We start from the raw sequence: 115,343 nt of genomic DNA, 5'->3' as shown, positions 1-115,343 counted from the left end.
GGTGCCAGTACAGCTGCCAGACGTACTCGCGCCAGCCCGCCACCTGCCGGACGAAGCCCTCCGCGCTGTTCAGCGGCACCGCACCGGCCCGGTACGCCGCCTCGGCGGCGGCCACGCACTCGCCCGGGTCCAGCAGACCGAGGTTGAGCGGCACGGAGAGCGCGCTGTGCGCCATCCACGGATCGGCGTGCAGCATCGCGTCCTCGTAGCGGCCGAAGTCCGGCAGCCGGTGCTCGACGAAGTGCGCCAGCGCCTCCCGTGCCTCGGCCCTGGTCACGGCGAACCGGCGCGGCCCGTCCCGCCCCACGAAGGCCACCTCGCCGGCCCGCTCCCAGCGGTCCAGGTCGGCCCGCACCTCCTCGTCGATCCCGTCCTCCCGGGGCTCGAACGGGGGTGGCACGGGCAGCGCGGCGACGCCCTTCGGCGGCGGCTCCCGGTTGTCGTGATCGAGGTTCCACCGCCCGCCGGCCGGCCCGCCGTCGGGCTCCAGCAGCAGGTGCTCGGCCCGCCGCACCCGCCGGTAGAAGTCCTCCATCACCAACCGCCGCGACCGCGGCGGCCCGGCCCACCGCCGGAAGTCGGCGAACGGCACCAGGAAGCCGCGCGGCGCCAGTACCGTCACCGAGGGCATCGCCGACACCAACCCCAGCGCGGCCCGCGAGGTCGGATGACACACCGTCACCTCCGTGCCCGCCCCGACGGCCTCGGCGAGCCCCTCCCGGTAGGTCTCCGCCCGCACGTACCGCACCCGGTCACCGAGCTCGGCGGCCGCGTGCCGCATCGCCGACAGCACCAGGTGCGCCTTCGCCCGGTGGAACCTCCGCCGCCGCAGCACCGACCGCGCCTCGACCATCACGATCGGCGCCCCCTCGTCCGGCCCGCCCTCCCCGGGCTCCCGGAAGTGCGGCCCCAGCTGGTCCCCGAACACCCAGTGCGGACGAGCACCTCCGTGCTTCGCTGCCACCGCCACGCTCCCTCCGTCCGCACCACCGTGGCGCCCGTCGGCGGCAGCCGCCCACCCGCAGCGATCGTGCAGCGGCTCGTCCGGCTCAGCCCCCGGGGGCGTAGCGCTCCAGCCGGACCGTCACGGTGCGGTCGCCGGGCCGGATCTGATGGTGGGTCGTGCTCAGCCAGTCGCCGGGGCGCAGCCACTCGCCGTCGGACGGGGCCCAGCCGAGGTTGAGCACCGCGCTCGCGGCGTAGCGCGCACCGGCCTCGGGCTCCGGCAACGCAAGGGCGAAGGCGGTCGGCACCGTGCCGCCGGAGGGGACGGGCACCGTGCGGGAGGCGACCGTGCGGGCGGGGGCGTCCATCAGCGAGACGTCCTGCACCCGGACCGCCAGCACCCCGCCGCCGGCCAGGTCCGGCCATCCGTCCGGCCCGAACTCAAGGTCCACCGTGATCCGCATCATGCCCCGACGCTACCGGCCCGCTGCGGTGACGGCGCGTCACTCCTCGGCGGTCCGGACGGCGCCGTCGGCCGTCCCCGCCGCCGCATCCGGATTTCCTAGGTAGCCCTACGGGGCCCCACCTCGCTTGTTCGCCCGGAGAGCACCCCCAACAGTGAGGCAGCGGTGGCGGTGGCCACCGCCCGCGGCGCGGTCCCGCCCCGCGGTCCCCTGCACGAGCAAGTGGAGCCAGAGCATGCGCAGACTCCTCGTCGCGGCAGCGGCGATACCGGTCCTCCTCGCCCTCGCCGCCCCGGCCGGCGCCGCCCAGCCCGAGGGCACCGTGGTGGCGGCCCGGCAGCACTACGGCGACCAGTACATCGTGGTCCTCAAGGGCGGCGCCGCCCTCGCCGGGGCGTCCGCCCTGGCCGGGCAGTACGGCGGCACGGTCCGCTCGACGTACAGTCAGGCCCTGCACGGCTTCTCGGCCAAGGGCCTGACAGCCCGCCAGGCGCGCCGGCTGGCGGCCGACCCGGCGGTGGCGGCGGTCTACGAGGACGGAACCGCCCGTACGGCGGGCACCCAGGCGAACCCGACCTGGGGGCTGGACCGGATCGACCAGAAGGCGCTGCCCCGGGACAAGTCCTACACCTACCCCAACACCGGGGAGGGCGTCACGGCCTACGTGCTGGACACCGGGATCAAGCCCGACAACCCCGAGTACGAGGGCCGGGCCTCGGTCGGCAAGGACTTCGTCGGCAGCGGCGGCGCCGACTGCTTCGGACACGGCAGCCACGTCGCGGGCACCATCGGCAGCAAGACCTACGGGGTGGCCAAGAAGGTCAAGCTGGTCGCGCTCAAGGTCCTCGGCGGGGACTGCTCCAACACCGGGCCGGACTCCGCCGCGGTGGACGCGATCGAGTGGCTGACGGCGAACGCGGCCAAGCCGGCCGTGGCCAACATGAGCATGACGATGGACCAGGTCGGCGTCGGCGACGAGGCACTCAAGCGCTCGGTGGCCGCCGGGATCACCTACGCCGTGGCGGCGGGCAACAGCAGCACCGACGCCTGCGGCACCAGCCCGGCCCGGGTGCCGGAGGTGATCACCGTCAACGCCTCCGACGAGTCGGACAACCGCGCGTCCTTCTCCAACTACGGCTCCTGCACGGACCTCTTCGCCCCGGGCAACAACGTCGTCTCGCTGGGGCTGAACAACGGCAGCAGCGCGACCATGAGCGGCACCTCGATGGCCTCCCCGCACGTGGCCGGCGCCGCCGCGCTCTACCTGGCCGCCAACCCCGCCGCCACCCCGAAGGCCGTCCGGGACGCGCTGGTGGCCGGGGCCACCGACGGCGTGGTGAAGAACGCCGGCTCGGGCTCGCCGAACAAGCTGCTGAACGTCTCCTCCATCGGCGGCGACACCCCGCCGCCGGCCTGCGCCGCGCGTTCCACCACCACGCCGGTGGCGATCCCGGACGCCGGTGCGGCGGTGAGCAGTTCGGTCACCCAGCAGGGCTGTGACGGCAAGGCACCGGCGGCGCTCGCGGTGAAGGTGGACATCGGCCACACCTACACCGCCGACCTGGTGGTGGACCTGGTCGGACCGAGCGGTGCGGTCTTCTCCCTGCAGAAGGCCGGCGGCGTCGGGTCGGCGGCCGGCATCCACACCACCTACACGGTGAACGCCTCGTCCGAGCAGGCGAACGGCACCTGGTCGCTGCGGGTGCAGGACGTGTACCGCTTCGACACCGGCACCGTCGAGGGCTTCACGCTCACCTTCTGACGCACCGACAACACGGAGGGAGGGCCACCGGCGGGTGGCCCTCCCTCACGCTTCCGCTACTTGACGGTGACGGTGTAGGTCGCGGTCGAGGTCTTGCCCGCCGCATCCTTCGCCGTCACGGTGACCGGGTAGGTCCCGGCCTGGAACGGGGCGACCACCTGCATCTGGGAGGTCCCGGACCCGTTCACCGAGGCGGGGCTGAACGAGGGCGGGATCGGCAGGCCGGGGCCGGTGGCCGAGAGCTTCACGGTGCCGGTGCCGCCGGTGACGGTCACCGTCGCGTTGAGGAAGAAGCCGGGCGAGGAGGTGCCGCCGGTCGGGTTGACGGAGACCTTGAGGTCACCGGGGGTGGGGGTGCCCGTGCCGACGGTCAGGGTGAGCTTGGTGGTGGCGGTGCCGCTCGGGCCGGTGCCGGTGACGGTCACCTGGTAGTCGCCCTGCGGGGTGGTCGACGCCGTCTCGACGGTGAGCTTGGCGTTGGTGCCGGTGCTGATCGAGGAAGGCTGGAAGGTGGCCGTCGCCCCCTGCGGCAGGCCGGAGGCGGTCAGCTCGACCTTCTCGCTGCCGTTCTGGCCGGCGGTGCTCGTCACCGTGGTGGACACGGACCTGCCCGGGTCCACCTTGACGGCGGCGGGGGAGAGGCCGAGGGAGAAGGTCTGCGGCGGCTGGGTGCCGCCGATCTGCTCCTTGACCCAGTCGCCCATGTCGTTGTTGAGCCGCCCGTAGACGCTGTACCACTTGAAGTCGCTGCGGCTCCAGGAGGCGACGCCCACCACCTTGCCGTCCACGATCAGCGGGCCGCCGCTGTCGCCGGGCAGGATCGACACGTGCCCGTCGGAGTAGCCGCTGCAGATCATCGTGGCGTCCTGGAATCCGGCGCCGACGCCGTTGCAGTTGGACCCGGCCACGATCGGCAGGCCGAACTTGGTGAGGGTGACGTCCTTGGAGTCGTCGTTGAAGTCCTTCTTGCCGTAGCCCAGGCCCAGGCCGGTCCGGCCGGGCTTGTGGAGCTCGGTGTCGGCGGAGGTGGCCACCGTGGCGTACTTCCCGCCCGGCACCGGGACGTCCTGGTCGGTGGTGACCACCGCGACGTCGTACCCCTGGTCGAAGTTCACGTACTTGGGGTGGGTGTCGTAGCTGACCACGCCGATCCTGGTCCCGCCGCCGGCGTTCAGGTCGTCCAGGCCGTAGAGGAAGGACTTCTGGCCCTCGGCGGCCTTGCAGTGCGCGGCGATCAGGATCTTGCGGGGGGCCACCACCGAGCCGGTGCAGGTCTGGCCCTGGGGTCGCGAACCCCCTTGCCGCAGACCGGCGATGACGAACGGGTAGTCCTTGACGGAGGCGGGCGTGCCGCCCACCGACTGCGGTGTGACCTCCGCGTGCGGAAGCGGGGTGTCACCGAGCGGTGCGACGGCCGGGGGCGGGGACCCGGCCGCCCCGGCGGCGGCGGTGGAGGCGGTCGGGAGGGCGAACAGCGGCAGGGCTAGCACGGCGGTCAGGACGCCCAGTACGCGGCGGTTGGGTTTCACGGCAGCTCCTTGTCGGGGTGGTGTGCTGCCGGTAACCCTCGGGGCGCGGCCCCGGGGGGAACAATCGGTGGACCGCCCCGTACGGCTACGGAAAGAATGCGGCGCCGACGGGCCGTCAGCCCGCCTCCGCCGCGGGCTCGGGGACGCTGGTCACCTCCGTGCGCGAGCCGACCTTGAGCTTGCGCAGCACGTTCACCACGTGTTGCTCGACCGTTCGGACCGAGAGGAAGAGGGCCTCCGCGATCTCCCGGTTGGTGTGGCCGTCCACGAGCAGCCGGGCGACGTCGTGCTCCCGGGGCGACAGCCGGTCGCCGTAGCCCCGGCGCCCGCGCCGGGACGGTGCGGGGGAACCGGTGGCCCGGAAGGCGTGGCGGCACCGCGCCGCGTCGCGTGGTGCTCCCAACTCCACGAACCGGTCGGCCAGTTCCCCGAGTACGGCGGGTGCGCCCGGATCGCCCAGATCGAGGCGGCAGCGGGCGGCGCGCTCGGCCGCGAGGGCCGCCGGATAGGGCGCGGGCAGCCGCTCGTACAGCGCCCCGGCCCGGTCGAACCAGCGCGCGGCGGTGGCCGGATCGCCGTCGTGGGCGGCGACCACGCCCCGGGCCCGGGCCAGCGCGGCCCGGGACGTCGGGGCGGCCAACGCGGCGCTCTCGCGGTCGAGTTCGGCGATCAGCCGGAGCGCGGAGGCGGCCCGGCCGGTCCGGCAGAACGCCTCGGCCGCGGCCGGGACGAGCTCGCCGGCCCAGGCCCAGACGCCCTTGGCCCGCAGCAGCCGCAGGCCGCGGCCGGCCTCCTCGGCGGCGGCCCGGTCGGCGTCCTGGGCGAGCAGCAGGCCGATCAGACCGGCGTGCGCGGCGATCGCCACCGGGGTGACGGCGTTGTCCGGCTGGAGCACGCCGGTCGCGGCGAAGTGGGCGGCGGCTCGGTCCCAGGCGCCCCGGGACGCCGCGAGCAGTCCGAGGACCAGCTCCAGTTCGCTCGCCACCGGCAGCAACTCCCGGTACTCGGCGAGCAGTTCGTCGGCCCGCTGCTCCAGCCCGGCCCACTGCCCGGTGAGCCAGTCGAGGTGGACGGCGGTGGCCCGGGCGGTGCTCAGCACGTACGGGGCGCCGGCGTCGGCCGCCAGCCGGAGACCGCGCTGGAGCAGGCCGCGGGCCCGGCGGTGGTGGCCGGTCCAGGCGCCGGCGTCGGCGGCGTTGCAGTAGAGCCTGGCCAGTTGGCGCAGCTCCTCGGGCGTCCCCGCCTCGACCGGCAGCCCGTCGGCCACCTCCCAGGCCCCCGGGTCGCCCGTGTGGAGGCGGGAGGCGATGTTGTTGGCCGCCAGGGTGAGCCGCAGCCGGGGGTCGTCGGTGGCCCCGATCAGCGCGTCCACCCGGTGCAGCCACGGCAGGTGCGCGTCCAGCGGGGACGCGCCGAGGTACGGCTGCGCGAGCACCGCCATGCCGAGCCCGACGAGGTCCGGACGGTGCGCCAGACCCGTCAGCGCGAGCTCGATCTCCACCCGGGCCGCCTCCAGGCCGTCGGCCTGACGGATCAGCAGCAGGCCCAGGCTGAGCCGGAGTTCGGCGGCCCGGGGAGCGGACAGCCGGTCCCCGGCGAGCAGTCCGGTCAGCAGCGGGAGCACCTCGCGCTGGGCGACGCCGGTGAAGGCGACGGCGCCGAGCTTCGCCGCCAGGCGGTCCACGTCCTCGGCGCCGAGCCGGTCCGGGCCCGGACCGGCGCCGCCGCCTTCGCCCGTGCCGGCCTCCGGGGAACGGAGGAGGGCCTGGAGCAGGCGGATCGCGGTCGCCGGATCGCCGGTCCCGATCGCCCGGTCGGCGGCCGCCTCGCCGTACCGCAGGTAGCCGGCGTGGTCGCCGGCCAGACGGCTCTGCTCGGCGAGTCCGGTCCACGGCTCGGGCCGCTCTCCGAGCAGGGCGGTCACCGCCCGGCGGTGCAGCTCCTGGCGGCGGGGGCCGGGGACCGTCGCGTAGACCGCCTGCCGGGCCAGCTCGTGGCGGCAGGCGTAGCGGCAGTCCGCGACCTCGACCAGCGCGGCCCGCTCCAGGGCGGTGCTCAAGGCCTGGCGGCCCTGTGCGGGCGCCAGGCCGGCCACGGCGGACAGCAGGTGCGCGGGGGCGGGCTCCGCCAGGACGGCGGCCGCCTCGGTGACCCGGCGGGCGGCGAGCGGAAGCCCCGCCAGCCGCTCCGTCGTCGACTCCAGCAGCACCGGCGGCAGCGGGGTGGTCTCCAGCAGCCTCCGGGCCGTGAGCTCGTCGCTCGGCGGCACGCCGCCCTGGCCCGTACCGCCCTGGACCGGTCCGCCCCGGCCGCCGCCCCGGCCCGGGGTGCTCCGGTGGTGTCCCGCCGGGGCCCCGAGCACCGCCACCACGACCTGCGGCAGCCCCGCCGTCCGGTCGTGCAGCCGGGCCGCGAGGGCGGCGGGCACCTCCGGCAGGCCCAGCAGGCCGGCCGCCAGGCGCCCCACCTCGGCCACCTCCAGCGGGCCGAGCCGGACGCGCAGGCTGGTGCCGCCCGGCCCGGGCCGGAACGCCCGGCCCAGCGGCAGTCCGCCGGGGGAGTCCTCCGGACGGTGCGTCAGCAGCAGGACGGTGCGCGCCGGCAGGTCGTCCAGCAGGAAGCGCAGCAGCCGCCGGGAGTGGTCGTCGGCCCACTGGAGGTCCTCCACCACGAGCACCAGCGGGCCCAGCAGGTCCAGGAGTTCGCGCACCGCGCGGAAGAACCGGTGCGCCTGTGCGCGCGGGTCGCCGAGCGGAGCGGGGGGTGCGGGCAGGTGCGCCGCCAGCTCGGGCAGGTGACCGCCCAGGACCCCGAGCAGGGGACTGTGCCGTGCGGCGGCGGGCAGCCGGGCGGCCGCCCCGAGGAGCGCCTCCAGGACCACGCCGTACGGGAACGGCTCCCGCGAGGCCCGGCAGCGCCCGGTGAGCACCCGGTGCCCGGCCAGCCTCGGCGCGGCCAGCAGCTCCGTGACCAGTCTGGTCTTCCCGACCCCGGCCTCACCCTCCAGGACCAGCACGGCGGGAGGCGACAGCGCGGCGGTGAGCAGCGCGTCCAGCTCCTCGGCCCGGCCGACCAGAGGGGGCGTGCCGGAGCCGGCCACGATCCTGGAACCCATGGACACCCCGATCCGGTCCGCCGGACGCGCGCGGCGCCCGCTCCACCCGGGCCGGGTGAAACGGGGTCAAGTGTCCTGAGCCGCCCGCCCCTCGGCAAGGGAACGGGCGGCGCGGGCGGGACGGCGAACGCGGGCGGACGGACCGTCAGGCCGGGTCGGCGACCCGCCCGAGGGCCTCGACCTGCTGCTCGGGGACGTACGCGGGCGGGATCTCGCGGCCGCGTCCGAGGTGGTTGAAGAGCAGGTTCAGGACGACCGCCAGCAGGCAGCCCACCGAGATGCCGGAGTGCAGGACGGTGGCGATCTGCTCGGGGAAGGCCCGGTAGAAGCCGGGGAAGGCGATCGGGAAGATGCCGAAGGCCAGGCTGACCGCGACGATGACGGCGTTGGAGCCCAGGCTCAGGTCGGCCTTGCCGAGGGTGCGGATGCCGGCCACGGCCACCGAGCCGAAGAGCACCACGCCCGCGCCGCCGAGCACCGGCTGCGGCACCAGCGAGACCAGCCCGCCGACCACCGGCAGCAGGCCCATGACCACCAGGAAGACGCCGGCCAGCGCGACCACGAAGCGGCTGCGGATCCGGGTGAGGGCGACCAGGCCGATGTTCTGGGCGAAGGCCGAGCAGATGAAGCCGTTGAAGACACCGCCGAAGGCGGTCGCCAGCCCGTCCGCCCGCAGGCCGCCGGCGATGGTGCGGTCGTCCGCCGGACGCTCCACCACCTCGCCGAGGGCGATCATGTCGGCGGTGGACTCGGTCATCGAGACCACCATCACCACCAGCATGGAGACGATCGCCGCGAGCTGGAACTGCGGGGCGCCGAAGGCGAAGGGGTGCGGCAGTTCGAAGAGCGGCAGCTCGCCGAGCGCGCCGGCGTCGACCTTGCCGAACGGGATCGCCACCAGGGTGCCGACCAGCATCCCGAGCAGGATCGAGATCCGTTGCAGGAAGCCGCGCAGGAAGCGGTTGAAGAGCAGGACGGCGAGCAGGGTCACCCCGGCCAGGCCGAGGTTGCCGAGCGAACCGTAGCCGGGGGCGAGGGAGTTGCCGCCCTGCGCCCAGTTCCCCGCGACGGGGAGCAGGGAGATGCCGATCAGGGTGATCACGGTGCCGCTGACCACCGGCGGGAAGAACCTGACGAGCCGGCAGAACAGCGGTGCGAGCAGGAAGCAGAAGAGGCCGGCGACCAGGGTCGAGCCGAAGATGAGCGGCAGCGCCGCGCCCTTCTCGGCCTCGATCACCGCCAGGATCGGCGACACGGTGGCGAACGAGACGCCGTTGACGAACGGCAGTCGGGAGCCGATGCCCCAGGGGCCCAGGGTCTGCAGCAGGGTGGCGACGCCGGCGATGAACAGACTGGCGGCCAGCAGGGTGGTCAGCTGAGCGGGGGTCAGGCCGGCCGCCGCGCCGATGATCAGGGGCGGTGCGGCGACCCCCGCGTACATGCTGGCCACGTGCTGGAGGGCGACGGTCGCCATCCGGCCGGGCGGCAGCAGCTCGTCGACGGGGTGCGGTGCCGGGCCGGGCTCGGCGGCGGTCCGAGGTCTCACGTGTGGTTCCTCCACGTCCAAGGATTCTTCGGGTCCGGGAACGGCGACCGCTGGGGGACGCGGCGACGTTGGGACGACCCCGGCGGGCGGCAGGGCAGCCGCTCGCCTGCCGGCTCCTGCGGCGAACAGGACCGGCCCATGGGTGGATCCACGATGCGGAATCGGGATTCCGCGCTTCGAGGTGCAACAGAATGTAGAAACCCTGCGCTCCATGGTCAATAGCTCCGGCCCGATTGCCTGCCCCGGGCGTGAGCTCTGTGCGTTCCGCCAAGGGCCGAGGGATCTGACCGTGTGCTGACAAGGCGTGCGGCGTCCGGCCATGCGGTGGTGGCGGTACGGCCTCGATTCGATCAAAGTCATTGACGTACAGCCGATTTCTGGCGGCATACTGCTGGTCACCCCCACGCCGTCCCGTGCGACACCGATGCAAGGACCACCCGTGACCAGCTCCCCGAGACGACGCTGTCTCGGCGCCCTCGCCGCCCTCATGATGGCCGCGGCGACCGCCTCCTGCTCCAGTCCTGCCGCCGACACCGGCACCACCGTCACCTTCTGGGGATGGGCCCCCGGCTACGCCGAGGCGGCCGCCGCCTACACCGCCGAGCACCCGAAGACCCGGATCGAGTTCCGGCCGACCGACCCCGGCAGCAAGGGCGGCTACGACGCGATGCTGCAGGCGATAGCCGACGGGAAGGGCCCCTGCCTGGTCCAGGTCGGCTACGAGTCCCTCCCGGCCTTCGTCGCGGCGAAGGCCGTCACCCCCGTCGACACCGCCGCCGCCCGGGTGCTCTTCCCCGAATCCGCCTGGTCCCAGGTGACGGTGGACGGCGACGCCTACGGGATGCCCGTCGACGTCGGCCCGATGGCGCTGTTCTACCGGCGCGACGTCTACCAGCGGTACGGCATGCGCCCGCAGTCCACCTGGGAGGAGTTCGCCCGCGACGCCGACCGGCTGCACCGGGTGGCCCCGCGCACCACGCTCACCGCCTTCACCCCCGACGACCCCTGGTGGTTCACGGCCCTCGCCGCCCAGGCCGGGGCCCAGTGGTTCGCCACCCAGGGCGGCAAGTGGCAGGTGGACATCGCCGGCCAGGCCACCGCCGCCACCGCCCAGTACTGGCAAGGGCTGGTGGACAAGGGGCTGGTGGCGGTCCGTCAGGGATTCTCCGCCGAGCTCTACAAGAGCCTGGGCGACGGCACCGTCGCGGCCTTCCCCGCCCCCGTCTGGTACGCCGCCCTGCTGGAGGAGAACGCCCCCGGCGCCTCCGGCGCCTGGGCGGTCGCCCCGCTGCCCGGCTGGGGCAAGGGCAACGACCCGGCCGTCTTCGACGGCGGCTCCGCCACCGCCGTGGCCCGGGGCTGCGCCCAGCCGGGAGCCGCCGCCGACTTCGCGGCCTGGCTCGGCACCGACCGCAAGGCCCTGGACATCCTGGTGGAGAAGGCCCGCATCTACCCGGCGGCCGTGGCCACCGACACCCTCCCCGCCCTCAACGCCCCCAGCCCCTACTTCGGCGGCCAGGTCATCGGCGACGTCTTCCGCCAACTCGGCGCCTCGGGCAGCTCCCGCTGGCGCTGGGGCCCGGCGATGGCCGCCACCTCCAAGTCGCTCACCGCGGAGCTGCCCAAGGCACTCAAGAACCGGACGCCGCTGAGCGGAGCGCTGCGCACGGTCCAGGACGCGACGGTCGAGTCCATGCGGACCCAGGGCCTCCCGCTGGCGGGCGGCTGACGGCGGCTCGGGCGGGTGAGGCCGGGGGCGTTCGAGGGCTGGACACCGCAGGCCGGGGCCCCGCTCACGGGCAAGGGCTGCCACAGGCTGGTCGCCGCGGAGGTGCTTCAGGCGTGTTCCGGACCCCGAACCGCCGAGCGGCCCGCCCCCCTCGCGGGCGGCTGACGGTACGCCAGGCGCGGCAGGGTGACAGGCGGTTGCACTGTCCGCCAGCCGCCAGCCGCCAGCCGCCAGCCGCCAGCCGCCGCATCCCGCCTGCCGCCTGTAGCTGGCGCGTGCCGTTCGGCGCTGGTGCCTGCGGTCGGTCGCTGGCGCGTGCCGCTTCTCGGCTGTTGCCAGTCGCTGGCGCACGCCGCCGCCTGCCGCCCGTCGCTGCCGCAGGCTACGCCGCTCCGAGCGCCGCCGCGAAGCCCTCGAGGTCGTCCGCGCCGACGTGCTCCGCGGCGGCGACCTCGGCGCTGTGGACGAACATCTCCTGCTCGTAGGCGGCCAGCGCGGCCTCCGGCTCGCCCGGGTGGGCGGCGATCGCGAGGCCGAGCTCGGCGCCGTCCAGCAGGGCGAGGTTGGCGCCCTCGCCGTTCGGCGGCTGGAGGTGGGCGGCGTCGCCGAGCAGCGTCACCCCGGGAATGCGCTCCCACCGGTGGTCGCCCGGCAGGCCGAAGTGCGGGCGCAGCACGGGCGCGCTGTCGCCCTCCGCCACCAGCGCGGCCAGGGCGGGGGCCCAGTCCGCGTACTCGGCCGCGATCCGCCGCCGGGCGGCGGCCGGCTCGGCGAAGTCGACCGCCTCGAACCACTCCTGAGGGCGGGTCAGCAGCGCGTAGACGTGCAGCGTGCCGCCCGCCGCCCGGTGGGCGAACAGCTCCTGCCCCTCGCCGGGCACGATCATCGACCCGCCGCCGACCGCCGCCGCGCCGGCCGGGCACCGGGTGTCCGCCTCGTACAGGTGGGTCTCCACCGAGGAGGTCCCGGAGTACTGCGGCACCGCGTCCGAGAGCAGTGGCCGCACCCGCGACCAGGCGCCGTCCGCGCCGACCAGCAGACCGGTGGTGACGCTCGCGCCGTCGGCGAAGGCCACCTCGTGGCGGCCGCCGCCCAGCGCGCGGGCGGTGGCGACCTTGCGGCCCCAGCGGACGGTGCCGGGCGGGAGCGACTCCAGCAGGATCCGGCGCAGCTCGCCGCGCTCCACCTCGGGGCGGCCGCCGCTGCCGTCGTCGGGCTTGTCCAGCAGGACGGTGCCGTCGGTCGCGAGCACGCGCAGCGCCTGCCGGCCGGGGAGCACGATCTTCTCGAACTCCTCCGTCAACCCGGCTGCCCGGATCGCCAGTTGGCCGTTGTAGTCATGGATGTCCAGCAGCCCGCCCTGGGCCCGCTCGGCGGGCGAGGACTCCGCCTCGTAGACGGTGGCGGGGATGCCGTGGACGTGCAGGACGCGGGCCAGCGCGAGGCCGCCGAGTCCGGCGCCGATGATCGTGACGTGGGTGTCGTGCACGGTGACTCCTTCGAGGCCGGGCCGCCCGGTGGATCCGGGCCGCCGTCCCTTCCGAAGGTGCCGGGCCCCACCGGCAGGCCGCTGACATCCCACCGACAGTTGCCGTCATCCCGGTGTCAGGGCGCGGCGCCGCCAGAGGTGCGGCGCCGTCAGACGTGCGGCGTGGTCGGGCCGCCGGCCGTGCGGGTCTGCCCTAGCGGAGCCAGGGCGGTGGCGGCCGCCGCCAGCGACTCCGCGAGCAGCGCGGCGGTACGGCCGGCCTCGTAGAGGTGCTCGCGGGCGTCCCGCGCCAGCCGGACCCCGTCGAAGTCCTCCGCCAGCGGGGTGCCGATCCGGCCGGTGGCCTGCTCGCTGCTGAGGAACGTGCCCACCTGGTCGAGCAGGTCGGGCAGGCGCGCGGTCAGCCCCGCCAAGGCGTTGACCGCGGCGGCGGCGTCGGTGGGGTGGATCAGACCCGGTGCGCCGCCGGGCTGCGCGGCCAGCCCGGCGGCGCGGACCAGGTCGGCCGCCTCGGCGGTGAGTTCGGCGGTGGAGAGCTGTGCGGGGATCGGCCGGTTCATCGGATCGCTCCTTGTCCGTGGGCGCGGGAGTGCCGTCGGTGCCCGCCTGCCCCGGATCCCCGCTGCCATGCGCCCCGCTGACGCTCCGTCAGCCCGACGCGGGCGGGGCTACACGTGGGCGGCTTCCCGCGCGCCCGTCTCCGCGTCGGCGTCCGCGTCCTGCGCGGCCTCGTCCGGTGCGGCGGCACCGGGCAGCTCGTACGGGCTGGGCGCGGGGAAGTAGGTCTGGAGGAAGTCGGCCAGGGCGCGGTCCTGCTGCTCCACGGGCAGGTGGTCGCGGACGGTGTCGGCCAGGCAGATCACGTCGGCCCAGCGGTGCCGGTGCAGTTCCTCCAGCTGCGCGAGGTCCTCGCTGCTGTCGATGCTGAAGTAGCCGTCCACCAACTGGCTCTCGACCGCGCGGCCGGTGGCGTGCGCGTAGTGGGTGGCCAGGGTGATCGGGGCCAGGTCGGAGCCGGAACGGAACGGCGAGGCGGTGGTGGCGGCGAGGGCCTCGGCGAAGCGTTCGCCGGTCTCGGCCAGGACGCTGCGCCGCTGCGGGTAGGGGGCGTGCTTCAGGGTGTGGGGGTAGGTGCGGCCGGTGGCGCGGGCGAGCGCGGTGCGGGTGGTGTACTGGGCGGCCACGTAGACCGCGTCGCCGCGGTCGCCGTCCTCGGAGGCGATCTCCCCGGGCGGGATGATCCGGCTGTCGGGGAAGTAGCGCGGCACGCCGCTGCCGAGGAAGAACTGCTGGGGCGTCAGCGGCCGGCCCAGCAGCATGTCGTCGTTGAGGTAGAGGAAGTGCTCGGCCAGGCCGTCGATCGTATGCAGTCGGGTCTCTATGGCGTGCGAGTTGAAGACCGGGCCGGCACCGGTGCCGGCGAAGAGCTCGCGGTGCGGGACGACGGTCAGACCGGGCGCCGCGGTGTCGAGCCAGGCCGGGACCTGGTCGTCGGTGACCAGGAAGACGTGCCGCACCCAGGGTGCGTGGGCGGCTATCGAGCGCAGGCAGTACCGGAGTTCGTCGCGGCTCCGGTAGCGCTGCTCGCCGTCGTCGGCCATCGGTGCCCGGTGGCCCTGGGCCTGCCGGGCGTGGTCGCGGCGTTCGCGCCAGGCGGGGTCGCTGCCGTCGACCCAGGTGACCACCACGTCGACGGGGAAGTCGATGTCGTCGGGGAAGGTGGCGGCGAAGGCGTCGACCAGCGGGTAGTCGCGGCCGCCGATGGTGGTGGTGGCGTCGGCCGCCAGCGAGGGCAGCCACCAGCCGAACGGCGTCTGGCCGATGGAGGCGATGGCGCCGGGGGAGGGGGCGGCGGAGTCCCAGAACTCCACGTCGCAGCCCAGGTCCGCCCCGTACAGCCGACCGCCGACCACGGCCGGCCGGTAGACCCGGATGCCCTTGACGCGGTCCACCGTCTCCGGCGCGTGCGACGGGGCGTCAGCGCCGTCCTCGGACGCGGGTATGGACGCGGCCGTCTCGAGGGCGGCCACGGCCTCGGGCAGCAGGGCGGCCGGCACCGTGGCCAGGGTCCGGCCGTGCTCCAGGAGATCGGCGTAGACCGCCTGCCCCGCGAACGCCCCGGCCACGGCCGCGAGCACCGCGGTCCGGTCACCGGGGCCGATCGCCAGCCGGTGGTGCTCCGGACCGTCGGGAACGATCCCGTGCGCCACGCCCGCGGCGGCGAGCACGTCGGCGACCTCCGCGAGGTTCCCGTCCCGCCGCACCGTCGGCGGCAATCCCGGTACCGTCTCCGCGAGTTGACCCGTGTGTCGGACAATCCCGGGCAGGGAGCGCAGCAGCCGTTCCTCCTCCGCCGTCCGCGTCGGGGCCAGCACCGCCGCGTAATCCGGAGCGGCGTCCTCGGACCTGGGGGCGGGAACGGTGGCCTGCTGCTCGGCGGTGGGATCCCGGTGGCCGAGGAATCCGGCGAACGGACGTCGGAGCGGGCCGGTGAGGGAACGGCGAACGAACACGAGATGACACTCCGGGGGATGAGTGGATGGCTCACCGTAACACGATCTTCGGGGGGGAGGATTTCCCGAAGGGAACCTGGGAGAATTCTGGGAGCATTTTTTATTTCCTGGTAATTCGTAGGGAATCGTGGTCGATCGACCGTTTTCACCCGCTGTCGACGGTATGTCAGCCCTCGGGGTCCTGGAAGCGGGCGAGCTCGTTGTCGATCATGGTTTGGGCGCGGGCCAGCACGCGGGAGTTGTAGGTGCCGGCGGTGCGGATGGTCAGCAGGGCGTCCTGCTGGGCGGAGGCGGCGGCGAGCAGCAGCGTGCGGTACTGCTCGCGCGGGTCGACGCCCTCGGCGACCGCGCCGAGCGCGGGGCGTTTGTGGCGGGTGGCGGTCCAGGCGCGGGCCTGGTCGAGGACGACCGGGTCGTACGGGGTGCCGTCGGGCATGACGAGGTCGGGGTCGGCGAGGGTCTCGGCCACCCGGGCGGAGAGGTCGGCGTACAGCTCGCCGAAGGCGGCGCGGTCGGCTGCCTCGTCGTCCCCGGGGAGCTTCAGGGCGCGGATCACCCGGGGCAGCGTCAGCCCCTGGAGCAGCAGGGTGGTGCCGGCCACGGTGAAGGCGATCAGCAGCAGCTGCGGCCGGTAGGGGGTGTCGCCCGGCAGGCTCTGGGCGGCGGCGACGGTGACGGCGCCGCGCATGCCGGACCAGGCGATGACCGTCCCACCGCGCCAGCCGAACCTCTCGTTGATCCTGAACTCGGCGTCGTTGCGGCCGTGTTCGATCCGCCCCTCCAGCCGTTCGGGGTCGGTGTTCCGGAACCGCCGGGGCAGCTCCTGCCCGGTGTCGAGCCGGTCGGCCAGGTCGTCCAGCCGGGTCCGGAAGTCCACCGCCTTGTCCGCGTCGCGGCGCAGCGAGGCGACCAGCGGCGCCACGAACAGCATCCGGATCGCGATGGCCAGCAGCGAGGCCAGCAGCCCGATGCCGACCGCGTGCGCGACGTTCTGCCCGGCGTCCTCGGCCTGGTCGACCAGGGTGCGGAGTTGGAGCCCCATCAGCAGGAAGACCGAGCTCTCCAGCAGGAAGGCGATGGTCTGCCAGTTGACGTCCTCCGCGAGGCGGTCGCGGGCGCGCAGGAAGCGGGGGCTCAGGTGTCCGCTGACCAGGCCGGTCACCACGACGGCCAGCACGCCCGAGGCGCCGAGCTCCTCGGCGGGCAGGAAGGCCAGGAACGGCACCACGAAGGAGAGCGCGGTGTTCAGGACGGTGTCGTGCAGCCGCCCGCGCACCAGCACCGTGAGCAGACCGACCAGCACCCCGATCACGCTCGCCACCACCACCGAGAGCACGAAGTCGACCCCGACCTTCCACAGGTGGACGGTCGAGGTCATCGCCGCCACCGCCGAGCCGAGCAGCACCAGCGCGCTGGCGTCGTTGACCAGGCCCTCGCCCTCCAGGATGGTGGTGAGCCGGGTCGGCAGTCCGAGCCGCTTGCCGATCGAGGTCGCGGCCACCGCGTCGGTGGGGCTGACGATCGCCCCGAGCGCGAAGGCGGCGGCCAGCCCGAGCCCGGGCAGCAGCCAGGCGAACAGGTAGCCCGAGCAGAGCGTGGTGACGACCACCAGCAGCACCGCCAGGCGCAGGATCGCCTTGAGGTCCCGCCGGAAGTCGACGGCCGGCATGTGGACGGCGGAGGCGTACAGCAGCGGCGGCAGCACCACGGTCAGCACCAGGTCGGGCTCCACCTCCACGTGCGGCACCGCCGGCAGGAAGCTGAGCGCCGTCCCGACCACCACCAGGGAGAGCGGTGCCGCGACCCCGATCCGCCGCGAGGCGGCCGACACCGCGACGATGCTGATCACGCCGAGTACGGCGACCAGCGTCCATCCCATGGTCCGGCTCCTGTTCCGCGGCCGACGTGGCGACCGTGCCCACCCGGCATTCTGGCCGCCGGGCCGGGCCGCACCCGGTTTCCCGCCGTCCGACGGCGCGCCGTGGGCCGCGGGCCCGGCCGGTGGCAGCGGCCGCTCCGACGGTCCGTCAGAGTGCCGAGCGGGCCAGCCGGAGCGCCGCCGCGCGGATCCGCTCCGGCCCCAGTTCCGGGAGCAGTGCGGAGACCTGGTCGGCCGCCAGCGGGGCGAGCAGGGCGTGGGCGGTGGCCTCCGGGTCGGGCGTGCCGGAGAGCAGGAGCGCGACGTGGCGGTGCCAGAAGCGGTAGGCGCCGATGCGGTAGCGGGCGCCGGGGGAGGCGGTCTCGGACATCCGGACCAGGGCGAGGTGGTCGAGCAGGTAGTCCAGGTAGGCGGAGAGGAAGGCCGTGAGCCGTTCGGCGGCGGGCGCCCCCGGGGTGCCGGGGCCGAGCGGGGGCGGTCCCTGGAGGACGGCCTCCTGGAGGACCCGCTCCCGGGCGTCGAGCAGGGCGGCCGCCAGGCCCGACTTGTCGCCGAAGCGACGGAAGAGCGTCCCCTTGCCGACGCCGGCCGCGGCCGCCACCTGGTCCATCGAGACCGCCTCGACGCCGTGCTCGGCGAACAGCCGGGCGGCGGCCTCCAGTACGGCGGCCCGGTTGCGGGCGGCGTCGGCGCGCTCCTTGGGCGGGGGTGTGCGCAGGAGTTCCAGGGGCGTTGCGGAAGCGGACTGCGGTCCGTTAATGTCGTGAGCCACAAGAGGACTGTAGTCCGATTCTCTGCAGGAGGCACTGCCATGACCGCACTCATCACCCGTGACGAGCTGGCCGCGGCCATCGAGGCCCGCACCGTCACCGTCGTCGACACCCTCGGCGGCCAGTACCACGCCCAGCAGCACCTGCCCGGCGCGCTCGCCCTGACGCCGGGCGAGGTGGACGCCCACGCCGCCACCGTGCTGCCCGACCGCACCGCCGCGATCGTCACCTACTGCTCCAACACCGCCTGCCCCAACAGCGGCCAGGTCGCCGACCGGCTGACCGCCCTCGGCTACACCGACGTCCGCAAGTACCGCGAGGGCATCCAGGACTGGGTGGAGGCGGGCCTGCCCACCGAGTCGGCCTGATTCCCGCGGCGGGCGGGCCCGGGGTCCGCCGGGGACACCCCGGTCCCGCCCGCCGCAATGCTGTCCCGCCCGCCGCAATCCGGTCCGGCCCGCAGCAATCCGGGATCGCGTCGGCTCCGAAACCTAGGCTGCGGACCACCAGTGGCTTCCGCGCACGAACCGTTCGCACCGACCCGGGAACCATCGATGACCGTCTCCATCGCCCTGTTCACCCAGGACCTGCGGCTGCACGACAACCCCGTCCTGCACGCCGCCGCCGAGGCCGGCCGCCAGGTCGTCCCGCTGTTCGTCCTGGACCCGGCCGTCGAGACGGCCGGCTTCGCCGCCCCCAACCGGCAGGCGTTCCTCGCCGACTGCCTCGCCGACCTCGACACCGGACTGCGCAGCCGCGGCTCCCGACTGGTCCTGCGCCACGGCGACCCGGCCGAGCAGGCCGCCCGGGTGGCCGAGGAGACGGGCGCCACCGCCGTCCACGTGGCCGCCGGCGTCAGTGCCTTCGCCCACCGCCGTGAGACCCGCCTGCGCGAACTGCTCGGCGACCGGCTCCGGGTGCACGACGCCTCGCTGACCGTCGTCCCGCCCGGCGAGGTCACCCCGGCGGGCAAGGACCACTACGCCGTCTTCACCCCGTACCACCGCGCCTGGCAGCAGGCCCCCCGCCGCAAGGTCCTCGCCGCACCCCGCGCGCTGCACACCCCGCGCGCCGTCACCGGCGAACGCCTGCCCACCGCTGACGGCACGTCACCCGCCCTGCCCCCCGGCGGCGAGAGCGCCGCCCGCCGCCACTGGAGGCGCTGGGACCCGGACGCCTACGCCGAGCTCCACGACGCCCTCGCCGACGACGGCACCTCCCGGCTCTCCCCGTACCTCCACTTCGGCTGCCTCTCCGCCAACGAGCTCGCCACCCACGCCACCGCCCACGGCGGCGAGGGCGCCGAGGCCTTCGTCCGGCAGCTGGCCTGGCGCGACTTCCACCACCAGGTGCTCGCCGCCCGGCCCGCCGTCGCCCACCAGGACTACCGCAGCCGCAGCGACCACTGGCACCACGACGAGGCCGAGGCCGAGGCCTGGCGGCAGGGCCGCACCGGCTACCCGATCGTCGACGCCGGCATGCGCCAACTCCTCCACGAGGGCTGGATGCACAACCGCGCCCGCCTGCTGACCGCGAGCTTCCTGGCCAAGTCCCTCTACCTGGACTGGCGGACCGGCGCCCGGCACTTCCTCTCCCTGCTGGTCGACGGCGACGTGGCCAACAACCAGCTCAACTGGCAGTGGGTCGCGGGCACCGGCACCGACACCCGCCCCAACCGCCTGCTCAACCCCCTGCGCCAGGCGCTCCGTTACGACCCCGACGGCGCGTACGTCCGCCGCTGGATCCCCGAACTCGCCGACGTCCCCGGCCCGGCCGTCCACCAGCCGTGGAGCCTGGACCGGGACCGGGCCCCCGACTACCCCGCCCCGATCGTCGCCCCGGACTCCCTCGGCGCCCGCTTCCGCCACGCCCGCGCCCTCGACTGACCACGGAGGAGCCACCGATGACTCCCGCCCCCCGCCGCCCCGACGTCGTGGTGATCGGCGCCGGCCTGGCCGGTCTCGCCTGCGCCGCCGACCTGACCGCCGCCGGGCGCAGCGTCCTGCTGCTGGAGGCCTCCGACGCCGTCGGCGGCCGGATGCGCACCGACCGGGTCGACGGCTTCCTCCTCGACCGGGGCTTCCAGGTCTTCAACACCGGCTACCCGCAGGTGCGTTCACGCGTCGACACCCGGGCGCTGGACCTGCGGCCGTTCACCCCCGGCTTCCTGCTGGCCGGCTCCCTCGGACGGCGGCGCTTCGCCCACCCGCTGCGCAGCCCCGCCCGGTGCGGCGACCTGCTCACCGGCCGGCTCGCCCCACGGCGGGACGCCGCCGCCCTCGGACTGCTCAGCGCCCGCGACCTCCTCACCCCGGCCGCCCGCCTGCGCGGCGCCCCCGACCGCACCACGGCCTCGGCCCTGCTCGCGGCCGGGATCTCCGAGCCGGTCATCGACCACGTCCTGCGGCCGTTCCTCGCCGGGATCTTCCTGGAGGACCGACTCACCACCTCCAGCCGGGTGTTCCACCTCTACTGGCGCAGCATGCTGCGCGGCACCCTCGCCCTCCCCGCCGCCGGCATCCAGGCCGTCCCCGAACAGCTCGCCTCCCGCCTCCCGCCCGGCACCCTCCGCCTCGACTCCCCGGTGGCCTCCCTCGCACCCGGCGCCGTCACCCTGACGGACGGTCAGGAGATCCCCTGCACCACGGTCGTGGTCGCCACCGACCCCGTCACGGCCGCCACCCTGCTCCCCGGCCTCCCCGTCCCCGAGGCCCGGTCGGTCACCACCTTCCACCACGCCGCAACCCGCCCGCCGCTCGCCGAACCCACCCTGGTCGTGGACGCCGGCCGGCAGCTCCTCAACTCCGTGGTCCTCTCCCAGGTCGCCCCCGAGTACGCCCCGCGTGGCCGCCACCTCGTCACCACCTCCGTCCTCGGCACCGCCGCCGACGAAGCGGCGGTCCGCCGCCGCCTCGCCGTCCTCTACGCCACCGACACCTCCGACTGGCACCTCCTGGCCGCCCACCGCATCCCCTACGCCCTCCCCGCCATGCCCGCCCCGCACCCCCTGACCCGCCCCACCCGCCACTCCCCGGGCGTCCACCTCTGCGGCGACCACCGCGCCACCGCCTCCGTCCAGGGCGCCCTCGCCTCCGGCGCCCGCGCCGCCCGCGAAGTCCTGGCCGACCTCGGCTGACCGGGGCCCCTGACCGCTACGGTGATCGCACCGATCCACCCGGGGGCGACATGACGAGCTGCTCGATCTCGGTCGGACCGCAGCGCACGACGACGGAGGAGGCCCAGGGGTTGTCTCCTTGGTGGGGTCGGATCAGGCCGCGTCGTTGGGGTGCGTGCCTCGGCGGCGCCGAGGAGGGAGTCCATGCGGAGCATCGGCGACTGACGAGAAGCCGGCGAGGTGCGTGCCCCGGCGGCGCGGACCCGGCCCCACCAAGGAGACAGCCCCTAGGTCTCCGTCCCCGAGCCGACCGTCACCGCCGGGCGCCGGCGCCCAAGGACTCGCGATCGCGCCGGGTCCCGGTGGGCCGGACGGCGTCGGGGCAGGCTAGCTTTACCCGGGTGACTCTTCTTGACGACGTGGCCGAGCGCGACGGCTGGCGGTGCTGGGTGTGCGACGAGCCGGTCGACCCCGACATGTCCGTGAACGACCCCCGCGGTCCCAGCGTCGACAGCCGCACCGCCGACCGCAAGGCCAAGATCCCCGAACGGCTCGCCCACCGCGGCTGCAACACCCGCAAGGGCGCGGTCAAGGTGGAGATCGCCTGGCCCGACCACCTCTACGTCTCCGAACCCGCCGCGCTGATCGCCGTGACCGCCCGGCTGGAACGCAAGGGCGGCCGCGAAGTGGTCGGCCGCTGCCCCACCCGCAAGGACGCCGAGCAGGCCGCCGACTGGCTGGCCGACCGCCTCACCCGCCTCACCCCCGAGCTCCCCTTGACCACCACCGTCGAACCGGGCGGCGGCCAGTTCCTCCTCGTCCTGTCGACCGCCCGCCGCTGACCGCCGACGCCCCGAGCTCACCCTCGTCCGACGGGGTGTCCGTTCAGGCGAGGGTGACGGCCACCCGGTGCTTGGCCATGATCTCGAGGATCACGGCGAAGAGGTCGTACCGCGTTCCGTCCGAGTCCAGCTCCGCCGCCAGGTGCTCGCGGGCGGTCGCGGAGGAGTGCCAGGTCAGGGTGGCGGGAGAGGTGTGCCCGAAGGAGCCGCAGAGGCAGTCGTCGACGGCGGCCGTGTTGGCGCCGAAGTAGCCGCCCGGGCCGTTCACCGCCTCGCCGAGGGCGAGGTACAGCGAGGTCGCGTCGGTGACGTGGCGGCCGTCGAGCTCGTAGGCCCGGCCGGGTGGGCGGGGGTGGTGGTGGATCCGGCAGCCGCGCTCGCGGACGAGGTCGAGCCAGGCCTGCCGCTCCCTGGGGCCGAGGCCGACCCAGGTGCCGGGGGTGGCCGGCGGGCCGGTGAACCAGCGCTCCAGGAGCGGCCGGGCGTGCTCGGGCAGCGGCTCGAAGTCGCCGCCGTCCAGCTCCAGGTCGATGAGCCCCGGCCCGGCGGCGGACGGATGCCACGCGGTGACGGTGGCCCACATCAGACGGTCCGTCAGCAGTTCGCCGCGGTCGTCGCGGATCTCCAGGTACGTCTCGTCCAGGTGGAGCGCCCGCCGGGTCCCCTTCGCCAGGGCGGCCCGCAGCCCTGCACCCGGGGCCAGCCCCCGCAGCACCACGGGGGATCGCGGTTCCTCGGCGGGGACGATCCGGGTGAAGCCCGCGCAGGAGCCGAGCCACCGGTGCCCGTCGGTGAGCCGGACGGGGCCCTCGTGGTCCTCGGGCGGGGTCAGGTACCCGTCCGTGGCGGAGACCGCCAGGGCCCCGGCGCGCCCGCCGAGGCTCAGCACGTCCTCCAGCAGCCACGGGTCGTGGTGCTCGGGGTCCGGGGCGCCGGGGCCCTGTGGCACCAGCCAGACCCGGTCGCCGAGCCAGCCCGCCGCCGTGCCCTGCTCCGGGACCCAGCCGAAGAGCTCGTACGTCTCGCGCCGGTCCTCCCCGGACAGTCCGGTCACCTCCTCGCAGGTGCCCCAGACCTCGCTCCGGTCCCACCCCACCAACGCGTACCGCGCCACCCCACGCCCCTCTCCACGCCCGTTCACGCCGTCATCCTGCCCGACTGGCGGACCCGTTCGATCACGCGTCCGATCCGCGCCGTAGGCTGCGGTCATGTCGACCACGCTCCCCACCACCCCCGCCGACGCCTTCGCGATGCTGATGTCCGGGAACCAACGGTTCGTCACCGGCGAGCCCGAGCACCCCAACCAGGACGCCGCCCGCCGCACCGAGACCGCCCCCGAGCAGAACCCCTTCGCGGTGATGTTCGGCTGCGCCGACTCCCGCCTCGCCGCCGAGATCATCTTCGACCGCGGCCTCGGGGACCTCTTCGTGGTCCGCACGGCCGGCCAGGTGGTCGGCCCCGAGGTGCTGGGCAGCATCGAGTACGGCGTGGCCGTGCTCGGCGCCCCGCTGGTGGTCGTGCTCGGCCACGACTCCTGCGGCGCGGTGGCCGCCACCCGGGCCGCCGTCGAGGCGGGCACCCGGGCCCCGGGCTTCGTCCGCGACGTGATCGAGCGCGTCACGCCCAGCGTGCTCACCGCCCGCGCGGCCGGCCACACCGAGGACGGCGAGTTCATAGCCGAGCACATCCGCCAGACCGTCGACCTGCTGGTCGACCGCTCCCGCATCCTCGCCGACGCCATCGCCGCCGGCCGCCTCGCCGTGGTCGGCCTCTCCTACCGCCTGGTCGACGGCAGCGCCCACCTGATCGCCGCCCACGGCATCGACGCCGCCTGACGCGGCCTCACCGCCACCTCGCTCCTCGGGCCGTTCCCGACGCTTCCGCCACCGGGAGCCGGCCCGAGGAGCGACGGCCCGACCGCGACCGAGGGGCGACCTCCGGCCGGGAGCGGCCGCTACGAGGCGGCGCGGTGCGCCGCCCACTCGTGGTCGAGCAGCCCGAAGAGGACGCTGTCGTACCAGCGCTCGCCCACCCGCACGCTCTCGCGCCGCCGCCCCTCCTCGACGAAGCCGGCCTTGCGGAAGGCCCGGACGGCACGTTCGTTGCCGCTCCAGGTGTCCAGCTCGACCCGCCGCAGCCGGCACGACCCGAACAGGTGCCCCAGCAGCAGGTTCAGCGCCTGGGAGCCGTACCCGCCGCCCCAGCGGTCACGCTCGCCGATGAGGATCCCCACGGTGGCCCGCCCCGCGAACGGGTCGAGGTCGCGGTAGCCGATGCTGCCGATCACACGCTCAGCGGCCAACTCCACCACCGTGAACGTGGCCTCCGTGCGCGGGTCCTGACGGAGCCTGCCGTCGTGGAAGCGCTCCATGGACTCCCGCGTGATCGGCCCGAAATGCGGGTCGCCACCGGTGGCCCAGTGCACCACCTCCGGGTCGTTGCGCCACCGAACGTGGGCGTCCACGTCCTCGGCGCGCGGCGCCCGCAGTCGTACCAACGTGCCTTCGATCATCCGGTGATCATAAGGATCCGGAGAGCTGTCGCCACCGGGTTTTCCGGGCAGTCTGCCGCGCCGGGGCGTCGACGGATCGAACGCGGCGGGAACCCGGGGGGATACGATCGGTGCTGCCCGGGACGCCGAGGGGGACGGACGGACGCATGGTGCTGAACGACCCGGCCTTCTACCGCGACCGGTACCCGTACTACGCCGCGCTGCGCGCGAAGGCGCCGGTCCTCCCGATCCCGTTCGCGGGGGCGCCGGACGGGGCGGTCGTGGTGACGGGGCATCAGGAGGCGCGGCAGGCGCTCGCCGGTACGGCCCTGTCCAAGGACACCGGGGCGTACTTCGCGGACAAGGACTCCGACCGCGCCCTGCACCCCGCCATCGCGCGCAACATGCTCACCACCGACCCGCCCGAGCACACCCGCCTGCGCCGCCTGGTCACCCGGGCGTTCACCACCGCCACCGTCAACCGGCTCCGCCCCGCGATCGAGGCGCTGGCCCGGCAGCTGACCGCCGACTGGGAGCCGGGGCAGGAGGTCGACCTGGTGGAGGGCCTGGCCGCCCCGCTGCCGGTCACCGTCATCTGCGAGCTGCTCGGCGTCCCGCAGCGGGACCGGCGGGCGATCGGCGTCTGGTCGGCGGAGCTGTTCGTCACCGGGGACCACACCCGGATCGACGCCGCCTCGCACGCGCTGTCCGCGTACATGGCCGAGCTGATCGCCGCCAAGCGCACCGCCCCCGACGGCGCGCTGATCTCCGAACTGATCGCCGCCCGCGACGGCGAGGACGCCCCGCTGGACGAGCACGAGCTGCTCTCCCTCGCCGTCCTGCTGCTGGTGGCCGGCCACGAGACCACCACCGCCGCGATCGGCAACGGCGTGCTCGCGCTGCTGCGCCACCCGGAGGCCTGGGCCGAGCTGCTCGCGGACCCGGGCCGCGTCCCCGCCGCCGTCGACGAACTGCTGCGCTACGACGCCCCGGTCTCCATCGCCACCTGGCGCTGGGCCCCGGCCGCCACCACCCTCGGCGCGGACGCGACCCCCGTCCCGGCCGGCACCCCGGTCTTCGTCTGCCCGGGCGCCGCCAACCGCGACCCGGCCCGCTTCGCCGACCCCGACCGGCTGGACCTCGCCCGGCCGGACGCCGCCGCGCATCTGAGCTTCGGCCACGGCGCCCACCGCTGCCTGGGCGCACCGCTGGCCCACGCCGAGGTGGAGATCACCCTGCGGGTCCTGCTGGAGCGCTTCCCCACCCTGCGGCTCGCCGTGCCCACCGAGGACCTGACCTGGCGTCACTCCCGGCTGTTCCGCGGACTGACGGCGCTGCCGGTCCGGCTCTAGCGGGCGTTCCGCGCCCGCCGGGCCCAGTCCGCGAGGACGGGGACGCAGCGTTCGGCGAAGTCCTCGTAGTCGGCGGCGGTGTTGTAGGCGTGGGTGGAGAGCCGGAAGTAGCCGGTGCCGCCGAAGCTGGTGAAGGCGGCCTCGACGCCGAGTTCGGTGGCGACCCGGTCGCGGAGGGCGTCGGCCTGCAGGCGGGTGCCGGCCAGGCCGTCGGGGAGGCGGACCAGGCGTAGGGCGTTCACCGGCATGCCGACCGCGGCGGTGGCGCTCTCGCCGGTCAGATCGGCGAAGGCCCGGCCGATGACGTGTTCGGCGTGGTCGGCCAGGTCGGAGAGGTAGGTGCGGACGGTGGCCCAGCCCCAGGTCCGTTCGACGAAGTCCAGGGCGGCCGGGGCGGCCAGGTAGCTGGTGGCGTCCAGCGTCCCCTGGGTGTCGAAGCGTTCGGGGAAGGGCTCCTGCGCGCCCCAGGAGTCGATCAACGGGTAGAGCTCGTCCCGGAGTTCACTGCGGACCACCAGAGCCGAGGCCCCGCGCGGGGCGCACCCGAACTTGTGCAGGTTGCCCACCCAGGCGTCGAACTCCAGCCCGGCCAGCGGGTCCTCGATCAGACCCGGCACGTGCGCCCCGTCGATGAGCAGCGGGATGCCCGCCGCCCGGGCGGCCGCGCCGATCAGGTCCACCGGCAGGCGCCGGGCGGTGGCGGAGGTGATGTGGTCGAGGACGAGCAGCGCGGTGCGGTCGGTGACCGAGGCCAGGACCGCGGCGGCGGCCTCCTCGGCTCCGGCGTGCAGCGGTACGTGCGCCGTGCGCACGCGCCCGCCCCAACGGCGGGCCAGGCGCTCGGCACCCATGGTCACCGCCCCGTAGCCGTGGTCGGTGACCAGTACCTCGCCGCCCGCCCGGTGCGGGAGACTGCCGAAGACGACGCTGGCACCAGCACTCGCGTTCGGCACCAGGGCCAGGTCCCGCGCCGGGACCCGCAGGAAGCCGGCCACCTCCGCCCGGGCCGCCGCGACCCGCCCCGCCAGCCCGGGGAACCACACCACCGGGGCCCGCTCCATCTCCTCCCGCAGCCGCTGCTGCTCCTGCTGCGCGGCGAGCGGGACGGCGCCGAAGGAGCCGTGGTTGAGGTGACGGAGCGTCGGGTCCAGGGTCCAGGCGTGGGCGGCGGGGCGGCCGTCGGGCAGCAGCAGGGGCTTCGGTGCTTCGGTGGTCATGTCGTACTCGGGTCCTCTGCTGTCGTCGCCGGCGGCCCTCCCGCCGCCCCGGGCCATCCTGTCAGGCCGACACCTCCAGGGAGTAGAGGGAGTAGCCGTAGGTGGTGCCGCGGGTGATGCCCTGGAGACGCAGGTAGCGGGCGGTGGTGGGGGTGAAGGTGAGGGTGTCGGTGCCGGCGGTGGTGCGGCCGCGGCGTTGGGCGAGGGTGGTCCAGGTGGTGCCGTCGGTGGAGGTCTGGAGGTCGTAGTCCTTGCCGTAGGCGGCCTCCCAGGCGAGCCGGACGGTGCCGTAGGCGGTGGGGGTGCCGAGGTCGACCTGGAGCCACTGGCTGTCGCTGTACTGGCTGGCCCAGCGGGTGGTGGCGTTGCCGTCGACGGCGTAGGAGGCCGGGAAGGCGGCCGTCTCGGTGGAGGAGGCGGTCACCGGCCGTTGGAAGGCCAGGTCGGCGGCGAAGACCTCCAGGGAGTAGAGGGAGTAGCCGTAGGTGGTGCCGCGGGTGATGCCCTGCATCCGCACGAAACGGGCGGTGGTGGGTGTGAAGGTGAGCGTGTCGGTGCCGGCGGTGGTGCGGCCGCGGCGTTGGGCGACGGTGGTCCAGGTGGTGCCGTCGGTGGAGGTCTGGAGGTCGTAGTCCCTGCCGTACGCGGCCTCCCAGGCGAGCCGGACGGAGCCGATCCGCTGGGGCGAGCCGAGGTCGACCTGGATCCACTGGTCGTTGCTGTACTGGCTGGCCCAGCGGGTGGTGGCGTTGCCGTCGACGGCGTAGGAGGCCGGGAAGGCAGCGGTCTCGGTGGAGGACGCGGTGACGGGCCGTTGGAAGGCCAGGTCGCCCGGGGTGCCGGTGGGCCTGGTGACGGTGTCGGGGAGGTAGGCGGTGCCGGGGCCCTGGCCGACGGTGGCGACCTTGGTGAGGAAGGCGGTGTAGTCGCTGCCCCCGGCAGTGGGGGACCACATCTTCTGGGCGAGGGCGGCGAAGCTCTTCTCGATCAGGGTGTGGGTCTGGAGTTCGGTGTAGCTCAGCCGGACCTTGTCGTTCCAGACGGCGGGCATGGCGCCGAGCAGGTTCGGGTCCTGGGCCGGCAGGTCCTGGCCGCCGCCGAAGACGCTGGGGGCCCAACTGCTGAAGATGGACTGCCCGTCGAGGCCCTGCGGGTGGTAGTAGTCGGCGAACGGCACGACGTAGAGCAGGCCGTCGTTGGAGTTGATGACCTTGTAGCCGTCGGCGATGGCCGCCTTGGGGCCGTACCAGCCGTTGTTCCAGCTGTTGATGGCCATGCCCTTGTCGTAGCCGGCTCCGCTGCCGCCCATCACGGTGAAGCTGCCCCAGGCGTTGACCTGCTTGCCGAGCGAACGGACGTACGGGGCGATGGCGTTGACGTAGGTCTTGTACTGGGCCGTCAGCTCGCGCGGGTACTCGTCGATGCCGATGTGGACGGCGGGGCCGCGGAACCACGGGGCGAACTCGGCGTAGACGCTCTTCATGAAGTCGGTGGTGGCGGGCTTGGACAGGTCGAGGTGGTCGGAGTTGCCGCCGTTGAGGCCGAGGCCCGGCCGGAACTTGATGAAGGCGCGGGCGTGGGCCGGGGCGTCGATCTCGGGGACCAGGGTGACGGCGTTGGCGGCGGCGGTGGACTCGAAGCCGTCCCAGTCCTGGCGGGTGTAGCCCTGGGCGTCGGCGAGGCCGGCGAAGGCGGGGTTGGTGCTCTTGAGGCGGAAGGCCGAGATCGCCTGGGACCAGTCGCCGTTCGGCGGGCTGATCTCGTTGTCGTTGAGGTGGAGCTGGAGGGTGTTGAGCTTCAGCCAGCCCATCCAGTGCAGGTAGGAGTTGATGAACTCCGGGGTGTAGTACCGGCGTCCGACGTCCAGCATGAAGCCGCGCACCGCGTAGTCGGGGTAGTCGACGGCGGTGCCGACCGGCACGCTGGCCCGGTCGGCCGACCCGAGGACGGCCTGGAGCAGCGTCCGGGTGCCGTAGTAGAGGCCCTTGTCGCCGCCGCCGACGATGCTCACGGAGGCACCGGCGCTCAACCGGTAGGCCTCCGGGCGCAGTTCGGCCTTGGCCGCGCCGAAGTCGGCCGCCGGGTCGACGGACAGGGAGATGTCACCGGCGGCCGGAGTGCCGGTCGCCACGGCGGGCCGGAGGCCGGTCAACTCGGCTGACTCCGCCGAGAGTTGTTCGGCGAGCGACTGGACGGCGGGGGTGGCCCCGGCGGGGATCACGATCCGGGTGGCGGCGGTGAGGGTGGTCCGGCCGGTGCCGCCGGTCCACTGCTGGAGGGCGGGGACCACGCCGGGCGCGGGGTTGACGGGTTCGGCCGCCGCCGACACGGCGACGGGGGAGAGGGCGGTGGTCAGCAGGGCGGCGGCGAGGGCACGGCCCAGGATGGTGCTCGGCTTCATTCCGTACTCCCTGGGGGAAGAGGGGGAAGGAGCGTGCGGGCCGGCCGGACGGCCGCACCCGGGGAAGGGGTGCGGCCGCCCGGCCGGTGTCGGTGCGGAGGGCTCAGCGCGGCGTCACGGGGTGGGGGTCCACCGCTGGGCCGCGCTCCCGTCGCAGGTGGCGAGTTGGAGCTTGGTGCCGTTGGCGGTGGCTGCCCCGGCGGTGGTCAGGCAGCGGGTGCCGTTGGTGACGGTGTTCCCGCTGCCGGGCTTCCACTGCTGGGCGGCCGCGCCGGAAGCGCAGGTCTGGACGGCGACGGTGGTCGAACCGCCGTCCAGGCAGACGCCGTTGAGACCGGTGAGGGTGCCGTTCGGCTGGAAGGTCCAGCGCTGGTTGGGGCCGCCGTGGCAGCTGTAGAGGGTCGGCTGGGTGCCGGGGGTGGTGGCACTGCCCGGCAGGTCCACACAGGTGGAGGACGCGCCGTTGACCAGTTCGACGTTGCTGGGCAGCGGCGTGGCCTTGCCCGTGGCGGTGATCTCCGCCGCGCTGGTCCACGGGCCGCGGCCGCCGGCCTCGGTCAGCGCCCGCAGCCGCAGGTACCGGCCGGTGACCGGGGCGAAGGTGACGGCCTTCGCGGCGGCGGTGTCGGCGAAGGTGCCGGTGGCGACCGCCGTGCCCCAAGCGGTCGGGGAGTCCGAGACGTAGAGCTCGTAGTTCCCGATCCGGCCGTTGACGCCGCCGTCCTGCCGGGGCAGGTAGGTGACGCTGTCGACGTCGTACCGCGCGCCGAGGTCGATCTTGATCTCGTGCGGCAGCGGGTCGGCGGTGCCGGACCACTTGGTGTGCCAGATGGTGCCGGTGTTGCCGTCGAAGGCGTTGGTGGCCGCGCCGTTCTCGCCCGAGGTCTCCTGACTGTCGGTGCCGACCAGGGTCCACCCCGCCTGGGAGATCGGGGCGGAGGTGGACGGGATGGCCGAACCGGGCGTCACGGCAAGGCCGTTGGCGGTCACGGTGAAGGCGCCGGACTTGCTGCCGGTCTTCACCCAGAGCACGCCGGAGCGGTCGGTGGCGTCGAAGTACCAGCCGCTGGCGGCGGCGTCGTAGGCGCTCTTCGAGGCCTGGGCGGTCAGCGCGGTGCCGTCGACCGAGACGCTGCTCGGCGCGGCGGCCGCGTGCAGCGAGAACTGGTAGCCGCGGGAGGCCGGCTTGCCGGTGTAACTACCGGTGCTGGCACCCACGGTGACGGTGACGTTGCCGGTGCCCGAGGCGGGCGCGGTGACGGTGACCGCCTGGGTGGCCGAGGCGCCGCTCTGGTAGGCCCGGGTGATGCCGTCGTCCTCGTAGAGGGTGAAGGCGGAGTTGCCGCGCGGGTAGACGTCGTAGGTCAGGGTGTCGACCGGCTTCTCCCCGGTGTAGTTCATCTTCGGCCACATCGGCACGATGCCACCGCCCTTGACGAACAGCGGCAGGGTGTCCAGCGGCGCGGAGTACCCGTTCAGCCAGCCCGGGCCGTTGTAGGCCTTGCCGGTCCAGTAGTCGGTCCAGGTGCCGGCCGGGAGGTAGATCCCGTCCCGGGTGGCGGTGTCGGTGACCACGGGGGCGACCAGGAAGGAGTCACCGGCCATGAACTGACCGCTGGTCAGGTTGCCCCGGGCGACCGGGTCGTTCGGGTACTCCAGCACCATGGCGCGGGTGGAGGGCACGCCGGTCTGCGAGGCGGTCTGGCTCGCGGTGTAGAGGTACGGCATCAGCTGCATCTTCAGCTGCAGGTACTTGCGGTTGATCGACAGGTACGGCTCGGCGAAGCGCCACGGCTGCTTGTCCGAGTACCCGGCGGTCGGGTTGACCGGGCCCCAGCCGGACATGGTCATGAACGCCGGGGTGAAGGCCTTCCACTGCAGGTCGCGGACGTAGGTCTTCGGGCTGCCGCCGAAGATGCCGTCGATGTCGCCGGAGGCGTAGTTGAGGCCGGACAGGCCCGCGCCGGTGATGGCCGGGACGTGCCAGCGCATGGCGTCCCAGGTGCCCGAGGTGTCGCCGGTCCAGACGACCGCGTTGCGCTGGGTGCCGGCCCAGCCATCCACGGTCCAGACGTAGCGGCGGGCGTCGGAGTTGTTCTCGATGCCGTTGACGGCCTGCTTGACGCCGTCGAAGGCGTACTTGTAGCCGCCGCCGATCCAGGCCACGTCGGTCTTGACGCCCCGGCTGCCGGCCACGCCGACCTCGTTGTCGATGCCGGACAGGCCGGTGGAGGTCCACAGACCGGTCTGGAAGCCCTTGGCCTTCAGGCCGTCGACGGTGTTCTTCAGGTCCGTGTAGCCGCACCCGTAGCCGTCGTTGGGCAGGAACCAGCCCGAGGGCATGTCGGCGTTGCGGGCGTCGGTCGCGTAGCCCACCACGTCGGGGGTGGTCTGGTGGCGGGCCCGGTTGTGGTCGCCCTGGTAGTCCGGGTTGGAGGCGTTGAAGCAGTCGGCGTTGCCGAGTTCGAAGCCCCACATCGGCGCCAGGAACGGCTTGCCGGACAGGTCGGTGTAGTTGTTGAGCACGCCCTTCAGCGAGTCGCCGACCACGTACCAGGCGTCGAAGCGCTTCTCGTCGTGGGTGAACGAACCCGGCGCGGTGAAGGCGTAGTTGCCGGGCGCCCAGGTGTTGCGCATGACGCCGTAGCCGTTGGTCGACATGTAGAACGGCGCCGGGCTGGCGTTGTCGTTCTCACGCCACTTGTTGTTGACCGAGATCGGCACGGTCTTGCCGCGCAGCGCCCACTCGCCGAGGCGCAGACCGGTGCCGTAGAACTGCTCGTCGGCGCCCTGGGCGAGGTACTGGGTGGTCTGGGTGCCGGTCCAGCTGGTGGGCTGGGACTCCTGCCAGACCAGGGTGGTGTTGTCCGCCCGGTAGAGGGCGAACTGCATCGGGGACTTGTTGACCCGGATGGTCATGGAGGCGGTGGAGATCCGGAAGTAGCTCCCGGCGTCGGTCCAACTGCTGGTCACCGGGCCGAAGTCGGTCTTCACGGCCAGGTCGGTGCCGGCCGGGTCCTCGGTGAAGGCACCGTTGGGGGAGAGCCAGATCCGGAAGATGTCGGCGCGGGCGATCACCACCCGGGCCTTGGCGCCGGTCGACGAACTGACGGTGTAGGTGTTCCCGGACTGGGTGACTCCGGTGGCGTTTCCGGCGGTCACGGCCGCCGCCGAGGAGACCGGCCCGGCCACCGAGAGCACGGCTCCCAGCATCGCGGCGGCCAACCCGGCGGCCAACGGCCGCTTCCTGCCCCATCGTTCCAACCAGCGTGCTGTGCTCAGGCGCATGCGACGTCCTTCACGGGGGGATGGGCGCAGCCCGGATCGCGGGCTGCGCACGGCATGACATCATTCGCCAAAAGTGCAGTCAAGAGTGCGAACATGCTTAGAGGCGCACAGTTTCAATCACTATTGCGCAGAACCGCCACTACCAGCCGAGCGGGGCGAGGCCGGCGGCGCTGGTCCACGGGCCGCGGTTGCCGGCCTCGGTCAGGGCCCGCAGGCGCAGGTAGCGGGCGGTGGTGGGCCAGCAGCGGATGGTCTTGGCGGCGGCGGTGTCGGCCAGGGTCCCGCTCGCCACGGGGGCGCCCCAGGTGGTGCCGTCGGTGCTCAACTGCAGTTCGTACGAGCCGATCCGGCCGTTGGCGCCGCCGTCCTGCCGGGGCAGGTAGAGCAGGCCGGTGACGGTGCGGCTGGTGCCGAGGTCGAGCTGGATCTCGTGCGGCAGCGGATCGGTGGTGCCGGACCAGCGGGTGTGCCAGAGGGTGGCGGGGTTGCCGTCCACGGCGTTGACCGCGGCGCCGTTCTCGCCGGTGAGCTCCTGGCTGTCGAAGTACTCGACGCTGCACGGGAGTTGGGCGGAGCCCATGGTGGGGTCGCTGATGCTCTCGGCGCCGTTCTCCAGGTGGCCGGCGAAGCGCCGGAGGAATCCGTCGGTGGTGGACGCGGTCACCGTCAGGTCGTACCAGCCGGCCAGGGTGCCGCCGGCCGAGAAGTAGTCCTCGGTGCTCGCGCCCGCCGCGAGCGGGTACGTCCATGGTCCGCCGCCGCGGTTGCCGGTGCGGACGGTGAGGGTGCAGGCGGCGGAGCCGGAGTTGGTCATCCGCAGCCAGACCAGGCCGGCGGCCGGGTCGTGCCGCAGGGTGACCTCGGGGTTGGCGTTGCCGGAGGTGGTGGCGGTCACCCGGTTGCCCGCGAAGCGGCGGACGTAGCCGTTGGGGCCGGTGACGGTGAGGTCGTAGGCGCCGGTCGGGGTGCCCGCCTGCCAGGTGTCGCTGAGCGACTTGCCCGCCTCGACCGTGTAGCGCCACGGGCCGTCGGTCCGGAAGGCGCCTGCGTGCACGTAGAAGTGGGCGCCGGCCGTGCCGTTGTTGGTGAAGGTGATCCCGAGCGAGGCGGCGGTGGCGCTCGCCGAGACGGTGAGGTCGTACGGCAGCGGCCGGGCGGTCCGCACGCCCGGCTCCTGACCCGGCATCACCTGGGTGCCGGGCGGGGCGGGGTTGGTGGAGCGCGGGCCGCCGGTGGGCACCGGGGTGGGCAGGTTCGGGTAGCTCGCGGTGGCCTGGGTGGTGTCCAGGGCCGAGGTCAGGTCCCCGCAGACGGCCCGGCGCCAGGGCGAGATGTTCGGCTCGGCGATGCCGGTCCACCTCTCCAGGAACCGCAGGACCGAGGTGTGGTCGAAGACCTCGGAGCAGACCTTGCCGCCCCGGCTCCACGGGGAGACCACCAGCAGCGGGACGCGGACGCCCAGGCCGATCACCTCGCTCCCGTAGAGCTCGTCGCCGAGCGCGGCGGTGGACAGCCCGTCGTTGGCCGAGACCGGCGGGGCGGGCGGCGGCACGTGGTCGAAGTAGCCGTCGTTCTCGTCGTAGTTGAGCAGGAACAGGGTCTTGTTCCACACCGCCGGCTCGGAGGCGATGGCGTCCAGGATCTGCTTCACCAGCTCGGCCCCGGTGTTCGGCCCCCAGTCCGGGTGCTCCGACTGGTTCTCCGGGGCGACGATCCAGGACACCGCCGGGAGCTTCCCGGCCGCGACGTCGGCCCGGAAGGCGGCGGCCAGCTGACCGGGCCTCAGCCGGGCCAGGCCCCGGTCGTACAGGCTGCGCTCGGCCGCGGTGAGGGTGGTCAGGCCCTGGTCGAGCTGGGCCAGCAGCTGGCTCTGCCGGGCCGGGGCGGCGGCCTGGAGCGCGTAGTGGAAGTACTCCACGTTGGGGAAGGGCTTGCCGGCGTCGTCGCGGGCGAAGGCGACCGCCTTGCGGCCGACGGTCAGGAAGCTGGTGAAGTAGTCGAGGCTGTTGTCGCCGTAGTTGTCCCACTCCTGGTAGGTCTTCCAGCTGCGGCCGGCAGCCTCCAGGCGCTCGGCGTAGCTGGTCCAGGTGTAGCCGGTGTGGCCGGGGTTCTGCCAGGCCGCGTTGCCGATCGCGCGTGTGGTGGTGCTGCCGGGCTCGTAGCCGAGCTTGCCGGACCACATGAAGAGCCGGTTGGGGTTGGTGGGCCCCAGCTCCGAGCAGTGGTAGGCGTCGCAGATCGTGAAGGCGTCGGCGAGCGCGTGGTAGAAGGGCAGCGCGGCCCGGTCGAAGTGGGCCATGGTCTGGGTGCCCTTCTTCGCCACCCACTGGTCGCTGCGGCCGTTGTTCCACGCGGCGTGGCCCGAGGTCCAGTCGTGGGCGGTGCCGGAGAGGAACTGGTCGCCGACCCGGAACGGCAGGACGGATCCGGCGCCGTTCGGCTGCTTGAAGACCGGGTTCCCGTTCGGCAGCGTGACGGCCGCCGGGTCGTTGAAGCCCCGGACCCCGCGCAGGGTGCCGTAGTAGTGGTCGAACGAACGGTTCTCCTGCATCAGGATCACGACGTGCTCGATGGCTCCGAGCCCGCCGGTGGGGGCCTCCAGGGCGAGCGCGTTGCGCACGCTCACCGGGAGCAGGGCGAAGCCGGACGCCAGCGCGCCCGCCCGGAGCAGATCACGACGCTTCATGGTGACTCCTCGTCACTGCGTGGTGTGGGGGTGATCAAAGCTGCGCGATACGTGGCAATCAAGCGCAGTTTTGCGCAAACCGTGGCAGTGCGGCCGTGTTCAGTCAAGAGGTAGGGCTCCGTGACGGGATCGCGATCTGCCAAGCCATGGGCATGTGTGCGCGAAACTGCTTAAATAAGCCCCACCGTAATCACGTTCATGCAAATGATCATGATGAGGCTGCCCGTACGCCCACGAAAGGCCCGCCATGCCGCTCGCCGCCTCCGGCGAACTCGTCGCCGAAGCCGCCGCCCACCGCAGCGCCGTCGCGGCGTTTAACGTCATCACCCTCGAACACCTCCAGGGCGTGATCGCCGCCGCCGAGACCGTCGGCGCACCCGTGATCCTCCAGGTCAGCGAGAACGCCGTGAAGTACCACGGCGGACAGCTCCACCCGCTGGCGGCGGCCGCCGTCAGCGCCGCCCGCCGCAGCTCCGTCCCGGTCGCCCTGCACCTGGACCACGTCAAGGACCGGGCCCTGCTGCTGCAGGCCGCCGACTGCGGCTTCGGCTCCGTCATGTACGACGCCGCGCACCTCTCCTACGAGCGCAACGTCGAGGCCACCCGGGAGGCCGCCGACTGGGCGCACGCCAACGGCCTCTGGCTGGAGGCCGAGCTCGGCGAGGTCGGCGGCAAGGACGGCCACGGCCCGCTCGACGCCCACGCCCCCGGTGCCCGCACCGACCCCGCCGAGGCCCGGCGCTACGTCGAGGAGACCGGCGTCGACGCCCTCGCCGTCGCCATCGGCAGCTCGCACGCCATGACCTCGCGCGACGCCCTGATCGACCATCAACTGCTGCACCGGATACGCCTGTCGCTGGACGTCCCGCTGGTCCTGCACGGCTCCTCCGGCGTCAGCGACGAGGAGATCCGGCGCGCCGTCCGGGGCGGCATCAGCAAGGTCAACATCGGCACCGCGCTCAACATCGCGATGACCGGCGCGGTGCGTGCCGCACTCGACGCCGCCCCGCAGGCCGTCGACCCGCGCGGCTACCTGGCGGCCGGCCGGCGCGCCGTCACCGAGGTGGTCACCGCGCTGCTGACCACCGTCACCACCGCCCCCGAGGGCGAGGCCGTCCCGCTGTGAACGGCAGACTCCTGACCCTGCTGGCCTGCGGCACCGTCGGCGCGCTCGCCCTGAGCGCCTGCGGCAGCGGCGGCGCCACCACCCCGGGCGGGACGGTCACCCTCGAACTGGTCGCCGCCGACTACGGCGACAAGGCGGCCAACAGCTCCGAGGTCTACTGGGGCGACCTCGCCCGGCGCTTCGAGGCCGACCACCCGAGGATCAAGGTCCACGTCCAGGTGGTCAGCTGGAACGACATCGACGAGCGGGTCAAGACCATGATCCGCGACGGGGAGCAGCCCGACGTCGTGCAGACCGGGGGCTACGCCGACAAGGTCGCGGACAAGCTGCTCTACCGGGCGGACGAAGTGCTCTCCGGCAGCACGCTCGGCAAGATCCTCCCCACCTTCGCCAAGGCCGGCGAGGTCGACGGCGTCCAGTACGGCATCCCGTTCGTCTCCTCGGCCCGCGCCTTCTTCTACAACAAGGCGCTCCTCGCCAAGGCCGGCGTCACCGAGGTCCCCAGGAGCTGGGAGGACGTCAGGAAGGCCGCCGAGCAGATCAAGGCGAAGGTCCCGGGCGTCGTCCCCTACGCCCTCCCGCTCGGCCCCGAGGAGGCCCAGGCCGAGAGCACCCTCTGGGAGCTCGGCAACGGCGGCGGCATCGCCGACGCCGGCGGCTACACGCTCGACAGCCAGGCCAACATCGAGACCTTCGGCTGGCTCAAGTCCAACCTGGTGGCACCCAGGCTGACCTACGCCAAGCCCGCCGCCACCGACCGCAAGACCGCCTTCGCGGACTTCGCGGCCGGCCGCACCGCGATGCTCAACGGCCACCCCTCGCTGATCCAGCAGGCCCGCGACGGCAAGGTCGACTACGGCGTCGCCCCGATCCCCGGGCGCTCCGGCGCGCTCAAGTCCACCCTGGGCGTGGCCGACTGGACGATGGCGTTCAGGAAGAACGGCCACCGGGAGCAGATCAAGCAGTTCCTCGACTTCGTGTACGCCACCGAGAACACCCTGGCGTTCGACGAGCTCTACAACCTGATGCCGGTCACCCAGGACACCCTCGACGCGATGACCGCCAGCGGCACCCACAAGGACCTGGAGCCCTTCTTCGCCCTGCTCCCGCAGGCCGCCTTCTACCCCCTGGGCGACACCGGCTGGGACGGCGTCTCGGCCGACATCAAGAAGAACGTCGGCGCCGCCCTGGACGACCCGGCGAAGGTGCTCGGCGCGCTCCAGGCCAGGACGAAGGCCGCCGCGCCCGCCAGGTGAAGCGACCGGGCCCGGCCCGGCTCGGGGGAGCGGGCCGGGCCCGGTGGTGACGGGACGCGGGAGGAGGCGGGGGTCAGACCGGCTGACGGACCGCCGCCAGGGCGTCCTTCACCTGCTGCGCCACGCGGGCGGCGTCCTCCGGGACGTGCACCACGTCGGTGTCGTTCATGTCGATCACCAGCACCTCGCTCGCCGAGTAGTGCTTGTTGACCCAGTCGTCGTACCCGGACCAGAGCGTCCGGTAGTACTCCACCAGGCCCTCGTCCTGCTCGAAGTCCCGCCCGCGCAGCCCGATCCGGTGCAGCACCGTCTCGAAGTCCGCCTTCAGGTAGACCATCAGGTCCGGCGCCTTGCGGTACGGCAGGCCGTCGATCTCGCGCATCATCTCGGCGAGCAGGCCCTCGTAGACCTGCATCTCCAGCGAGCTGATCCGGCCCAGGTCGTGGTTGACCTTGGCGAAGTACCAGTCCTCGTAGATGGAGCGGTCCAGGACGTTGTCGCCCTGCTTGTACGCCTCCTTGATCGCGGCGAAGCGCGTCTGCAGGAAGTACAGCTGCAGCAGGAAGGGGTACCGGTTGGCCTGGATCTCCTCGGGGCTCGCCGTGTAGAAGAGCGGCAGGATCGGGTTCTCGTCCACGCTCTCGTAGAAGACCTCGCTGCCGAGCTCCTTGGCGAGCAGCTCGGCGACGCTGGTCTTGCCGATGCCGATCATGCCTCCGACGCAGATCACTGGCATTCCTCACTTCTCCCTGGGGGGTCTGTCCGTGGGTGGACCGGGCGAGCGCCCCAACCAGGGCAAGCGAGAATCATACGTGTCCGTGCGGAGCGCTCAGAGCCAGGGGACCTGCTCCGCCGAGTACCGGTAGGCGCGGAACACCGCGTTCTGCGCACCCCGTGAGGACTCCAGTCCGACGCCCCGTCCGAAGGCCCCGAACTCGGGCACCACGAACTCCCAGACCACGTCGCCGTCCGGGGTCACCTCGAAGAGCCGGCCGAAGGAGCCCTCGGCCACGAAGGTGTTGCCGTTGGGCAGCCGCTGGGCGCTGGACATGTAGGGGCTGTAGAAGTTCTGCGGCGGGTTGTCCTCGTAGCTCCAGACCGTCCGGCCGTCGGCGGGGTCGACCTCCACCACCCGGGAGTACGGCACCGAGGTGGTGTCGCGGTAGGTGCCGTTGTCGAAGACCAGCACGTTGCCGTTGGCCAGCTCGTGCGGGTAGTGCTGCTGGGCCAGCACCTCCGGGCCGATCCGCCAGCGCACCGAGCCGTCCGCGCGGTCCACCGCGACGGCGGTGGAGGCGCTGCGGAAGCCCACCACCACGCCGCCGTCCCGGAGTTCGTTGACGGTGTTGGCCATCGGCCAGTGCTCGCGGGCGAAGTGCGGGTTGAGCGGGGTGAGTTCGGGGTCCAGGTGCTCGATCGCGGCCCACCGCCAGAGCACCTCGCCGTCCCAGGTCAGCTCGTACACCACGTCGCCGTAGATCACCCCGCCCGGTGCCTCCGAGCCGGGGATGCCGCCGCGGATGCGGGCGGCGTCGGCGGCGGAGAGCGGTTCGACGCCGAGCACCAGCAGGTTGCCGTTGCGCAGCACCGAGGCGTCGTGGTGGTGGAAGGGGTGGCGGACCTCGCGCAGCACGGTGCCGTCCGGGGCCACCTCCTGCAGGATGCCGCCGTGGTAGACGTCCCAGATCGGGAAGAGGCTGGGTCCCTCGGTGTCCTTGCCCTGGTAGAAGAGGTTCCCGTTGGGGAGCAACTGGCCGTGGCGGCCGGGCGGGTGGGCCAGCGTCCAGGTGTGGACGGCCTCGCCGTGGATGTCGAGGAGCTTCACCTCGCCGGGGCCGGCGATCGGGGTGTAGAGGGTGTAGCCGCCCCAGCTGCGCTCGGGGTCGTGGGCGCGCAGGCCGAGGCCGCGGCGGCGGAGGGTGTTCTGGTCGACGGTCATGGTCCTTCTCCTGAAGGGGAGTTCGACGGGGTTTCGGCAGGGGTTTCGGCAGGGGGTTCAGCGGACGGTGACGGCGGCCGGGTCGGCCGCGGCGAGCGGGGCGGTGTGCAGCCGGGCCAGCAGCGCGGCGCGGTCGGCGGAGCCGGGCAGGCCCTGGGCGGCCTTGGCCCAGGCGGCCTCGTCCTGGAGCTGCTGGAGCAGCTCGGCGGAGAGGGTCGGCCGGTACTCGTAGGCGGGCTGGAAGGCCTCCACGTACCCGCTCTGCAGGGTGCCGTTGGACTGGGCCAGCACGGCGCGGCGGGCGGCCGCCGGGTCGGCGGTGAGTTCGCCCTGGGCCTTCAGCAGGGTGCGCAGGACGGCGGTGGTGCGGGCGTCGTCGGTGGCGGCGGGGCCGGCCACCAGCAGGGTGCGGGCGGTGTAGCCGGTGAAGCGCAGCTCGGCGTAGCGCTCGCCGAGGGCGGTGCGGACGGCGTCGTAGGAGCTGGGGAAGGTCAGCCCGGCGTCCACGTCGCCCCGGGCCAGGGCGGCGGGCAGCTGGTTGGGCGCGAGGTTGACCACCTGGACGTCGGCGGCGGTCAGCCCGGCGGAGGCGAGCATCCGGGAGAGCGCGTACTCGACGTTGGTGCCCTGCGGCAGGCCGACCTTGCGGCCCTTGAGCCGGTCGAAGCCGGTGATGCCGTGATCGGCGCGGGTGAGCAGCCGCCAGTCGGCGAAGCGCGACAGGTCGGCGACCACGCGCAGGTCGCGCCCGGAGAGCGCGGCGGTGACGGCGGGCAGGTCGCCGACCACGCCGAGCTGGGCCTGGCCGCCGAGGACGGCGTTGAGCGCGTCGCGGCCGGTGGGGAAGGACTGGAGGGTGGCCCGGACGCCCTCGGCCGGCCAGAGCTCGCGGTCCTGTGCCAGGTAGACCGGGGCGCCGCCCAGGTAGTCGCTGCCGGCGATGGTGACGTTCGGGGTGGCGGCCGGCTGCTCCGTCCCCGCGCACGCGGTGGCGGTGAGCAGGACGGTGAGCAGGGCGGCGGCGAGCGCACGGGGTCTGTGGAGCACGGTGGACTTCCTTACGGGGGAGAGGGGTTCAGGCTTCGTGGCCGTGGCCGAGCTGCCGCGAGATCAGCTCGCGCAGCCCCGGAGCGGACGGGTCGGTGTGGTCGGCGACCACCCGGCCGGGCCGGCCGCCCAGCACCACGACCCGCTCGGCGAGGGCCAGCGCCTCGTCGATGTCGTGGGTGACGAACAGGACCGTCAGGCCGGTGCGGCGCCAGAGCCGGATGAGCAGCTCCTGCATCCGGGCCCGGGTCAGCGCGTCGAGTGCGCCGAACGGCTCGTCCAGCAGCAGGACTTGGGGTTCGGCGGCGATCGCCCGGGCCAGCGCGACGCGCTGCTGCATCCCGCCGGAGAGCTGCGCGGGGTACTTCTCCGCACCGTCGGCCAGCTCGACCTCGGCCAGGGCTTCGAGGGCGCGGCGCCTGCGTTCGGCGCGCGGCAGGCCGAGCCGCTTGAGGGCGAACTCGACGTTGCCCCGGGCGGTGAGCCAGGGGAAGAGCGCGTAGTGCTGGAAGACCACGCCGCGGTCCGCGCCGGGGGCGGTGACCGGCTCGCCGCCCACCAGTACCCGGCCGGCGGTGGGGCGGACGAAGCCCGCGACGGCGTTCAGCACGGTCGACTTGCCGCAGCCGCTCGGGCCGAGCAGGGCGGTGAACGAGCCGGCGGGGAGCGTGAGTTCGGTCGCGTCGAGGACGGTCGTGGGGCGGCGGCGGGATCCGTACCCGACGGTCAGCGCGTCGAGGTGGATGGACTGGCTCATGCCGCGCTCCAGTGCACGACGCGGCGGCCGAGGGCGGCCAGCAGCAGGTCGACGGTGACGCCGAGCAGGCCCAGCACCAGCAGCCCGGCGAACATCCGGTCGGTGCGCAGGAACTGCCCGTCGACCTGCAGCCGGTACGCCAACCCCGCCTGGGCGCCGCCCAGTTCGGCCGCGACCAGGGCGAGCAGGGCGACCGAGGCGCCGTAGCGCAGGGCGGCCAGCAGGGCCGGGGCGGCGGCCGGGAGCAGCACCTCGGCGAAGCGGCGGTGCAGCGGCGCGCCGAGCGAACGGGCCGCGCGCAGGTGGGCGGCGGGCACCCGGGAGACGCCGTCGTGGACGTAGAGCCAGACGGCCAGCAGGACGGCATAGGCGATCAGCAGGCGCTTGGCCGTCTCGCCGATGCCGAACCAGGCGGTGGCCAGCGGCACCAGCGCGATGGCGGGGATCGGACGGAGGAAGGAGACCAGCGGCGTCACGGCGGCGGAGAGCCGGGGCAGGTAGCCGGTGGCGAAGCCGAGCGCGCAGCCCGCTGCCGCGCCGAGGGCGAAGCCCTGCCCCGCCCGGTTGAGGCTGGCGGCGAGGTCGCTCCACAGGACGCCGGTGCGGGCGCTCTCCTGGAGCGCCCGCCAGGTGGCGGCGGGGGTCGGCAGCAGGCCGGGCGCCAGGGCGCCGGAGCCGGCCAGGGCGGTCCAGCCGGCCAGCACGGCGAGCGCGGCCAGCAGGGGTGGCGCGAGCCGGGCGAGCGGCGGTGAAGCGGTGGGGTGCACGCGGACGTCTCCTCGGGGATCCCCGGCGTCGTCCGCCGGGGCCGATATAAGTGAGATCAATAATTGACGTCACTTATCAACGCCGTGTTGCGGCCGTGCGAAACCTCTCCGGGCCGACGGGCCGTCAGGAACCGATGGGGTACGTTCACCAGCGTGTCCCGACCCGAACCCGCACCCGAGGCGCTCGCCGTCGGCCGGCTGGTCCGCAGCCGCCGCAAGGAGTGCGGCGTCTCCATGGCCGTGCTCGCCGCCCGCTCCGGACTCTCCCAGCCCTTCCTCAGCCAGCTCGAACGCGGCCTCACCACCCCGAGCCTCACCTCGATCTACCGCATCGCCGAGGCCCTGGACGTCCCCCCGGGCGCCTTCCTCCGCCCGCCGGAGCGCCCCGGCACCGTCAGCCACGAGACCGACCCCCAGGTCATCCGCGTCAGCGAGGCCGCCGGCCAGATCGCCCGCGTCCTCATCCCCGGCGGCAGCAGCACCCTGATGGAGGCCTACGAGCACCACTTCGAACCCGGCCTCGGCGAACGCGGCTGGTTCGAACACCCCGGCGAGGACTTCCTCTACGTCCTGGAGGGCGAGATCGTCCTCGAGGTCGAAGGCCAACCACCCCTCACCCTCAAAGCCGGCCAGAGCGCCCACCACCGCGGCGACGTCCCCCACCGCTGCCGCCTCCCCGGCACGACCCCGGCCCGCACCCTCCTGGTCATCGCCACTCCCTGAACCCCGGCCGTCCTGGCGGCGTCAGGTGGGCCGGCAGGGCGGAGCGGCGGCGTACGCGGCCATCAACGTGTCCACGCGCAGCACCAGTTCTCGGTCCGTCGAGCCCAGGACGCGGACGGAGACCTCGTCACCCCCGACGGCGTTGGCGAGGTGGACGTCTACCCGGTGACGCGTGCCGGCCAACGGGTAGGCGAACCAGCGATCGGTGAGGTCGTCGTCGGTGGACTCGAGGCCGACGGACACGGCCTGCCAGTCGGTGGCGTCGAAGTCGTGGCCCACGTACCGGGCCACCAGGCCCAGGAACGCCTGGAGATGGACGTGCCAGATCCAGCCCGCTGCCGTGGTGTGCCCCGTTTCCGCTGCCATCCGGTCAGGGTGCCATGCGTGCACACCGGCCCGCTTCGACATTCCGGGGCGTCAGGTCCGCAGGTACGAGGCGCCGTTGAGGTCGAGGATGGTGCCGGAGGACCATTCGGCGGCGGGGGAGGCGAGCCAGGCGACGGCGGCGGCGATCTCGTCCGGGGTGGCGACGCGGCCGAAGGGGCTCTGGGTGCGGATGGCGGCGCCCTCGGGTCCTTCGAGGCGGGAGGCGACGCGTTCGGTGGCGAAGAAGCCCGGGGCGACGGAGGCGACGGCGATGCCGTGCGGGGCGAGGGCGACGGCCAGGGACTGGCCGAGGGCGTGGACGGCGGCCTTGGTGGCGCCGTAGGCGGGGTGGTCGGGCTCGCCCCGGAAGGCGCCTCGGGAGCCGATGTTGACGATCCGTCCGCCGGTGCCCTGGTCGATCATGTGCCGGGCGGCCAGGTGGCTGAGGTGGGCGGTGGCCAGCAGGTTGACCGAGACGTGCTGCTGCCAGGCGGCGACCCACTGCTCGTACGCGGTGGTGGCGGGCGGATGCGGGGTGTTCACCGCCGCGTTGTTGACGAGCACGTCGATCCCGCCGAGCGCCTCCGCTGCGGCCCCCACCACCGCGGCGGCCCCCGCCCCGGCCGGATCGGTCAGGTCGCCGCCGACCAGGACGTGCCCGGTGCCGTCGAGCGAGTCCAGGGTGGCCCGGGCCTCCTCCTCCCGGGAGCCGTAGTGGACGGCGACCCGGTCGCCGTTGGCGGCGAAGGCGCGGGCGACGGCGCGGCCGAGGCCGCGGGAGGCCCCGCTGATCAGGACGCGGCGGCCGGTGGCGGGAAAGGTCATGACGGTGCTCCTCCGAGGACGGCGGGGCGGCCGCCCCGGAGCTCCGGCACGGCCGCCTTGATCACCAGCAGTCTGCTACACCGCCGTCACGGACCTGACGGCCCGTCGGACACCCGTGGCCGGCAGGGCCGCCGGAGGCTCAGGGCCCGGTGGCGGACAGCAGCTCCTCGTAGTGGCGTGCCGTGGCCTCGTCACCCAGCTCGGCGGCGGCCCCACGGGCCATCGCGAGGGCGGACGTACGAAGCTGCTCGGACGGCCGTTCCCGCAGGGAGAGGAAGGCTTCGGCATGATCGAGGGTCTCTCGGGGGCGGCCCGCCTTGTCGTACCCGACCGCCAGGTTGAAATGGAGCTCGGCCCGACCCCTGTGCCACCCGTGGTGGTCGAGGATCTCCAGCGCACGCCGGGCCGACCGCCCCGCCTCGTCGTCCTCCCCGACGGCGAAGAGCACGACCGCGTGGATGCCGAGGCCCTGCACCAACCACTGGTCGTCACCGAGCTCGGCGAGCACGGCGACGGCCTCCTCCGCGAGCGGACGTGCCTCCTCGTTGCGGCCGAGAGAGGTGAGGACGATCGCGGCGTTCGACTGGGCCAGTGCCTCGCCGGCGCGGTGCCCCAGACCGGCGCAGAGCTCGGCGTCCGCCAGATGCATGCCCAGCGCCTCTTCGTACCTGCCCTGGTGGCGGATCGTCACCGCCAGGTCGTTGAGGACCATGCTCTCCTTGTACCCGTTGCCGAGCTGCCGGAAGATGTCCAGGGCCCTTCGCTGGTAGGGCTCGGCGGCCGCCCGGTCACCGACCTCCACCAGGGTGGTGGCCAGCGTGTTGAGTGCCTCGGCGGTGCCCGGCGTGTCCTGCACCTCCTCGCAGAACCGGAGGTCACGGCGGAAGTACTCGACGGCCGTCTCGAAGTCGCCCTGCGCCCGGTGCACGGTGCCCAGGTTGAAGAGCACCCTGCTGGCCAGGCGGTGGTCTCCGAGCTCCTGCGACAGTCGTAGGGACCGCTCCAGCAGGGGACGCGCCTGCGCCGGAGTCCCGAGGGACATGTACAGGAGGGCCACCAGGTTGTCCGAGGTGGCGAGCAGCAGGGCATTGCCCTCGGCCTCGGCGAGGGCGCTGACCTCCTGGGCGATCTCCATGGCCTCCTGGAACTGCCTGCGGGCCCGGGCCAGTTCGGCTCGCTGCAGCAGGAGAACGGCCTTGAAGTCCTGGTTCTCGACCTGCTCGGCGACTTCGAGGCCGACCGTGATCGCCTCGTCCCACTCGCGCCAGCGGCCGGTCATCTCACACACGTCCGCCAAGGAGCTCGCGACGCTGACGACGCTGTCGGGTGCGGCCAGCCGCAGCAACTGCCGGAGGGCGGGGATCGCGCCGGAGAGGTCCGCCTCGGCCCAGCGGACGGCGTCCTCCGAGGAAGTGATCTCCGGTGCACCGCCCTCCTGGAGGGCCTGCGGCATCGGCATTCCGTTGAGGTGGCACAGCGTCCTCTCGGCCGCGTGGAAGTACCACTCGTACATCCGCCGGGCGGCGGCGGTGACCGACTCGGCACCCTCCTCGGCGAGTTGCTCCTTCGAGTAGAGCCGGAGCAGGTCGTGCAGCCGGTAGCGTTCGTCGCCCGGGGCGGGCTCGATCAGGTTGGCCTCGGCCAGTTTGCGGAGCGCCTTGGCGGCCTCGCGGAACCCGAAGCCGGTGAGGGCCGCGCAGACGCCCGGGCCGAAGTCCTCGCCCGGCACCTGGGACAGCTGTCGGAAGGTGCTCTTCGCCGCCTTGTTCAGCCTGCGGTAGGAGAGTCCGAAGGCCGCACGGACCGTCAGGTCACCCGCCTCCAGGGCCTCCAGGCGGTCGTGCTCGTCGCGCAGCTCGCGGACCAGGGCCGCCGTGCCCAGCCGGGGGTTGGTGACCAGCCGGTTGGCGGTGATGCGCAGCGCCAGCGGGAGGCCGCCGCAGTAGCCGACCACGGCCTCGGCGGCGAGCAGGTCACGGTCGATCCGCTCGGCACCGCAGACCTGCCGGAGGAAGCGCAGCGCCGTCCCCGGGGTGAAGGTGTCCAGGTCCAGCCGGTCCGCGCCCTCCAGCCCGGCCAGCCGGCTGCGGCTGGTGACCAGCACCAGAGCTCCGTCGCCCCCGGGCGGGAGCAGCGGGCGGACCTGCTGCTCCTCGGCGGCGTTGTCGAGCACCAGCAGCAGGCGGCGGCCGGCCAGCGCCAGCCGGTACGCGTCCAGCAACCGGTCCGGGTCGCTCGGGAGTTCGGCCTGCGGAGTGCCGAGGGCGAGCAGGAAGCGGGCCATCACGTCCTCGGGCGCGGACGGTCGGTCGGCCATGCCGCGCAGGTCGGCGTAGAGCCGGCCGTCGGGGAAGTCGCCGTCCGGGTGGTGCGCAAGGTGGAGCGCGAGGGCGGTCTTGCCGACCCCCGGCTTGCCGGTGATCACCACCACCCGGTCCGCCCCCACCGGACCGGGGCCGTCCCCGGCGGCGCCGCCGGAGTGGCCTCCTGAGCCGTCCCCCGAGCCGCTGCCGGAGCGGTCGCCGGCCCGGCCGAGGACGCGGCCGATCTCCTCCTCCCGCCCGGTGAAGTCGGACGGCTGCGGCGGCAGGGTGCGGGGGAGGGCCGGGGGCCGCTCCGGCCCCGGCGCGGCGAAGACGTTGAACACCGGGTTGGTGAGGATCGGCCCGTGGGCGTCCCCGCCCACCGCGACCGAGCTCGCCCCGTCGGCCCGGACGCTCGGCGCACGCTTCATGCGGCGACGCCGGTCTCGATCGGCCCGGTCGACCCGTCGCCCACCGAGACCACACCGACCACGACCGCCGCACCCGCAACGATCGAACGCCGCACACCCGGCGTCATCCCACACTCCCCCTGTCCGCCCGCTGGAACGGACCCACCCCAGTTCTACCAGCCGCCACCGACCTGACCCCGCTGAGATGCCGTCAGAAGCGGTGCCCCGGAGATGCGGTGACCACGCACGTTCCGCTGCCCTCGTTCGAGGTCAGGAGACCGGGGCACCTCTCAGTCGGTCGCGTCCGCCGGCCGGAGGCGCTCCTCTCGGAACGGTGCCCTCCACCGCGGGCCGGCCCGCTCAGCCGCCGGTTGCCGCCACGTCCGCGGCCAGGGCGTCCCGCATCCAGGCGTGCGCCGCGCCCACCGTCGGTGTCCGCCCGGCCGGGGCGAACGCGGTGGTCAGTGCCCAGTAGCGTTCCACCGCCGGATCGGTGGCGGCGGACAGCAGGCCGTGCAGGCGCCGCCGGAAGCCGGGCCCGTCCGGCTCCGAGCGGCTCTCCGCGTGGGCCGCGACGAAACGCTCCAACACCGTTCCCCGGCCGGGTGCCCGATCCGCCGTCAGTTCCGGCACGGCCAGGGAGTACGCCTCGAACAGGCCGTCGTACAGGACGTCCGGCCGCCGCACCCGGTCCGTCCACACCGTCCCCGAGCGCCCGCCCTCCCCGCACGGAGCGGTCGCGATCGCGTGCAGCTCCGCGAAGGCCAGCACCTGAGCCGGGGACGGATCGTCCGGCGGCTCGGGCACGGCGTGGTCCAGCACCGCCGCGACCAACGGCCGGGAGAGCCGCGCGGGCAGCGCCGCCCGCCAGAACCGGGCCAGTGCCGTCGTCCCCGGCGGGGTGGAGAGCGCGCCGACCAGCCGCAGCCGCTCCGCCCGCAGTTCGACCGGGGTGTCCCGGAGCAGCTGCAGCGCAGCCTCCCGCCAGCGCAGCGCCGTCAACTGCCCACCCAGCACCCGCAACTGCCCGTCGATGGCGTCCGTCAGACCCGCCGTCAGCCCGTCCCCGTGCTCCAGCACCCGGCCCACCTCAGGCACCGGCAGGTCCAGCGCCCGCAGCGAACGGATCAGCCGCAGCCGCTCCAGGGCCTCCGGCCCGTACCGCCGGTGCCCGCCCGAGCTGCGCCCGGCCTCCGGCAGCAGACCCCGGTCGGAGTAGAAGCGGACCGTCTTCACCGTGGTACCGGCCCGCTCGGCGAGCTCGCCGATGCTCCACACATCGCCTTCAGCGGACAAGGGTTGAACCTCCCTCAGGGGGAGTTCCTACCGTACCGGCGAACCCGAACCGTCCCTCAGGAGGTCCCACATGACGGTGTTCGTCCTGGTCTCCGGCCCCTTCACCGGCGGCTGGATCTGGCGGGAGACCGCCGAACTGCTGCGCCGCGCGGGCGCGCAGGCCCACCCGCTCACCCTCACCGGCCTCGGCGAACGCCGCCACCTGGCCGGCCCCGGCACCGACCTGGAGACCCACGTCGAGGACGTGGTCCAGCAGATCGACCACCTGGACGGCCCCGAGCCGCTCGTCCTGGTCGGCCACGGCTACGCCATCCACCCCGTGCTCGGCGCCGCCGACCGCCGCCGCGAACGCATCGGCCGGATCGTCCACCTCGACGCCGGCCTGCCCCGGGACGGCGACACCGCGCTCGCCCTGACGCCCGATCACCTCACCCGCGAGCTGCTCACCGCCCCCGGCGGGCCGGCGGCCACCGTCCCCGTCCCCGAACCGGACCAGTGGCACCGCTGGGGCTCCACCGCCGGGCTCACCCCCGAAGCGCTCGACCTCCTCGACCGGTACGCCGCACCGCAGCCCGCCGCCACCCTGCTCCAGCCGCTGCGCCTCGGCGGCGACCCGGCGCCCTGGCCGACCACCGGCATCCTCTGCAGCGCCGGGGGCGGCACCGATCTCGCCACCGTCGAGACCGCCGTCCGCTTCGGCCCTCCGCACCTGCGCGCCCTCGCCGACCCCCGGGTCGGCTTCCTCGAACTCCCCACCGGACACTGGCCGATGCTCTCCGACCCGCACGCCCTGTCCGACGCGCTGCTGCGCGCCGCCGCCGACGAGGGCCGGCGGATCACGGCCGCCCCCGACGCCGCCCCGCCCCAGCTGCGGCCCTTCGTCCTGGACGTCCCCGCCCGCCCGCGCATCCGCACCGGCGCGCTCGACCTCCACCTCCCGGAGGCGGACGGGCCCCGCCCCGCCGTCCTGCTGGTCCACGGCGGCCCGCTCCCCGCCGACGCCCGCCCCACCCCACGGGACTGGCCGCTCTACACCGGCCACGCCGCCCACGCGGCGAGCCTCGGCCTGGTCGGCGCCGTGCTCGACCACCGCCTGCACGCCCTCACCGACTACCCGCAGGCCGCGGACGACCTGAGCGCCGCCCTCGACACCCTCCGCGCCGACCCCCGGGTGGACCCGGACCGGATCGCCCTCTGGTTCTTCTCCGGCGGCGGACTCCTCGCCGCCGACCACCTCGCCGCGCCCCCGCCCTGGCTGCGCTGCGTCGCCTTCAGCTACCCCGTCCTGGCCCCGCTCCCCGGCTGGGCCACCGTCCCGCCCCGCTTCCGCCCGACCCCCGGCCCCGGCCTCCCGCTGGTCCTCACCCGCGCCGGCCTGGAGCAGCCGCCGATCGCCGCCACCGTCGACGCCTTCCTGACGGCCGCCCAGGCCGCCGGCACCCCGCTCGACCTGATCGACCACCCCACCGGCGGCCACGCCTTCGACGTGGCCGCCCCGACCCCGGCGTCACGCCGAGCCGTCACCGACGCCCACACGGCCGTCCTGCGCCACCTGCTGACGGATGCTCAGGTTCCGGCGAGGAGCACGCCCGCGCGGTCGCCGTCGGCACGGACGGCCGGTGTGCGCATCAGGTGACGTCGGTCTCGACCGGGCCCTCGGCGCCCTCGCCGACCGCGATGGTGCCCGCGCCCGTGGCCGAGATCCCGCCCGGAGCCGGGGCGGGGCCGGAGGCGGCGGTGGAGGCGCCCCGCACCTTCGTCTTCAACGCGCCGGTCGCCTTGCCACCGATGGCGATGGACCCGGGGCCGGAGGCGGTCACGGGCACCGGGCCGCCCGAGGAGGTCGTCAGGTACACCTGCAGGATCCCCCCGAGCACCACCAGCACCCCGAGCGCGACCCACCACCCCGCGCTGGGGCTGTCCGTCGCCACGTTGGTGACGATCCCGGTCCCCGCCGCGACCACCACGGTGGCCGCCGCCGCGATCGAACGCCGCATCGCCGTCGACATCTCGACTCCTTCCCCCCGCCCCGTCCGCGGAGCAGTCCCGAGCACAGTTCTACCAGGCGGCGCTGACACTGCGTCAGAGTCCGCGGAGGGCCGCGCCACCAGGGGTGCGACGGCCAGGTAGGTGGTGGCTGACCGCTGAGCCTTCGGCGGGGCCTGTCGTCGGGCGCTCAGCAGTCGCGGGTGGCGGCGGCGCGGAACTCGTCCACCGTGACCACGCGGGTGCCGCCGCCCTTCTTCCAGGTGAGGACCTGGCCGGGCTTCAGGCCTTCGAGGTCGGAGAGGCCGAAGACGAGCGAGGAGTCCTTCGCCGCGCCGCCGGTATGGGCGACCGTCAGGCCGTACCGGCGGTCAGGGAGGAGGGCGGTCAGGGTGGCCTCCTCGATGACCCAGCCGGGCGGGCCGGCGAGGAGGGGGATGCGGTCCACCGGCCCGGAACCGGGCGCGGGGTGCGCGATCCACCAGAGGTCCGCCTCGCCCCCGGTCTCGTGCACGTGCGCCGAACGCACCACGCCGCCGGGGCACAGCGCCGTGACGGCGGACGCCACACCGCCCTCGGTCACGATGCCGACGGAGTGGCCGAGCGGTGGAGTGCAGCCGGTGGCGGTGCCCAGGGCGAGGAGGAGTGCGAGAGCGGTGGTGGTGCGTCTGAACGGATGCGGCATCAGGTGGTCCCCCCGGTCGGTGCCGGGACTCTATCGGAGCCCCGCGTGCGGCCGGTCCCGGACCTCTTCCGGAGCGGGCACGGACGTGCCTTCCGCCGGCGCGCGGCGGGCCCAGAGGAGGGCTCCGGCGAGCAGGACGGCGGCGGCGGTGAGCCAGGGCAGCGGGCCGGCCGGAAGCCTCCCGACGAGCAGGCCCATGGCGGCACCGGCGAGTTGGAGCGCGAGGGACTGGACGGAGAGGACGGTGGCGCGGGTGCGGTCGGGGATGCGGTGGTGGAGCAGATCGCTCTCGTTGGGGCCGGCCGCGCCGAGGCCGAGGTACACCAGGACGTAGCCGAGGCCGCCGACGGCCAGGGCGGTGGCGCCGGTGGTCGCGGCGGTGACGCCGAGGAGGGCGAGGCCGGTCGCCCCGACCGTGAGGCCGAGGAGCACCGCGCGCTCGCCGCTGCCCGCCAACCGGGCGGTGAGCGGGGCGAGTTGGCTGCCGAGGGCGGAGCAGAGGAATCCGGCGCAGGCGAGTGCGGCGTAGAGCACGGCCCCGGCGGCGGCGCTGCCGCCGGTGAGTTCGGCCGCGCGGCCCGGTGTCAGCAGCTCCAGGGTGGCGACCGCTCCGCCGGCGGCGGCCGTGCCGAGCAGGACGCGCCGCACCAGCGCGTCGCGTCCGCCCAGCCGCAGGCCGGTCCGGACGGTGGCGGGGACGTCACGGACCGCGTCGCGCAGGGTGGCCGACGGGCGGGCCGGTTCGGGGAGGGCGGTGAGCACGTACAGCACGAAGGCGAGCGCGACCGGACAGCCCGTCAGGGCCGGGACGGAGAGCGGCAGCAGCAGGCCGCCGGTGGCGCGGGTGAGGGTGCCGCCCGGGTCGGGGCCGAGGCCGAGGGCCCAGGGGATCGCGCCGCCGAGCAGGGTACCGAGGGCGAGCGCGGCGGAGGTGGCGGTGGTGCCGTGGGCCAGGCCGGTGCGCAGCTCGGCGTCGGGACCCTCGGCCGCGCGGACGGTGTCCACGTACCAGGCCTCCACCGAACCGGAGAACAGGGCGCGGGCGGCGCCCATCAGCACCATCCCGGCGGTGAGCGGCCAGGCGGAGGTGCCCAGGGCGAGCAGGGCGAGGGCACCGGTGCTCAGCAGTCCGGCCGAGGCCAGCACGCCGCGGCGGCCGAGGACGTCGGAGAGGCCGCCGGTGGGCAGTTCCAGCAGGGCGGTGGTGAGGGAGTAGGCGGCCAGCAGGAGGGTGACGGTGGTCAGCGGCAGGCCGCGCGAGGTGAGCAGCAGGATCAGCGGCGCGACGGTCAGCCCGATCGGGAACCAGAGCAGGGCACAGGTGGTGACGTAGCGTCGGCGGGCCGTCCGGGCGTCGAGCGGGCGGACGGTCACTCCGCACTCCCCGCGCCCCGCGCACTCCCGGGGACGGGCGGCACCGGCGGGACGGGCGAGGCCGTCGGGGCCAGCGGCAGTCCGGCGGCGAGGAGGACGACCTGGGCGGCCCTCGGGTCCTCGGCGTCACGGGCCGTCAGTTCGTCGAGCTTGCCTTCCAGGGTCTGCCAGAGCTCCGCGAGGGACTCGGGCGTGAGGCGGGGCAGCCAGTCGCTGATCCCGGCCGGCCCCGTCCAGCCGGGTGCCAGCCGGCCGGCCTCCTCGTCGGCCTCGAAGCGGGCCAGGGAGCTCTCCAGGTGCTCGACCTGACGCCTGCGCAGCGAGCCGAGCACGGCCCGGCTCCCCGGGGAGGAGGCCATCGCCGCGGAGTCCCAGGAGGTGAGCGCGTGGACGGCCCGCCAGCGCCGCTCGCGCCCGTCGCGGTGCTCGGCCTCGCCGACGAAGGCGTGCTTGGCCAGCACCCGCAGGTGGTAGCTGGTGGAGGCCGAGGACTCCCCGGTGGCGGCGGCGAGCTCGCTCGCGGTGGCGGGGCCGTCCTGCCGGAGCAGCCCGAGCAGGCGGATGCGCAGGGGGTGGGTGAGCGCCTTGAGCGCGTCCGCGTCCCGTTCGGGGTCGAGCACCCGGGCCCGGTCGTCGTTCTCCATACCGGCAGCCTAGGTCGGCATCCGGCTCTTTGCCAAAGAGTTTTTGCAGAAAAGTCTCGGGAGAGTCAGAGGGCGGCCAGCCGTGCCCGGGCTGCGGCCCGCACCTCGGGCTCCTCCATCGGGTCGTCGCGCAGCTCGGCGAGCCGTGCCGCCACCTCGGGACCGTCCGGAGCGTGGGCGACGCCCAGCAGCCTGGACGCCTCCTCGCAGTCCCAGAGCGAGAGGACGTACCCCTGCTGCAAGCCTGTCGGGGCGATCGCGGCCAGAGCCTCCAGGTAGGCGGCCCGCTCGTACGAGTGTGGGGTGCGTAGCCAGAACCACCGGAGGTCCGCCGCCGCGCCTGCCGCCTCCGGCCCGAACCGGGCCAGCCGCCGGGCCGTCAGATCGGGCCCGCACCAGGCGCGGGCCGCCCGCTGTTCGGCCAGCTGCGCCACCAGGTGCGGGATCACCTCGGGGCCCAGGTGATCGGCCAGCACGTCCGCGCCGAGCCGGGCCAACCACGCCCGCTCGTCGCCCACCCAGCGCCGGGCCGCCGGCACGGCCGCCGGGCCGAGGCGATCGACGGCCCGCCGGAGCAGGGGGAGTGGGCGCAGGCCGTTCGGTCTGCCGCTCGTCCTCCCCGAGCAGGGCGGCGATCGGGCCCCGGGGGAGTGCCAGGTCGCGGACCAGCCGGGCGAGGTAGAGGGCGCGGTCGTCGGTGGAGTCCCAGCGCCAGTCCCTGCGGATCATGTCGAGGACCAGCGGCGCGGCGTGGTCCGGGTGGCCGAGTGCCGACCGGGCGCCACTGCCGTGGCCGCGTTGCAGCATGCCGGCCAGCGAGTTGACGGGGCGGTAGGGCATCGTGTCGTCGTCGGTCATCGACCCGCACGATGCCCGGTCGGCGAGGCCGCCGCCACCGGATTACCGGCCGTCGGCCCCGTCGGCGGGCGCCGGGCCGTGGAGCGGGCAGACTGGGGGGCGACCACCTGGGAAGGGACGGACACCCCGTGAACGTGCTGCTCTTCGGCGCCACCGGCATGGTCGGGCAGGGCGTCCTGCGCGAGTGCCTGCTCGACGACCGGGTGACCGGCGTGCGGGCCGTCGTGCGCGGGCCGTTGGAGGTGAGCCACCCCAAGCTGACCTCGCTGGTGCACACCGACTTCACCGACTTCGGCTCCCTGGAGCGGGAGTTCGCGGACGTCGACGCCTGCTTCTTCTGTCTGGGCGTCACCTCGGCCGGCAAGCGGGAGGAGGAGTACCGCCGGATCACCCACGACTACACGCTCGCCGCCGCCCGCGCGCTGCCCGTGCGGCCGGACGCCCCGCTCACCTTTGTCTACGTCTCCGGCGACGGCACCGACAGCACCGAGCAGGGGCGGCTGATGTGGGCCCGGGTGAAGGGCCGCACCGAGAACGAGCTGCTCGCGATGGACTTCCACGCCTACATGTTCCGCCCGGCGTACATCCACGCCGTGCACGGTGAGGTCTCCAGGACCCCGGCCTACCGGCGGCTCTACCCGGTGCTCTCGCTGCTCTTCCCGCTGCTGCGCCGCCTGGCCCCCGGCCGGGTGACCACCACCGAGAACATCGCCCGCGCGATGATCGCCGTCGCCGGGCGGAACGGCGCCGGCGAGCACGTCCTGCGCAGCCCCGAGATCAACCGGGCCGCCACCGAGGGCCGCTGACGGAGCATCGGCCTCGCCTCCGCGGACCGTCAGCGCAGGTACGCCGGGGCCACGGCTGAGACGGCGAGGGTGGCGGGGGCGCCGGTGCCGTCGGCGGGGACGGTCCACAGGTCGGCGCCGTACTCGCCGGGGAGGGAGTAGACCAGGGTGGAGCCGTCGGCCCAGAGGGCCTGGTCGTCGATGTTGCGCTGCTCGGCGGTGGCGGTCTCGGCCATGGTGGCCAGGTCGAGGACGTACAGGCGCCAGGGGGCGTCCGGCGAGGCGCCGGGGACGCGCTTCTTGTACGCGACCCGGGTGCCGTCGGGGGAGAGCGAGGGGCACTCGACGTTCTGGTGCAGCGAGGTCAGGGTGCGGGCGGTGAGGTCGCCCCGGACCAGGTGGGTGGTGCCGCCGGTGGCGACGGTGGCGTAGAAGTGCTCGTCGTCGGCGAAGGTGACGCCCCAGACGTTGAGGTCGGAGGCGCGCTGGGGCCGGCCGTCCACCAGGAAGGCGAACTCCTCCAGGTTGGACTCGAACCGCCAGTCGCGGGTGTCCACGATCGCGGTCCGGGTGGAGAAGTTGGAGCCCGCGTAGGAGTCGCCGCTGACGAAGACGGTCCAGGCGGCCAGCCGGCCGGAGGGGGAGACCCGGGCCCGGGAGGGGATGCCGGCGGCGGGGAAGGAGCGCAGCTCGTGCAGCCTGTCGTCGAGGACGACGGCGCGGTAGGTGTCGTCCAGCGTGCCGTGCACGGCCTGGAGGCAGATGCCCGTCCCGGCGGCGGCGTGGAAGCGCAGGCACTTGAGGCCGGAGGAGGTGCGGGTGGAGCCCGGCTCACCGGCCGGGACCGTGACGATCTCGTCCCGGTGCGGCCCCCAGGCCAGGTTGCGGAAGAGCAGTTGCCCCCGGCCGCCGGCCAGGCTGACGGTGCCCGGGCGGACGGGCGGGCCGCCGACCTGCTCCTGGTCCTTGCGGTCCGCGCGGTCGGCGGCGTACAGGACGGCCCCCGTGCCCACCCCGCCGAGCAGCAGGACGGCGAACAGGAGGACGAGCAGGCGGGTGGTGCGCGTCATGCGGGTGACACCTCGTCAGCGGTCGGAGGTCGGCGGTCGGAGGTCGGAGGTACGGGGGTGTGCCGCCCCGGGCCGGCGCCCGGGGCGGCACGGCGGGGCGTCAGTTCCAGATGCCCGTGATGGTGGTGGCGGAGGCGGCGTTGCCCGCGTGGGTGGACAGGCCCGCCAGGTCCTCCAGGGTGCGCAGCACGCTGTAGTGGTTGTAGGTGGTGGCGGTGGAGCTGCCGGGGGTGACGTGCTGGCCGTAGAAGACGGTCGGGATGCGGTTGCCCGAGAGGCGGTTGTCCTCGTCGAAGGTGACGACCAGCATCGAGTTGTGGGTCTGCGCCCAGGTCGCGTACGCGCCCAGCTTGTTCTTGATCCAGGTGTCGCCGGTGCCGACCGAGCAGTCGTGCATGTCGTTGCACAGGTCCGGCACCACGAAGGAGACCTTCGGCAGCGTGGTGTAGTCGGTCGGGAACTGCGTCATGGTGAGCGCGGTGTTGGTCGGCACGTTGGAGAAGCCGAACCACGGGTTGTGCTTCTGCGCGTACTTGCCGCTGGAACAGGTGGTGGAGCCCTGGGACGGCAGGCCCTCGTTGTAGCTCTTCCAGGTCTTGCCGGCGGCGATCAGCTCGGAGGCCAGGTTCGGTGCCGAGATCGAGCCGACGCCCACGCAACTGTCGTCCGTGCGGCCCTGGTTGGAGCCGGAGAACAGCATGTAGTAGTTCGGCTCGGACGGGTGGGTCAGGCCGAAGGACTGGGTGAGGTTGGCGCCGCCCGCCTTGAGGGTGTTGTTGATGTACGGCGCGCTGGAGCTGCCGATCACCTGGGTGTAGGCGTGGTTCTCCATCACCACGACCACGATGTGGTCGGGGGCCGGGAGCGCGGCGGCCTGGGCGGCGGTGCCGGTGGCGGCCCAGACGCCGAGCGAACCGGCGGCCAGCGCGACGGCGCTGCCGATGGCGGTGAGGGTGCGCCGGGTGCGCTTGGGGGGCAGCGCGGTCTGGTGGTCCTGCGGGGCCTGAGGAGCAGTCATGGCCGGTCTCCTGGTGAGGGGGTGACGGTGCACGGGGTGAGAGCGGGCGTAACCCTAGGGCGCGGCAGTTGACGCGTACCCGCTGCGCGGGTGAAGGAAGGAAGAACGGAGTACATGGTCTGGTAAAGCCTGCGCGGGGCCCCGGGGACGGCCGTCCGGGTGGTCGTGGGGACGACTCTCCCGATGGTGTGGTGTCCGGTAGATCGGATTGATCGTTTATGACGTATTTCTGGGCTGACGCCCCGTCATCGGCGGCGTCCTGCGTGCTGCCCCGTCGTCAGTGAGGCGATCGACCATGGAACACCGTGCCCGGCCCGTAGCGGACCTGCTGCACCGCGTCCTCTCCGTGCTGCTCACCACCCTGCTCTCGGTGGCGGCGGTGATGGTCCCCGCGTTCCCCGCGCACGCCGAGCGCACCGGCCTGACGTGCCGTTACAAGGACACGCTCCAGGGCGGGATGGTGATGACCGGCAACGGCCTGCTGTTCCAGAACGGCAAGGGCCCGGCCAACGTCGACAACCTCACCGGGCAGTCCACCAACTACGCCTACACCACCCGCAACGACTCCTCGCGCGCCGATCTGGTGCTCCCTGCGGACGCCACCGTGGTCAAGGCGATGGCCTACGTCTACGGCAGCCAGTACTACGCGCCGGGCAGCGCGTACTACTCCAACCCGGACACCTTCCAGATGCGCACCCCGGCGGCCGACTACCAGCGGCTGACCGCCGACGGCGTGGACAACGTGCTGTACAACAACGGCACCTACGGCAACAACCACCAGGCCTACCGCGACGTCACCGCCCTGGTGCGGGCCGGCGGTTCGGGCAGCTACGGCTTCGGCGACACGCCCTACTACACCAACTACGGCAGCCGCGGCTTCGGCGGCTGGGCCCTGGCCGTCGTCTACTCCTCGCCGAGTGCGCCGATGACGCAGGTGGCGCTCTGCGACCAGTGGGCCCGGATGAACGGCACCGCCGTCAGCAACACCTTCGACCTCGGCACCACGCCCTACTCCGGCGCCCAGCTGAAGCGGGCCTCGATCTACGCCACCGCCACCTACGGCGACGTCAACTACGGCGACTCCATCAAGGTCGACGGCAGCCGGGTGTCGGACTCGGCCAACCCCGCCACCGACTGGGCCAACGGCACCTGCACCCAGTACGGCAAGGACATCCCCGGGCGGAACCCGAGCTCCGGGACGGGCTGGGGCAACGTCGCGATGCCCTGCCCGGACATGGACGTCGACACCATCGACATCACCTCCATCGCCCCGACCACCCGGACCTTCTCGGTGGTCCAGGGCCGGGAGGGCTCGATCGAGGAGATCGGCTACGGCGTGGTCGGCTTCACCTTCGAGCCCAAGGCCGACCCCAGGCTCGACCTCGCCAAGACCGGCAAGCTGAACGACACCAACGGCGACGGCAAGGCCAACCCCGGCGAGACCATCTCCTACGGCTACACGGTCACCAACACCGGCAACACCACCGTGAGCTCGATCACCGTCGCGGACGACAAGATCACCGCGCCCGGTGCGGTGAGCTGCGCCAAGACCACCCTGCTGGTCGGCGAGAGCACCACCTGCACCGCCACCTACACCGTGACGGCCGCCGACGCCACGGCCGGCAGCGTCACCAACCACGCCACCGCCAAGGGCAAGGACCCCAACGGCACCGAGGTCACCACCCCGCAGCGCCAGGTCACCGTCCCGGCCGGCCCGGCCCCGGTCCGGGTCACCCTGGACAAGACCGTCACCAAGGCACCCGCCCCGGTGCCCGGCAGTCCCGGCACCTACGAGACCCAGTACGAGCTGAAGGTCGGCAACGCGGGCTCGGCCACCACCTACGACCTCAACGACACCCTCAGGTACGGCACCGGACTGACCGTCACCTCCGCCTCCGTCACCAACACCACCCCGGGCGGGCTCAGCCCGGTGGCCGGCTGGGACGGGCGCGGCCAGGTGAAGGTGGCCCAGAACCAGGCCATCGCGGCCGGCACCGAGGCCGCCCCCGCCACCCACGTCTGGCGGGTGACGGTGCGGTACACCGTGGACCCGGGCCAGGCCACCACCAAGTCCACCGACTGCACCCTGGACGCGGGGGAGAGCGGCACCGGCACCCGGAACGAGGCGAGCGCCACCTCCGGCGGCACCACCTCCAGCAAGGACGCCTGCAGCCCGGTCGCGGCCGTCACCAGTGACAAGACCCTGGTCTCGGGGGCGCCGACCAGCGGCGGCCAGTGGGAGGCGGTCTACGAGATCACCGTCACCAACAAGGGCGCCGCGCCCGGCACCTACTCGCTGGACGACCGGGCCCGCTTCGGGGCCGGCACCACCGTCAGCTTGGCGCGGGTGACCACCGCCCCGGCCGGCGTCACCACCAACCCGGCCTGGGACGCCCAGGCCACCAGCCGGATCGTCACCGACCAGGCGATCGGCGCGAACACCACCCACACCTACCGGGTGACCATCGTCGCCCAGGTGCCCGCCAACCCGGCCGACCCCAAGTCCACCGACTGCACCCTGGACCAGGGGGAGAGCGGTACCGGCCTGCTGAACGAGTCCACCACCACGGTGGACGGCAAGGAGGAGAAGAAGCAGGCCTGCAAGGCCACCTCCAACGTCTCGATGAGCAAGAAGATCTCGCAGCAGCCCACCGCCGTGGCCGGAAGCCCGGGCGTGTACGAGATCAAGTGGGACCTCACCGTCACCAACGCCGGCTCCGCCCCGACCACCTACCAACTGGTCAACGACACCACCAAGTTCGGCACCGGCGTGACCACCGTCTCGACCGCCGTCGCCAACACCGCCCCCGGCGGCCTGGCCGTCAACGCGGGCTGGAACGGCACCAGCGACACCAAGGTCTCCGACAGCCAGACCATCGCGGGCTCGGCCACCCACGTCTACACCGTCACCGTCCGGTACCGGGTCGACCAGGCCACCGCCACCCAGAAGTCCACCGACTGCACCCTGGACGCCGGCGAGTCCGGCACCGGCACCATGAACACCGCGGGCGTCACCACCGACGGCCGCACCTCCACCGACACCACCTGCGCGGGCGTCCCGCTGCTGAAGACCACCAAGACGGTGCAGCGCTCCACCCCGAACGGCGACGGCACCACCACCGTCACCTACCGGATCGACGTCGCCAACACCGGTGGCGGCAGCGGGAGCTACGACCTCGACGACAAGCTGAACTTCGGCGCCGGGATCACCGTGGTCTCCGCCCGGGCCGCCAACACCGCCCCCGGCTCGCTGACCGTGGACCCGGCCTTCAACGGCCAGGACAGGACCCGGATCGTCACCGGCCAGGCCGTCCCCGCCAACACCACCCACAGTTACACGGTGACCGTGGTGGCCCGGGTCCCGGCCTCGGTCACCGACCCGAAGTCCACCGACTGCACCGAGGACCCGGGCGAGAACGGCGCCACCGGCCTCTCCAACACCGCGACCACCACCTCCTCCGGCGGCTCCCAGACCAGCCGGGCCTGCGTGGAGACGCCCAGCGTCACCGTCACCAAGACCTTCACCCAGCAGCCCACCGCCGTCCCCGGCCAGGCCGGCACCTACGAGGTCCGCTACGACCTGACTCTGGCCAACACCGGTGCGGGCCCCGGCTCGTACACCCTGAGCGACACCCTCAGGTACGGCACCGGACTGACCGTCACCTCCGCCACCGGCGCCAACACCACCCCCGGCGGCCTGGCGGTCCGCCCCGACTGGAACGGCACCTCGAAGACCCAGCTGAGCAACACCGAGGCCCTGGGCGCCCGGACCACCCACGTCTGGTCCGTCACCGTCCGGTACAAGGTGGACAGCACGACCGTCACCGAGAAGTCCACCGACTGCACCCTCGACGCGGGCGAGAGCGGCACCGGCACCCTGAACCAGGCCGGGATCGACACCAACGGAACCAAGAGCGAGACCACCGCCTGCGCCGGCACGCCGCTGATCCGCACCACCAAGACCAGCCTGGACCTCACCCCGAACGGCAACGGCACCTGGACCCAGAGCTACCGGATCGACGTGGTCAACAGCGGTAAGGGGGACGGGCGTTACACGCTCGACGACCGCTTCCGCTTCGGCGCCGGGATCACCGTCCAGCCCACCCCCGCCGTGGCGACCACCGCCACCGGCGTGACGCCCTCGGCGAGCTGGAACGGCCAGGGCGACACCCGGGTGGTGACGGACCAGCAGCTCGCCGCCGGTGCCACCCACAGCTACACCGTCACGGTCACCGTGAAGCTGCCCGCCGGCGGCACCGCCGACCCGGCCTCCACCGACTGCACCTTCGGCAACGGCGAGAGCGGCACCGGCCTGGCCAACGAGGCCACCACCACGGTGGCCGGGGAGACCGGCACCAGCGTCGCCTGCCGCCGCACCCCGAACATCGCCGTCAGCAAGACCGTCTCCAGCGGCCCCACCCAGGTCACCGGGCAGGCCGACACCTACGACCTGGTCTACGACGTCAAGGTGACCAACACCGGTGCGGGTGACGGAACCTACGACCTGAGCGACCAGCTCGCCTACGGCGCCGGCGTCACCGTGGTCTCCGCCGCCCTCACCCCCGCCGAGCCGTACGAGGCCGACGCCTTCGACTGGAACGGCCGGGACAAGACCCTCATCAAGAGCGGCGCCCAACTCCCGGGCGAGACCGAGCACCTGTGGCGGATCACGGTCCGCTACACCCTGGACCGGGCCACCGTCACCAACACCTCCGGTGACTGCACGCTGGACGCCGGCGAGTCCGGCACCGGCACGCTGAACCGGGCCACCGCCACCGTCAACGGCGAGACCACCACCAAGGAGGCCTGCGCCCAGGTCGGCGCCGTCCGGGTGGTGAAGACCGCGGCCCCGAGCAACCCGCTGCCCGGGGGCAAGGTCACCTACACCGTCACCGTCACCAACACCGGCGGCACCGACGCCACCGGGTACCGGGTCGAGGACGACCTGACCGGCGTGCTCGGCTCGGCCTCCTACGACGGCGACGCCGCCGCCACCGACGGCTCCGGCGCCGCGGTCACCCCGGCTCCGGCCTACGCCGCGCCCAAGCTGAGCTGGACCGGCACCGTCAAGGCCGGCGGCCTGGTGCGGATCACCTACACCGTCACGGTGGCCGACCCCGTCCCGGCGGGCCGGACCACCATGAAGAACGCCGTCACCACCAACGACCCCGACATGTGTCCGCCCGGCTCCACCGACCCGACCTGCTCCACCACCCTCAAGCTGCCCCGGCTGGAGCTGACCAAGACGGCAACTCCCAACCCGGCCAAGGTCGGTGACACCGTCACCTACACCATCACCGCCCGCAACACCGGTGAGGCCGACTTCCCCGGCGCCGAGGTCACCGACGACCTGACCAACGTGCTGACCGGAGCCACCTACAACGGCGACGCCGCCGCCTCGGACGGTGCGGGCGGCATGCTCGGGGCGCCCGCGTACACGGCCCCGAAGATCAAGTGGACCGGCCCGATCGCCAAGGGCGAGCAGGTGGTGATCACCTACACGGTGAAGGCCACCGGCGCGACCAGCACCAGCCTGAGGAACCACGTCGAGGCCTCCGGCTCCGACTGCCCGCCCGGCAACGCCGAGCCCCGGTGCAACCCGGTGGTGCCGCTCGCCAAGGTGGGCGTGGTCAAGACCGCGAGCCCGGCCAACCCCAAGCCCGGCGACACCGTCACCTACACGGTGACCGTCACCAACAGCGGCTCCGCCGCCTACCCGGACGCCACCGTCACCGACGACCTGACCGGCGTGCTCAAGGGCGCCGACTACACCGGCACGGCCACCGCGAACGCTGGCGACGGCAGCACCACCCCCGCTCCGAACTGGGCTACCCCCAAGCTGAGTTGGAAGGGCTCGGTGCCGGCGGGCGCGAACGTCGTCATCCGCTACACCGTCAAGGTCAAGAACCCGGTGCCGGCCGACGGGGCCACCCTGAGGAACGCCGTCACCACCGACGTCCCCGGCGTCTGCCCGCCCGGCTCCACCGACCCGGACTGCTCCACCGTCACCCCGCTGCCCCGCCTGGAGATCAGGAAGCAGGTCAGCCCGCAGTCCACCACCCCGCTGAACGTCGGCGACAAGGTCAGCTACACCGTCACCGTCACCAACTCCGGCCCCGGCGACTACCGGGACGCCACCGTCAGCGACGACCTGTCCAAGGTGCTCAACGGCTCCGACGGCGCGGGCGGCGCGGCCACCTACAACGGCGACGCCGCCGCCAAGGACGGCGCGGGCGCCACCCGCACCGCCCCGACCGTCACCGGCACCACCCTGAGCTGGACCGGCCCGATCGCCACCGGCGCCACCGTGACCTTCACCTACAGCGTCACCGTCGCCAAGGCCGGGGTCACCCTGATCAACACCGTCACCTCCGAGGGCTCCAACTGCGTCCCGCCGGACCCGGCCGACCCGCAGTGCCGCACCGTGGTCCCCACCCCCGCCCTCAAGGTCGCCAAGACCTCCGCCCCCGCCAATCCCAAGCCCGGTGACACCGTCACCTACACCGTCACCGCCACCAACAGCGGCACCGGCGCCTACCCCGGCCTGCGGATCGCCGACGACCTGACCGGCGTGCTCAAGGGCGCCGACTACACCGGCACCGCCACCGCCGTGGACGGCGCGGGTGCCCCGCTCACCGCGCCGGTCTGGGCCTCGCCCCAGCTGACCTGGACCGGGGACGTGGCCGCCGGCGGCAGCGTCACCATCCGCTACACCGTCAAGGTCAAGAACCCGGTGCCCGCCGACGGCACCACCCTGAAGAACGCCGTCACCACCAACGTCCCCGACGTCTGCCCGCCCGGCTCCACCGACCCGAACTGCTCCACCGTCACCCCGCTGCCCCGCCTGGAGCTCGCCAAGACGGCAACTCCCAACCCGGCCAAGCTCGGTGACACCCTCACCTACACCATCACCGCCCGCAACACCGGCGCGGCCGACTTCACCGGCGCGGTCATCGGCGACGACCTGACCGGGACGCTCGCCCTCGGCGACTACCAGAACGACGCCGCCGCCAAGGACGGCTCGGGCGCGGTCCTGGCCGCCCCCACCTACACGGCGCCCAAGCTGAGCTGGACCGGTACCGTCGCCAAGGGCGGCAGCGTGGTCATCACCTACACGGTGAAGGTCAGCAAGGTCACCGCCACCCCCGGCGTCAACAAGGTCGAGGCCGAGGGCTCCACCTGCCCGCCCGGCTCCACCGACCCGGCCTGCTCCACCACGGTGACGGTCAAGCACCTGACGGTGCGCAAGACCGCGAACACCACCGAGGCCAAGCCCGGTGACAAGGTCGGCTACACCATCACCGTCACCAACGACGGCAGCGCCGCCTACCCCGGAGCCTCGTTCTCCGACGACCTGTCGAAGGTCATCGACACCGCCGCCTACAACAACGACCACACCGCCTCGGCCGGCACCGCCTCGTACGCGGCCCCGGTGCTCTCCTGGACCGGTGACCTGGCGGTGGGCGCCTCCGCCACCGTGACGTACTCGGTCACGGTCAACGACCCGCCGTCCGGCGACCGGCAGTTGGCCAACACCGTCACCTCGCCGGACTCCAACTGCCCGCCCGGGTCCACCGACCCCGCCTGCTCGACGACCGTCCCGGTGAAGCACCTGACGGTGAAGAAGACCTCCGACCGGACCGTGGTCAAGCTGGGTGACACCATCACCTACACGGTGACCGTGACCAACGACGGCACCGCCGACGCCCCCGACGCCACCTTCTCCGACGACCTCTCCAAGGTGACGGACGACGCCACCTACAACCAGGACGCCACCGCCTCCACCGGCACCGCCTCCTACGCGGCCCCGACCCTCACCTGGACCGGCGCCCTCAAGCCCGGCGACACCGCCACCGTCACCTACTCCTTCACCGTCAACTCCCCGCTCTCCGGCGACAAGCAGATCGCCAACACGGTGACCTCGCCCGACGGCAACTGCCCGCCCGGCTCCACCGACCCCGCCTGTTCGACGGTGGTCCCGGTGAAGCACCTGACGGTGAAGAAGACCGCGGCCCCCGCCGAGGCGAAGCCCGGTGACAAGGTCACCTACACCGTCACCGTCACCAACGACGGCGGCACGGCCTTCCCCGGCGCCTCGTTCTCGGACGACCTCTCGAAGGTGCTGGACGACGCGACCTACGGCAACGACCACGCCGCCTCGGCCGGTACGGCGTCGTACGCGGCGCCGACCCTGTCCTGGACGGGTGACCTGACGGTGGGCGCCTCCGCGACCATCACCTACTCGGTGACGGTGAAGAACCCGCCGTCCGGGGACCGCGAGCTGGCGAACGCGGTGACCTCACCGGACTCCAACTGCCCGCCGAACTCGACCGACCCGAACTGCTCGACGGTGGTCCCGGTCAAGCACCTCACGGTGAGGAAGACCTCCGACAAGACGGCGGTCAAGCCGGGGGACACCGTCACCTACACGGTGACCGTGACCAACGACGGCAAGGCTCCGTACCTGGGCGCGTCCTTCTCGGACGACCTGTCGAAGGTGCTGGACGACGCGACCTACGGCAATGACCACACCGCCTCGGCCGGCACGGCCACCTATACGGCGCCGACGCTCAGCTGGACCGGCGACCTCGCGGTCGGCGCCTCCGCCACCGTCACCTACACCGTCAAGGTCAACACCCCCGTCAGCGGGGACGGCAAGCTCGCCAACACCGTGGTCTCGCCCGACTCCAACTGCCCGCCGGACTCCAAGGACCCGGCCTGCACCACCGTCGTCCCGGCCCGGAACATCACCGTCGTCAAGAGCTCCGGCGCCACCCCGGCCAAGGCCGGCCAGAAGCTCACCTACACCGTGACCGTCACCAACCTGGCCGATGAGCCCGCCACCGCCGTCTCCTTCTCCGACGACCTGACCAAGGTGCTGGACGACGCCACCTACAACCAGGACGCCGTCGCCACCACCGGCACCGTCTCGTACACGGCGCCGACCCTGAGCTGGACCGGCGACCTGGCCGCCAAGGCCAAGGCCACCGTCACCTACTCGGTCACCGTCAACAACCCGCTCACCGGGGACGGCGTCCTCACCAACGCCGTGGTCTCCCCGGACGGCCCCTGCCCGCCCGGCTCCACCGACCCGAACTGCTCCACCGTCGTCCCGGTCAAGCACCTGACGGTGAAGAAGACCTCGGCTCCGGCCCAGGCCAAGCCCGGTGACAAGGTGACCTACACCGTCACCGTGACCAACGACGGCAAGGCCGCCTACCCGGGTGCCTCGTTCTCGGACGACCTGTCGAAGGTGCTGGACGACGCGACCTACGGCAACGACCACGCCGCCTCGGCCGGTACCGCCTCGTACGCGGCGCCGACCCTGTCCTGGACGGGTGACCTGGCGGTGGGCGCCTCGGCGACCGTCACCTACTCCGTCACCGTCAACAACCCGGCCACCGGCGACAAGCAGCTCGCCAACACGGTGGTCGCACCGGACTCCACCTGCCCGCCCGGCTCCACCGACCCGAACTGCTCGACGGTGGTCCCGGTCAAGCACCTGACGCTGAAGAAGACCTCCGACCACACGTCGGCGATGCCCGGCTCCAAGATCACCTACACGGTCACCGTGACCAACACGGGCAAGGCCGCCTACCCGGGTGCGTCCTTCTCGGACGACCTGTCGAGGGTGCTGGACGACGCCGTCTACGGCAACGACCACGCCGCCTCGGCCGGTACCGCCTCGTACGCGGCGCCGACCCTGTCCTGGACGGGTGACCTGGCGGTGGGCGCCTCGGCGACCGTCACCTACTCCGTCACCGTCAACAAGCCGATCAGCGGCGACGGCGTCCTCACCAACGCGGTGGTCGCGCCGGACTCCACCTGCCCGCCCGGCTCCACGGACCCGGAGTGCTCGACCGTGGTCCCGGTCCGGCACCTGACGGTCTCCAAGACCGCCGACCGCACCGAGGCCAAGGCCGGCGACAAGGTCACCTACACCCTCACCGTCCTCAACGACGGCGGCACCGCCTACCCCGGTGCCTCGTTCCGTGACGACCTGAGCAAGGTCATCGCGGGCGCCGACTTCAACAACGACCACGCCGCCACCCACGGCCGCGCCTCGTTCAGCGCTCCGCACCTCACGTGGACCGGCGACCTGGCGATCGGTCAGAAGGTGACCGTCACCTACTCCGTGACCCTCCGCACCCCCGTCCGGGCCGACCAGCTGACCAACCTGGTCGCCGTCCCGGACAGCAACTGCCCGCCCGACTCCACGGACCCGGCCTGCACCACCGTCACCCCGGTGAAGAAGCTGGACGTCGCCAAGACCTCCGACGTCACCACCGTCACGGTCGGCTCGAAGATCACCTACACCGTGACCGTCACCAACACCGGAGCCGTCGACTACGTCGGCGCCACCCTCACCGACGACCTCTCCAAGGTGCTGGACGACGCCACCTACAACCAGGACGCCACCGCCACCACCGGCACCGCCTCCTACACCGCACCGAAGATCGGCTGGACCGGCGACCTCAAGGTCGGCGCCAAGGCCGTCGTCACCTACTCGGTCACCGTCACCGCCGCAGGTGACAAGCTGCTCGACAACGCGGCCGTCGTTCCGGACAGCAACTGCCCGATCCCGATGGAGCCGCGCCGCCTCACCCGGGCCGCCGTCCCCTACGACCCCGACTGCACCACCCACCAGACGGTCCGTCAGCTGCGGGTCGCCAAGAAGGCCGACAAGCAGTACGCCGAGGCCGGCGAGCGGGTCACCTACACCGTCACGGTCACCAACGACGGCACCGCCGCCTACCCGGGCGCGACCTTCACCGACGACCTGAGCGGCGTCCTGAGCAGCGCCGGCTACAACGGCGACGCCAAGGCCGGCACCGGCACCACCGCCTACGCCGCGCCGAAGCTCACCTGGACCGGCGACCTCGCCGTGGGCGCGGCCACCACCGTCAGCTACTCCGTCACCGTGAAGAGCGGGGCCACCGCCGAACTGCGCAACCTCGTCACCGCTCCCGACAGCAACTGCCCGCCCGACTCCACCGACCCCGCCTGCCACACCTCGACCACCCCGGGCGACGACGACGGCCCCAAGCCGTCCGCCTCCCCGACCCCGACCCCCAAGCCGCTCCCGCAGACCGGCGCCGACCTCCCGCTCCGCCTGCTCGGCGTGCTCTCCCTCACCGCCCTCGCCATCGGCCTGGGCACCTGGGCCGCCACCCGCCGCCGGGCATCCTGACGGTCCGTCCGCACCCGTGAGCCCTCCCGCCCTCCCCGGGCGGGAGGGCTCACGGCTTCCGCCGCCCGGGTGGAACCCGTCCGCCGCCGCCCCCGCCTCCGGCGTCGCCTCGCCCCCGGCCGCTGCAATGAGACCGTTCCCCGCACCCCGTTCCCCGCACGCCGCGCTGGAGGTCCACCCTGAAACGCACGCACCGCGGTCTGGCGCTGGCCCTGACGGCCCTGGCACTCCTCCCGCTGGCCCGGGCCGCCGCCGACCCGCTCCCCAGGATCTCCGTCACCCTGGACGACGGCCGCGACCGGGCCCGCCCCGGCGACCACCTGACCTGGACCGTCACCGTCCACAACCTCGGCCACACCCGACTGGACGGCCTGCGCGTCACCCAGCAGCTCCCCGCCGCCTCGGCGCCCGTGCCCTCGCTCTCGGGTGACGCGGCTCCGGCCGCCACCGTCACCGACGGCACCGCGGTCTGGGACGGCGTCACCCTGGAGCCGGACGCGACCAGGACCCTACGGATCTCGGCCGCCCTCGGTGACGACGCGTCAGCCCCCGCCCGCTCGGCCAGTACCGCCTGCGTCCACTCGACCGGCTCGGCGGCCCCGGTCGCCTGCGCGACCGACCTCGACCTGCTCGCGGCAGCGCCGCCGGCCGGGACCTGGTCGGTGCCGGCCGTCGCGGCCGCGGTCGGCGGGCTGGGCCTGGCCGCGTTCGTGCTGGTCCTCCGCCGGCGCCGGGCCGCGCTCCGGGTGGCGGAGAACCCGTGACCCCGTCAGGGCGCCCCTTGCCGGGAGCGGTGTCCTGACCCCTGCGGCCCGACGGTCCCTCAGGCCGTCTCGCCGCAGCTGCGGTCGCCCACCTCGCCGAGGTGGAGCCGGCCTTCGGACGTCGTGCCGTCGCGCCGTACCGACAAGGAGATGGTGCCCTTGGTGTAGTCCGGGAACCACACGGCGTACAGCGTCCGCTCGCCGTTCGCGAGGGAGCCGACCCGGCGGAGCTCCAGGGGTGCGCCGCCGCAGGCCGCGGACAGCACCTCGAGGTGGTCGCCGGCGAACAGGCGCCCCCAGCCGTCGCCGAAGAGGGTGTCCATGTCGGTCACCGCTCCGAGCGTGTTCACGGGCGGGTCCAGCGGCTTGGTCGCACAGCCCTGCTCCCCGATCGTCGAGTCGTACACCGTGGCCGTGCAGAACCGCTGGTCGGCGGTCTCCCAGGCGAAGGCGGCGCCGGTCGGCCACGCCCGGACCAGCAGGAGACCCTGCCCGCCCGGGGCGTTCGCGCCGCCGGCCTCCGACCGCACGACGACCGAACGCGCCCGGCCGACGACCGAGGCCAGGTCCGTGGGCGCGGGCGTGGGCGATTTCGCGGGCGCGGCCGCGGTCCCTACGGACGGGCTCGCCGAGGGGGTCGGCGCCGTTGTGGCCCCCGACCCCTCGGAACAGCCCGTCAGGAACGTGACCAGCAGGACTGCCGCGGTGCGGGCCGCGCGGATTCCGTAATGCATGTCTCCCCCTCTGACGTGCCCCGGGACCGGGGCGATCGAGCACTCCGCGGCCGGTGGTCAGGCCTGCGGCGGCAGCTCGATCTGGTAGCGGATGAAGCCGCGGTTCTCGGCCACCTTGTCGTAGAGCAGGCGGGCGGTGGCGTTGGACTCGTGAGTGTTCCAGTAGACCCGGCCGCAGCCCCGTTCCCGTGCCCACTCCGCCACCGCGTCGATCAACGCCCGGGCCACGCCCCGGCCGCGGACGTCCTCGGCGGTGAAGAGGTCCTGGAGGTAACAGACGTCCGGGCCCGACGTGTTGGCGTGGACCAGGAAGTGCGTGATGCCCACCAGTCGGCCGTCCAGCCGGGCCCCGAGGGCGTGCATCCGGGTGTCCGCCTGGAACTCCCGCCAGGACCGCTCGTACATCGCGTCCGGCTCGACCCGCCGGTAGAAGTCGATGTACGCGCGGAACAGGACCTCCCACGCCTCGCGGTCGTCCGGTCCGAGCCTGTCGATGGTGATCACGGTGTGCCTCACGGAGGTGGTGCGGATGCGGAGATGACTGTCTATCACCCCGCCTCGCCTTCTCCGACGGCCGGTCCGCTCCCGTGGGGGAAGCCGTGGGTCCGAGCGGCGAGGACCACCGCCGGCACCGGGGCCAGCAGGGCGAGGACGCTCCACGGCAGCGCCTCGGCGCCGAGCCGGTCCAGCAGCACGCCGCCGAGCACGCCTCCGCCGGCCATCGCCACGTTCCACAAGGTGACCAGCATCGCCTGGGCGGAATCGGCGCGCTGCCCACCGGCCCGGCCCGCCGCCGTCTGGAGCAGCGTCGGCACGCCGCCCCAGCCGAGCCCCCAGAGGGCGGCCGCCGCGTGGACCGCGAGGGTGCTCCCGGAGGCGGCGGCCAGCAGGGCGGCGCCGAGCGCGACCAGCAGGGTGCTCGCCACGGTGAGGCGGCGCAGCGCGCGGTGGACGTGCGCGCCGACGGCCCAGATGCCGAGCAGCGAGGCCGCGCCGAAGACCAGCAGCACGCCGTCGGTCCGGTCGCCGAGCCCGAGGTGGGTCAAGTAGGCGGCGACGTAGGCGTACAGGACGGTGTGGGCCAGCACGAAGACGAGGGTCACGGCGAGCACCGGCCGCACGCCGGGGACGGCCAGGGCGCCGGTGACCTTCCCGGTGCGCCGCGGCTCGCCGGGGAAGTCCGGTACGGCGGCGGCGATCCAGGCGATCACCAGGACGGCCAGCACGGTCATCGCGAGGAAGGCCGCGCTCCAGCCCGCCACCCGGCCGAGGAAGGTCCCGGCGGGCACCCCGAGCGAGAGGGCGAGCGGGATGCCGGTCATCACCACCGCGATGGCCCGGCCCCGGAGTTCGGGCGTCACCATGCGGCTCGCGTACCCGGCGAGCAGCGCCCAGGCCAGTCCGGCCGCGACCCCGGCGACGGCCCGGGCGGTCATCGTGAGGGCGTAGTCGGTGGACACCGCCGTGACGGTGTTGGCGGCGGCGAAGCCCGCCATGGCGGTGAGCAGCAGCCTGCGGCGCCGCCAGCCGGCGGTGGCGGCGGTGAGCGGAAGGGCGGTGAGTGCGGTGCCGACGGCGTAGACGGTGACCGACTGGCCCATGGCGGACTCGCTGACCGCCAGGTCGGCGCTCATCGCAGGCAGGACGCCGGCCGGGAGCGTCTCGGTGAGGCTGGTGACGAAGACGGCGGTGGCGAGCGCGAGCAGCGCGGCCATCGGCAATCCGCCCTGCCGGGAGGGGTTTCGGGTGGTGGTGACTGGCTGAGTGGTCGTCATGCCGATTATCGTCGAACCCTCACACCGGTGTGAGGGTCAAAGCGGGCTGGCGTGAGGTGGGTCACATGCGGATCGGCGAACTCTCGGAGCGCACCGACACCTCCCGGCGCCTGTTGCGCTACTACGAGGAGCAGGGCCTGATCCTCTCCACCCGCTCCGCCAACGGCTACCGTGAGTACGACCCGCGCTCGGTGGACCGGGTGCTCCAGGTCCGCGGGCTGCTGGACGCCGGGCTCCCGACCAGGATCATCAAGCAGATCCTGCCCTGCCTGGACCAGCCCAGGGTCATCCACTTCACCGACGCCACCCCGGAGATGCTCGCCGCGCTGGAGCTGGAGCGCGACAGGATGAGCCGGCGGATCGACTGCCTGACCCGCAACAGGGACGCCGTCTCCGAGTACCTGGAGACCGTTCGCCTCACCCGCGCGCGGACCTGACGGTCCGTCTGTCGCGTCTGCCCTACCGCCCCTCGGTGACCGGCCAGTGGCGGCGGCCGACGCTGATCAGCTGCAGCTGGCGGCGGGCGAGCAGGCCGATCCGCTCCTCCGCGTCGGGGCGGTCCTCGGGGGCGTCGAGGAGGGCGGCGGCGGTGGTCACCAGGTGCTCCACGTAGAGCTCGGCCAGCATCCGCAGGTCGTCCGCGTCCCAGCCCTCGGAGGCGGGCTGCGTCCCCAGCGCGGTGGCCACCTCGTCGGCGAAGCGGGCCAGTTCGGCGGCGATCGCCTCGCGGACGGGGCGGACGCCGCCGTGCCGCTCGCGGGCCAGGAACCGTACGTGGGCCCGGTGTTCGCGGACGTGGTCGGCCACCACCCGCACCGCTCGGTCGATCAGTTCGTCCGGGTCGTCGGGCCCCGCGAGGACGGCGAGCACCATCGTGTGCAGGCTCGCCAGTGACTCCTCGACCAGGGTCACGCCCAGGTCCGGGATGTCGCGGAAGTGCCGGTAGAACCCGGCCGGGGACATCCCCGCCTCGCGGGTGACCTCGCGGACGCCGAGGCTGCTGAGGTTCTGGGCCTCCAGCAGGTGCAGGCCGGCGTCGAGGAGGGCGCGGCGGGACTGCTGCTTCTGGGCCTGGCGGGGGCCGAGGGTGTGACTCACGTCATTCAGTAAACAACTGTTTGCCGACTTTGGGAAGCGTAGAGTGGCGATGTCGGCGAACACTTGTGAACCCAACTGTTCGCTGACTGCACGTCAGTCCTCCTGCCCGGACCCACAGCCGACCGAGAGGCCCGTCCCGTGTCCCTGCTCGCCATGCTCCTCGCCCTCGCGCTGCTCGGTGGCGCCGCCGTCCACACCTCCGGCCCGGTCTTCCTCGCCGCCGGCTCCGCCATCACCGTCTGGCTGCTGCTCTTCGCCGCCCGCGAACGCCTCGCCCGCACCCGCCGCCACTGACCAGGAGCACCTGATGACCACTCACGTCCGCACCGGCGCTGGCACCCGCGGAGATGCCGACGGCATGGCCGTCGCCTCCTTCGTGCTCGGCCTGCTCGGCCTGCTGTTCTTCAACCTGGTCCTCGGCCCCGTCGCCCTGGTGCTGGCCGGACTCGCGCTGGCCCGCGGCACCTCCCGCCCGGCCCGCGCCCTCCTCGGCCTCACCCTCGGCCTCGCCGACCTGGCCGTCCTCGCCCTCACCCTGCACGCGGGCCACGGCACCATCTGGAGCCTGGGCGGCTGACCATCCGGGCCGACCACCCGAGGGGGTGGGGTGGACGGCCCGGGGGGATGATGTTGCCCGAGTTCCCAGGGCCCGTCATCCACCCGGGAGTTGACGCCGCCCGGCCCACCTCAACCCGGGGGTGTACGCCGCAGGGGCGTCAGGACGGCACGGTCCACGGCGCCGTCCCGGCCTCGCGCGCGGCGGTGGCCTCGGGGCAGAGCGGCCGGGGCGTCTCGCCGGGCAGGTAGGTCGACCACTCGTAGTCCGAGAGCTCGCGGTTGACGGCCGAGCAGATGTGACGGGCCGCCGCTTCCGGGGCGGCGTACAGGGTGCTCCACAAGCGCACCGCCCCGTCGGTGGTGCCGGTGGCCAGGACTTGGCCGTCCGGCCGGAAGCCGAGGGCGGTGACCTGTCCGACGAGGCCGGTGAGGGTGGCACGCGCGGTACCGGCGGAGGTGTCCCAGAGGCGAACGGTGCGGTCGGTCCCGCCGGTGGCCAGGGTCTCTCCGTCCGGGCTGAAGGCGAGCACGAAGACACCGCCGGTGTGCCCGGTGAAGCCGACGCGCCGGGTACCGTCCGCCACGTTCCACAGCCCGACCGTGGGGCCCGTCCCGCCGGCGGCCAGGAGGGTGCCGTCCGGGCTGAACGCCAGGGCCATGACGTTGGCGGCGCGCTCGGCGAGCGTCGCGCGGAGTCGCCCCGTGAACGCGTCCCACAGTTGGACCGGACCGGCTCCGGTGCCGGTGGCGAGGGTCCGGCCGTCCGGGCTGAAGGCGAAGGCGAGGACGTTGCTGCCGATCACCGGCGGCAGGATCTGTCCGGTGGACACGTCCCAGAGCCGTACTGATCCGCCGACGGTACTCGCGAGGAATCGTCCGTCAGGGCTGAACGCGGTCCGTGAAGGTGACACTCCGTCGGGGTAGGTGAGGGGGAGGGCGGAACCGGAGGTAAGGTCCCGGAGGAAGAACGACTCGGTGTCGTACATCGCTGCGGTACGGCCGTCCGGACCGACCGCGACGACGTAGGTGTTCGGATCGTCGACGAAGGCGGCGCGCGGGTCGAGGTCAGTGACGGCCCACAGGTCGGTCCGTCCTTCGCCGCTGGTGGCCACGGTCCGTCCATCGGAGCCGACCACCGCCGAGGTCAGTCGCTCCGGGCGGGCCAGGATGCTGCCGTCCGTGGCGTCCCACAGCCGTAGGATCCGGCCGCCGGGTCCGCCGCCCCAGGGGAACCAGGACTGCCGGGCGTTGCCGATGATCGCGAGCGTCCGCCCACCGGCGCCGTAGGTGACCGAGTCGACGGGCGTGTCGAGCGTGGTGACGACGCCGTGGGTGGAGCTCGCGCCGGTGCTCCACAGTCGCACCGTCCGGTCCTCGCCGCCGCTGGCCAGCGTCTGCCCGTCCGGGCTGAACGCGAGCGAGGCGACGGAACCCCTGTGACCGGTCAGAACGGTCCGCGGGGTGCCGGCGTCGGACGCCCACAGCCAGACCTTCCCGTCGCTGTTGCCACCCGCCAGCGTCCGCCCGTCCGGGCTGAAGGCCAGGCTGTGCAGCCGGCCGGGACGCGAGCCGGCGAGCTCGGCGCGCACGGTCCAGGATGCCGTGTCCCACAGGGCGACCGAGTCGTCGTGGATGCTGGTGGCCAGGGTCCGCCCGTCCAGGCTGAAGGCCAGTGCTGCGGACCCGTCGCTCTGTAGGTCGCGGCGGAACGAGCGGGAGGGCACGTCCCACAGGTGGACCGTCAACCCGTCACCCGAGACCGCCAGGGTCGTCCCGTCCGGGCTGAACGCCAGTCCGTCCACGCTGTGTGTCTGAACCGCCAGCCTCGCCCGGAGCGAAGCGGTGGCCACCTCGAACAGCTGGACGGCGCCGAGGAACGTGCCGGCGGCCAGGATCGAACCGTCGGGACTGAAGGCGAGCGACCGGACGTGGTCGCCGGGGACCGCCAGTACCGCCAGCGACGTCCCGCTGGCCGCATCCCACAGCCGAGCCGCTCCGGCTCGGTCGGCGGTGGCCAGCAGGCGTCCGTCCGGGCTGAACGCCAGGTCGTCCACCTCGTCGGTGGGGAGCCGGGCCCCGGGGGCGCCCGATCTGGTGTCCCAGAGCTGGAGGTGTCCGACGGTCGAGCTGCGTTCGGGGCCGATGCCGATTCCGGTCGCGAGGGTGTTCCCGTCCGGGCTGTAGGCGAGGGCGCTCACGGTTCCGAGCGGCAGGTCGATGCGCTGGTGCAGCGGCTGGGCGGCAGCGGCGTTGAGGGCCTCGGCGGCCTCGCGGGTGGGGTCGGTCCGGTGGGCGGCGACGGCCAGCAGGACGGCGAGGTCGGGATCGTTGGTGCTCAAGGTGCCGGACATGTTGGCGAGTTGACGGGACAGGGCGGTGTGCTGGGCCTGGACGGCGGCGCGCTGCTGTTTCCAGGCCATGCCGGAGGCCGTCAGTGCGAGAACCAGCAGGACGGCCAGGCCCGCGGCCAGGGCCCGGGTGCGGCGCAGCGCGCGCCGCTGCCGTCGGAGCCCGCTCAGCAGGAATTCCTCCAGCTCGGTGGGCAGTCGGCGTCGGCGGATCGTCTCCAGGCCCTGGGCGAGCAGCGATCCGGTCGGCAGGTCCTGTGGCTGTGGGTGCGCCAGCCAACGTCGGTGTTGGGATCGGAGGCGGTGGAGCCAGTCGTGGAATCGGGCGTCCTGGTCGATCCAGTCGCGGAGTTGGGCCCAGTCCCGGATGAGGGCGTCGTGGATGAGTTCGGCCACCGGCTCGTCGCTGTCCAGGTCGGCGGTCCCCGGGGGTGCGGTGCCGCGGTGGGTGGTGACGATCCGTCGGGCGGTGAGGACGGTCAGGACCCGGTCCACTGTGCCGGAGTCCTCGGATCCGGCCGCCAGGTCGCGGAGTTGGCCGAGCGGGAGCTGCTGTCGGGAGGCGGGCAGGTCGAGGGCCGGGTCGGCCGGGCGGACCAGGGCGGTGAGCAGCCGTCGGGCCACCTCCCGCCCGGGGGTGTCGAGTTCGGCGAGGGCGCTCTCGCACCAGTCGGCCAGGGCGCCGGTGATGCCGCCCAGGGCCTGGTAGGCGGCGTGGGTGAGCCGCCCGTCGTGCTGCGCGCGGCTCTCCCACAGCAGGCTCAGGGTGACCTCCAGCAGGGGGAGGACCGTCGCCGGAGCGCGGTCCGGGCCGGGGCCGGGGGAGGCGGTCAGGACGTCGGCGACGATCCGGTCGGCCAGGCCCGGTTCGAAGGGGGCCCGCAGGTCGGCGGCGGGGCCGGTGACGATGGCGGTGAGCACGGCGCGGGTCAGGGCGGCCGGGACGTTGAGCAGGGACGGAAGGAGGAGGTCCAGCAGCTCCGGGGCGGTCGAGGAGAGCCGCGAGTAGAAGTCGTCGCGCATCACCAGGAGCAGACCCAGCGGGGCGGTGGACCCGACCGCGGCGGTCAGCAGGTCCAGGGCCCTAGGGTCCGAGGAGCTCTCCGGCCCGGTGAGGAGCTCCTCGAACTGGTCGACGACGAGCAGGACGCGGTCGTGCTCCGCGTCCGTGTCCAGCAGCCGGGCGACGGCGGCGTCCCAACCCTGCGCGCCGACGTCCGTCAGGCCCGCCGCCGCCATGGCCGCGTCCAGGTCCAGGCCCGGCCGGACCACCACGGGGAGCCAACGGCTGCTCCCCGGCAGCCGTCCCGCCGCCAGGGCGGGGAGTACGCCGGCCCCCACCAGCGAGGACTTGCCCGCACCGGAGGGCCCCAGCAGCAGCGTGGCCCGCCGCCGCCCGGCCAGGCCGGCGAGCACCCGCTCCACCGCCTCCTCGCGCCCCCGGAACCAGCGGGCGTGCTCGGCGGTGAACGACTCCAGGGCCCGGTAGGGCGAGAACGCGTGCTCGGTCAACTCGTGCCAGGCATCGCGTAGTTCGGAGGTCGGGGTGGCGTAGGCGATCTCGGTGCCGCGACCGTGTTCGTCGGGCGGGGCGATGGCGGAGACCATGCCGACCACCAGGCCGGTCAGTTCGTCCAGCAGCGGGCCGCCGCTGAAGCCGGTGGTCAGGTCGTTGGCGTCGGTCAGCTGGAGCAGGGCGCCGCTCCGGTCGGCGGCCGGGAGCACGTGGCCCGCGACCGCGTAGCCGAAGTGCCCGGCGGGGGGCGCCTGTTGGGGGAAGCCGAGTGCGTGCAGCCGGTGCTCGCGCACCCCGACCGCCGACCCGAGGGCGAGCGGTGCGGTGCCGGGTACCGGGTCGGTGAGCCGCAGGACGGCGATGTCCTGCTCGTCGGGTGCGCGCCAGGAGCCGGGCAGGACCAGGCCCGTGCCCTCCGGCCCGCCGGGCGCGCGGGGGAAGACGAGGGGGACCAGGTCGCCCGGCCCGTGGCCGCCGTCCGCCAGGACGTGGGCGCAGGTCAGCAGCAGGTCCTCGGCCACCAGGAAACCGGAGCCCGCCACTTCCCCGGCCCGGCCGAGGACTTGGGCGACCGCCAGGGCCAGGGAAGGTCCGGGGCCGTCCGGATCCGAGGCGGGCACGTTCACCGCCTCAGGGAGCCGTGGCGCCGCCCGCAGTGGCGGGGTCCTCGTCCTTGCTCCAGGTCATCCGGACCGTCAGGTGGCAGTTGGCGGCGGTCTTGGAGATCACCACGCCCGCCTCGGTGGAGAGGTCCACGCCGAACTCGACCTCCACCTCGCTGGGGCCCGCCTCGCGCAGGTGCGTCAGCACGGTGCGGGCCATGCCGGTGACCGGGCCCAGGGCGGCGGAGAGAGTGGTGGGCAGTTCCCGGATGGAGTCGCCGATCCGTGAGGCCTTCACCGGGCCGACGGCGGTGTCCGCCGCCTCCACCAGGATCGAGCCGCCCCCGTCCAGAGCGATTCTGGCCAGCTGTGCCATTCCACACCCCTCCCCGGCCGCGGCCACCCGGCCACGGCGTCAACACCCTATCCAGGCACGGCTGCTGACGGACGGTGAATCACCGCATCCACCTGCGCGCCCGCGCGGGCCGGGAAGCCCGTTGCATCATGATCCACTTTGGTGAGAGCCTGCGCCGTGCGAAAGAACCAGCTCGGCCCGCTCATCGGCGCCGTCTTCGGCCTCGTCTTCGTCCTGGCCAACACCGGGCCCCTCCCCGCAGGCGTCGGCATACCGATCCGCGTCCTCGCGGTCCTCGCCTTCCTGCGGCTCTTCACCCTCCTGCGCCGCCGCTCCGCGCCCTCCGCCCCGCCCGCGACCTTCGGCCGGGGCTACCGCCTCGTGGTGGCCGCCGAGGTGGGCGTCGGCGCGGCCGGACTCTTCGTCATCTCCCGTGTTCTGCACCACCCGCAGGCCGCCGTCGGCTGGATCGCCCTCGTCGTCGGCCTGCACTTCTTCGGGCTCGCCGCCGTCTGGCGGATGTCCGCCGTCAACGCCCTCGCGGCGGTCCTGTCCGTCTGCGGTGGCGTCGGGATCGCGCTCGCCTGGGCGGGCGCCCCGCAGGCCGCCGTCGCCACGGCGGCGGGCATCGCCCCGGGTGCCGCCCTGCTCAGCGCCGTCGCGTGGACCCTGCGCGGCAAGGCCACCGCGCCGGCCGGGGCCTGACGGCCGGTCAGCCGCCGAGCCCGGCCGCGCGGGCGAGGAGGAGCTCGCGTTCGCGGTCGTTGCCGGCCAGGGCGGCGGCGCGTTCGAACTCGGCGCGGGCCTCGGCCGGGCGGTCCAGGCGGGCGAGGAGGTCGCCGCGGACGCTGGGGAGCAGGTGGTAGCTGCGCAGGGCGGGCTCCGCCGCGAGGGCGTCGACCAGGGTGAGGGCCTCGGCGGGGCCGCGGGCGTAGGAGAGGGCGACGGCGCGGTTGAGGCGGACCACGGGGGAGGGGTTGAGGGTTTCCAGACGGGTGTAGAGGCCGGTGATGGTGGCCCAGTCGGTGTCGGCCCAGCGCGGGGCCAGCACGTGGCAGGCGGCGATGGCGGCCTGCAGGGTGTACGGGCCGGCGTCGGGGCGGGTGACGCCCGCGCGGGCGAGGGCCTCGGTGCCGCGCCGGATCAGCAGGCGGTCGAAGCGGCCGCGGTTCTGGTCGGCCAGCAGCACCGGGGCGCCGTCCGGCCCGGTGCGGGCGGGGAGGCGGGCGGCCTGGAGTTCCGTCAGGGCGGCCAGGCCGTGCACCTCCGGCTCCTGCGGCATCAGCGCGGCCAGCACCCGGGCCAGCCGCATCGCCTCCTCGCAGAGCGCCGGACGGAGCAGGTCCTCCCCGGCGGTGGCGGCGTAGCCCTCGTTGAAGACCAGGTAGATGACCTCCAGCACCGAGGCCAGCCGTCCGGCCCGGTCCGCACCGCCCGGCACCTCGAACGGCACCCCGGCTGCGGCGATGCTGCGCTTGGCCCGGACGATCCGCTGGGCGATCGTCGGTTCGGGCACCAGGAACGCCCGGGCGATCTCCGCCGTGGTCAGACCGCCGACCAGACGCAGCGTCAGAGCGGCGCGGGCGTCGGCGGAGAGGACGGGGTGGCAGGCGGTGAAGACCAGCCGCAGCAGGTCGTCGTCGATGTCGTCCTGCTCGGCGGGGTCGGGCGGCGGCGGTACGTCCTCCAGACTGCGGCCGACCTCGGCCAACTTGCGGGCGTACACCTCGCGGCGCCGGACCAGGTCGACCGCCCGGTTGCGGGCGACGGCGGTCAGCCAGGCACCCGGACGGTCCGGCACGCCGGCCTCGGGCCACTGCTCCAGCGCCGCCACCACGGCGTCCTGGGCCAGTTCCTCGGCGATGCCGACGTCCCGCACCACCCGGGCGACGGTGGCGATGATCCGTGCTGACTCCATCCTGAAGGCGGTCGCGGCTGCCGCCGCCACGTCCTGCCGCCCGGCTGCCCCGCTCCGCTCCGTCACGTCCGTCACGGGCACCCATCAGAGCAGCCGTGCGGGGGCGGGGCAAAGCGGCGCGCCCCGGGCCGGTCGTGGGGCGCGCCGCGTGACGAGGGGTCAGGCCCCCGGCGGGGTCGGCATCTCGTCGATCTCGCGGACCTCGGCGCCGACCTCCCAGCTCTCCGGGTGGAGGGAGAGGAAGCGGCGGGTCCACTCCACCGCCTCCGCCTTGTCCCGGCACTGGAAGACGATGTAGCCGCCGACCACCTCCCGGGTCTCGGTGAACGGCCCGTCGGTCAGGCTCAGCCGCCCGCCCGACCAGGCGAGCCGGGTGCCCTCCGAGGTCGGCTTGAGGCCGTTGGTGTCCAGCATCGCCCCGGCCTTGGCGATCTCCTCGAAGAGGGCGCCCATCCGCTGCTCGAAACCGGGGTCGGGCTCGAAGCCCGCAGCCTTCTCCTCGTCGATGCGGATCAGCGTCATGTAGCGGGGCATGGTGTGCTCCTCGGGTCCTCGGTGCGGCGGGGCCGTTCCCCGCCTCTCACCCCTGCGTCGAACGGGGGCGCGGTGGATCGACACGTCCGGGGAAGATTTTTTCGGAGGGATGCCGAGACCGCCCCCGGGCGGGGCCGGTCGGGCGCGGGGCGTGCGCCGAAGGGGGCACCGCACGGTCCGTCAGGCATGGCCGGGCGGGCGGTGGGAGATGGTGGGGAGGTGACGGCACCGGACAGCAGGTGACGACCCGGCGCGCCCGGATGGCCCGACGGTGGCTCCGCACGCCCGCCACCGGGGCCGAGGAGCTCCTGGAGGACGAGAACTCCTGGCGGGCCAGGCTCTGGCGCACCGGCCTGCCGCTCGGGGTGATGGCCCTGGTCACCGTGGTCGACCTGGCCACCGGACCCGGCACGATTTTCTACCCCTTCCTGGTGCTCGGCCCCGCGCTGGCCGCCGTCCGCGGCCGCCCGCGCGAGGTGGTGGTGATCGGGCTGGTGGCCCTCCCGCTGCGCTACCTGCTCGGCACCTACGACACGCTCCCCGATCCGACGGACCGGTTCTTCCAGATCAACACCGTGGTCTTCCTGGTCGCCATCGCGCTGAGCACCAACGTGGCCCGCGTCCGGCAGCGCCGGGAGAGGCACCTGCGCTCGGTCACCCGGGTCGCGGTGGCCGCCCAGCAGGCCATCCTGCTGCCCGCCCCGGAGCGCCTCGGCGGAGTGCGGACGGCCGTGCGGTACTTCGCCCTGGACGACAACGCCGACGTCGGCGGCGACCTCTACTCGGCGGTCGAGACGCCGTACGGGGTGCGGGTGCTGATCGGCGACGTCCAGGGCAAGGGCCTCGGTGCGGTACGGACGGCGGCGGTGGCGCTCGGGGCGTTCCGTCAGGTCGCCCGCACCGAGCCCGAGTTGGACCGGGTCGGCCGGCTGGTCGAGTCCGCCGTCGAACTGGACGGCGACCCGGACCGTTTCGTCACCGCCCTGTTCGTCGAGTTCGGCCCCGACCGGCTCCGGCTGCTCCACCGCGGCCACGAGGCCCCGGTCCTGGTCCACCCCGACGGCACCCTCCGCGCCGTGGAACCACCCGAGCCGGGCCTTCCGCTCGGCCTCGGCACCCTGACGCCCGGGGACCCCGCGCCGCCCTGGCACCTCCCCTTCGGCCCCGGCGACCTCCTGGTCCTCACCACCGACGGCGTCACCGACAACCGCGACGAGGACGGCCACCCCTACCCCCTGCTCGACCGCCTCCCGCTCCTGCTGCCCGACCACCCCGGCCCGCCCGACCCCACCACCACGGTCGCCGCCCTGGCGACCGACCTCCTCCGCCACGTCGGCCGCGGCCGCTTCACCGACGACGCGCTGATGCTCGCGCTGGCCCGGGACGGGGACTCCGGCGTCCTTCCGGCACCTTCCGGGTGAACCGCCGGCAGGTGTGCGCTCAGACCTCGGCGCCCCGGCGGGCCTCCTCGCCGGTGCCGGTCGGCCCGGGCTCGGTCGGCCAAGGCTCGGTCGGCGTCGCCTCGGCCGCCACCGCCCGCCGGGTGAGGGCGCGGGCGCAGAGCAGGGCGCAGAGGGCGATCACGGCGGCGGTGGTGGCGAAGACCGTGGTCGGGCCCGTGCGGTCGAGCAGGGTGCCGCCGAGGGCGGAGCCGGCGGCGGCACCGAGGTTGAAGGCGGTGTTGATCCAGGCACCGGCCTCGGTGCGGGAGCCGTCGGGGACGAGGCGGTCGACGAGCTGGTAGGAGGTGATCAGCAGGACGTCGGTGCAGGCTCCGGCGAGGAGGAGGGCCAGGCCGGCGGTGGGGGTGGTGTGGAGCAGGACGGGCAGGGCGTAGGCGGCCGAGGCCCCGGCGGCGAGCAGGACCGGACGGTGCGTCAGCGGGCCGGGCCAGCGGCGGCGTCCGTAGACCAGGCCGCCGAGCACGCCGCCGACCGAGAAGAGGGTGCCGAGGACGCCGGTGGCGACCGTGCCCCAGGCGGCGAGGACACCCAGCTCGAAGAGGGACAGGCCCGAGGCGGTGGCCAGCACGACCAGCAGCAGCGGCAGGAAGCCCGGGCGGCGGAGCGGGGTGGTGGAGCCGCCGGTCGACGGACCGGAGGACCGCAGCGGCGTGCCGCGCAGGGCCCGGGCCAGCAGGCCGAAACCGGCCAGCACCAGGACGGTGCCCAGCAGCAGCACGACGGGCGGCGTGACGGCGGCGGCCAGCAGGGCGCCGAGGACCGGGCCGAGGGCGAAGACGGTGGACTCGGCGGCCGTGTCCAGGCTGAGCGCGGCCTGCTGCTGCGCCTCGCCGCGGGCCAACCGGCCCCAGAGCGTGCGCATCAGCGGTCCGACCGGCGGCGGACAGGTGCCGGCCAGGATGGCCAGGCCCAGGGTGAGCGGTACCGGGCCGCCGACCGCGCAGCTGACGCCGACCGCGGTGAGCAGGGCGGCGTAGCAGAGCGCGAACGCCGTCAGGGTGCGCGGATGACGCTCCACCAGACGGGCCCGGTACGGGCCGAGCAGCGCGGTGGCCAGGCCGGAGGCGGCGGCGGTGGCACCGGCCGAGGTGTAGGAGTGGGTGGCCTGTTGGAGGGCGAGCAGCAGCGGCAGCGGCAGCAGGCCGTAACAGGCCCGGGCCAGCATCGCGGCGGTGAACAGTCGGCGGGCATGGGGCAGTGCGAGGACGGCGCGGAAGGTCGCGTCGCCCCGAGAGGGGCCGGACATGGAAAGACGTCTCCAGACGGGACGGCGCAGCACGTCGGGCTGCGCGCGGGCATGACGGATCGACGGGCCGCCGGGCCCCGTGGCACGGGGAAGCGGGCGGCGGGTGCCGGATCTGTCAGTGCGGATCGGAGACGTACATGGAGCGGGACAGTAGCGATCTTCGGGGCGGCGGGCAACCCCTTCGCCGGAGGCGGAGCGCGTCCTGCCACTTCGCGCGGCGCCCCTGCCCCGGCGGCGGTCCCGTCAGTAGAGTGCGCGCCACCAGCTCCACCCACAGCCGACCGGGGGAAGAAGAATGTCGATGTCCGCAGGAAGACGCCCGCTGGGGGCCCTCGTCGCGGCCGTGGCCGTGCTCGGGACCTCCCTGGTGCTGGCCGCGCCCGCCGAGGCCGCCGGCGGCGGGTGCTACACCCCGCCCACCAACTCCTACGGCTGGAACGTGGGGGTGTGCAGCTCCGACAACGGGGTGACCGTCTCGGGCGACGTCTACGTCAACCAGCGCGGCAGCCTGGGCAGTTCCTGCCGGGTGTCGTACGGCCTCTACGACGAGACCGACCAGAAGTACGTGGCGCTGAGCGACAAGTACCAGGCCTGCTACACCGGCCGCCACCCGGCGATCCACGCCACCAAGGTGCCGGGCCACAACTACCGCAACTACGCCGGGGTCGTGGTGGACAACCGGACGGTGTACTACCAGTCCAGCTACGTGACGTGGTGAGCCGGTGAGCCGGTGAGCCGGTGAGTCGCTGACCGGAACCGCCCGGACCCCGCTGGGGCCCGGGCGGTCGTCGGCCGGTGTCAGCCGGTGTGACCTGGCGTCAGCCGGCGTCGGCGGCCGTCACTGGAGACCGGTGTGGACGGCGTTGGCGAGTTCGCCGGTGGCGGTGTCGCCGCTGAACTCCCAGTAGAAGGCGCCGCGCAGGCCCTGCTGCTTCACCCAGGCCATCTTGGAGTTGATGGTGGCGGGGGTGTCGTAGCTCCACCAGTTGGTGCCGCAGTGGGCGTAGGCGGTGCCGGCGACCGTGCCGGTGGCGGGGCAGGTGTTCTTGAGGACCTTGTAGTCCTCGATGCCCTGCTCGTAGGTGCCGGTGGCGGGGCCGGTGGCGGTGCCGCCCGGGGCGGACTGGGTGACGCCGGTCCAGCCGCGGCCGTAGAAGCCGATGCCGAGGTTGAGCTTGGAGCCGGCGATGCCCTTGCCCTTCAGCTTGGTGATCGCCGCCTCGGAGTTGAAGCCGGCGATCGGGATGCCGGCGTACGAGGTGAGCGGGGAGTGCGGGGCGGTCGGGCCCTTGGCGTCCCACGCGCCGAAGAAGTCGTACGTCATGACGTTGTAGAAGTCGACGTACTGGGCCGCGCCGGCGTAGTCGGCCTGGTCGAGCTTGCCCCCGTTGCCGCCGTCGGCGGAGATGGCGGCGGTGACCAGGTTCGAGGAGCCGAAGCGGGCGCGCAGGGCCTGCATGAGGGTGCGGTAGGCGGCGGAGCCGCTGGTGTCGCAGGACAGGCCGCAGGCGTTGGGGTACTCCCAGTCGATGTCGATGCCGTCGAAGACGTCGGCCCACCGGGGGTCCTCGACCAGGCTGTAGCAGGAGTTGGCGAAGGCCGTCGGGTTGGCCGCGGCCTGGCCGAAGCCGCCGGACCAGGTCCAACCGCCGAAGGACCAGAGCACCTTGAGGTTCGGGTACTGCTTCTTCAGCTTGCGCAGCTGGTTGAAGCTGCCGCGCAGGGCGCCGGTGTCCCAGGTGTCGGCGACGCCGTCGACGCTCTGGTCGGCGGTGTAGGCGCGGTCGTAGTCGGCGTAGGCGTCCCCGATGGTGCACTGGCCGTTGGTGACGTTGCCGAAGGCGTAGTTGATGTGGGTGATCTTCGCGGCGGTGCCGGAGGTGACCAGGTTCTTCACCTGGTAGTTGCGCCCGTAGGTGCCCCAGTCGGTGAAGTAGCCGAGCTTGACCGGGCCGCCCGGGTCGACCACGCCACCCGTGGTGGTCACCGAGACGGCGCCGGAGGCGGGGCCGGTCTGGTCCGCGGTGTCGCGGGCGACGACGGTGTAGGTGTAGGTGGTGCCCTTGGTGAGGCCGGAGTCGGTGTAGCTGGTGCCGGTGACGGTGGCGACCTTGGCGCCGCCCCGGAGGACGTCGTAGTTCTTGACGCCCTTGTCGTCGGTCGCCGCGGCCCAAGTGAGCGTCAGCGAGGTGTCGTTGACACCGCCGGCGACCGGGGTGCCCGGGGCGCCGGGCGGGTTGTCGGTGGGATCGGTGGTGCCGTTGGTCGTGGTCACCGAGACGGCGCCGGAGGCGGGGCCGGTCTGGTCGGCGGTGTCGCGGGCGACGACGGTGTAGGTGTAGGTGGTGTTCTTGGTGAGACCGGAGTCGGTGTAGCCGGTGCCGGTGACGGTGGCGACCTTGGCGCCGCCCCGGTAGACGTCGTAGTTCTTGACGCCGTTGTCGTCGGTGGCCGGGGCCCAGCTGAGGGTGAGGCCGGTGTCGGCGACGTTGCCCGCGGTCGGGGTGCCGGGGGCGCCGGGCGGGTTGTCGGTGGGCGTGGTGCCGCCGTCGCAGCTGCCGCCGTTGAGCTTGCAGCCGCTGGGAGCGCCGGGGCCGGTGCCGATGAAGCCGAAGCTGACGCTGGCGCCCGGGGCGAGGGTGCCGTTCCACCCCTTGTTCCTGCCCGTCCAGTGGGTGCCCGCGCTGGTCACCTCCGCGTCCCAGGACGAGCTGAGGGCGGTGCCGGCCGGGTAGTCCCACTCGACCGTCCAGCTGCTGAGCGTGGTGGAACCGGTGTTGCTGATCGTCCACTTGCCCTCGAAACCGGTGCCCCAGTCCGAGGTCTTGGTGTACGTCGCGGTCGCCGAGCCGGCCGCCTGGGCCGGGGCGGCCTGGGCGACGATGCCGGTGACCGGCAGGGCGAGCGCCGCGAGGATCGCGGCGGCCCGCCGGAGGCGGGATCTTCCGGTGTGGGGGAGTGCTGTGCTCAAGGAGTGCTCCTCCGTCAGTCCGTGGCAGCCCGTAGGGGAGGCTGCCGGAAGGGGACGCACCTGTGCCGTCTGTGAGCCAGCCGGTCGGGGGCAACCGCTCACCACAGTCGTCACCGGGAGGTTAGAAAGGTCTGGACCATTCAGTCAATGGGCGTCCGGAAAAGCGGCGCGCGGGCAGGGGTGGAATGCCGGATCTGCCCACCAGAACCCCGAATTCCGCTTGCCGGAGTCGCTAGATCGGTGCAGGTCAAGTGGTGTTCACCGTAAGGTGATTGATCATTTCGCGGGGAATTTCGGGTGGGGGCGAAGTGTAAGGAAAGCTTCCTTCCAGTGGCAGGTCTGGACCACTTCAACGGGTCGATGCGTGGCGACAAGTGGCCGTTCGGCAAAGGTTGTTGACGATCGGTCTGCTTGAACCCCCGGACCCCGGGTACCCGCAGACCATGACTCCGTCCGGCCGCTTTCGCCCCAAGTCCCGTACCGATGAGGAACCTTCGCCCCGCGAGGGGCGCCGCCGCGGGCTGCCCTGGTACCTGAGCCTGCCCGTCACCCTGGCCGTGATCGTCGCGCTGTTCCTCGCCGGGGTGCAGGGCGGGATCTTCCCCAGCCTGCCGAACCCCTTCGAGCGCAAGACGGTCGACCGCAGCCAGCCGGTGCTGCTGCAGTCGATCCAGCAGATGAAGCGCTTCACCGGAGCCCAGGGCAACTTCCAGGTGATCGTGGACCTCGACCACGAGGCCGCCTTCCTGCCCTCCCAGATCCTCGGCAACCGCACGCTCTACGTCGCGGCCGGCTCGGTGGACGCCTACGTCGACCTCGGCGGGCTCGGCGCGGACGCGGTCACCGTCTCCGAGGACCGCCGGAGCGTGACGGTGAAGGTCCCGCACGCCCAACTCGCCCCGCCCGCCGTGGACGTGAAGCGCTCCTACGTCTACCTCCAGCAGCGCGGGTTCTTCGACCGGATCGGCGACTTCTTCAGCGGCAACCCCGGCAACCAGCGCCAGGTCGAGCAGCTCGCCGTGCAGAAGATCGAGCAGGCGGCCAAGGAGACCGAGCTGACCCGGCAGGCGGAGGACAGCACCCGGGAGATGCTGGGAGGCCTGCTGCGTTCCACGGGCTTCACCAACGTGACGGTCACCGTGGTCTGACGGCCCGGTGGGCCGGCCCGGCTGGTCCGGTTGCCGGACGGCACCCTGGCGGACCGGCTGCGGACCAGGGCCCTGGACCTCGGGATCGCGGTGGCGCGGCCGGGCGGTTGAGGGTGAACGGGGCGCACGCGGGGGCACGTGGGGCGCACCGCCGGCGGGGTTCCGGGAGGAGCTGAGCCGAAGGGGTTGAGGGGGCCGTCCAGCCGGGTGTTGATCACCGGGCAGCCGGTGGAGCCGGGTTTAGCGTCCGGGCCGATTTCACAACCATTGCGTAATTGTTCGCGCAGGAGCCGAGTGTGACTTCCGGTCAGCTCGGCTTCGGCTGTGAAAGGAGCCGGTTTGATGGCGAAGCTCGCTATGGGACTAGCGGGTGCCGCAGTAACGGCAGCATTCCTGGGAACCGGTGCTCCGGCATTCGCCGCACCACGGGACGGAATGCCGCCCGGTTGGTGCGCGGTCCACCCGGTCCGGTGCGGGGAGACCCCGAAGCCCCAGCCGCCGAAGGCGGTCCCCGCCGCCCCGACGAAGGACACCCCGGCCAAGGGGGCCGTGGCACCCGAGGAGGTGGACGACCCCGCCGACCCCGGCGACCCCGCGGATCCGGCGGATCCGGCGGCCCCCGGCGATCCGGAGGACCCCGGCCTCGGCGGTGGTGGTCCCGCCCTCGGCGGCGGTCACCCGGCCTTGGCGTCACCCGCGCCGATGACCGTCGATCCGCCCGTCACCCACCCGGGCGGCACGGTGCAGATCAACACCGGCACCGCCTGCCCCGGCACCACCGTCACCTCGCCGGTGCTCCCCGAGCCCGTGCAGCTCCCGCCGGGCGGCACCGGCGGCCAGCTCACCCTCCCGGTCGGGGCAGCCCCGGGGACTTACCCGGTCACCGCCGCCTGCGGCGGCCGGCCGGTCGCGGTCGGCACGGTCACGGTGGCCGACCCGGCGGCGCCGGCCACCGGAGGCGGCTGGAAGGACGGGAGGGGGCGGCCGGAGCCCGGCCTGGCCGGGTACGGGGCGCTCGCGCTGACCGGCGGGGCAGCCGGTACGGCCGTGGTGCGGCTCCTCAGGCGGCGGCGGGGCCGCGCCGCGAACGGTGCCTGACGGGTGGTCACGCCGCGTCCGACCGGCCACGGCGGCCCTGTCCGGGGCCCTGCTGCTGGTCTCGCTGATCGGAGCCGTCCGCGACGCGGGCCGCACCGCGAGCACGTCCCCGCCCGCTCCCCGGGCGGCGGCCGTGCCGCGACCGGCCGGCTCCCTGACGGCCTCTCAGCAGACGGGCCCGGGCTCCGAGCACCGGGCCCCGCCCGCCGGCCACGCCCCGCTCGCCCCGTCCACGCCGATCCGGCTCACCATCGCCGCGATCGGCGTGGCGGCCCCGCTGCTGGCCCTCGGTTCGGACGACAAGGGGCGTCCGGAGCTGCCGCCGTACTCGATGCCGGGCACGGCGGGCTGGCTGCGGGACTCCGCGACCCCGGGTGCCCAGGGCGCCGCGGTGGTGGCCGGGCACGTGGACACCCTCGACGGGCCGGCCGTCTTCTGGGCGCTGTCCACCGTGAAGGCGGGGGCCACCGTCGAGGTCGCGCGGCTGGACGGCAGCACGGCGGTGTTCACCGTGGACGAGGTCCGCACCTTCCCCCGGAAGTCCTTTCCGAACGCGCTGGTCTACGGCCCGACCCAGGCAGCGGAACTGCGCGTCATCACCTGCGGCGGCCGTTTCGACCGGGCCGAGCGTGAATACACCAGTAATGTCATCCTTTTCGCCCATCTGACGGACGCTCATTGAGTCGGCGCCGAAATGGACGACGGCCGAATGCCCCGGCCCGAGAAATCCGGACCGGGGCATTCGGCCGTCCTGCGGACGGTCGTTACGTCAGCACTTCTCCTCCGGACCGTCCTCCGGCTTCCGGAAGAGGCTCCGGACCCCGGACACGTCGTTCGCCCAGAACAGCAGCGACACGAGGGCCCGGCCGAGTGCGATCAGGCCGGAGACGACGATGTCCACGGTGCTGCTCCCTTCGAGGTCAGCCGGTGCACCAGTCGCCCCGGTACCCGGTGTAGCGGCGGCACACGCTGTCCTTCTGGCTCTCGGTCAAGGACGAGTTGTAGTCCTGGACGTAGCTGTAGTTGTCGTAGTACTTCTTGCCCCAGTAGATGGCCTCCGGAATCCCGCTGAAGGTCTTCGCGCAGCCCCAGAGGCTGAACAGGGTCGCCGTGCAGGTGGCCCAGGACTGGGCCGGGTTCCGCAGGATCCCGAAGGCCCACTTGGCCTTGCGGACCGGGTTGATGACCGCGGTGATGGTGCGGATCCCGTAGAACCAGTGCCGGACGTTCGGGTTGCGGCTCATGCGCCCGACCTTGCTGTCCGAGACCCAGTTCCTGGCGTCCCGGTAGGTGGACTTGGCCTTGCTCTTGAGCTTGCTCGCCGCGTTCTTGGCGAACTGCTTCGGGTCCCAGTACCCCCAGTCCATCCGGCCGTCGAGGTCGTAGCGGCCCAGCGGGTCACCACTGACGTAGTCGTAGGAGTTGGAGTTGCCGCCGTAGACCGGGTCGACGGAGAGGAAGCGGCCGTTGACCGTGTCGTAGAGGCGGACGCCCATCAGGACGTTGCCGTCCAGGGCCTGGGAGGACCGCTGCTTCCCGCCGAGCCAGCCGTAGCGGGCCTCGGCCTGCCCGGCCGCCGCGACGCCGAACTCGTCGAAGGAGAGCACCTGCGGAGCGGTCAGCGCCGGATCGGTGGCCACCACCACGCTGCCGAACAGGTCGGTCAGCTGGAGCCGGACGGCTCCGGTGCTGGTGATGGTGGCGGCGAGGTCGCCGTCCGGGCCGGAGGCGTTGCGGGTCCAGGCACCGGTGGTGGTGTCCTCGACGATCCAGCGGGGCTCGTCGTCACCGGCGCCGTAGTGGTTGAGCCGGGACGCGGTGGTGGCCCAACTGCCGTCCCCCTGCTTCTTGCTGACCGTGGAGCCGGCGAGCCGGCCCGCCGGGTCGAGGGTGAGCACCTGACGGGTGTCGGCGGTCTCCTGGGAGGCGACCAGGTCGTTGGTCCAGAAGCCGTTGAGGGTGCCGCTAGCGGTCCGGGTGGTCCGGCCGAAGGCGTCGTACCGGTAACCGGCGTCGGTGATCCGGTCCGCGCTGTCGTAGGTGTGGTTCTCGGTGACCGGGGCGGCCGTGCTGCAGCCACCGTTGGCGGCGGCGGGCGAGGTGGACTTGGCGGTCCGGTTGTAGTGCACGTCGTAGCTGTAACCACGGGTGGTGCAACCGGCGTTGCCGGTGGTCTGCTCGGCCTTGGTCAGCCGGCCGAGGCGGTCGTAGGCGTAGGACTTCACCGAGGTGGAGTCGGTGTCCTTGGTGACCTGCCCCCGGGTGGTGACCTCGCGGCTCTGCGACCAGACCACGGCGCCGTCCGAACTACGGGTGTAGGTACGGCCGGTGGTCTCGCCGGAGGCGTTGCGGACGTCCTTGCGGACGATGCCGCCCGGGTAGGACTGCTCCACCAGCTGGCCGTCCGGACCGTAGGTGGCGGTGAACTCGCCCGCCACGCTGTCGGTCACCGAAGTGACCATCCCCCGGGGCTCCTTGACCCGGTCGTAGGTGAGGGTGACCGAGCCCGACGGGTCGGTGACCTTCACCGGCTTGCCGTAGGCGTCGTACTGGCTCGTGGTGGTGGCACCCTCGCCGTCCGTGTACGAGATCTCCCGGCCCAGCTGGTCGACCACCCGGACGACGGACTTGCCGCCGGCCGTGGTCTTCACCACGGCGCCGGTGGCGGGGTCGTACTCCGTGACGGTCTTCGGGACCGCCTGGCCCTCGCCGCCGGTGATCTCGACCGAGAGCTGCCGCTCGGCCGCGTCGCGGACGGTCGTGGTGGTGCGGGTCTTGCCGGCGTTGGTCTCGGTGATCTCCTCGGGGTTGCCGAAGCGCGAGTACCGGGTGATCCGCTTGACCGGGAGGGTGGTCGGCATCCGCGCCGAGTCCGCCCCGGTGATCGCGGCGCCCGGGCCGCTGGTGCAGAGCAGGCCCGCCCACTCGGGACGGCCGCCGCAGGCCGCGTCCGCGGCGTTCGTGCCGGCGGTCCAGTGGACCGACTTCACGGTGCTGGCCTCGGCCGCCTGTCCGGTGCCGGGGACGCGCAGCTCCTCGGCCCGGCCCTTGTCGTCGAAGCGGGTCGTGGTGGTGAGCGCGGCCCCGGTCGCGTCGAGGGTGACGCTCGTCGGCTTCTTCAGGGTCCAGCCGGCGGTGCCGCCGAGCGGGGTGTCGTAGCCGTTCCGGGTGACCCGCAGGTCGGCGTCGGTGGCGTAGCCGTCGATCCGGACGCCGGTGCCGGCGGTCGTGACCAGGTGGTAGGCCCGGCCGTCGGGCTTGCCCTCGTCGTAGGTGTTGGTGGTGTGGTCCCGGGCGAGCACCGAAGTGCCCACCGGGAGGGTCGGGTTGACGGTGGTCTTGGTCAGGGTGAAGGTGTCGAACCCGGCGTGGAAGCGCTCGCCGGTGGAGGCGGCGTTGGTGCCGGTCACCAGCATCTTGAGCGAGTGGTCACCGCGGGTCAGGTGGATCGGCGCACCGGTGGTGAACGGCGCCACCGCCGGCGTCGCGGAGTACTCGTCGATCGGCGAGCCGAGGTTGGTGCCGTCGATCGACAGCTGCACGATGCCGTGGTCGTTGTACTTCGTGAGCTGCCCGCTGAGGACGTAGTCGCCCTCCTCGGGCACGCTCACCCGCACGGTGTCCTCGGCGCCGGCCGCGGTGCCGCGCAGACTCAGCTGCGCACCGCCCGACCAGGTCAGGCCGCAGCAGTCGGCGTCCATCTTCAGCGGGTAGTTGGCACCCAGCTGGGGCAGCGTCTCCGCCTCCGAGGTGACGGTGACCGGGTTCGTCTGCCCCGCCAGCGCCTCGGACAGCGCCACCCGGCGCACCGGGCCGAGCGTCTCGACGACGTCCAGACCGTCGGCGGTGTACGTGGTGCGGGAGTCGAGCAGTCGCGCCCGGTCGGCCGAGGAGGCCGGCAGGCCGAGCTCGCTGACGAACTTCGCCGTGTCGGGGTGGGTGCCGAGCGCGATCGAGCGGTTGGTGGCGTCCAGCGTGCGGACCGTGTGCCCGAAGCGGTCGTGCTCGGTGGTGTTGATGTCCCCCTTGACGGCGACGGACGGGGTCGCGGCGTTCACCTCGTCACCCGAGGCGTTGAGGTAACGGACGTTGGCCGCCTTGTACCCGTCCTTCCCGGGGACGGTGGAGGAGGCGGTGTGGGTGGTGGAGGTGTCCTCGGGGCCGAAGACGGCCGTCGCGTCGGTCGGCGCGTCGGTCTGGCCCCACTGGGCGACGTCGGCACCGGCCATGTCGTACGGACCGCCGGCGGCCCGGGTCAGCGGCACGGAGTAGACCAGCTTGGTGGCGATCTCACCGCTGACCTGGCTCTTGGAGCCGGGCACCAGCGAGTTCCGACGGACCTTCAGCAGGTGGCCCGGGTCCTGGTCGGAGCCGGCCGGCCCGTAGTCGAAGGACCAGGGCAGCTCACCGGCGGGCGCGAGCTGGGTGGCCCGGCCCGAACTGTCGTAGGTGTAGGTGGTCTTGAGCGGGGTCGCCAGGCGCGGGTCCCAGACCTGTGCCAGCCGGCCCTTGTCGTCGTAGAGGTAGTGCGCGACCTCGACGGCCTCCTGCTGGGAGGTGGTCGGGTTCCAGGACCAGGACTTCACCGAGCGGACCCGGTCGGTGTAGTCGCCGGGGGTGCCGGCCACGGCCGTGGTGCTGGTCGCGTAGTCGTAGTCGAGCACGTCGCAGCCGCGCGGCAGCGGGGTGACGGTGCAGTGGTTGAGGTCGTCGACCCCGGGCTCGACGGGAGCGATCACGCGCTTGGGGAGCGCGCGGCCGTCGGTGACGTCGTACAGGTACTGGGTGGTGGAGGCGTTCGCGGGACCGGTCTCGCTGGCCACCTGGTGGACGTCGGAGCCGGGCTGGCGGGTGAAGACCGTGGTGGAGCCGTCCAGGTCGGTCAGGGTGTAGACGGTGCCGTTGGTCTGGACGTCCCAGAGCTGCCAGGAGCCGCCCCAGCAGGTCCAGATGGTGCCGCCGAGGTTGGCGTCGAGGCACTTGCCGGACTGGCCGTTGACCAGCGACTTGTTGGCCTGCAGGCGCCACTGCTGGTTCGGGCTGCCCGAACCGCAGGACCACAGCACCATCCGGGTGTTGTCGGCGGTGGCGCCCCACGGGTTGTCCAGGCAGTAGCCCATCACCTTCAGGGACAGGTCGTCCCCGTAGGTCCACTGCTGGTTGGGCGCACCGGTGCAGGGCGCGTACTGCGGGTTCACGCCGTTGCCCGGAGCGCCGTTCGGCACCTCCAGGCACTGCCCGAAGGAGGTGACCAGCGGGCCCGAGGTGGCGGTGGACGCCTTCAGGCTCAAGGACTCCGCACCCGGCTCGGCGAAGAAGCTGCCGTCATTGGCCTTGGCGAAGGTCAGCGAGGAGTCGTCCGCGCGCTTGATCTGGACGAGGTCGGAGGAGGGGAGGGAGAGCGAGCGGTAGTCGGAGCCGGTGCCCGAGTCGGGGCCGCCGGCCCACTGCGGGCCGAACGGGGCGACGATCTCCTTCAGCGAGATGTCGTCGAAGAAGACCTCCTTCCCGCTGCCGCCGACGTTGCCGTTGTAGAGGCGGAACCACGCCTCGGTGGCGTCCTTGGGCACGACCATGTCCAGCGTCAGCTGCTGCCAGCCGTCGGTGAACGAGGCCTTCGAGGAGGCCGTCTCGCCGTAGGTGCCACCGCTCTTGTAGACACCGACGATCTTCAGGCCGCGGTTGGGCAGCGCGCTGGTGTCCAGACCGGTGGCCGAGGGGACGTAGATCCAGGCGCTCAGCCGGTAGGTCTTGCCGGGCTGCATGCCCTGGCCGAGCGTGTACTCCGGGCCGAGCGCGGCGAAGGAGTCCCAGCCGCCGGCGGCCGGGACGACCCGCAGGGAGTCGGTGGAGTTGTCGTGGCCGCGCACCGTGGACCGCTCGATGGTGGCCTGGCCGGCGGTGAAGCCGGTGGTGTCGGTGGAGACCTGACGCTGATTGGCCGTCAGCCGCTCGCCCTGGGCCTGCCAACCGCGACCGAGACCGCGCGAGGAGAAGGTGCGCTTGACCGCCATCCCGCTCTCGTTGGCGTCCGTGGCGTCGAAGGTGTAGTCACCGGTGAGCAGGTTGACCGAGCCGGGGCCCACCGTGACGCCGGCGGCGCCGTCGGCGTTCTGGTCCACCGTCATGGTGTTCCAGCCGGTGGCGGTACCGGCGCCGGAGCCGTCCTCGGGGAACATCAGGGCGCGGACCTGGACCACGCCGCCGACGTTGCCGAGGGTGTCGACCACCGTCCAGTTGGCGTGCGTGCCGAGGTCGGCCAGGCGCGGCTTGGGGTCGGTGACCGGGGTGTTGTCCGCCTTGGTGAGGTTGGTGAGCGGCACGTTGTACTCGGTGGCGCCCGGGCCGCGGCGGTACTGGTAGACCACCCGCTTGAGGTCGGCCTGCGCGTCCACCGAGAGCTTCACGCGCTTGGCGGACTGGCTGCCGTCGGCCGGCGAGGTCAGACCGGCGCGGCCCACCTGGAAGGCGAAGGTGGTGGCGTCGGAGAGGTTCCCCGCACGGTCCTTGGCCTGCACGACCAGGGTGTGCTTGCCGTCGGTGGCCGGGGTGATGGAGGTGGTGACGGTCTGGGTGGCGGCGACCGTCACCGGTGCCCCGCCGTCCAGGGAGTGGACGAACCCGATCAAGTCGGTGGTGTTCGCCGGCGGGGTGAAGGTGAACTGGCCCGCCTGTCCGGCCCCGCCGTGCCACAGGCCGTCGGCCGGGTAGGTCGGCGAGGTGACGATGGGCGCACCGGGCTTGACGGTGTCGACCACGAAGGAGGTGCCGACCCAGCCGGACTGGGAGTTGGCGTCGCTGATCCGGGCCCAGACCGAGTAGCTCCCGCCCTCGTCCAGCGCGGGGACGCTCAGGTCCGAGGGCCGCACCTGGAGGTAGCTGCCGGCCGGGACCGACCGGTAGATGCCGTTGACGAAGGTGGAGCCCTTCCAGAGGTCGATGTTGACGCCCACGGTGCCGCCGTCGGCGTCGGCCGCGAGGACCTGGAACATCGGCGTGGTGGAGCTGGTGTAGGCCGGGTTGCCCGGGACCGACGGCAGAACGTCGACCGAACTCGGCGTCGGCGGGACGGAGTTGTACGTCACCGCGATGTGCGGGACCGCGCCGCCCTCGGTGGAGGAGAACTTCTTCCAGGCGTAGGAGTCCGACTCGTTGTCGGCCTTCAGGCCCAGCGTGCCGTAGTTGTTGCCGTTGCCGGCCCAGTCCGCGGCGAGCTGGGTGATGTTGGCGTTGACCCAGCCGGTGCCGTCGGAGTTGGTGCACTGGTGGCTGTCGGTGCCGGTGTCCACGTCGCGGGTCTCGAAGGAGTACGCGTACTCCCGGCCCCACTGCGGCTGCGAGTTCCACCGGGTCGAGGTGGAGGCGTCGTTGGTGTTCCAGACCTCCCACTCCCGGGCGCTGCAGGAGAACGAGTGGAAGTTGTAGAGGCTGAGGGTGGCCCCCAGCACCTGCTTCCCCTTGAAGCTGGAGATCGGGAACTGCACGAAGGAGCGGGCGATCGAGGATCCGCCGTCGTAGCTGCCGACCTTCAGCTCCGTCGAGGAGGACTGGTCGGTGCCGAAGTTGGTCTGCACGAAGGTGTCGAAGGTGGTGCCGAGCTCCACCACCGGGTCGACCGTGACGGGGAACCGGGTCTTCGGGTCGGCCAGGTACGCCGCGTCCGGGGTGAACACCAGCTCGGCGTCCTTGCCCTGGCCGCGCAGCTCCATCGAGACCGGGCCGCGGTGCAGGTGCTCGCCGGACTTCTCGTCCAGGGCGTCGTCCCACATCACCGGTGCCGGAATCCGGATGGGTGCCTTGTCGGCCGCGGTGGCGACGAGCTCCAGGCCGCCGTCGGGCTTGCGCTCGACGGTGTAGCCGGTGGTGTCCACCGGCAGGGTGAGGGTGCCGGCCTGCGAGACCGCCGAACGGTCCTTGACGATCAGGTACTGCTCGAAGCCGGTCCGGGTGGCCTCCAGCACCAGGTCCACGCCCGGGCGGGCGTTGACGTAGGTGGCCTTGCTGCCGGACAGCTTGGGCTTGGGCAGCTTGCCCAGCCAGCCCAGCTCGACCTGCCGGGCGCCGTTGCCGACCTTCACCAGGCCGCGCTCGGCGGGCTGCTCGCCCTTGCCACGTCCGTCGGCCTGGGCACCCGCGGCCCGGGCCGACTCCGACGGGGCCGCTGAGGCGGCACCGGGCAGCGCGTCGCCGCTCTTCACGGCGGCGTCGCCACCGGCGAACTCCAGGCTCTCCGGGTGCGCCTTGGGCGCGACCTTGCCGTCCGGGCGCTCCACCAGCGTGGTGTCGACCGGGACCCAGGCCCCGCCGGACTTCATCCGGACCGGGCCGCTGGCGATGTCCTGGGTGAGGGTCCCCTCGGGGTTGGCCCACAGGGTGGTGTTGGCGGTGCGGGCGCCGGTCACCTCGATGCGGCGCTTGTTCAGCCGGGCCGCCAGCAGCGCTGACGCCTCGTCAGGAGCCTCGTTCACCGAGGCACTTGGCTGCTCGGCGGGCTTCGCGGTGGGCTTGGCGCTCGGCTTCGGAGCGGCCAGGGCGGCCGGCGCGAGCGCGCCCGCCATACCGATTTCCAGCAGAAGGGCGAGTGCGGCCGCAGCGGCGGTGCGCCGTAGCCGGGGTGGTGCGGATATCCGGCCCGGGAAAACGGGATGCGTACTGGATTTCTTTGACAAGACCTCTCCCCGTTGGAGTCGTCAATGATGATCATCAGCTCGTCAGAGCCGGGACAACCTCTCACGGCGGCGGAGGGGGTTCGGGGGATCACGGTCTCGATCCGGCAACGATCAACGGCTCGGGAGCCGCCGGGCGGGCCGTTCGTTCCCATTGGTGGCGCCATGATCATTTAGCGCCCTAGGTCCGATCGGAACCGATTGCCCGGTATGCCCGACGGGTGCTGACAGAAAAGGGAACTGACGGAGAATCAGATGATTCTCCGTCAGTTCCCTTGCGATCGAACCTGGTTGTGTCAGATATCCGCCGCTTCCGACGGGGGGCGGAATGCGGCCATGATCCGGTCGGCGGCGGTGGTGGCGGTGAGCGTTCCGTCCCGCACCCGCTGCTCCAGCCCGGGGGTGAGCGCGCGCACCGCCGGGTGGTCGTGCAGCTGGGCCAGCAGCTGGTCGTGGACCATCGACCAGGTCCAGGCGACCTGCTGGTCCCGCCGGCGGGCGGCCAGCGCGCCGACCGCGTCCAGGGTGGTGCGGTGCTGCTCGATCCGCTCCCAGAGCACGTCCAGCCCGGTGCCGTCGCGCCCGCTGCAGGTCAGCACGGGCGGGTTCCAGACCGCGTCCGGGGCCTGCAACAGCCGCAGGGCGCCCGCGAGTTCACGGGCGGCGGCCTTGGCGTCGACCTCGTGCGGGCCGTCCGCCTTGTTCACCGCGACCAGGTCGGCCAGCTCCAGCACGCCCTTCTTGATGCCCTGGAGCTGGTCCCCGGTGCGGGCCAGGGTGAGCAGCAGGAAGGTGTCCACCATGCTGGCCACCGTGGTCTCGGACTGGCCGACGCCCACCGTCTCCACCAGCACCACGTCGTACCCGGCGGCCTCCATCACCACCATGCTCTCCCGGGTGGCCTTGGCCACCCCGCCGAGCGTGCCGGAGGTGGGGGAGGGGCGGACGAAGGCGTTCGGGTCGACCGCCAGGCGCTCCATCCGGGTCTTGTCCCCGAGCACCGAGCCGCCGGTGCGGCTGGAGGTCGGGTCGACCGCGAGCACCGCGACCCGGTGCCCGCGGCCGGTGAGCATGGTGCCCAGCGCCTCGATGAAGGTGGACTTGCCGACGCCCGGCACGCCGGTGATGCCGATCCGCACCGCCTTGCCGCTCGACGGGAGCAGCTCGGCGAGCAACTGCTGGGCCAGCACCCGGTGGTCGGGCCGGATGGACTCCACCAGGGTGATGGCCCGCGCGATGAAGGCGCGCGAGCCGTCACGGACCCCGGCGGCGTACTGCTCGATGTCGATCGTCCGGGCCATCGGGTCAGGCTCCTCCGACCGCCCCGCGAGCGGTCACAGTTCGAGTCCGAGCTCGTCGGCCAGCTTGGTCAGCAGGTCGTACGCGGCCTCCGGGATCACCGTGCCGGGCGGGAAGACCGCGGCGGCACCCGCCTCGTACAGCGCCTCGAAGTCCTGCGGCGGGATGACGCCGCCGACCACGATGGTGATGTCCTCCCGCCCCGCCTCGGCCAGTTCGGCCTTCAGCGCGGGCACCAGGGTGAGGTGACCGGCCGCCAGCGAGGAGACGCCGACGATGTGCACGTCCGCCTCCACCGCCTGCCGGGCCACCTCGGCCGGGGTCTGGAAGAGCGGGCCGACGTCCACCGTGAAGCCCAGGTCGGCGAAGGCGGTCGCGATCACCTTCTGGCCGCGGTCGTGGCCGTCCTGGCCCATCTTGGCGACCAGGATGCGCGGCCGCCGTCCCTCCGCCGTCTCGAACCGCTCCACCAGCTCGCGGGTGCGGTCCACGGAGCCCGACTGTCCTGCCTCGTCCCGGTACACACCGGAGATGGTACGGATCTGGCCCGAGTGGCGCCCGTACACCGCCTCCAGGGCGTCCGAGATCTCGCCGACCGTGGCCATCGCCCGGGCCGCGTCCACCGCCAGGGCGAGCAGGTTCCCCTCCAGCCCGCCGCCCGCGCGGGCGCCTTCGCGCGCCGAGGCGGTCAGCGCGGCGAGTGCGGCCTGGCAGGCCGCCTCGTCCCGCTCGGCCCGCAGCCGGCGCAGCTTCTCGATCTGCTGGGCCCGCACCGCCGAGTTGTCGACCTTGAGCACCTCGATCTGCTCGTCCGCCGCGACCCGGTACTTGTTGACCCCGATCACCGGCTGGCGGCCGGAGTCGATCCGCGCCTGGGTGCGGGCGGCGGCCTCCTCCACCCGGAGCTTGGGGATGCCCGCGTCGATCGCCTTCGCCATCCCGCCGGCCGCCTCCACCTCCTGGATGTGCTGCCAGGCGCGCGCGGCCAGGTCGTGGGTCAGCCGCTCGACGTACGCGCTGCCGCCCCAGGGGTCGATCACCCGGGTGGTGCCGGACTCCTGCTGGAGCATCAGCTGGGTGTTGCGGGCGATCCGGGCCGAGAAGTCGGTCGGCAGCGCCAGCGCCTCGTCCAGGGCGTTGGTGTGCAGCGACTGGGTGTGCCCCTGGGTCGCGGCCATCGCCTCCACGCAGGTGCGGGTCACGTTGTTGAACACGTCCTGGGCGGTCAGCGACCAGCCCGAGGTCTGCGAATGGGTGCGCAGCGACAGGGACTTGGGGTTCTTCGGGTCGAACTGCTTCACCAGCTTGGCCCAGAGCAGCCGGGCCGCGCGCAGCTTGGCGACCTCCATGAAGAAGTTCATCCCGATCGCCCAGAAGAACGACAGGCGCGGCGCGAAGGCGTCCACGTCCAGCCCCGCCTCCAGCCCGGCGCGCAGGTACTCCACGCCGTCGGCCAGGGTGTACGCCAGCTCCAGGTCGGCCGTGGCCCCGGCCTCCTGGATGTGGTAGCCCGAGATGGAGATCGAGTTGTACCGGGGCATCTTCTGCGAGGTGTACGCGAAGATGTCCGAGATGATCCGCATCGAGGGCTGCGGCGGGTAGATGTAGGTGTTGCGGACCATGAACTCCTTGAGGATGTCGTTCTGGATGGTCCCCGCCAGCTTCTCGGGCGGCACCCCCTGCTCCTCGGCCGCCACGATGTACAGCGCCAGCACGGGCAGCACCGCGCCGTTCATCGTCATCGACACGGACATCCTGTCCAGCGGGATGCCGTCGAACAGCTGGCGCATGTCGTAGATGGAGTCGATGGCCACGCCCGCCATGCCGACGTCACCGGTCACCCGGGGGTGGTCGCTGTCGTAGCCGCGGTGGGTCGGCAGGTCGAAGGCGACCGACAGGCCCTTCTGACCCGCCGCCAGGTTCCGCCGGTAGAAGGCGTTGGACTCCTCGGCGGTGGAGAACCCGGCGTACTGGCGCACCGTCCACGGCTGGTTCACGTACATCGTGGGGTACGGGCCGCGCAGGTACGGGGCCGCGCCCGGGTAGGTGCCCAGGAAGTCCAGGCCCTCCAGGTCGGCGGCGGTGTAGAGCGGCTTGACGCCGATGCCCTCCGGGGTCTCCCAGAGCTGCTCCTCGACGTCCTTGCCGGTCGCCTCCCGCCAGGCCTCCCGCCACTGGGCGTCGGTCGGGGCCGCCGGGGCCGCCTCCTGGTCGAGGCCGATCTCCGTGAAGTCAGGGATCACCGGTCCGCTCCGTTCTCTTCCTCGGACCCGCCGATGAGGTCGTCCAGCAGCGAGGTCAGCAGGGCGACGGCGTCGCCGCCCGCGTACACGAACTCGTCCACCCCGGCCGCGCGCAGGGCCTCGCCCAGCTCGCCGGGACGGCCGGCCAGCAGCACCCGCCGGGCCCCGGCCGCCTTCAGCGCGCCGGCCACCTCGACGGCCCGCTCCGCGTACACCTTGTCGCTGGAGCAGAGGCAGACCACGTCCGCGCCCGCGACGTCGTCACCCGTGACGGTCACCGTCTCGATGCCGCCGGCCTGGAACAGGTTGGCCGCGAAGGTCAGCCGCGCGGTGTGCGCGGCGGCCGGGCCGAGCGCGGCCAGCGCCAGCCGGGGCCGGGCCCCGGTCGCCGCCAGGTGCGCGTCCGACCGGGTCCGCAGGGCCTCATAGGCACCCGCCAGGCGGACCCGGGGAAGGCCCCCGCCGGCGGGGGCGGGCAGCGGCTCGCGCACCAGGGGCTGCTCGCCGAGGTTGGGGAACTCGCTGACGCCGGTGACCGGTTGCCGCCGCTTGGCCAGCGCCACCTGACGCTCCGCCCAGGTCGCGGCGATCCGCTCGCCGACGGTGCCGTCGGCCAGCGCGGCCCGCAGGCCGCCGGCCCGCTCGATCTCCTGGAACCACGCCCAGGCGCTGCGCGCCAGCTCCTCCGTCAGCTGCTCCACGTACCAGGAGCCGCCGGCCGGGTCGATCACCCGGGCCAGGTGGGACTCCTCCAGCAGCACGGACTGGGTGTTGCGGGCGATCCGCCGCGCGAACGCGTCCGGGCGGCCCACCGCGCTGTCGAACGGCAGCACGCTGACCGCGTCCGCGCCGCCGACCCCGGCGGCCAGGCAGGCCACGGTGGTGCGCAGCATGTTCACCCACGGGTCCCGCTCGGTCATCATCACGGCCGAGGTCACGGCGTGCTGGCGCTGCGCGGTGTGCGCGGCCGCGCCGGAGACCTGGGTGACGCGGGACCAGAGACGGCGCGCGGCGCGGAACTTGGCGATGGATAGGAACTGGTCGGCGTCCGCCGCGTAGCGGAACTCCAGCTGCCCGCAGGCGGCGTCGACGTCGAGGCCGGCCTCGGTGAGCGCCCGCAGGTAGGCGACACCGGTCGCCAGCGAACAGCCCAGCTCCTGGGCGGGGGAGGCCCCGGCCTCGTGGTACGGCAGGGCGTCCACCACCAGGGCGCGCAGCCCGGGGTACTCCGCCTCGCAGCGGGCCGCCAGTGCGGCGGCCTCCGTCAGCTGCGCGTCGGTGTCGACGTCCCGGCCGGTGCGGGCCAGCAGGCCCAGCGGGTCCGCCCCGAGGTTGCCGGTGGCGGCCGCGGCCGGGACGCCGCGTTCTTGGAGGACGCGGAGGAACTGCTCGGCCGCCGCGCCGAATTCGGCCCCGGCGTCCAGGGTCACCCCGGCCAGGTCGAGGTACACGCCGTCCAGGGCCCGCGCCAGCCCCTCCACCGGCAGCCCGGTGGCACCCAGCTCCAGCCAGAGCGAGGTCACCCCGTTCTCGAGGTCGGCGAGCACCGCCTCGTTGGCCTTGGCGGGGTCGGGCTCGGCGTGCCGCTGGCGCACGTCCCAGCCGGACACCGCCGTACCCTGCGGCCGTCCGGCCCGGACGAACGGGGCGAAACCCGGATGGCCGGCGGCCTCGGCGGCGGCCGCGCCGTCCTCGGCGGTGTACAGCGGACGGACTCGGAGTCCGTCCTGAAGCTCGGTGGAGAGCGCCTCCTCCGCCTGTGCTCCGGAGACGTCCGCGCCGGACTTGCGCAGGACGCCTTCGACCAGGTGTTGCCACCGCTCGCGGGAAGTCTCCGGGAACTCGGCGGCCAGAGGGAGCCCTTGGGGCAGGACCGTCATAGCCGAAGGTTAATGCCCGTTAGCCGACGATCATCAGATGGCGGGGGTGTGACCTTGACCTCGCTGCACTCCGCGCGCCCCCCAGTGCCTCGGAGGGCCTCCCGGGGCGCCCCGAAGGCCCGTCACGCCCGGGGTCACCGCTCGAAGACCACGGCGTCCCCGAAGACGGTCCAGAGCGAGGCGGGCGTCAGGGCTCCGTAGACCTCGAGGTCGAGGTACCCCCTGGTGCCGGCGCTGGTGCCGACGCCGAGGTGGAGCCGCTGGTTGCCGCTGCCCTGGTGGAACGTCAGCTCCCACCTGCCGGTCAGGGAGGCCGGATCGCCCGGCTTCGGGTCCTGGAAGGTTTCGGTGAACGTGCCGTCGGCCCGCACCTCCAGGAGCTCGCCCCGGCTGCCGTGCCACTCCCCGAGGACGGCGGAGGGCGAGGGATCGGAGCGCCGCCAGGGCAGCTCGGCGCCCACGGCGAGGGCGCCCCAGGGCGTGCCGGCGAGCAGCAGCGCCGCGCCGCCGAGCGCGACGGCGGCGCGGCGCCGCCCGTCGTACCGCCGCAGGTGGAGCCCCGCCATCAGCCCGGCCTGCAGGGGCCAGAGCACCGCCAGTGGCACCGCCACCACCGTCCAGGCCAGCCGCCGGACCGACCCGCGCTCCAGCGCCGCGTCGTCGATCCCGGCCCACACCAGCCAGAAGACCCAGAGCAGGCTCGCGCACACGTAGGGGTAGAGACCCCAGGTGTCCCGCAGTCCGTACGGACCGAGGAACTCGATGACGCTCCAGAGTCCGAAGGCCAGCACGTACAGCATGATCTCGAGGTAGAGGACCCCCGTCAGCAGCCCGACCCGGAACCGCCCGGGAGCCCCGCCCGCCCGCACCTCGTCGCCCACCCGTTCCACTGTGCCCCCTCCGCATCGCGTTAGCGGAAAGGACGGACGCCCAGAACCCCTCCGGGGTTCCGTGGCGGGCCGGTTCGGGTTCGGGGGCAGTGCCGGCGCGGCCCCGTACCTCTTTTCGGGAGGTGCGGGGCCCGGGCGGCGGGTCAGCGGGTCATGGCGGCCAGGACGGTGCGCCAGTCCTCGCCCGGTTCGGGGCGGAGGAGGTCGGTCAGGGCTTCGGCGCCGTAGTGCCAGGGGCGGAGGAGTTCCGGGTCGGGGGTGTCGGTGAGGGTGATGCTGGAGGAGGAGTCGAGGAGGCGGATCAGTTCGGCGCCGAAGTCGGCCCAGGAGACGTGGCCGGTCACGGCGTTGACGATCCGTCCGGGGGCGGTGCCGGACGCGCAGGCGACCACGGCGCGGGCCAGGGCGGCGGAGTGCACCCAGGAGGCGCCGTGCCAGGCGTGGCCGCCGGTGCCGGGGGCGGGGAGCACCAGGGGGCGGCCGGCCAGGGCAGCCTGGTAGAGCTCGCCGGTGGAGCCCCAGCGGAGCTGGTCGCACAGGCGCCGCTGCGGCCCCCAGACGATGGGCGGCCGGACCACGGTGCCGGTGCGGCTGCCCGAGGAACGGTCCAACAGCAGCTGCTCGCAGGTGAGTTTGGCCCGCCCGTACGGGGTGACCGGCTCGGTGGCGGGGGCGCCCTCGGCTACCTCGGTGGAGGTGGGGCGGCCGTACGCGTCGGTGCTGCTGACGAAGACGAAGCCGCCGCCGGCCCAGCCGTCCAGCAGGGCCCGCATGGCGGCGAGGTCGGTCTCGTGGTCGGTGAAGGTGCAGGCGGCGTGGATCACCGCGTCCACCCCCTCGACCGCGCGGCGCAGGCTGTCCGGGTCGGTGAGGTCGCCCTCGGCGACCTGGACGCCGTCCAGGGCGACCAGGTGGGCGGACTCCGGCCGGGCCAGGGCGCGCACCGGCCGCCCCTGGGCCAGCAGTTCCTGGAGGACGGCGGCGCCGACGCCCCCGGTGGCGCCGGTGAGCAGGACCGTCCCCGCGCGGGTGGCCGTGGTCCGCGGTCCGGTGGTCCGGGCGGCGAGGGCGCGGCGCTCCTGCTCGCGCTCGGCGAGCAGGGCGCTGAGCGCGAGCGGGGTGCGCCGTTCGAGGACGTCCAGGCCGGTGAGCGGAAGGCCGGTGCGGCCGCGCAGGCGCTCGGCGAGCTGGACGGCGAGGAGGGAGTGGCCGCCGAGCACGAAGAAGTCCGCGTCGGGGTCGGGGCGGCTGCCGAGCAGCTCGCCGAAGGCGGTGCGGACCGCGTCCAGCGGCCCGGCTGCCGGGGCCGGGGCGGCCGGAGGGGTGAGGTGGGCCTCCGTGCCCGGGAGCCGGGCGAGGTCCAGCGCGCCGTCGGCGGTGCGCGGCAGGGCGTCCACCACCGTGACGGTGGCCGGGGTCTGGGCGGGCGTCAGGCGTCGGCGCCGCCGCATTTCGAGGCGCAGCGCGCCGCCGCTCGGGGCCAGCGGGCCGCGCACGGTGACGTACGCGAGGGTGGGCAGGCCGTCGGCGGTGACCACGGCGGCGTCGGTGATCCAGGGATCGGCCAACAGCACTGCCACCGCTGGATGTTGAGCCGGTGCGGGAGGCGGGGTGGGAGGCGGCGTGGTGAGCGGCCCGCCGGGGAGTGCGCCGAGCCGGCGGGCGGGGTCGGCGGCCACCGCCTCCAGCACCGCCGCGAAGGCGGTGAGCAGCCGCTCGCCGGTGGCCCGGTCCAGGGCGTCGGTGTCGTGCTGGACCAGGCAGCGCGGCTCGGGCCCGTCCTCGACCAGCAGTCCGAGGCCGAACTTGGCCAGACCGAGCTCGACGTGGACGGCCTCGGCGGCGAGCCCCGGCAGCCGCAGGGGGGCGACCGGCTGGACCAGGTCGCAGGTGACGTTGAGCAGGGCGCCGCCGTCCGCGCCGCGGGCCTCGGGGCCCAGCCGCTCCACCACCAGGTCGAAGGGCAGGTCGTGGTGGTGCTGCGCGTCCAGCAGTGCGGTGCGGACCCGGTCGAGCGCCTCGGTGAACTCCGGGTCGCCGCCCAGATCGGTGCGGACGGCCGGGGTGTTGACGCCGAGGCCGACGAGGCGGCGCAGTTCGGGGCGGGCGCGGTGGCCGCTGGCGAGGCCGACGGTGAGGTCCCGCTCGCCGGTGGCGCGGTGCAGGGTGGCCAGCGCGGCGGCGAGCACCACCGTGTAGAGGGTGGCGCCGTGTCCGGTGGCCAGGCGGCGCAGCCCGTCGAGGGTCCCCGGGCCGAGCGGCGCGCTGTGCAGCGCGGCGGTGCCGGCGCGCGGACCGCCGGGCACCGGCCGCAGCAGTGGCAGCGGACGGGCCCCGGCCAGCCGTGCCGCGACGGTCTCGGCCACGGCGGCGAACTCCGGGTCGCGGGCCCGCTCCCAGCGGGCGAAGTCGGCGTACCGGAGCGGGAGTTCGGGAAGATCGGCGGGCGTTCCGGTGCGTGCGGCGGTGTACAGGGCGGCCAGGTCGGCGGTGAGTAGCGGCAGGCTGGAGCCGTCGACGGCGATGTGGTGCACCGTCAGGAGGAGGGTGTGGTCCTCGGGCCCGTGCCGCAGGACCAGGGCGCGCAGCACCGGCCCGGTCGCGAGGTCGAAGGGGCGGGAGGCCTCGGCCCTCAGGAGCGCGGGCGAGGCCTCGGCCGCGCGGACCTCGACGGGGACGGGCGCGGTCGGCAGCACCTCCTGGTAGGGCTCCGTCTCCCCGTCGCCGGGCGGCTGGACGTAGCGGGTGCGCAGGACGGCGTGCCGTTCGGTGAGGGCGGTCAGTGCGATGCCCAGTGCCTCGGTGTCGAGCGGGCCGCGCAGCCGGGCCGCCACCGGCACGTGGTAGCGGGCGCCGCCCTGCCCGAGCCGGTCCATCAGCCACATGCGGTGCTGGGCGTGCGAGAGCGGTGCGGGGCCGTCCGGCCCCGGGCGCAGGTCCGGGCCGGAGGCGGTGCGGCGGGCGGTGCGGCTGCCGCCGGATCGGGCGCGCCGGAGCAGTTCGGCCTGACGGGTGCTCAGGTCGGTGTCGGTCATCGGCCCTCCTCGGTGGAAGCGGTGGAAGCGGTGGGAGCGGCGGAGGTGGCTGGGGTGGCGGGGGCGGTCGCGGCGAGCAGGGCCCGTTCTACCAGGGCGGCCTGACGGCCCACGGTGGGATGGGCGAAGAACTCCGCCAGGGTGAGCTCGACGCCCAGGTCCTCGCGCAGGTCGTCGACCACCCAGAGGGCGAGCAGGGAGTGGCCGCCCTCGGCCAGGAAGTCGGCGGCCGGGTCGGTGACCGGGCGGTCGAGCGCCCGCGACCAGGCCTCGGCCACGGCCTGTTCGATGGGGGTCAGTGTCAGGTCGGAAGGAGCCTGCGCGGTCGCCGCCGGAGCGGCGTCCTCGGCCAGCGCCCGGCGGTCGACCTTGCCGCTGCCGGTCAGTGGCAGCCGGTCGAGCACCGTCCAGGCGGTCGGCACCAGGTGGGCCGGCAGCCGTTCGGCCAGCCGGGCGCGCAGCGCCTCGCCCACCGGACGGTGGCCCTCGGCGGGGACCACGTACGCGGTGAGGGCGGCGTCCTCGCGCCCCGCGCCCCGGACCACGACGGCGGCCTCGGCGACCTCGGGGAGCTGGACGAGGGCGTGCTCGGTCTCTCCGGGCTCGATCCGGAAGCCGCGCACCTTGACCTGCTGGTCGGCGCGCCCGTGGAAGTCCAGTGCACCGTCCGGGCGTTGGCTGACCAGGTCCCCGCTGCGGTACGCCCGGCCGAGGCCCGGCAGGTCGCGGAAGCGGTCGGCGGTGAGCTCGGCCTGCCCGAGGTAGCCGAGCGCGGTGCGGGCGCCGCCGATCCACAACTCGCCCTGACCGCCCGGCGGGACGGGCTGCCGGTGGTCGTCCAGCACGGTGACGGTGGCGCCGCCGAAGGGGCGGCCGATCGGGACGGGGCCGGAGCAGTCGGCGGGCGAGACGCGGTGCAGGGTGGTGAAGGTGGTGGCCTCGGTGGGCCCGTAGGCGTTCACCAACTCCAGCCAGGGGAAGGCCCGCAGGACGGATCCGGCGTGCTCGGGGGAGAGCGTCTCGCCACCGGTGACCAGCGTACGCAGGACGCCGAAGAGCCGGGACCGGCGGGCGGCCAGGTGGTGGAAGAGCGCGGTGGTGAGGAAGGCGTGGGTGACGCCGAACCGCTCGACGTCCTGGGCGAGTTCCTCCCCGGTGGGCCGGTCGGCGGGGGAGACCGCGACGGCCGCGCCCCGGGCCAGCGGGGCCCAGAGCTCGAAGGTGGAGGCGTCGAAGGTGAGCGGGGAGTGGAACAGCACGCGGTGCCCGGGGCCGAGCGCGATGCCGTCGGCGGCGGTCACCAGGTCGGTGACGGCGCGGTGCGGCACCAGGACGCCCTTGGGGCGGCCGGTGGAGCCGGAGGTGTAGAACACCATCGCGACCTCGTCCGGGCCGGTGGCGGCCGGAGGAGTGGCCGGACCCTCGGCGAGGAGACCCTCCTCGGACAGCTCCAGCGCCTGGGCGGCGGTCAGCCGGGCCTCGGCGAGCAGCGCCTTGTCGCCGAGCACCAGGGATACCCCGGAGTCGGCGATCATCTCGGCGGTGCGCGGGCGCGGGTACGCCGGGTCCAGCGGCACGCTGTGGGCGCCGGCCCACCAGACGGCCAGCTGGGCCACCACCAGCCGGGTGGAGCGGGCGGCGAGCAGGCCGACGGCGCTGCCGGGGCCGATCCCGCGGCGGGTCAGCTCGGCGGCCAACCGGCCTGCGGAGGTGACGAGTTGGCCGTACGTCAGGGCGGTGGACCCGTCGGTCACCGCGAGTGCCTGCGGAGCGCGCTCGGCCCGGTCGGCGATCAGGGCCGGTACCGAGGAGCGGGGCGACGGCGTGGGGAGGGCGGGAGGTGCGGCGTCGTCAGGAGTGCGGGAGGACAAGGGGGTTCCCTTCCGGGCGCCCCGGCGGATGGGGCCGGGGCGCCCTGGTGCGGCGGCGCGGAGCGTGTGGCACTCGGCGTGGTGCGGGCGGCGTGCGGGGTGCGGTCAGGCCCGGGCGGCGGCCGCGGGGCGGCGTTCGTCGACGAGGCGGGCGACCTCCCGCAGGTCCGGGCAGCGCAGCAGCTGCGCGGCGCGCAGCCGCACGCCGTACTCCTGCTCCACGGCGGCGAGCAGCCGGGCGGCGGCCAGCGAGGTGCCGCCCGCGTCCCTGAAGTCGTCCTGCGGGCCGAGCCCGTCCCGGCCCAGCAGCTCCCGGCAGGTCCGGACCACGAACCGCTCGGTCCCGGTGTCGCCCGCCGCGCCGTCGCCGACGGGCCGGCCGGCCTCCTCGGCGGCCAGCAGCGCGGCCCGGTCGACCTTGCCGTTGGCGTCCAGCGGGAAGGCGTCCACCAGCCGGACCACCGCCGGGACGGCCTGCTCGGGCAGCCAGGCCCGGGCCTCGGCGAGCAGGTCGGCGGCGGGCGGCGTGCCCTCCGGCGCGGGCTGGACGAAGGCCAGCAGCTGGACACCCGCGGGCCCCGGCCGGGCGGCCACGGCCGCGCGGCGGACCCGGGGGTCACGCTCGAACGCGGCCTCCACCTCGGCCGGTTCGATCCGCACCCCGCTGACCTTCACCTGGTCGTCCAGCCGACCGTGGAACTCCAACACGCCGTCAGGACGCATCAGCACCCGGTCCCCGGTCCGGTACACCCGCCCCGCGCCGGCCGGGCCCTCCGGCCCGGCGACGAAGCGGCGGGCGGTGAGCTCCGGGTCCAGGTAGCCGAGGGCCAGGCCGTGGCCGCCGATCCGCAGCTCGCCGGTGGCACCGCGCTCGACCGGGCGCCCCTCCGGGTCGGTGACCAGGACGACGGCGCCGGGCACCGGCAGGCCGATCGGCGGCGCCCCGGCGCCGTGGTCCGCGCCCGGGGCCATGGTGTGCACGGTGGTCGCCACCGTGGCCTCGGCCGGGCCGTAGGCGTTGTGGACGGTGGCGGTGACGTCCGGGCCGGGGGTCCGGCGCAGCCGGTCGCCGCCGATCATCAGGTGACGCAGGGTCAGGCCGGCGGGCCAGGGGCGGTCCAGCAGCGGCTCGGCCAGCGGCGTGGGCAGCACGGAGACCGTGACCCCGGCCTCGCGCCACCAGTCGGTGAGGGCCGTGGAGTCCCAGCGCACCGCCTCGGGGGCGACGCAGAGCGCGGCGCCCGAGGTGAGCGTGCCCCAGAGCTCCATCAGGTGCGGGTCGAAGGCGACGCCGATCAGCAGGCTGTGCCGCTCGCCCGGGCCGAGGCCGGTGAGGCCGCGGTACCAGTGCAGCAGCGAGCCGAGCGAGGGCGCGCCAACCGCGACGGCCTTCGGGGTGCCGGTGGAGCCGGAGGTGAGCACCGCGTAGAAGCTGCCCTCCGGTGCGCCCGCCGCGCCCTCGGCCGACGGCGCGAAGGCCGCCACCACGGCCGGGGCCGGGACAGAGGGGGAGGCCGGTCCCGTACCACCGCCCGCCACCGGCAGCGGAAGGACGAGGTGCTCCCCGTCGCGGTGGGCCGGCGGCAGTACGGAGGCCTCGCCGATCAGGCAGGCGAGCCGGAGGTTCTCCGCAACGGCCTGGAGCCGCCGCTCGCCGGGCCGGGGGCCGAGCGGCAGCGAGACGGCGCCGAGCCGGGCCACCGCGACGGCCGCGGCGGCCAGTGCGGCCGAGTGGTCGAGGCAGAGGCCGACCAGCTCCCCGGGGCGGACCCGGTCGCGCAGTGCGGTGGCGAACTCGTCCGCCAGCCGGTCGAGTTCGCCGTAGCTGACGGTGGTGCCGCCGTCGACGAGGGCGGGCGCGTCCGGGGTCCGGCGGGCCCAGTCGGTGAACAGGTCGAGCACCGGTGCGTCCTGGTGCGGGGTGCCGTGCGCGGTGCTGGGGATGGGGGCAGTGGTCATCGTGAGCTCTCCGAGAAGGGGGTGAGGGGCGGTCAACTCAGGCCCATGGCCTGGGCGATGATCACCTTCTGGACCTCGGAGGTCCCCTCGATGATCGTCATCATCCGGACGTACCGGTACAGCTGCTCCAGCGGATGGCCGCGCACCCAGCCGGTGGCGCCGTGCACCTGGAGCGCGCGGTCCACCGCGCGGACGGCGGTCTCGGAGGAGGTCAGCTTGGCGAGCGCGGCGTTCTCCGGCGCCTCGGTGCCCTCGTCCACCAGCCGGGCGCAGGCCAGCGTGAGCAGCTTCGCGGCCTCCACCTCGGCGCGGGTGGTCACCAGGTGCTCCTGGACGTGCTGGTAGGTACCGATCCGGGCGCCGAAGGCCTCCCGCTCGCGGGCGTACTCCACCCCCAGCCGCAGCGCGTACTCGGCGATGCCGTCGCACATCGCGGCCACCACCAGCCGGCCGCGGGAGAGGCTGTCCATGGCCAGCGCGGCCGCCGCGCCGATCCCCTCCTCGCCGCCGATCACGGCCTCCTCGGGGGCCAGGACGCCGTCCAGCAGCAGCTCGAACAGCGGCTCGCCGGACATCCCCTCGTAGCGCTGGCCGATCCGCAGGCCGGGGGTGTCCATCGGCAGCACGAAGGCGGTGGCACCGGCCGTCGGGCCGTGGCCCGTGCCGAGGTCGGTGGCGGTGACCACCAGGACGATGTCGGCCCGGTCGGCGTTGGAGACGAAGGTCTTGCGGCCGTCGACCCGCCAGCCCCCCTCGGTGCGGACGGCGGTGGTGGTCAGCCGGAACGCGTCCGACCCGGCGTGCGGCTCGGTCAGCGCCAGGCAGCGCGCGGACTCGCCGCGCACCAGCGGGACCAGGTAGCGCTCGATCTGCTCGGGCGTGCCGTGCCGCAGCAGCGGACTCGGCCCGTCCGAACCGGCCAGCGCGTACGGGGCGAGCGGGCAGCCGCTGCGCCCGGCCGCGTGGTGCAGCAGCACCACGGCGGTGAACGGCATCCCGGCGCCGCCGAACTCCTCCGGCTGGTCGCCGGCGTAGAAGCCGAGCGCGGCGGAGCGGCGCCGCACGTAGGCCCGCAGATCGGCCGGCACCTGGTCGGCGGTCTCCGGCAACTCGGCGGCGAGCGGCACGAGTTCGCGGCGGATGAAGCTCTCGAAGGACTCGACCAGCTCACGGTGGCCGTCGGCCAGCACGGCGGAGGGGGAGAGGGTGCGCGGGGTGGTCGGCGGTGCGGCGGTCATGCGGCACCCCCGGTCAGGACGCGGGCCTGGTCCGCCAGCACCGGGTGCCGGAAGAGGGTGCGCAGCGCGGGCCGGCTGCCGAGCAGCGGCTCCAGCTGCGCGGCGAGCTGCGCCGCCAGCAGCGAGTGGCCGCCGGCTTCGAAGAAGTGCGAGTCGGCGGTGAAGGAGTCGTGGCCGAGCACGGCGCGCCAGGCCTGCGCGACCAGCTCCTGGGCCGGGTCCTCGAAGGTGGCCGCAGGTGCTGACTCCCGTTCGGTGGAGGGGAGTTCGGACGCCATGCGGGCCAGCGCGGCGCGGTCCGGCTTGCCGCCCGGCAGCAGCGGCATGGCGGCCAGGGCCGTCCACTGGGCCGGTACCAGCGCGGCGGGAAGCCGCTCGGAGAGCGCGGCGTGCAGGGCGGTCCGGTCGGGCTGCTCGGCGGCCTCCAGGAAGCCGAGCAGCAGCGGGGCGCCCGCCTCGTCCCGGTGGAGGACCACCGCGCAGGAGCGGCCGCCGAGTTCGGCCGAGGCGGCGGCCTCGATCTCCTCCAGCTCGATCCGGAAGCCGCGCAGCTTCACCTGGTTGTCCTGGCGGCCGAGGAACCAGAGCCGGCCCGACAGGTCGCGGTAGCCGCGGTCCCCGGTGCGGTAGACCCGCTCGCCGTCCAGCGCGGGGACGTTCACGAAGCGCGCCGCCGTGACCTCGGGCAGGCCGAGGTAGCCCTCGGCCAGCGCCTCGCCCGCCACCACCAACTCGCCCACGGCACCGGCCGGGAGCGGTTGCAGGCCCTCGTCCACGACGTGCACCCGCACCCCCGGCAGCTCGGTGCCGAGCGGGATCTCGGCGGCCTCCAGGTCGGCGGCCGAGACCTCGTGGGCGGTGGAGGTGACGGTGGCCTCGGTGACGCCGTAGGCGTTGACCACGGTCGCGGCGGTCGCCGCGGTGACCTCGCGCAGCGCGGCGGCCGGCAGCCGCTCGCCGCCCAGCACCAGCAGCCGGGGCGCCCAGCGCCCGTCCGCCAGCGCCTCCCGCAGCTCCTCGCGGACGGCCAGGAAGTAACTGGTCGGCAGGTTGGCCACGGTGACGCCGCGGGCCGCCAGCACGGCGACCAGCTCCGTCCCGGTCGGCACCTCGCGCTGGGGCAGCACCAGGGCGGCCCCGGCCGCCAGCGAGGGCAGCACCTCCTCCAGCGCCACGTCGAAGGAGGGCCGGGCGAAGAGCAGCACCCGGTCGGCGGCGGTCAGCCCGTACCGCCGCACGACACCGGCGACGTAGCGGGCCAGCGCCCGGCGTCCGACCAGGACGGGCTTGGGCACCCCGGTGGAGCCGGAGGTGTGGATCACGTAGGCGGCGCCGTCCAGGACGGCGGCCGCAGCGGCCGGCGGGAACGCGGCGGGGCCGTCCAGCAGTGCCGGGGTGACGCCCGTGGCGGGCAGGGCCAGCGCGCTCTGACGGGTGGCCAGAACCAGGGCGGGGGCCAGCCGTTCGATCAGCAGGCCGAGGCGGGCGGCCGGGTCCTCGGCCGAGAGCGGCGCGTACACCGCGCCGAGGCGCAGGCAGGCCAGCAGGGCCACCACGCCGTCGGTGCCGCGCGGCAGCACGGTGGCGACCGGCTGCCCGGGCACCACCCCGGCGGCGCGCAGCCGCTCGGCCAGGGCGCCGACCCGGCGGTCCAGCTCGCCGTAGGTGAGCCGCTCGGTGGCGGCCAGCAGGGCGAGCGCCCCGGGGTCGTGCGCGGCCACCGGGTCGAGCCCGTCGAATCCGTCGGGCTCCCCGGTCGTCTCCCTGGTCGTCTCCTCTGTGCTCGACTCCGGTGCGAAGACGGCGAGTTCGGCCAGCGGAGCCCCGGGCCGGTCCAGGTAGGCGCGGAGCAGGCCGACCATGCGCTCCGCCAGCAGTTCGGCGACGGCCTCGCCGAACAGGTCCACGTCGTAGTCCCAGATCAGCATCATGCCCGCCGCGCCGTGCTTCTCGCCGACCACCCGGCGGTCGTCCGGCAGCAGCACCACGTCCAGGTCGAAGCGGGTGGTCCCGGTGTTGAAGCCCTCGTAGAGCGAGACCTCCAGGCCGGGTGCCTGGACGTCGGGCAGCGAGGCGTCGTGCGCGCTGAACATCACGTCGAACAGCGGGTTGTCGGCGCCGGTGGTGTGCAGCCCGAGCGCACGGGTCAACTCCTGGACCGGGACGTCCTGGTGGGGCAGCGCCCGCAGCAGCACCTCGGTCACCTCGTCCACCGCCTCGGTGCCCGGCGCGGCCGGGTCCAGCCGCAGCCGCAGCGGCACGGTGTTCACGAACATGCCGACGGTGCCCTCGAAGCCGAGCGGCCGGTTGCCGACGGCGGTGCCGATCACCGTCTCGCGGTGGCCGCCGTGCCGGCGCAACAGTTCGGCGAAGAGCGCGAGCAGGGTGCTGTACGGGGTGTGGCCGTCGGCCCGGCTCCGCTCGCGCAGCCGCTCGGCCAGGTCGGCCCCGATGGTCTGGCGCAGCTGACCGCCCCGGTGGCGGCGCACGGCGCCGGGGCGGGCCAGCCCGGGCAGGGTGAGGTCCAGCGGCGCGTCCGCCAGCTCCTGGCGCCAGAACGCCAGACTGCGTGCGCGGGCCTCCGCCCGGGCCTCGGCGGTGGCGGGGTCGGAGCCCTTCCTGGCGTGCTCCTCGTAGGACGGGGCCGCCGGCAACTCGGCCTTCTCGCCCAGCACTTCGGCCCGGTAGACGGTGAAGAGGTCGCGCAGCAGGACCGCGAAGGAGTGCCCGTCGTGGATCAGGTGGTGCTCCACGTGGATCAGCCGGTGGTGGTCCTCCGCCAGCCTGACGAGGTGCCAGCGCAGCAGCGGGGCGCTCTCGGTGTCGAGCGGCTCCTCGGCCTCGGCGGTCAGCAGGGCGCGGAACGCGGCCTCGGGGTCGGCCTCGGCGGAGAGGTCGCTGGTGCGCAGCCGGGGCTCGGTGCGCCCGCCGACGCGCTGACCGGGCAGGCCCTCCGCGCGCGGGACCAGCTCCAGCCGCAGGCCGGGGTGGTGGGCCAGCACGGCGGTCAGCCCGGCGCGCAGGGCCCCGGTGTCGAGCGTGCCCCAGAGGTCCAGGGCCGCGGTGAAGTTGTAGGCGCGGCTGCCGGGGAGCATCTGCTCGTGCAACCAGACGATCTCCTGCGAGGAGGAGAGGTCGAACATGGTGGGTTCCCTTGCTGTGGCTGGTGCGTGTGGTCGGGGCGCGCCCGTGTGCGGGTGCGCGCCCGCGGACGGTGGCCGGGGTGGTGGCCGTCCGTCGGGGGAGCTGTGGGGGGCCGGACGCGGACGTCCGGTGGTCTCTCGGGGCCGGGTCCGTCAGACCCCGGCGGGGAGCGGCGCGAGGTGGTGGCGCAGGGTCAGGAGCAGGGCCTCGAAGGCCGCTTCGGCGTCCCGGTCGTGACAGCGGGCGCGGTCCCAGACCAGCCGGACCAGCAGCTCCCGCTCCCCGTGCGAGGCGGCGACCGCGAACGGGGCGCCGATCGGCCGCCCGGAGGGGTGGGTCTCCCGCCCGGCCACGCCGTCGAGCACCAGGGGCGGTCGGCGCCGCAGGTCCTCGAAGGTGAGCAGCCCGTCCAGCGCGCCGGACCAGTGGGCGCCGCCCGAACGGGCCGCGTGCACCACCTCGTCGAACGGGGTCCCGGCGTGCTCCAGGTCGTCCCACCAGGCGTCGGCCAGCCGGTCGAGTTCGGCGGGGCCCGCGGCGCCGGGGTGGACCAGGGTGTTGAGGAAGCACCCGACCACCTCCGCGGCCGGCCCCGGACGCCCGCCCCAGGGGTAGCCGACGGCCAGCGTCCGCCGAGTGTCGAGCAGCCGGTGCCCGGCGGCGCTCACCGCGTCCAGCAGTGCCGGGAAGACCGAGCCGCGGGCGGCCCCGGTGACGGCGGGCAGCCGCTCGGCGAGCGCCCCGGTCGGCCGGGTGCCCTCCGGAGCCTGCGCCCCCTCGCCGAGCCGTCCGAGCCGGGCGGCCCAGTGCGCCCGCGCGGCGGGGGAGGCGGCCTCCTGCTCGGCGGCCAACTGGAGCTCCACCGCCTCCCGGTAGGCCGTCAGCCCGTCGTCCTCCCGGCCTCCGGTCCCGTCCAGCGCGTACGCCTCCGACAGGCCCGCCGTGACCAGGCCGAGCGACTGCTCGTCACAGGCGGCGTGGTCGAGCGCGACGGTGAGCAGCTCCTGCTCCGCGCCGGGGCCGGCGGCGAGCAGCAGCCTCAGCACCGGCCCCTCGGCGGGCCAGGTGAGCAGCGCCTCGCGGGCGGCCTCCTCGGCGGAGCCACCGGGCGCGACGACCAGTTCGGCGACCTCCGCGGCGGGCTCGCCGAGCCGCAGCACCGGGGTGCCGCGCACGGTGGTGAACCGGCCGCGGAGGGCGGGATGACGCGCCGTCAGGCGGAGTGCGGCGCGCCGCAGCCGGGCCGGGTCGACGGTGCCGCGCGGGAAGAGGAAGAACAGCGGCACGGTGTCCGGCCGGGCCAGCGGGCGCATCCGCCGGGCGAGCAGGAAGCGGCGCTGCGCGCCGGTGAGCGGGAGCGGTCCGTCCGGGCCGGCGGAGCCGGCGAGCGTCCGGTACCGGGCGAGGTAGGCGGCGGTGATGCTGGTGTGC

The 115,343-nt window shown here is 73.9% G+C and carries 78 protein-coding genes (2 of these 78 running past the window's edge); 24 read left to right on the top strand and 54 right to left on the bottom strand.

What is annotated here, in order from left to right; all coding sequences use genetic code 11:
* A protein-coding gene (locus tag ACWEPF_RS03485; protein WP_452171232.1) for a cryptochrome/photolyase family protein crosses the window boundary here: on the bottom strand, positions 1-964 show its 5' portion. The gene continues 566 nt to the left of window position 1, outside the view; the window shows 964 of its 1,530 coding nt (coding positions 1-964); it begins with the start codon at positions 962-964; its stop codon lies off the left edge, out of view.
* 85 nt (positions 965-1,049) lie between these two features.
* Positions 1,050-1,412, bottom strand: coding sequence for a YbaY family lipoprotein (locus ACWEPF_RS03480; RefSeq protein ID WP_452171231.1), 363 nt, complete (start codon positions 1,410-1,412; stop codon positions 1,050-1,052).
* Positions 1,413-1,644: 232 nt separating this feature from the next.
* Here ACWEPF_RS03480 and ACWEPF_RS03475 point away from each other — a divergent pair, with 232 nt between their 5' ends.
* Positions 1,645-3,171, top strand: a complete 1,527-nt coding sequence (locus ACWEPF_RS03475; RefSeq protein ID WP_452171230.1) for a S8 family peptidase — start codon at positions 1,645-1,647, stop codon at positions 3,169-3,171.
* A gap of 56 nt (positions 3,172-3,227) precedes the next feature.
* Here the strand turns inward: ACWEPF_RS03475 and ACWEPF_RS03470 are convergent, their stop codons facing one another.
* The 3 genes from ACWEPF_RS03470 to ACWEPF_RS03460 all read right to left on the bottom strand — a co-directional run bounded on the left by ACWEPF_RS03470 (position 3,228) and on the right by ACWEPF_RS03460 (position 9,361).
* A complete protein-coding gene (locus ACWEPF_RS03470) occupies positions 3,228-4,700 on the bottom strand; it encodes a trypsin-like serine protease (RefSeq protein WP_452171229.1) in 1,473 nt (490 codons plus the stop codon).
* Positions 4,701-4,815: 115 nt separating this feature from the next.
* Positions 4,816-7,815, bottom strand: a complete 3,000-nt coding sequence (locus ACWEPF_RS03465) for an ATP-binding protein (RefSeq protein ID WP_452171228.1) — start codon at positions 7,813-7,815, stop codon at positions 4,816-4,818.
* A 145-nt stretch (positions 7,816-7,960) separates the two neighbouring features.
* Complete coding sequence (locus tag ACWEPF_RS03460; protein WP_452171227.1) at positions 7,961-9,361, bottom strand: nucleobase:cation symporter-2 family protein; 1,401 nt, start codon at positions 9,359-9,361, stop codon at positions 7,961-7,963.
* Between the two features lie 439 nt (positions 9,362-9,800).
* On the opposite strand from ACWEPF_RS03460, the gene ACWEPF_RS03455 reads away from it, so the two are divergent.
* Entirely contained in the window at positions 9,801-11,090 is a 1,290-nt protein-coding gene (locus ACWEPF_RS03455; RefSeq protein ID WP_452171226.1) for an ABC transporter substrate-binding protein, read from the top strand.
* A gap of 382 nt (positions 11,091-11,472) precedes the next feature.
* Here the strand turns inward: ACWEPF_RS03455 and ACWEPF_RS03450 are convergent, their stop codons facing one another.
* The 5 genes from ACWEPF_RS03450 to ACWEPF_RS03430 form a co-directional block, all read right to left on the bottom strand.
* Complete coding sequence (locus ACWEPF_RS03450; protein WP_452171225.1) at positions 11,473-12,579, bottom strand: FAD-dependent oxidoreductase; 1,107 nt, start codon at positions 12,577-12,579, stop codon at positions 11,473-11,475.
* Positions 12,580-12,728: 149 nt separating this feature from the next.
* Positions 12,729-13,139, bottom strand: a complete 411-nt coding sequence (locus ACWEPF_RS03445) for a hypothetical protein (protein ID WP_452171224.1) — start codon at positions 13,137-13,139, stop codon at positions 12,729-12,731.
* Positions 13,140-13,247: 108 nt separating this feature from the next.
* Positions 13,248-15,092, bottom strand: coding sequence for a stealth family protein (locus ACWEPF_RS03440; RefSeq protein WP_452171223.1), 1,845 nt, complete (start codon positions 15,090-15,092; stop codon positions 13,248-13,250).
* Positions 15,093-15,258: 166 nt separating this feature from the next.
* Positions 15,259-16,971, bottom strand: a complete 1,713-nt coding sequence (locus tag ACWEPF_RS03435) for a cation:proton antiporter (protein WP_452171222.1) — start codon at positions 16,969-16,971, stop codon at positions 15,259-15,261.
* 148 nt (positions 16,972-17,119) lie between these two features.
* Positions 17,120-17,743 (bottom strand): TetR/AcrR family transcriptional regulator, encoded by a 624-nt coding sequence (locus ACWEPF_RS03430; protein ID WP_452171221.1) that lies wholly within the window; start codon positions 17,741-17,743, stop codon positions 17,120-17,122.
* A gap of 39 nt (positions 17,744-17,782) precedes the next feature.
* On the opposite strand from ACWEPF_RS03430, the gene ACWEPF_RS03425 reads away from it, so the two are divergent.
* The 4 genes from ACWEPF_RS03425 (at position 17,783) to ACWEPF_RS03410 (ending at position 21,698) form a co-directional block, all read left to right on the top strand.
* Complete coding sequence (locus tag ACWEPF_RS03425; protein WP_452171220.1) at positions 17,783-18,109, top strand: rhodanese-like domain-containing protein; 327 nt, start codon at positions 17,783-17,785, stop codon at positions 18,107-18,109.
* Positions 18,110-18,295: 186 nt separating this feature from the next.
* Positions 18,296-19,627, top strand: coding sequence for a cryptochrome/photolyase family protein (locus ACWEPF_RS03420; protein ID WP_452171219.1), 1,332 nt, complete (start codon positions 18,296-18,298; stop codon positions 19,625-19,627).
* A gap of 17 nt (positions 19,628-19,644) precedes the next feature.
* The gene (locus ACWEPF_RS03415; RefSeq protein ID WP_452171218.1) at positions 19,645-20,877 is read left to right on the top strand and encodes an NAD(P)/FAD-dependent oxidoreductase; all 1,233 of its coding nucleotides are present in this window, start codon (positions 19,645-19,647) and stop codon (positions 20,875-20,877) included.
* Between the two features lie 380 nt (positions 20,878-21,257).
* On the top strand, positions 21,258-21,698 hold the full coding sequence (locus ACWEPF_RS03410; RefSeq protein ID WP_452171217.1) for a hypothetical protein: 441 nt from the start codon (positions 21,258-21,260) through the stop codon (positions 21,696-21,698).
* 43 nt (positions 21,699-21,741) lie between these two features.
* Here ACWEPF_RS03410 and ACWEPF_RS03405 read toward each other — a convergent pair whose 3' ends face one another.
* Complete coding sequence (locus ACWEPF_RS03405) at positions 21,742-22,839, bottom strand: barstar family protein (protein ID WP_452171216.1); 1,098 nt, start codon at positions 22,837-22,839, stop codon at positions 21,742-21,744.
* 67 nt (positions 22,840-22,906) lie between these two features.
* Between ACWEPF_RS03405 and ACWEPF_RS03400 the strand changes: the two genes are divergently transcribed.
* On the top strand, positions 22,907-23,533 hold the full coding sequence (locus tag ACWEPF_RS03400) for a carbonic anhydrase (protein ID WP_380150256.1): 627 nt from the start codon (positions 22,907-22,909) through the stop codon (positions 23,531-23,533).
* Positions 23,534-23,652: 119 nt separating this feature from the next.
* On the opposite strand, the gene ACWEPF_RS03395 is transcribed toward ACWEPF_RS03400, so the two are convergent.
* Entirely contained in the window at positions 23,653-24,210 is a 558-nt protein-coding gene (locus ACWEPF_RS03395) for a GNAT family N-acetyltransferase (protein ID WP_452171215.1), read from the bottom strand.
* A gap of 146 nt (positions 24,211-24,356) precedes the next feature.
* Here ACWEPF_RS03395 and ACWEPF_RS03390 point away from each other — a divergent pair, with 146 nt between their 5' ends.
* On the top strand, positions 24,357-25,541 hold the full coding sequence (locus tag ACWEPF_RS03390; protein ID WP_452171214.1) for a cytochrome P450 family protein: 1,185 nt from the start codon (positions 24,357-24,359) through the stop codon (positions 25,539-25,541).
* Here ACWEPF_RS03390 and ACWEPF_RS03385 read toward each other — a convergent pair.
* The 4 genes from ACWEPF_RS03385 to ACWEPF_RS03370 form a co-directional block, all read right to left on the bottom strand.
* Positions 25,538-26,758, bottom strand: coding sequence for an aminotransferase class V-fold PLP-dependent enzyme (locus ACWEPF_RS03385; RefSeq protein WP_452171213.1), 1,221 nt, complete (start codon positions 26,756-26,758; stop codon positions 25,538-25,540). The two genes, ACWEPF_RS03390 and ACWEPF_RS03385, sit on opposite strands and share 4 nt — an antisense overlap.
* 61 nt (positions 26,759-26,819) lie before the next feature.
* Positions 26,820-29,159, bottom strand: coding sequence for a discoidin domain-containing protein (locus ACWEPF_RS03380; protein WP_452171212.1), 2,340 nt, complete (start codon positions 29,157-29,159; stop codon positions 26,820-26,822).
* 114 nt (positions 29,160-29,273) lie between these two features.
* Entirely contained in the window at positions 29,274-32,396 is a 3,123-nt protein-coding gene (locus ACWEPF_RS03375) for a TIM-barrel domain-containing protein (RefSeq protein WP_452171211.1), read from the bottom strand.
* Positions 32,397-32,586: 190 nt separating this feature from the next.
* Positions 32,587-35,133 (bottom strand): phosphocholine-specific phospholipase C, encoded by a 2,547-nt coding sequence (locus ACWEPF_RS03370; RefSeq protein ID WP_452171210.1) that lies wholly within the window; start codon positions 35,131-35,133, stop codon positions 32,587-32,589.
* Between the two features lie 247 nt (positions 35,134-35,380).
* Here ACWEPF_RS03370 and ACWEPF_RS03365 point away from each other — a divergent pair, with 247 nt between their 5' ends.
* Together ACWEPF_RS03365 and ACWEPF_RS03360 are read left to right on the top strand one after the other, a co-directional pair.
* A complete protein-coding gene (locus ACWEPF_RS03365; protein WP_449798289.1) occupies positions 35,381-36,259 on the top strand; it encodes a class II fructose-bisphosphate aldolase in 879 nt (292 codons plus the stop codon).
* Entirely contained in the window at positions 36,256-37,515 is a 1,260-nt protein-coding gene (locus ACWEPF_RS03360) for an extracellular solute-binding protein (RefSeq protein ID WP_452171209.1), read from the top strand. Before ACWEPF_RS03365 ends, ACWEPF_RS03360 begins: the two co-directional genes overlap by 4 nt.
* A 73-nt stretch (positions 37,516-37,588) precedes the next feature.
* On the opposite strand, the gene ACWEPF_RS03355 is transcribed toward ACWEPF_RS03360, so the two are convergent.
* The 5 genes from ACWEPF_RS03355 to ACWEPF_RS03335 form a co-directional block, all read right to left on the bottom strand.
* Positions 37,589-38,251, bottom strand: a complete 663-nt coding sequence (locus tag ACWEPF_RS03355) for a deoxynucleoside kinase (RefSeq protein ID WP_452171208.1) — start codon at positions 38,249-38,251, stop codon at positions 37,589-37,591.
* A gap of 93 nt (positions 38,252-38,344) precedes the next feature.
* Positions 38,345-39,454, bottom strand: a complete 1,110-nt coding sequence (locus ACWEPF_RS03350) for an aryl-sulfate sulfotransferase (RefSeq protein ID WP_452171207.1) — start codon at positions 39,452-39,454, stop codon at positions 38,345-38,347.
* A gap of 57 nt (positions 39,455-39,511) precedes the next feature.
* Positions 39,512-40,501: an ABC transporter substrate-binding protein gene (locus ACWEPF_RS03345; RefSeq protein ID WP_452171206.1), complete on the bottom strand. Its 990-nt coding sequence runs from the start codon at positions 40,499-40,501 to the stop codon at positions 39,512-39,514.
* A gap of 28 nt (positions 40,502-40,529) precedes the next feature.
* A complete protein-coding gene (locus ACWEPF_RS03340) occupies positions 40,530-41,258 on the bottom strand; it encodes an ABC transporter ATP-binding protein (protein WP_452171205.1) in 729 nt (242 codons plus the stop codon).
* On the bottom strand, positions 41,255-42,025 hold the full coding sequence (locus tag ACWEPF_RS03335) for an ABC transporter permease (protein WP_452171204.1): 771 nt from the start codon (positions 42,023-42,025) through the stop codon (positions 41,255-41,257). The genes ACWEPF_RS03340 and ACWEPF_RS03335 overlap by 4 nt, the downstream gene beginning before the upstream one ends.
* A gap of 153 nt (positions 42,026-42,178) precedes the next feature.
* Here ACWEPF_RS03335 and ACWEPF_RS03330 point away from each other — a divergent pair, with 153 nt between their 5' ends.
* Positions 42,179-42,748, top strand: coding sequence for a helix-turn-helix domain-containing protein (locus tag ACWEPF_RS03330; protein WP_452171203.1), 570 nt, complete (start codon positions 42,179-42,181; stop codon positions 42,746-42,748).
* Between the two features lie 21 nt (positions 42,749-42,769).
* Here ACWEPF_RS03330 and ACWEPF_RS03325 read toward each other — a convergent pair whose 3' ends face one another.
* The 4 genes from ACWEPF_RS03325 to ACWEPF_RS03310 all read right to left on the bottom strand — a co-directional run bounded on the left by ACWEPF_RS03325 (position 42,770) and on the right by ACWEPF_RS03310 (position 47,948).
* Entirely contained in the window at positions 42,770-43,114 is a 345-nt protein-coding gene (locus ACWEPF_RS03325) for a hypothetical protein (RefSeq protein WP_452171202.1), read from the bottom strand.
* Between the two features lie 51 nt (positions 43,115-43,165).
* Positions 43,166-43,939 carry an SDR family NAD(P)-dependent oxidoreductase gene (locus tag ACWEPF_RS03320; protein ID WP_452171201.1) on the bottom strand — a complete coding sequence of 258 codons (774 nt, stop codon included), beginning with the start codon at positions 43,937-43,939 and terminating at the stop codon, positions 43,166-43,168.
* Positions 43,940-44,078: 139 nt separating this feature from the next.
* Entirely contained in the window at positions 44,079-46,673 is a 2,595-nt protein-coding gene (locus ACWEPF_RS03315; RefSeq protein ID WP_452171200.1) for a tetratricopeptide repeat protein, read from the bottom strand.
* A gap of 339 nt (positions 46,674-47,012) precedes the next feature.
* Entirely contained in the window at positions 47,013-47,948 is a 936-nt protein-coding gene (locus ACWEPF_RS03310) for a MerR family transcriptional regulator (protein ID WP_452171199.1), read from the bottom strand.
* 70 nt (positions 47,949-48,018) lie between these two features.
* On the opposite strand from ACWEPF_RS03310, the gene ACWEPF_RS03305 reads away from it, so the two are divergent.
* Complete coding sequence (locus tag ACWEPF_RS03305) at positions 48,019-49,584, top strand: alpha/beta fold hydrolase (RefSeq protein ID WP_452171198.1); 1,566 nt, start codon at positions 48,019-48,021, stop codon at positions 49,582-49,584.
* Here ACWEPF_RS03305 and ACWEPF_RS03300 read toward each other — a convergent pair.
* The 5 genes from ACWEPF_RS03300 to ACWEPF_RS03280 all read right to left on the bottom strand — a co-directional run bounded on the left by ACWEPF_RS03300 (position 49,577) and on the right by ACWEPF_RS03280 (position 53,176).
* The gene (locus ACWEPF_RS03300) at positions 49,577-49,957 is read right to left on the bottom strand and encodes a hypothetical protein (protein WP_452171197.1); all 381 of its coding nucleotides are present in this window, start codon (positions 49,955-49,957) and stop codon (positions 49,577-49,579) included. The genes ACWEPF_RS03305 and ACWEPF_RS03300 overlap by 8 nt on opposite strands.
* Positions 49,958-50,124: 167 nt before the next feature.
* On the bottom strand, positions 50,125-50,619 hold the full coding sequence (locus ACWEPF_RS03295; RefSeq protein ID WP_452171196.1) for a hypothetical protein: 495 nt from the start codon (positions 50,617-50,619) through the stop codon (positions 50,125-50,127).
* A 30-nt stretch (positions 50,620-50,649) separates the two neighbouring features.
* Complete coding sequence (locus tag ACWEPF_RS03290; RefSeq protein ID WP_452171195.1) at positions 50,650-51,993, bottom strand: MFS transporter; 1,344 nt, start codon at positions 51,991-51,993, stop codon at positions 50,650-50,652.
* Positions 51,990-52,637: a helix-turn-helix domain-containing protein gene (locus tag ACWEPF_RS03285; protein WP_452171194.1), complete on the bottom strand. Its 648-nt coding sequence runs from the start codon at positions 52,635-52,637 to the stop codon at positions 51,990-51,992. Before ACWEPF_RS03285 ends, ACWEPF_RS03290 begins: the two co-directional genes overlap by 4 nt.
* Positions 52,638-52,702: 65 nt before the next feature.
* Positions 52,703-53,176: a hypothetical protein gene (locus tag ACWEPF_RS03280; protein WP_452171193.1), complete on the bottom strand. Its 474-nt coding sequence runs from the start codon at positions 53,174-53,176 to the stop codon at positions 52,703-52,705.
* 447 nt (positions 53,177-53,623) lie between these two features.
* Here ACWEPF_RS03280 and ACWEPF_RS03275 point away from each other — a divergent pair, with 447 nt between their 5' ends.
* Positions 53,624-54,301, top strand: coding sequence for an NAD(P)H-binding protein (locus ACWEPF_RS03275; RefSeq protein WP_452171192.1), 678 nt, complete (start codon positions 53,624-53,626; stop codon positions 54,299-54,301).
* 29 nt (positions 54,302-54,330) lie between these two features.
* Here the strand turns inward: ACWEPF_RS03275 and ACWEPF_RS03270 are convergent, their stop codons facing one another.
* Both ACWEPF_RS03270 and ACWEPF_RS03265 read right to left on the bottom strand, forming a co-directional pair.
* Complete coding sequence (locus ACWEPF_RS03270; RefSeq protein WP_452171191.1) at positions 54,331-55,350, bottom strand: TolB family protein; 1,020 nt, start codon at positions 55,348-55,350, stop codon at positions 54,331-54,333.
* A gap of 100 nt (positions 55,351-55,450) precedes the next feature.
* Complete coding sequence (locus tag ACWEPF_RS03265) at positions 55,451-56,368, bottom strand: alkaline phosphatase family protein (protein ID WP_452171190.1); 918 nt, start codon at positions 56,366-56,368, stop codon at positions 55,451-55,453.
* Positions 56,369-56,663: 295 nt separating this feature from the next.
* Between ACWEPF_RS03265 and ACWEPF_RS03260 the strand changes: the two genes are divergently transcribed.
* On the top strand, positions 56,664-67,559 hold the full coding sequence (locus ACWEPF_RS03260; protein WP_452171189.1) for a DUF7927 domain-containing protein: 10,896 nt from the start codon (positions 56,664-56,666) through the stop codon (positions 67,557-67,559).
* Positions 67,560-67,738: 179 nt separating this feature from the next.
* Positions 67,739-68,323 (top strand): hypothetical protein, encoded by a 585-nt coding sequence (locus tag ACWEPF_RS03255; RefSeq protein WP_452171249.1) that lies wholly within the window; start codon positions 67,739-67,741, stop codon positions 68,321-68,323.
* 59 nt (positions 68,324-68,382) lie between these two features.
* Here the strand turns inward: ACWEPF_RS03255 and ACWEPF_RS03250 are convergent, their stop codons facing one another.
* The 3 genes from ACWEPF_RS03250 to ACWEPF_RS03240 form a co-directional block, all read right to left on the bottom strand.
* Positions 68,383-68,853: a hypothetical protein gene (locus tag ACWEPF_RS03250; protein ID WP_452171188.1), complete on the bottom strand. Its 471-nt coding sequence runs from the start codon at positions 68,851-68,853 to the stop codon at positions 68,383-68,385.
* Positions 68,854-69,114: 261 nt separating this feature from the next.
* Positions 69,115-69,561, bottom strand: a complete 447-nt coding sequence (locus ACWEPF_RS03245) for an N-acetyltransferase family protein (RefSeq protein ID WP_452171187.1) — start codon at positions 69,559-69,561, stop codon at positions 69,115-69,117.
* Positions 69,562-69,605: 44 nt separating this feature from the next.
* A complete protein-coding gene (locus ACWEPF_RS03240; RefSeq protein ID WP_452171186.1) occupies positions 69,606-70,832 on the bottom strand; it encodes an MFS transporter in 1,227 nt (408 codons plus the stop codon).
* A 65-nt stretch (positions 70,833-70,897) separates the two neighbouring features.
* Between ACWEPF_RS03240 and ACWEPF_RS03235 the strand changes: the two genes are divergently transcribed.
* Positions 70,898-71,269, top strand: a complete 372-nt coding sequence (locus tag ACWEPF_RS03235) for a MerR family transcriptional regulator (RefSeq protein ID WP_452171185.1) — start codon at positions 70,898-70,900, stop codon at positions 71,267-71,269.
* A gap of 22 nt (positions 71,270-71,291) precedes the next feature.
* On the opposite strand, the gene ACWEPF_RS03230 is transcribed toward ACWEPF_RS03235, so the two are convergent.
* Positions 71,292-71,930, bottom strand: a complete 639-nt coding sequence (locus tag ACWEPF_RS03230) for a TetR family transcriptional regulator (protein WP_452171184.1) — start codon at positions 71,928-71,930, stop codon at positions 71,292-71,294.
* Positions 71,931-72,068: 138 nt separating this feature from the next.
* On the opposite strand from ACWEPF_RS03230, the gene ACWEPF_RS03225 reads away from it, so the two are divergent.
* Together ACWEPF_RS03225 and ACWEPF_RS03220 are read left to right on the top strand one after the other, a co-directional pair.
* Positions 72,069-72,224, top strand: a complete 156-nt coding sequence (locus tag ACWEPF_RS03225; RefSeq protein ID WP_345287930.1) for a hypothetical protein — start codon at positions 72,069-72,071, stop codon at positions 72,222-72,224.
* A gap of 13 nt (positions 72,225-72,237) precedes the next feature.
* Positions 72,238-72,507: a DUF4190 domain-containing protein gene (locus ACWEPF_RS03220; protein ID WP_452171183.1), complete on the top strand. Its 270-nt coding sequence runs from the start codon at positions 72,238-72,240 to the stop codon at positions 72,505-72,507.
* Positions 72,508-72,646: 139 nt separating this feature from the next.
* On the opposite strand, the gene ACWEPF_RS03215 is transcribed toward ACWEPF_RS03220, so the two are convergent.
* Positions 72,647-76,972 carry an nSTAND1 domain-containing NTPase gene (locus ACWEPF_RS03215; protein WP_452171182.1) on the bottom strand — a complete coding sequence of 1,442 codons (4,326 nt, stop codon included), beginning with the start codon at positions 76,970-76,972 and terminating at the stop codon, positions 72,647-72,649.
* Between the two features lie 10 nt (positions 76,973-76,982).
* Positions 76,983-77,330: a CU044_2847 family protein gene (locus ACWEPF_RS03210; protein ID WP_452171181.1), complete on the bottom strand. Its 348-nt coding sequence runs from the start codon at positions 77,328-77,330 to the stop codon at positions 76,983-76,985.
* Positions 77,331-77,486: 156 nt separating this feature from the next.
* Here ACWEPF_RS03210 and ACWEPF_RS03205 point away from each other — a divergent pair, with 156 nt between their 5' ends.
* Complete coding sequence (locus ACWEPF_RS03205; RefSeq protein WP_452171180.1) at positions 77,487-78,014, top strand: hypothetical protein; 528 nt, start codon at positions 77,487-77,489, stop codon at positions 78,012-78,014.
* Between the two features lie 7 nt (positions 78,015-78,021).
* Here ACWEPF_RS03205 and ACWEPF_RS03200 read toward each other — a convergent pair whose 3' ends face one another.
* Both ACWEPF_RS03200 and ACWEPF_RS03195 read right to left on the bottom strand, forming a co-directional pair.
* Positions 78,022-79,227 carry an RNA polymerase sigma factor gene (locus ACWEPF_RS03200; protein ID WP_452171248.1) on the bottom strand — a complete coding sequence of 402 codons (1,206 nt, stop codon included), beginning with the start codon at positions 79,225-79,227 and terminating at the stop codon, positions 78,022-78,024.
* 159 nt (positions 79,228-79,386) lie between these two features.
* Positions 79,387-79,761, bottom strand: a complete 375-nt coding sequence (locus ACWEPF_RS03195) for a YciI family protein (protein ID WP_345287939.1) — start codon at positions 79,759-79,761, stop codon at positions 79,387-79,389.
* 239 nt (positions 79,762-80,000) lie between these two features.
* Between ACWEPF_RS03195 and ACWEPF_RS03190 the strand changes: the two genes are divergently transcribed.
* On the top strand, positions 80,001-81,182 hold the full coding sequence (locus tag ACWEPF_RS03190; protein ID WP_452171179.1) for a PP2C family protein-serine/threonine phosphatase: 1,182 nt from the start codon (positions 80,001-80,003) through the stop codon (positions 81,180-81,182).
* Between the two features lie 19 nt (positions 81,183-81,201).
* Here ACWEPF_RS03190 and ACWEPF_RS03185 read toward each other — a convergent pair whose 3' ends face one another.
* Positions 81,202-82,470, bottom strand: a complete 1,269-nt coding sequence (locus tag ACWEPF_RS03185; RefSeq protein ID WP_452171178.1) for an MFS transporter — start codon at positions 82,468-82,470, stop codon at positions 81,202-81,204.
* 301 nt (positions 82,471-82,771) lie between these two features.
* On the opposite strand from ACWEPF_RS03185, the gene ACWEPF_RS03180 reads away from it, so the two are divergent.
* The gene (locus ACWEPF_RS03180) at positions 82,772-83,188 is read left to right on the top strand and encodes a hypothetical protein (RefSeq protein ID WP_380150241.1); all 417 of its coding nucleotides are present in this window, start codon (positions 82,772-82,774) and stop codon (positions 83,186-83,188) included.
* Positions 83,189-83,308: 120 nt separating this feature from the next.
* On the opposite strand, the gene ACWEPF_RS03175 is transcribed toward ACWEPF_RS03180, so the two are convergent.
* Positions 83,309-85,354, bottom strand: a complete 2,046-nt coding sequence (locus ACWEPF_RS03175) for a glycosyl hydrolase family 18 protein (protein WP_452171247.1) — start codon at positions 85,352-85,354, stop codon at positions 83,309-83,311.
* Between the two features lie 530 nt (positions 85,355-85,884).
* Between ACWEPF_RS03175 and ACWEPF_RS03170 the strand changes: the two genes are divergently transcribed.
* From ACWEPF_RS03170 to ACWEPF_RS03160, 3 genes are all read left to right on the top strand, one after another.
* Positions 85,885-86,589 carry a DUF4230 domain-containing protein gene (locus ACWEPF_RS03170; RefSeq protein WP_452171177.1) on the top strand — a complete coding sequence of 235 codons (705 nt, stop codon included), beginning with the start codon at positions 85,885-85,887 and terminating at the stop codon, positions 86,587-86,589.
* A gap of 549 nt (positions 86,590-87,138) precedes the next feature.
* On the top strand, positions 87,139-87,687 hold the full coding sequence (locus tag ACWEPF_RS03165; protein ID WP_452171176.1) for a hypothetical protein: 549 nt from the start codon (positions 87,139-87,141) through the stop codon (positions 87,685-87,687).
* The gene (locus ACWEPF_RS03160) at positions 87,680-88,369 is read left to right on the top strand and encodes a class F sortase (RefSeq protein ID WP_452171175.1); all 690 of its coding nucleotides are present in this window, start codon (positions 87,680-87,682) and stop codon (positions 88,367-88,369) included. The genes ACWEPF_RS03165 and ACWEPF_RS03160 overlap by 8 nt, the downstream gene beginning before the upstream one ends.
* Positions 88,370-88,456: 87 nt before the next feature.
* Here ACWEPF_RS03160 and ACWEPF_RS03155 read toward each other — a convergent pair whose 3' ends face one another.
* The 12 genes from ACWEPF_RS03155 to ACWEPF_RS03100 all read right to left on the bottom strand — a co-directional run.
* Positions 88,457-88,588: a hypothetical protein gene (locus ACWEPF_RS03155; protein ID WP_345287946.1), complete on the bottom strand. Its 132-nt coding sequence runs from the start codon at positions 88,586-88,588 to the stop codon at positions 88,457-88,459.
* 19 nt (positions 88,589-88,607) lie between these two features.
* Complete coding sequence (locus tag ACWEPF_RS03150) at positions 88,608-96,245, bottom strand: DNRLRE domain-containing protein (protein ID WP_452171174.1); 7,638 nt, start codon at positions 96,243-96,245, stop codon at positions 88,608-88,610.
* A gap of 404 nt (positions 96,246-96,649) precedes the next feature.
* Positions 96,650-97,654, bottom strand: coding sequence for a methylmalonyl Co-A mutase-associated GTPase MeaB (gene meaB, locus ACWEPF_RS03145; protein ID WP_452171173.1), 1,005 nt, complete (start codon positions 97,652-97,654; stop codon positions 96,650-96,652).
* Positions 97,655-97,687: 33 nt separating this feature from the next.
* Complete coding sequence (gene scpA, locus ACWEPF_RS03140; protein ID WP_345287974.1) at positions 97,688-99,892, bottom strand: methylmalonyl-CoA mutase; 2,205 nt, start codon at positions 99,890-99,892, stop codon at positions 97,688-97,690.
* Positions 99,892-101,775 (bottom strand): methylmalonyl-CoA mutase family protein, encoded by a 1,884-nt coding sequence (locus ACWEPF_RS03135; protein WP_452171172.1) that lies wholly within the window; start codon positions 101,773-101,775, stop codon positions 99,892-99,894. Before ACWEPF_RS03135 ends, scpA begins: the two co-directional genes overlap by 1 nt.
* Positions 101,776-101,909: 134 nt before the next feature.
* Positions 101,910-102,656, bottom strand: coding sequence for a hypothetical protein (locus ACWEPF_RS03130; protein WP_452171171.1), 747 nt, complete (start codon positions 102,654-102,656; stop codon positions 101,910-101,912).
* Between the two features lie 152 nt (positions 102,657-102,808).
* Positions 102,809-105,700: a condensation domain-containing protein gene (locus ACWEPF_RS03125; protein ID WP_452171170.1), complete on the bottom strand. Its 2,892-nt coding sequence runs from the start codon at positions 105,698-105,700 to the stop codon at positions 102,809-102,811.
* Positions 105,697-107,571, bottom strand: a complete 1,875-nt coding sequence (locus ACWEPF_RS03120; protein WP_452171169.1) for an amino acid adenylation domain-containing protein — start codon at positions 107,569-107,571, stop codon at positions 105,697-105,699. Before ACWEPF_RS03120 ends, ACWEPF_RS03125 begins: the two co-directional genes overlap by 4 nt.
* Before the next feature lie 105 nt (positions 107,572-107,676).
* Positions 107,677-109,530, bottom strand: coding sequence for a non-ribosomal peptide synthetase (locus ACWEPF_RS03115; RefSeq protein WP_452171168.1), 1,854 nt, complete (start codon positions 109,528-109,530; stop codon positions 107,677-107,679).
* 32 nt (positions 109,531-109,562) lie between these two features.
* On the bottom strand, positions 109,563-110,768 hold the full coding sequence (locus tag ACWEPF_RS03110) for an acyl-CoA dehydrogenase family protein (RefSeq protein ID WP_452171167.1): 1,206 nt from the start codon (positions 110,766-110,768) through the stop codon (positions 109,563-109,565).
* Positions 110,765-113,911 carry a non-ribosomal peptide synthetase gene (locus ACWEPF_RS03105; protein WP_452171166.1) on the bottom strand — a complete coding sequence of 1,049 codons (3,147 nt, stop codon included), beginning with the start codon at positions 113,909-113,911 and terminating at the stop codon, positions 110,765-110,767. The genes ACWEPF_RS03110 and ACWEPF_RS03105 overlap by 4 nt, the downstream gene beginning before the upstream one ends.
* Before the next feature lie 153 nt (positions 113,912-114,064).
* A protein-coding gene (locus ACWEPF_RS03100) for a condensation domain-containing protein (protein WP_452171165.1) crosses the window boundary here: on the bottom strand, positions 114,065-115,343 show its 3' portion. 2 nt of this gene lie beyond the right edge of the window; the window shows 1,279 of its 1,281 coding nt (coding positions 3-1,281); only part of the start codon is in view: it crosses the right edge, with 1 base visible at position 115,343; the stop codon is at positions 114,065-114,067.

The organism is Kitasatospora sp. NPDC004289, assembly GCF_053602875.1.
This window is presented reverse-complemented; position numbering and strand designations above follow the sequence as displayed.

Bases quoted from the DNA above. Each gene is read 5' to 3' on its own strand.
- ACWEPF_RS03415 (WP_452171218.1), top strand. From the start codon at position 19,645: ATGACTCCCGCCCCCCGCCGCCCCGACGTCGTGGTGATCGGCGCCGGC.
- ACWEPF_RS03340 (WP_452171205.1), bottom strand. From the start codon at position 41,258: ATGAGCCAGTCCATCCACCTCGACGCGCTGACCGTCGGGTACGGATCC.
- ACWEPF_RS03220 (WP_452171183.1), top strand. From the start codon at position 72,238: ATGACCACTCACGTCCGCACCGGCGCTGGCACCCGCGGAGATGCCGAC.
- meaB (WP_452171173.1), bottom strand. From the start codon at position 97,654: ATGGCCCGGACGATCGACATCGAGCAGTACGCCGCCGGGGTCCGTGAC.
- ACWEPF_RS03270 (WP_452171191.1), bottom strand. From the start codon at position 55,350: ATGACGCGCACCACCCGCCTGCTCGTCCTCCTGTTCGCCGTCCTGCTG.
- ACWEPF_RS03400 (WP_380150256.1), top strand. From the start codon at position 22,907: ATGTCGACCACGCTCCCCACCACCCCCGCCGACGCCTTCGCGATGCTG.
- ACWEPF_RS03260 (WP_452171189.1), top strand. From the start codon at position 56,664: ATGGAACACCGTGCCCGGCCCGTAGCGGACCTGCTGCACCGCGTCCTC.
- ACWEPF_RS03305 (WP_452171198.1), top strand. From the start codon at position 48,019: ATGACGGTGTTCGTCCTGGTCTCCGGCCCCTTCACCGGCGGCTGGATC.
- ACWEPF_RS03235 (WP_452171185.1), top strand. From the start codon at position 70,898: ATGCGGATCGGCGAACTCTCGGAGCGCACCGACACCTCCCGGCGCCTG.
- ACWEPF_RS03295 (WP_452171196.1), bottom strand. From the start codon at position 50,619: ATGCCGCATCCGTTCAGACGCACCACCACCGCTCTCGCACTCCTCCTC.
- ACWEPF_RS03420 (WP_452171219.1), top strand. From the start codon at position 18,296: ATGACCGTCTCCATCGCCCTGTTCACCCAGGACCTGCGGCTGCACGAC.
- ACWEPF_RS03395 (WP_452171215.1), bottom strand. From the start codon at position 24,210: ATGATCGAAGGCACGTTGGTACGACTGCGGGCGCCGCGCGCCGAGGAC.
- ACWEPF_RS03320 (WP_452171201.1), bottom strand. From the start codon at position 43,939: ATGACCTTTCCCGCCACCGGCCGCCGCGTCCTGATCAGCGGGGCCTCC.
- ACWEPF_RS03150 (WP_452171174.1), bottom strand. From the start codon at position 96,245: ATGGCGGGCGCGCTCGCGCCGGCCGCCCTGGCCGCTCCGAAGCCGAGC.
- ACWEPF_RS03365 (WP_449798289.1), top strand. From the start codon at position 35,381: ATGCCGCTCGCCGCCTCCGGCGAACTCGTCGCCGAAGCCGCCGCCCAC.
- ACWEPF_RS03445 (WP_452171224.1), bottom strand. From the start codon at position 13,139: ATGAACCGGCCGATCCCCGCACAGCTCTCCACCGCCGAACTCACCGCC.
- ACWEPF_RS03200 (WP_452171248.1), bottom strand. From the start codon at position 79,227: ATGGAGTCAGCACGGATCATCGCCACCGTCGCCCGGGTGGTGCGGGAC.
- ACWEPF_RS03355 (WP_452171208.1), bottom strand. From the start codon at position 38,251: ATGCCAGTGATCTGCGTCGGAGGCATGATCGGCATCGGCAAGACCAGC.
- ACWEPF_RS03210 (WP_452171181.1), bottom strand. From the start codon at position 77,330: ATGGCACAGCTGGCCAGAATCGCTCTGGACGGGGGCGGCTCGATCCTG.
- ACWEPF_RS03195 (WP_345287939.1), bottom strand. From the start codon at position 79,761: ATGCCCCGCTACATGACGCTGATCCGCATCGACGAGGAGAAGGCTGCG.
- ACWEPF_RS03265 (WP_452171190.1), bottom strand. From the start codon at position 56,368: ATGACTGCTCCTCAGGCCCCGCAGGACCACCAGACCGCGCTGCCCCCC.
- ACWEPF_RS03465 (WP_452171228.1), bottom strand. From the start codon at position 7,815: ATGGGTTCCAGGATCGTGGCCGGCTCCGGCACGCCCCCTCTGGTCGGC.
- ACWEPF_RS03110 (WP_452171167.1), bottom strand. From the start codon at position 110,768: ATGACCGCCGCACCGCCGACCACCCCGCGCACCCTCTCCCCCTCCGCC.
- ACWEPF_RS03325 (WP_452171202.1), bottom strand. From the start codon at position 43,114: ATGGCAGCGGAAACGGGGCACACCACGGCAGCGGGCTGGATCTGGCAC.
- ACWEPF_RS03390 (WP_452171214.1), top strand. From the start codon at position 24,357: ATGGTGCTGAACGACCCGGCCTTCTACCGCGACCGGTACCCGTACTAC.
- ACWEPF_RS03435 (WP_452171222.1), bottom strand. From the start codon at position 16,971: ATGGGATGGACGCTGGTCGCCGTACTCGGCGTGATCAGCATCGTCGCG.
- ACWEPF_RS03170 (WP_452171177.1), top strand. From the start codon at position 85,885: ATGACTCCGTCCGGCCGCTTTCGCCCCAAGTCCCGTACCGATGAGGAA.
- ACWEPF_RS03475 (WP_452171230.1), top strand. From the start codon at position 1,645: ATGCGCAGACTCCTCGTCGCGGCAGCGGCGATACCGGTCCTCCTCGCC.
- ACWEPF_RS03135 (WP_452171172.1), bottom strand. From the start codon at position 101,775: ATGACGGTCCTGCCCCAAGGGCTCCCTCTGGCCGCCGAGTTCCCGGAG.
- ACWEPF_RS03285 (WP_452171194.1), bottom strand. From the start codon at position 52,637: ATGGAGAACGACGACCGGGCCCGGGTGCTCGACCCCGAACGGGACGCG.
- ACWEPF_RS03380 (WP_452171212.1), bottom strand. From the start codon at position 29,159: ATGAAGCCGAGCACCATCCTGGGCCGTGCCCTCGCCGCCGCCCTGCTG.
- ACWEPF_RS03240 (WP_452171186.1), bottom strand. From the start codon at position 70,832: ATGACGACCACTCAGCCAGTCACCACCACCCGAAACCCCTCCCGGCAG.
- ACWEPF_RS03315 (WP_452171200.1), bottom strand. From the start codon at position 46,673: ATGAAGCGTGCGCCGAGCGTCCGGGCCGACGGGGCGAGCTCGGTCGCG.
- ACWEPF_RS03125 (WP_452171170.1), bottom strand. From the start codon at position 105,700: ATGACCGACACCGACCTGAGCACCCGTCAGGCCGAACTGCTCCGGCGC.
- ACWEPF_RS03350 (WP_452171207.1), bottom strand. From the start codon at position 39,454: ATGACCGTCGACCAGAACACCCTCCGCCGCCGCGGCCTCGGCCTGCGC.
- ACWEPF_RS03425 (WP_452171220.1), top strand. From the start codon at position 17,783: ATGACCGCACTCATCACCCGTGACGAGCTGGCCGCGGCCATCGAGGCC.
- ACWEPF_RS03385 (WP_452171213.1), bottom strand. From the start codon at position 26,758: ATGACCACCGAAGCACCGAAGCCCCTGCTGCTGCCCGACGGCCGCCCC.
- ACWEPF_RS03185 (WP_452171178.1), bottom strand. From the start codon at position 82,470: ATGTCCGGCCCCTCTCGGGGCGACGCGACCTTCCGCGCCGTCCTCGCA.
- ACWEPF_RS03105 (WP_452171166.1), bottom strand. From the start codon at position 113,911: ATGTTCGACCTCTCCTCCTCGCAGGAGATCGTCTGGTTGCACGAGCAG.
- ACWEPF_RS03370 (WP_452171210.1), bottom strand. From the start codon at position 35,133: ATGAAGCGTCGTGATCTGCTCCGGGCGGGCGCGCTGGCGTCCGGCTTC.
- ACWEPF_RS03180 (WP_380150241.1), top strand. From the start codon at position 82,772: ATGTCCGCAGGAAGACGCCCGCTGGGGGCCCTCGTCGCGGCCGTGGCC.
- ACWEPF_RS03115 (WP_452171168.1), bottom strand. From the start codon at position 109,530: ATGACCACTGCCCCCATCCCCAGCACCGCGCACGGCACCCCGCACCAG.
- ACWEPF_RS03300 (WP_452171197.1), bottom strand. From the start codon at position 49,957: ATGTCGACGGCGATGCGGCGTTCGATCGCGGCGGCGGCCACCGTGGTG.
- ACWEPF_RS03480 (WP_452171231.1), bottom strand. From the start codon at position 1,412: ATGATGCGGATCACGGTGGACCTTGAGTTCGGGCCGGACGGATGGCCG.